This is a genomic window from Calothrix anomala FACHB-343 (assembly GCF_014696435.1).
In the GTDB taxonomy this organism is placed as follows: Bacteria; Cyanobacteriota; Cyanobacteriia; order Cyanobacteriales; family Nostocaceae; genus Aulosira; species Aulosira anomala_A.
Genome location: NZ_JACJQG010000001.1, coordinates 115,344 through 230,686, shown reverse-complemented (window position 1 = coordinate 230,686; position 115,343 = coordinate 115,344). Strand labels below are relative to the sequence as shown.

Below are 115,343 nucleotides of genomic sequence, written 5' to 3'. Positions count from 1 at the left end.
ACTGTATCTGGTTACGACGCGCAATTTTTTAAAATAAACCCAGAGACTTTGATATAAGGTGTTAGTAAACAAATGCCGAAAACAGTTGCCGACGTAATGAGCCACGATCCAGTTGTTGTTCGCTCAGAAACTCCACTGAAGGAAGCCATTCAAATTCTGGCAGAAAGACGCATTAGCGGTCTACCTGTTGTAGATGATGTTGGTAAATTGGTAGGCATTATCTCAGAAACAGATCTGATGTGGCAAGAAACAGGTGTGACTCCTCCGGCTTACATCATGTTTCTCGATAGTGTGATCTATTTACAAAATCCCGGTGATTATGAACGTGACTTGCACAAAGCACTAGGACAAACTGTCGGGGATGTGATGAGCAAAAATCCAATTACCATTACCCCTGATAAAACTTTAAAAGAAGCAGCCAAAATCATGCACGATCGCAGCGTTCACCGTCTACCGGTACTTGACAGCGCGGGTCAAGTAATTGGTATCCTCACCCGTGGTGACATTATTCGCGCAATGGCTGCAAGTCAAGATTAGTCAACAGTCAATAGTCAACAGTCAATAGTCAATAGTCAACAGTCAACAGTCAACAGTCAACAGTCAACAGTCAACAGTCAACAATTTCTTGACAAATGACCAATGACTAATGACAAATGACTATTTTAAACATTTAGAAAAGTTAGGATAATTAAATGAGTATTACTCCTGAGTCGGTGAAGCAATTGCTCGGTTCTGAGGATTTGGGCGATCGCTTACGAGCTGTGAATCAAATCCGCGAATTAGAACCAGCGATCGCTTTTGAGTTAATTCAAACTGCGGTTGGTGATAGCAATGCTCGTGTCCGTTACTCAGCAGTTAGTCAGCTTGATGTACTCGGCACGCAAGATTTACAGTTATCATTGAATATTCTCCGGGAACTACTCAACGATCCCGAACCTGATGTACAAGCAGCCGCAGCCGATTGTTTAGGTGCGCTTAAGCTAGAAGAAGCTTTTGATGATTTGCAGCAACTTTACAACACTACCCCTGAATGGTTGGTGAAATTCAGTATCATTGCTACCTTGGGTGAGTTAGGCGATCCGCGCGGTTTTGACTTGCTCAAGCTGGCACTGGATACGGAGAATGATTTAATTAAAACTGCGGCGATTAGTTCTTTTGGCGAGTTGGGAAATCTCGATGCTGTACCACTGTTAACACCCTACGCACAAAATCCTGATTGGCAAGTACGTTATAGAGTTTTGCTAGCTTTGAGCCGCTTGGGTGGCGCAGATGCTAAAGCTGTTTTAGAGACTTTGGCAAATGATGAAGTAGAAGCGATCGCTAATGAAGCGAAAAATTCTTTGCAGTCAGTTTAATGTTGAATAAACTTGTCTAAAAGCTGACATCAACATCTTTAAGGGTACAAAAATTTGTGCCCTTATTCTATAGGTAAGTTCAAATTAAAAAGTACGTCAGTAAAAAAAATTGTAGCAATTTCTTCAGGAATTACTACGAGTACAAGGCTATTTTTTCTGTAATGAATTCTATCTGGTTGATAAATCTCCAGAAATAGCTTGAGCCTTACGAAGTCTAGACGCAGCAATGAATGTACCAAATAAACCTAAGCCTAGCATGGTGCTGGGTTCAGGAACGCTAACTGGTTCAGCAGTCAAAGTTAATTGGTAAGTGCTTCTAGTTCCAGAAAGAGAAGCTGTGACAAATCCTGTCGCCACAGTTTTTCCATCAAAGTTAAATTTTCCTGTAATCCCATCTAAGGTTACGTCGCTAATATTAGTAGACGATGTGCGAGTTCTTGTGATTACAGCATCATCTAGATCGAACGTCAGCACAGCAGTAGTACTATTCAGGGTTCTTGTACCAAAATTAATGAATGGAAATACATTTCCAGTACTGTATGTAGCTCTTGTGATTTTTGAAATTGATGGTAGATTGGTTATCTTAGTGAGTTTAAGAGTGTTAATGGTAATCCCTTTGATCGGGGTTGTAACTGAATCTAAATTTGGCGAGAAATTTGCAAAATCACCTTCAGTATCAACTCCGTCAACATCGACAAATGTAATGCTAGTGCTGCTTGGGTTGATGCCATCACTAGGAACAATAGATGTACCATTAAGGCCAATACTTCCTTTGAGAATTGCAGCTTGAGCAGAACCAGCAGAGGTAAACACCCCAGCTGTAACTATAGGAATTGCAGCTGTCGCAGCCAACGTTGCGGTGATTACTCGAGATTTAATAGCAAACATTGTTATTGAAAGCTCCTATCAAAGAATTTACTAGACTGCAAAACCAGAGTATTATTACCCTCTCTATCATTAGTGGCTTATAGGTTGGTGCTTTTACACAGTTACATAAGCAAATCAGGATATACAAGGATTACCTATGCAAATTGTGTAAAATCTTTATGATTATAAAGTGTTGTCTCTGAATTGGCAAAAGTTAAGAGTATTTTAAATTACCGATGAATCATGAATTTGTCGAGTAGGCAAAAACTGGGCAATGGATCTGCAGATGAATGATTGAATTTTCACGCCATTATCCCTAAAATATCAGATTCCTAACTTCTATCAGAAGTCAGAAATCTAGCAAACCAGCAAAACTAATACCATAAACATAAAAAAAATCGTAGTAATCATTACAATAATTACTACGATTTAACAGCTATAACACTTATTGCTAACCGAGTCTATTTAAATTATTTTGACACATTACTAAGCTTGATAATAAATTTACCTCCTTAATTTTTGACAATTTATATTTCAGTTAATTTCTCAGAACTAACTTGAGTTTTGTCACGGAAAGATACACCCATTAAAAATAAGATACACCCATGAAATACCAGCAGATAAAAGGTTTTATTAGAAAATAAAATCAGAGGTATAAGAATTAGCCTCTTTCAACCCAGGTGCTGATGAATTTGTTATGTCTATAGAATTACATAGACCTTTACTGTGACGCAAGGTATAACTATTTAACTTGATAGAATCTTCATGACTTTCATAGTGTTATCCCTGATAAGTAAGAGTTAAATTTCCTTAGAAGACAACATTTTGCGACTCATGATAGTTACTCATAACACAAGATTTGATTTTAAAGATTTATACACAATTTTGCTAATGAAATAGACTAATTTCCTAAAATTGAAATTGTGATTTTTAAATAAAGTATATTTAATGTTTATATCAAATCAAAATTAAGAAATGATAAGTAAAAATTAAAGTCTAAGTCTATTTAGGGGCTAGGGAATAAGGAAGAGAAATTTGCATATTTGGTTGTGGGACTTTTTCGTGAAGGGCTAACTAGGAAATACTTGCGGCCAAGTTGTCACTAGGAAGACAATAACTGCAGCGATCGCTAAAATACCTTGGAGTAAATTTCCGACTACTGTACCGACAACAATACCGATACCGGCTTTGATAGCAGTTCCTAATTGGCGTTGGTAAAGGTATTCACCGATAATTGCACCTAATAATGGCCCTATTAAAATACCTAATAGAGGCCCGCCAAATGGTAAAGCTGGTAATAAGCCAAAAAATCCTAACAGTAAACCGACAAATGCGCCTATTTGTCCCCATTTACTAGCACCGGCTTGTTTTGCACCTATATACCCAGCTAAAAAATCTACGCCAATACTCAGCAGCAAGACAATAATAGTCACAATTAGCGGTATTTTAATTGCAGCAAAAGAACTGCTGACAAATCCCCAAATAATAATTGCAATTAAGATTAAACTGGTTCCAGGAATCGCAGGAACTACAGCGCCGATGATACCGACAATCATGACTGCAACCAGTAACCAATAAATAATTTGCATAAATTTTTAATTTTCCAATTTAATTGTTTAATTTAACTGTCTGATGCGACTTGCAAAGAAGAACTAAGAGTGACAGCTAATTTATCAGCAATTCCTGCTACCCAATTTTCATCTTGTTTGGTGTAACTGCGAGGTGCATTTGCTCCTAAAATTAATACGCCTTCATTACCAATTGGTTGACAAATTACCCCTTGAGTGTTTTCAGGCAAATAATCAAATTCAATTCGCCCTGGATAGACTTTTAATGCAACTAAATAAACTGGCTTTTTGGTTTCTAATACCCTTTTTAAAATTGGCCCTGGTACTACTTCCGATTTAGGAGCCAGAATACCGCGACGTAACAAAACCTTACCTTGATAAAAAACTACCAGCGATCGCGTGACGGTGTTAGTTAATAATAAATGTGATGCCCAAGCTAGTTCTGTTTTCACGGCTTCTGGTAAATCGTCAGCTAATACAAAACCTTCCTCCCCAATCAGTTGTACAGTTTCAGGCGATCGCGGTTGTACTTGCTGCCAAATTAAACCCGTTAAAATTAACACAGCACTCAAAATCACACCCAGCACATCCCCCCGCGCTTGGGATTCTGTCAGTTCTGGTGTCAATAAACGATTAATTAGCAATAGTACCGCGCCTAAACAACCAACTACTATTGGTAGACGGCGTAAAACTAGATTGGGATCGGTTTTTGTCATTAGTCAGAGACGCGATGAATCGCGTCTGTACAATTGTTATTTGTCAGAGACGCGATGAACCCTTGTCTGTACAATTATCATTTGTCTCCCTTGTCTCCCTTGTCTCCCTTGTCCCTTCTTCATTCCTCCCCTGGTTCAATTATCCGTTGAAATAAATAGCCAGTTCCCCTGGCGGTGAGGATTAATTCTGGGTTGCTGGGATCGTCTTCTAATTTTGCTCGCAGACGGGAGATATGTACGTCTACTACGCGGGTGTCTACATGACGTTCTGGCGTATAACCCCACACTTCTTGCAAAATTTCCGAACGGGAAAAGGCTTCGCCGGAGCGGCTGACTAATAATTCTAGTAAGCTAAACTCCATACCAGTTAAGCGAATGCGCTCGTCGCCTTTGTAAACTTGTCGCTTATTTGTATCAATTTTGATATTAGCAACATGGATCACCCCAGAACTAGGAATTCCCGAAGCACTGGTTTTGTCTACCCGTCTGAGTACAGAGCGAATCCGCGCTTCTAACTCTTTGGGGGAGAACGGCTTAACTACATAGTCATCTGCGCCTAACTCTAATCCGGTGATGCGATCGGCTACGTCCCCTAAGGCTGTTAGCATAATAATAGGGACATCTGACTCCTTGCGTAGTTCTTGGCATACGCCGTAGCCATCGAGTTTTGGCATCATAACATCCAAAACTACTAAATCGGGGTCAGCTTTGCGAAAAGTTTCTAAAGCTTCTTCTCCATCACCCGCAGTCACTACATCGTAGCCAATCATCGAAAGGCGCGTTTCCAAAATCCGGCGAATGCTGGCTTCGTCGTCTACCACCAGGATTTTTTCTTTATGACTTTCCAAGTTTCTCAACGCTCCTTAACTAAAATTTTTGATGATTAATTTTTAATACCATAATATTAAGATATCATTCCATCAATTACATGAAAAAAAGCTGTAACTACTACTATTATTGAACTTTTCTTTTCTCCAAGAATTAAGGAAAAATTAAGATTATTTAACTAGATTTAAGAATGGCAAAGTCCAAGACCTTTTACATTTGTAACGACTGTGGAGCAGAATCTTCTCAATGGTTTGGTAGGTGTCCTGCTTGCGGCACTTACAATTCCTTAGAAGAGCAAATTTCTATCCAATCATCAGTTGATATACCCAGCCGGGGGGGTGTGAGTGGTTGGCAATCAGCACAAAATAATGGCAAATCTCATGCTAAACCAGCCAAACCACGCTCTTCTTTAACATTCGATCAAATTAGCGATCGCCAAATTGCGCGTTGGGAATCTGGCTATGGCGAATTAGATCGGGTTTTGGGCGGTGGGGTGGTTCCTGGTTCGATGGTGCTAATTGGTGGCGATCCGGGAATTGGCAAATCTACTTTACTGTTGCAAGTCTCAAATCAATTAGCGCAGAGATACCGCATCCTTTATGTCACAGGCGAAGAATCTGGTCAACAGGTAAAATTAAGAGCGTCCCGCTTGGGAGTATCAAAAAGCGTCAATGTTGTAGGCGATGAAAATACAGTTGTAGAGGAAGTAACACCTGTTCCCATAGATCCTAAAAGTGAAGTCATACCTGTTTCTATAGACCCTAAAAGTATAAACCCTGACAGTATAGGTGCAGATTTATATATATTGCCAGAAACCGATTTAGAAGAAATTCTCCGGGAAATAGACTCCCTAAAACCAAATGTGGCAGTAATTGATAGTATTCAAACAGTGTTCTTTCCAGCACTGACATCTGCACCGGGTTCCGTAGCCCAGGTACGGGAATGTACGGCGGCACTGATGAAAGTCGCCAAGCATGAAGATGTGACAATGTTAATTGTGGGACACGTAACTAAAGAAGGCGCGATCGCGGGGCCGAAAGTTTTAGAACACTTAGTAGATACGGTGTTGTACTTTGAAGGCGATCGCTTTGCCTCCCATCGGTTATTACGGACAGTAAAAAACCGCTTCGGTGCAACTCACGAAATCGGTATTTTTGAGATGGTATCTCATGGATTGCGTGAAGTTCCTAACCCCTCCGAGCTATTTTTAGGTAATCGTGACGATCCCGCGCCTGGTACGGCGATTGTTGTCGCTTGCGAAGGTACTCGCCCCATCGTTGTGGAATTGCAAGCTTTGGTAAGCCCTACTAGCTACCCCTCACCCCGACGCGCCGCTACAGGGATAGACTATAACCGCCTCGTGCAAATTTTAGCAGTGTTAGAAAAACGGGTAGGAATTCCCATGTCGAAGCTAGATTCCTACGTCGCCTCGGCTGGTGGCTTGAACGTCGAAGAACCAGCCGTAGATTTAGGAATTGCGATCGCTATTGTTGCCAGTTTCCGCGATCGCATCGTCGATCCAGGTACAGTTTTAATTGGTGAAGTCGGGTTAGGGGGACAAGTGCGATCGGTTTCCCAGATGGAACTGCGGTTAAAAGAAGCGGCGAAGTTGGGATTTAAAAGAGCGATCGTTCCCAAAGGAACAAAATTTCCCGATCTTAATATCGAGATTTTACCAGTTTCCAAAGTAATCGATGCAATTATCGCCGCTATCCCCCATCAAGAACTCACGGAAGAAGATTTAGAACCCGATGAAGAATAACCCCACCCCAACCCCTCCCCGCAAGCGAGGAGGGGCTAAATTGCTCACAGATAACCCCCATCTACCTTAGATCCCCGATTTTTTCAAAAAGTCGGGCATCTGGGGGGATCTGGACAGCACAATAAAACCTAACAATCCCGAAATCCCGCCGTCACCATAGAATGGTGCGGCTAATCAAACAGAGCTTACCTTTGTGGACTGTTTTTAGCCCACAAAGGTGGGCTTTATAAGGATAGCCCCAGGCTTCCAGCCTGAGGGCGGTATGTCGGGGATGCAACAGATTAATCCACATTTGCCATTGTGTTGTCACGCAGTGCAACGCACCGCCAAGTATCAAAGCCTATGCCAAAATAAAATATCAGTGAAATTACAGTCTTGACCAATGGCGTGGAATCCAGGACAGCAGTTATTTGGTAGTCGCTACATCATCGAGAGAAAATTGGGCGAAGGTGGAGTCGGTTAATTCCATAGCCATCAGTAGTGATGGGCAAATTCTCGCTACTGGTAGTGGGGACAAGACGATCAAACTGTGGGAAATATCAACAGGTAAAGAAATTCACAGCCTGACTCATTTTGACCCAGTTTTTTCTGTCGCCTTTACCCCCAATGGAGATGGGCTAGCTGCGGGAGACTCTAGCGGAAATATCAAGATATGGCGATCGCAGCTAGTTGGGCAATAACAGCGTCAAAATATTATTAGAACTAGCGAACAATAAACACAATATGAAAGCATACGAATTCCCAGCTAATGTCACTGATGAAGGCAAAATAGAATTACCTAATGCTGTTTTACAAAAGTTAGCAAATAATCAGCAGGTAAAAGTAATTATTCTCGTCAATGAACCCACAGAAGAAGAACAAGAAGAAGCAGCTTGGCATCGTCTTGCAGCCGAACAATTACTAAAAGGCTACAGCGAAGATGATGCTATCTACGACACGATTTAATCAATGCAAAATTATCAATCTGGTTCTGTTATATTGCTCAAACTGCCATTTTCTGATGCAGTAACATTCAAACTTCGCCCAGTATTAGTACTTTTAGATACCGGAGATGATGATGTTATTGTGGCGCGGATTACCAGTCAAATCACTCACACTGCTTTTGATGTTGAAATTATCGAATGGCAACAAGCAGGTTTAATGCGTCCTTCGGTAGTGAGATTGCATAAGATAAACACAGTAGAAAAGCGTCTATTAGAACGTCAATTAGGAACTTTACAACCAAATGATTGGGAAAAAGTGTGTCAGCACATCTCTCAAATATGGTCTTCTATTCAATAGAAGCCTTTCTGACTCTCATTATGATATAGCGGTGCGGTTGATTGATGATGCTACTAAAGAAATTGTCCGCAAACGCACTAATTATCAGTCTCAGATCCCCGACTTCTTCAAGAAGTCAGGGATCTTTTTGTTTGTGATACCTCGCTAATTATCAGCCTTGGTGCCACGATCGCTCAATTAGCTTTGATATCCTTGGGTTGTTGCTGAGATAAACTGTATTGCTCTACAAAAATATCAGGCGTTAGCTTAACTTACCCTAGCTATGGTTCTTTAGGGAACATCAACAAATAAATTATCCCGCTTGTAGGGGCACGGCACCGATATTTTATCGTTATCACCGAAAGTCTGTGGATGCCGTGCCCCTACCGATATGGTTGTTTTTTCATGATAATTCCTTTAAAGAGCAACTGTTTAGTTCTAAACACAAAAATTTTCACTAGAAACGAAAACGTTCTCACTTCAACCCAAAACGTTCTTTTTTCAAACCAAAACATTCTCACCTAAAACGAAAACGTTCTCGTTTCAACCCAAAACATTCTCGTTCCAAACCAGAACATTCTCACTTAAAACCGCAAAATTTAACCCTCTGACTCGGAGTTTTTCACTTAAAACTAAAACACCCAAGTTCAGAAGCTCAAAGTTTATGTTTTTATCTAAAAACGTCAATTTATAGCCTTTCCTAACCACATGAGTTACATCATAGCCCCCTCCTCGCTGGCGGGGAGGGGGTTGGGGGTGGGGTTCTTATTCCTCACCAATGACGATAAATGCTCTACTTCATCAAATTACGAGGTTTGCGGTTGCACTTTTTTCGCTTTCCGGGCAAATCTTCGCCCCAAATCATCAACCATCGAATCTAAACCAGCGCCTTTACCACTAGCCTTGGCATAGTTATATACCAGCAAACCCGCCGCATAAGCTTCACTGCCAACAGCCACAGAAGTATCATCCACCAGTTCTTGCAATTGTGTCAACGACAGCAAAATTGGATACAAAGCCTCAAATAATTCAATATCTCGCCGCATTTCATCCACATCAAAAGAACGCGGTAAAAAATCAGGATTTTGTGCAGCTATTTCCAACGCCTTACTCACAAACGCCCGACTCTTATCCCCCAGCTTGGGTAAAGCTTTACGTTCCTCAGTAGACAAATCAATCAAAAACGGTAACTTTTGCCGAATCGTACCTATAGCTTCCATTACCGCTTCCCTATCTGCTGCGGTAAGTTTTGCGCTGACTTGAGTATCTGCCATCTTTCATACACCTTGATTAGGACTAAATTTCAGTATTCCCCAAGATATTTAGGCAAATATAGTTGTTTATCACTAATTGCGACAAAAATTTTTATACTAGTGCCTAAGTGATATCTCAGAATCACCAGCCTGAGACAAGTTTCGCAATGCAAGTCAGTGGCGTTTGACACAATGAATCCCAAAACATAGAGATACAGATTATTTCAGTACGCAGGTAGGGACACCTGTGTCAACTTAACGCGAAACCCTGTTATCGCAAGGAACTGAAGTTCCTTGCTAATAGCCAAAGTCATCTCAAGATGACTAAATATCCTTAAAGTCTTGAGTCTACTTCAGTAGACTTGGGCTATGAGCCTGAGAATTCATTCTCAGGCGGGTGACAAAGCTAATACCATTTCACAAAAAATATGATGTGGATGTAGGTTGGGTTGAGGAACGAAACCCAACACCCCAAAGTCCTGTAATTGTTGGGTTTCACTCCGTTCAAACGCCAGTCGCTACAACGGGGGGAACCCCCGCAATGCACTGGCTCCCCAACCTACGCATCTGTCTCATTTTTTTCTGCAATTGGTATAAGAACTAAAACAGAGGCTATTTTTAGCTTAAGTTGACACCAATGGGCAGTGCCATGCACCTACAATCAACGATTATCTGTACTTCACCAACTTGCAATCTGCTGTAATAGCCCTAGCGAGAATAAAGGTATTAAATCTATGCAATGCGTTATTTGTAAATACGGTAATACTCAACCTGGATTTGTCACAGTAACTTTAGAACGAGATCATACCATCATTATTCTCAAAGGTGTGCCAGCAGAAGTTTGTAATAATTGTGGTGAATATTATTTAGATACTGCTGTTACTGAACAAGTTTTACAACGTGCTGAAGTCGAAATTTTGCGATATGCTGCCTAATATTATATTGCGAAGCTTAACTTATACTAATACTCACAAAGCTTAATCTGTAGCTTATTTCTTGACAACTTATGACCACATTCCCCAAATATATCCCCCAATCCGATCCGCCTCTTCCGCCTTGGGAAACCCTACCCACAATGTATGATTTACCCAGCGATAACCCAGAGGAGCCAGGTTTGCCAGACTATTTTCACTTTTTACAACCCTTACTTTTATATTTAACTTTTCAACCAATAAACTGGAATCCCGAACTAGTTTTCAGCGCTGCTGACCTCAATCTTTATTACGATCTTCAACATCCTTTATGGTACAAACGCCCAGATTGGTTTGGTGTTGTCGGCGTGCAAAAACAATATCAAGGTGAGGATTTGCGTTTAAGTTATGTGACTTGGCAAGAACCAGCCAATCCGTTTGTAATTGTGGAATTATTATCTCCTGGAACAGAAGATGAAGATTTAGGTAATAAACAAAATGCCACAGATAAACCTCCTACTAAATGGGAAGTTTACGAACGAATTTTACGAGTTCCCTACTATATTGTTTTTAGTCGTTACACAGATGAACTGAGAGCATTTCAATTAGTAGGCGGTCATTATGAACCGATGAATTTAACTGATGGACGCTTACTCATGCCAGAAATCGAATTAAGTTTAGGCTTATGGCAAGGTTCATTTCGAGATATTGAAAGATTGTGGTTAAGGTGGTTCACTTTAGCCGGAGAATTGATTCCTGAACCCGCAGAAGAAGCGGCTGCAGCTAATGAACGAGCTATGATTGCAGAACAAGAAGCTGAACAAGCAAAAAGAAAAGCAGCACAATTAGCTGAACGTTTGCGGCAATTAGGGGTGAATCCTGATGATTTAGAAGAATTATTGTAATTTTAAATAACTTAATAGACCTGTAGATAGAATTGCGATCGCCTGAAAATTGTCACAATAAATGACGACAACTGTTATTTTGAGACAATCAATCCTATGGCATTTGGTATTGGCGATTTATTCTGGATTTTCCTTCTCTTCTCTTCCCTACAACCCATCTGGCAAAAGCGTCAAATTGAATATCGTCGTTTACGTGCTTTACAAGAATTTGAGCGAGAACGTAACAGCCGAGTAATTTTTCTCATTCACCGTCAAGAGTCTATCAGTTTACTAGGCATACCCCTATCACGCTACATTACCATTGAAGACTCAGAACAAATACTACGGGCAATTCGCCTCACTCCCCCAGAAGTTCCCATTGACTTAATTTTGCATACTCCCGGCGGTTTAGTTTTAGCTACCGAACAAATCGCTAGAGCATTAATTCGCCATCCGTCAAAAGTCACCGTGTTTGTACCTCACTACGCTATGAGTGGTGGCACAATGCTAGCGCTAGCTGCTGATGAAATAGTCATGGATGCCAATGCTGTCTTAGGGCCAGTCGATCCCCAATTAGGTAACTTCCCCGCAGCAAGTATCCTCAAGGTGGTAAAAGATAAACCCATCGGTGAAATTGATGACCAAACTTTAATCATGGCAGACTTGTCAGCTAAAGCCATTCAACAAGTACAGCGCTTTGTGCGGACTTTACTCAAAGACAGTATTCCTAAACAAAAAGTCAGCCCAGAAAATATTGAACCAATTATTGAAGCTTTAACAACAGGGCGTGTCACCCACGACTACCCCATTACCGTAGAGGAAGCAACAGAAATGGGGCTACCCGTTACGGTTGGATTGCCCCATTCTATTTATGAACTCATGGATCTGTATCCTCAACCACAAGGAGGTAGACCCACAGTTCAGTATATTCCCATGCCTTATGATGACCGTCGGCCAATGTTACCATCACCTAAAGGTAGACCTTTAGAAGAACCAACTCAAAAAAGTTGAAATTGGTCAAGTAGAAAAAAGTCTAGCGTGTAGGTGAAGATGTTGGTGATGGGGATGCTGTCGGCGATGGTGATGGCGATGGCGATGGTGATGGCGATGGGGATGGCGATGGTGATGGCGATGGCGATGGTGATGGCGATGGGGATGGCGATGGTGATGGGGATGGTGATGGCGATGGCGATGGTGATGGCGATGGGGATGGGGATGGTGATGGCGTTGTCGTCCTTGGTTTAGTAGTTGGTTTAGCCGTCGGTGTAGGCGATGGCTTAGGTTCCGCACCACCGATAGCTGACTTAGCCTCTGCATTCAGCTTTTGACGGAATACTAAATCAGCAATCCCGGTTTCTTTTAACTGGAATTTTTTCTGAGCTTCCTTTACCGCCGCTTCTGTTTGAGGCCCATAAAATTGATCGCGGGGTAGGGGTTTTGTCGGCTTCACTACTACATTTAAATTTGCTTGCAAAATTTGCATTATCTGCGCCGCCCAATCTTGAGTTTTTGGCCCGGCTATCCCATCCACACCTAACTTGTAACCCTTCTGAAATTCACGGATTGCTTGTTTTGCTTCGTTATCCGTCAGGGGTGAATTGTTTACAGTTATCTTATAGCCCAGACCATGCAACACAGAACGAAATTCTTGTGGGGTATAGTTACGCTGACGCGCAGCAAAAGAAGCACTAGAAGACACCACAGTTGCAGTTACAAGGCAAGCGGTCACAATGCTAATACTTGATTTTCCAAAGCCACACCACATAAATTGAAACTCCTTTGGTTGAAATCAGCCGAATCTAAGAGGCGTACAGATGCATTTTAAGTTTCTTTAACATCTGTTTTGATTATGATTAATGATTTTTGATTAAAAATACTTTGATAGGTTAATTTATTTAATAAATTATGAATATATTTTCATCCTTCGTTAGAAATATTTTTTAACAGTTGCGCTGAACTCTAAAAAGTCCTAAAACTATAGAAGTTAAAAACTTATACACAATTAAAGTATAAATAATTACTTAAAAATGGTAGATTCCAAACCTTTAAAGCGATCGCAACTGTATTTTGAAAGATTGATGGCAATTACCGCCACTGTAAATTTATGCTTAGTTTTGTTTAATTTAAGTTACGTACCTTGGCGTGATTTTTATTTACGAAAATTACCGCAAATTACCCAAATTTACGACCCCATTAAGGGAATTGAACCCCATCGAGAAACCAATAATTATCTTAAAGCCGTAGACGCATTAGAAGAACAGGTAAGCCAGACAGGATTACAGTCACCCCAGGTAAAAGCCAAGCTAGAAGAAATTAGCAGTCTGAGCATCGAGATAATTGAAAGTAATCCCTTTGCTGGGGTGGGTAAAAGTGGTACCTTAGAAAAAATCAAAAACCGAATGCGCGATCGCGTCGGTCAAGAATCGGCCAAACAAGCATTTAGAACTTTTTGGAGTCAGGCTTATTTATCGCAAAAGGGTTGGAATTCTGAAATTACTTTTTTCAAGCAAAATCTTCGTCCCTTAATAGCCACAAACTACTATCGCCGCATTGGCGAAGATGGAGATTTACTGGATAATTTTTGGCTAATTGACATACCCTTTATCGGTTTATTTGCTTTCGAGTTATTAGTCCGCAGCTTTTTGATCAAACGCAGTCATCCAGGTTTTAACTGGTTAGATGCTGTATTGTGGCGTTGGTACGATTTATTATTATTGCTACCATTTTGGCGATGGTTGCGAGCGATCCCCGTAGTAATTCGTCTCGATCAAGCGCGGTTAGTAAATTTACGTCCAGTGTGGCGACAAATTAATCAAGGAATCGTCGCCAATTTTGCCGAAGAAATCACAGAAATTGTCATAATTAGGGTAATTAACCAAATTCAGGGATCGATTCAGCGAGGTGAATTTACAAATTGGCTCAAACAACAAGAGAATTTACGTCCATATATAGATATAAATAATGTTAATGAGATAGAAGCGATCGCCGGAATTTTAGTTCAAACCGTCGTTTACCAAGTATTACCGCAAATTCAACCAGAAATTACCGCCATTTTACGCCACAACATCAACACAGCCTTTCAGCAAGTACCCATGTACCGTAACTTGCAAACACTCCCCGGCGTAGGACAAACCCAAACCCAACTCAGCGAGCAACTAGCCACCCAAATCACCACTAGTTTATATAATGCCCTAGTCAGCGCCGTCGAAGATCCCGTTGGCGCAAAACTCACCAGCAAACTTGTAGAACGCTTCAGCCAAGCCTTAGGTTCAGAAATCCAGAAAAAACAAGTACTTACAGAACTGCAAAGTTTGCTATTCGACTTTTTAGAAGAAGTCAAACTCAACTATGTTCAGCGCCTATCCCAAGAAGACATAGACCAAATCGTCGAGCAAACCAGACAACTACGTACCAGAGTTCCATTCCCCCCAGCAGTAGAAAGTAGCGCCCTAGCTAGGCGAGATCGGTAAGGGAACAGGGAAGGGAGACAAGGGGGACAAGGAGGACAAGGGGGACAAGGAAGACAAATGACCATTGACCATTGACCATTGACTATTGACTATTGACTACCTTCAAAAGAAATGCGCTAAACTCAGATCAGAGTCGAACTTTTTTGAGTTCGGCACAAGACTTCTTGGAAGATATCCCTATCGCAGGAAGTGGGTCGAAGCCCACTTTTTTTATTGGATTTTTGCATGACTCATCCCTTAGTCCCACAAATTATTGAATTGGCGACACCAGTAGCGGAAGAACTGGGATTAGAAATTGTTGGCGTGGTTTTTCATACTAACCAACGTCCACCAATTTTACGGGTAGATATTCGTAATCCCCAGCAAGATACTGGATTAGATGATTGCGAACGCATGAGCCGTGCTTTAGAAGCTTCCTTAGATGCGGTGGAGATTATTCCAGATACTTATGTCTTGGAAGTGTCTAGTCCTGGTATTTCGCGACAACTGGCGACAGACAGGGAATTTATTTCTTTCAAAGGATTTCCTGTAATCGTTTCCACTTCTCCACCCCACGACGGACAGCAAGAGTGGACAGGTCAGTTGATTCGCCGGGATGAGCAAACGGTTTATTTAAACCAAAAAGGTCGTGTAGTCGAAATTCCCCGTACTCTCATCACTAGGGTACAGCTGGACGAACGCCGATAACCAAGGGGCTAGAGGCTAGAGGCTAGAGGCTAGAGGCTAGAGGCTAGAGGCTAGGGACTAGAGTAAATGTTTTCTCTAATCCTTAGTCTCTTATGTGTAGTTGTTACTACATATTATCTAGTCTCTAATCTCTATTCTCTCATCCCTAGCCCCTAGTCCCTAATCCCTAGTCCCTATCCCCTATTCCTTAATTTTTAAAGGAGATTATTTTATGTCAATGGTTAGTTTACCTGGATTAAAAGATTTAATTGAAAGTATTAGTCGCGAACGCAATTTACCTCGGCTGGCAGTGCAATCAGCAATTAGAGAAGCCTTACTTAAAGGTTACGAACGCTACCGTCGTGCCCAAAATTTAGAGCGCAAACAATTTGATGAAGATTACTTTGATAACTTTGAAGTTGAACTAGATATTGAAGGTGAAGGTTTTCGCGTTCTGTCTACAAAAACTATAGTTGAGGAAGTTAGTAATACCGATCATCAAATATCCTTAGATGAAGTGCAACAAGTAGCACCAGAAGCTCAGTTAGGCGATTCTGTAGTTTTAGATGTCACCCCAGACCAAGGTGAATTTGGGCGGATGGCGGCGATGCAAACCAAGCAAGTATTGGCGCAAAAATTGCGGGATCAACAGCGCCAGATGGTGCAAGAAGAATTCCAAGACTTAGAAAGTACAGTTTTACAAGCCAGAGTTTTGCGGTTTGAGCGTCAATCAGTAATTTTGGCGGTGAGTAGCGGTTTTGGTCAACCAGAAGTAGAAGCGGAATTACCAAAACGCGAACAATTACCTAATGATAATTACCGAGCCAACGCTACATTTAAGGTATATCTGAAAAAAGTTTCTCAAGGACAGCAAAGAGGCCCGCAATTATTAGTATCCCGTGCTGATGCGGGTTTAGTAGTTTATTTATTCGCTAACGAAGTCCCCGAAATTGAAGATGAAGTTGTGCGGATTGTCGCCGTAGCCAGAGAAGCTAATCCCCCTTCCCGTTACGTAGGTCCTCGGACTAAAATTGCTGTTGATACCCTCGATCGCGATGTCGATCCAGTCGGTGCTTGTATCGGCGCACGGGGATCGCGGATTCAAGTGGTAGTTAATGAATTACGAGGTGAAAAAATCGATGTCATTCGCTGGTCTCCAGACCCAGCCACCTACATTGCCAATGCCCTCAGTCCAGCCAGGGTAGATGAAGTACGCCTCATGGACCCAGAAACTCGGCAAACCCATGTACTAGTAGCTGAAGACCAACTCAGCTTGGCAATTGGTAAAGAAGGGCAAAACGTCCGATTAGCAGCACGTTTAACTGGTTGGAAGATTGACATCAAAGATAAAGCAAAATACGACCATGCTGCAGAAGATGCTAAATTCCTGGCATCTCGTGCTAAATATCAAGCAGAACAAGAAGAATTAGAGGATGAAGAAGAATTAGAAGAACTAGAAGAACTAGAAGAACTAGAAGAATTAGAAGAATTAGAAGAACTAGAAGATGATGAAAATCAGGAAGAATTAGAATTAGAAGATGACTCTTTTGATAAAAATGATGACGAGTAGTTTAGTAATTTTATGGAGTTTTGGTAAGATTCTTTACAGGAAGTTTATAGAAATTACCTGACATTTAGCAACCTTGGTAAAAGCAAAAATAGATGGGCAACCTCTATTTTTTAACCAAACTGCTAAAGTGAGGTAGCACAAAATAAATGAAACCAAATTATCGGCGATGTATAAGTTGTCGCCGAGTAGCACTAAAAGAAGAGTTTTGGCGGATTGTCCGCGTCTTTGAGTCGAGAACGGTACAATTAGATGAGGGCATGGGGCGTTCTGCCTATATATGCCCGCAAACTAGCTGCCTACAAGCGGCTCAGAAAAAAAATCGACTAGGGCGATCGCTACATGCAACAGTGCCAGAAACACTGTACCAGACATTGTGGCAGCGTCTAGCCAAAAGCAATCACCAGTCATCAAATTCTAGTTAAAGAAATTTGTGACGGTAATCTCTAGTGAGTTTTGCTAATAGCCGAACTTAGGCTAGCAACATCGTCTCTCTAGAATGCTTGGGTTAGTGCCAAAATAGTAAAGGGGTGTAGTTGAGAAACGGCTCTCATACAATCTGGTGAGAGGTGGAGCAATACTCCCAACAAGTTTTACTCGATTGTGTTGTGGAAGACTCAGAATCAGCAAAACAAAAAACTACAGAATGGCAAACTGGTAGCGCTATTGCGCGGTTCGGCGTCAACCATCATTTTGGGTGGGGATGCCAAGATTAACCGAGACATCTCTCTTTCCTTATTGGAGGCACGGCAAAAATCTAAACGGCAACCAAAAAACAGTAATCAAAGGATGGAGATGTCACAAACCAGGCAACCATCCGCTAAAACTGTAAATTAAAGGGGAAGAGTGCATGAACAACGGCAAAGTTAGAATCTATGACTTATCAAAGGAATTAAATTTGGATAACAAAGAGCTATTAGCAATATGCGACCAGCTCAACATCGCGGTCAAAAGCCATAGCAGTACAATTTCAGACTCAGAAGCCGAACGCATTCGTTCAGCTGCGGAAAAACTCGCAACTACGAGTAGTTCGGCAAAAAAAGAAAATATATCCAATCATCCCAACAGTTCACAAGCTGGCTCGAAAAATCGACCAGCCGCACCCCACAAACAACAAATTTTGGAAATTCGTAAACCCAAAATATTGAGAAATCCTACATCCAACGCCCCAGAGGCGTCAGTTGCAATCAATAACCAACTTGCTTCTTCTGAAGCTAATCCTCCCTCTCCTCCCAAGCCTTTTGCCACACCAGTCTCGCCCATGCAGCCGACGGCACCAACTCGACCTGTACCCCGGAATGTGTCTGAGACCCCACAGCAACCAGCTGTCACAGACGCAGATCGCAAGCCTCAACCTCAGCCGACAGAAAAAATAGCAGCAGAAAAACCGGAAAAACCGGAAAGGCAAGAAAAACCAAATACATCGCGGCCTAGACCAGAAAAACCGCAAAAACCACAACTAGCAGCCCCGCCCGCTCGACCTGTGGCTGAAGCAGCAGTAGCGCCGGAGTCGCTGACTCAAGCAGATAAACCGATCCTCAAGCGCGAACGTCAGCAACGGCGGGATGAAGACCGGGAGCAAATTAAGCCCAAGGCAGGAAAGCCAGCAACCGATCAATCTCCTCAGTCTTTGCCCCAAAAACAGTCTCGTCCAACGCCAGCACCAGTCAAGCCGGAAAATAGAGGCAATCGACCACCAGGCGCACCGGGACAATTTGGCGATGCACCATCACGACCCAGTAAACCAGTACGTCCTAGTGAAGCTGTAGCAGCGATGCCAGTGGCTACCCCACCCAGACCGATGCAAGGCGGTGGCGGTAAAGCAGCAGCTATCGTTGATGAAGTAGTGCCACCAGATCTGCTGGACTTAAAACGTCCCACTCCACCCCGTCCGGCAAAAGGTGGTAAAAAGTGGCAAGAAGAAGAAATTATTGACGAAATCAAGGAAAAATCAGGGAAGGCAGGCGTTAAAGGCAAGCGCATCAAGCCAGTCCTTGATGATGATTTTGAAGATGAAGATTTACTAGATGAAGAAGGGCTGGAAATACCAGCTACTGTCCAAGTAAGCTTGTCAATTGCTCGTCCGCCCAAGCCAAAGGCAGCTAGACCGACACAGCAACCAGCTGTAGCGATCGCCGGCCCCACAACCAGAGGCAAAAAAGCTCCTGCTAACCGCGACCAAAATCGCCGCCAAGAGAATGTAGAAGTCAAGCGCGAGCGACCAGCTAAAGTTGTGGTCACAGGGCCCTTGACAGTGCAAGAACTGGCAGACCTTCTGGTTGTCGCCGATACAGAGATTGTGAAAATCCTGTTCATGAAAGGCATGGCAGTGAGTATCACCCAAAATCTCGATATTCCTACCATTACTTTGGTAGCCAAAGAGCTAGAAGTAGAAGTGGAAACTGCTGAACCAGAAGCAGAAGCCCGCAAAGTTACAGAAATGCTCGATTTGGCAGACATGGAAAATCTCCATCGTCGTCCGCCAGTAGTGACAATCATGGGTCACGTAGACCACGGTAAAACTACCCTCCTGGATTCCATTCGCAAAACCAAAGTGGCAGCAGGCGAAGCAGGCGGGATTACCCAGCACATCGGTGCTTACCATGTTGACATCGAACATGAAGGTCAGCCACATCAAATTGTCTTCCTGGATACTCCCGGTCACGAAGCCTTTACGGCAATGCGGGCTAGGGGTGCTAGGGTCACAGATATTGCCGTGTTGGTAGTAGCTGCTGATGATGGCGTGCGTCCCCAAACTATCGAAGCGATTAGCCATGCTCAAGCGGCGGAAGTGCCCATTGTTGTAGCAATTAACAAGATTGACAAAGAAGGCGCACAACCAGAGCGGGTGAAACAAGAATTAACTAACTATGGTCTCACCGCCGAAGATTGGGGTGGTGAAACAATCATGGTACCTGTGAGTGCCATCAAGGGCGAAAACCTGGATACACTCCTAGAAATGATTCTGTTGGTGGCAGAAGTTGGCGAATTATCTGCTAACCCAGATCGTCCAGCGAAAGGCACCGTCATTGAAGCTCATTTGGATAAGGCTAAGGGAGCAGTTGCTACCTTGTTGATCCAAAATGGTACGCTCAAGGTGGGCGATATGTTAGTCGCAGGCTCGGCATTTGGTAAAGTCCGGGCAATGGTTGATGACCGAGGTAAGAGAGTTGAAGCTGGTAGCCCTTCCTTTGCAGTGGAAGTGCTAGGTTTAAGCGACGTTCCCGCTGCAGGTGATGAATTTGAGGTCTTCGAGAACGAGAAAGAAGCTCGTGCCTTAGCAAGCGATCGCGCCGACAAACAGCGTCAATCTCGCTTACTCCAAGGTCGCGTTACCTTAACAACCCTATCGGCCCAAGCACAAGAAGGCGAGCTAAAAGAACTCAACTTAATCCTCAAAGCCGATGTCCAAGGTTCAGTGGAAGCTATTGTGGGATCGCTCAGACAAATCCCACAAAACGAAGTCCAAATTCGGATGCTATTAGCTACGGCTGGCGAAATCACCGAAACAGATATCGATTTAGCTGCTGCTAGTAACGCCGTCATTATTGGCTTCAACACCACCTACGCTAGTGGCGCTAGACAAGCCGCCGATGAAGCGGGTGTAGATGTCCGGGAATACAACATTATCTACAAACTCCTAGAAGATATTCAAGGAGCCTTAGAAGGTTTGTTAGAACCGGAATTGGTCGAAGAACCTTTAGGTCAAACCGAAGTGCGTGCCGTTTTCCCAGTTGGTCGCGGAGCTGTGGCTGGTTGTTACGTACAATCTGGCAAACTCGTCCGCAACTGCAAACTGCGGGTACGTCGCGGCGGTAAGGTAGTTTACGAAGGCGTTCTTGATTCCCTCAAACGGATGAAAGAAGATGCTCGCGAAGTCAATGCCGGTTATGAATGCGGTATTGGCATAGATAAATTCCATGATTGGGCTGAAGGTGACATCATCGAAGCTTATCAAATGGTTACCAAGCGTCGCACGCTGACATTGACAAAGTAGTGTTGAGTCTACTAGTGCTGAGTTCTAAGTCAAGTTGTGAGTTTTGAGTTCATTCTCAAAATTCCAACTGCTAACTTACAACTCAGCACTGATGACTTACAAGGCATAAATGTAAATATGGCCTCATTTCGCTCTGAACCGATTTTGTGGATTCATCTCGCCGGTTTGGCGACTCTGCCGATTTTTTTGTTTTTGTGTGTGTTGTTTCTATCCATAGGCGAGCCAGTCTTACCCGTATGGATGGAACTCTTTTTAGTAGCTGCCATCGGCGTTTTACCACTGCTGTGGATGCAATTAAGTCGTCCTTTTTACATATTCGCTATTTTGGGCATTGCTCTCAAGCCAGAAAATCTGACTGAAGAGCAACGCAAGATGCTTTGTTTAATTAATACAAATTTAAATCGCTTTTTGGCCGTTTTAGCCGCAATATTATTAGTAGGGGTGCTGTGGCAGATATATCAAATTACTCCACTGGTAGCAAACATTGCTAGTTTTCTACCCCAATGGCGGAGTGTGGGATTACTGCTCGCTGCTTTAGCTTTTTTAGCCAGCAATTTGTTTTTGCAAATTCCCGTGAGTGTAGCTAGACTTTTGGTGACGAATGACACAGAATTTGCAGCCATAAAACCATTACCTTTAGAAAAGATTCAGCAGGATTTCACCATCGTAGGGGTACGGGTTAATCAAATATTGCCCCAGTTATTTCACTCCCTATGGGGAAGGAAAAAAAGCACAGAACCACCCCAAGCAGAAAACTCCGATGAAGGTTAGGCAGATTTAAACTGTCTCCTGCGGAGAGTTGTCTGAAAATGAGAACTGCGCTAAATTTTGAAGTAAAACCAAGGAATGAGAAATTATGGCTCAAATTCCCACCTCTAGCGATCGCCAATTTACTGATGATAGTGAAATTTGGCACAGCCTGAAATACGCGATCGCCGCTAGTTCTGGCTTCCAACGCTGGCAATTAGAACATCATGTACAATTACAAGGGCTACGTTTAGAACAACAAGTACAGCGCTATTTGCGGGAAACTTTAGAAACACTGGCTTACTAATTGACACTCCCCTGCCTTTACGACTTAGTATCGCTTCGCTCACTAAGTCGTAAAGGCAGGGGATTCTTCTTTCATCCTGGCTACTTGCTCTACCAGGCTTGCACCAAGTAGCACAGAAGTTGCCAGTCCAGAAGCGTTACTTTGCTTGTGTCCCAAGCTAGCTTTTGCCCTGCGGGTTCAACAGTCCACTCGGCGGTAGAGCTGTACGTGTAGCTTGACTCACAAGAACAATCGTGATCTGGGGTAGCGCAGAAACTCCTATCCATCCGTTGCATTTTCTAATAATTTATGCGTAGTATTGAGAACAATTTGGGCTGAACCTATAAAAAAATCACGATCAATTGTTTTTGGTAAATCGCTAGGTTGATGATAGTTAGCATTACGTAAATTAGCCGTATCTGTGACTAGTACAGCACCTATATCTTGATACCAAAATGGTGCATGATCGCTGCGTAGGGTGTCTGGTGCTAATAATCCTTTCAAGGGAATAGGTAATGTTAAAATTGATGGGAAATTCGCATCATTTTTATTTAAGGCTGTCGCTGGATGAGACTGGGAATTTTCAAAAGCATTCAGCAAAGGTAAATGTTCTGTATCGCCTACTACTACTAAAAAGTCACCTTGATCGCTGGGTGGTTTAACTGGTAATGCTGTAGGGTACTGCTGACAACCGACTGTGTAACAGGCATAACCTACCATATCCATAACGATCGCACTCTGGAGATTTTTTAACCTGGCTTTTTGGCTGACAAAAGCTTTACTACCCAAAAGTCCAGCTTCTTCTAAATCAAAAAACGCTAGCTGTAATGTTCTAGGAGTAGCAGTAGAACCGAGAACTCTAGCAACTTCCAGCATCACAGCCAATCCACTGGCATTATCATCAGCCCCAGGAGAACCAGCAACGGTATCATAATGGGCACCTACTAAAATTGCACCAGCTTGTTCGTTAGTTCCCTGGCGTTCAGCAAAGATATTTACACCGTTAGGAAACTTTTGTAATTGGGGTTTCCAGCCGAATTTTTGCAGTTCAGTTGTAATATAAGTACGAGTACGCGATCGCTCATCCTTGGTATAACGCTGAAAATTAAGCTTTTGTATATGGGTAAATAAATTTTGTGCCGACAACTGCAAATCTTTAGCTATTGGTACAGGTAACTCGGATGGGGTATTTTGATTAGGGCTACTCTGTGCAATTATCGGTGAAGGAGGCTGTTGCAATAACTGATTATTGGCAGTACCTCTAGTACCAACAACCACAACTACCACTAGGAGTAAAAGCGCCAGCCATATCAATTTTTTCATGCGATCGCTCTTATGCATCTTAGACTTAAAAATAGCGCAAACAGCAAGTTTGACAGCTAGTCTTTTGACAGAGTGACTAATTTCCCGTAAAGTTCCGCACTATAAAAGCAAATTATTTTTACCTTTTTTCACCCAAAACTCAGCACCAAGGACTCAGGAATTTATTTATGATTGATTTATTACTCATGACAATCCTGGGGTTTTTGGGTAGTTTTGGGCATTGTTTTGGCATGTGCGGCCCTTTAACTATGGCTTTTTCCTTACCGCACCAAGAAAAAACCCGTGATTGGCGACAGCAATTAAAATTTCACATCCTACTGAACTTAGGACGGATGTTGAGCTATACCCTAGTTGGTGCTGGGATTGGCGCATTAGGTTCAGCCTTGATCGAAGGGGGACAGTTAGCAGGTATTGGTAGCGATTTACGGCGTTGGATTGCTATTTTTACGGGTTTATTATTAATTTGGTTTGGCTTAGGACAAATTAATCCCAATTTACTCCCCAAAATTCCTGTTTTACACCCCTTATTACAAGGAAAATTACACAATCTTCTGAGTAAAGAAATGGTCAACATTTCCTTACAAAGCAAATGGTGGACACCCGCACTATTAGGAATGACGTGGGGTTTAATGCCTTGTGGGTTCTTATATGCTGCCCAAATAAAAGCTGCGGAAACTGGTAATTTATGGATAGGTGCGGTAACTATGCTCGCTTTTGGACTGGGAACCCTACCAATTATGTTAGGTGTGGGTGTTTCTGCTTCCCTAGTCAGTCAAGATAAGCGCAGTCAATTATTCCGCTTGGGTGGTTGGGTAACTCTCGCCATTGGAGCCATTACTGTGTTGCGAACCGGCGACATAATGGTCGATTACACCGGACACGCCGCCTTATTCTGCTTAATTTTAGCCCTAATCGCTCGCCCCATTAGTGGAATTTGGGCAGCACCTTTGCGTTATCGTCGAGCTTTAGGTGTGGGAGCTTTTGTGTTATCTGTAGCGCACACTCTCCACATGATAGAACATTCCTTAGAATGGAATTTTGCTGCCTTTTGGTTTCTGCGTCCAGAATATCAATGGAGTATGGGCGCTGGTGCGGTAGCATTAATCTTGATGACTCCTGCTGCTTTGACTAGTTTTGATTTCTGGCAAAAATCTTTAGGTAAGCGTTGGCGACAGATTCATCTATTGAGCGTACCTGCTTTACTCTTGGTTGTAATTCATGCGATCGTTATGGGTTCACATTACCTGGGTTCTGCACAATTAAATGAGGGGAATAAACTAGCAACCGCACTCTTGGGTTTTTTCACCCTCTGTGTGTTAATGCTGAGATCGCGCTATGTTTGGTCAAGGTTGTCCATAGCTAAATTTTATGTTCCGCCCAGTAAGTCGCGCTAAATTTGGTATACCTGTAGTTTTTTTATTACTCCTAGCAGTAAATCATCCTAGCTCTACCTCTGCCCATACAGTAAAAATCGCCGCAGATGTTGGTGCTACCCTCCATATTGAACCGAATGATAATCCTCAAGCTGGTAAACCTGCACAAGCTTGGTTTGCACTAACTCGTAAAGGTGGAAAAGCGATCGCTCTCAAAGATTGTAATTGTCAGTTAGCAATTTACGCCCAACCCCACACAGCCGGAGAACCGCCACTATTAGAACCTTCCTTGCAAGCCATCACCGCCGAAAAGTATCAAGGGACACCAGGCGCAGAGATTACATTTCCCAAACCCGGAGCCTATCAGCTAGTACTGAAAGGTAAACCCATAGCTGGGGGGAATTTTTCACCCTTTGAGTTAAAGTTTGATGTTACCGTTGCTGCAAGTGCGGCTAATGTATCACGAAGCTCGCCAGAAGTCAACAAAGAAAATGATAAAAATGTAGCCCAGCCTCAATCTTCATCATTTTCATTGTGGGCGATCGCCGCCGGCATCTTTGCCAGCTTAGGGATTGTGTTAGCTGTAATGCAACGGCGGAAGAGGTAGGGAGGAGGCAGGGGGGCAGGGAGCAGGGAGCAGGGGGGACAAAGAGGACAAGGAAGACAATTGTAGAGACGCGATTCATCGCGTCTGCCCAATGCCCAATGCCCAATGCCCCATGCCCCATACCCTTATTTATGCCTCTTTTGATGCCAATCCCAGGCGTGTTGCACGATTTCTTTGATACCGGGGTATTTGGGTTGCCAACCGAGGATTTCCCTAGCTTTCTCGGCGCTACCAATCAAAGAAGGTGGATCTCCGGGACGGCGATCGCATTCGGTGATGGGTATATTTAATCCTGTTACCGCCGCCGCCGCCGCAATGACTTCTCTGACGGAGAAACCTAAAGCATTACCGAGGTTGAAAACTTCGCTATTACCGCCTTGTAACAAGTACTCTAATCCAGAAATATGGGCATCGGCTAAGTCGCTCACGTGAATATAATCTCGAATACAAGTACCGTCAGGTGTCGCATAATCAGTACCGAAAATCGAAATCGATTCACGTTTACCTAACGCTGTCAGCAATATCAACGGAATTAAATGGGTTTCTGGGTTGTGATCTTCACCGAGTAAACCAGTGGGATCGGCTCCGGCGGCGTTGAAGTAGCGGAAACGCACTGATTTTAAACCATAGGCAACATCGAAATCTGAGAGAATCCGCTCGACCATTAACTTACTAGCGCCGTAAGGGTTAATGGGATTTTGGGGATGATTTTCGGGAATGGGTACAACATCCGGTACACCGTAAGTTGCACAAGTTGAGGAAAATACAAATTTCTTAATAGACGCTGCCAGCATAGCTTCTAACAGCACCAGAGTACCCACAACATTGTTGCGGTAGTATTTTGCTGGATCTGTCACTGATTCGCCTACGTAGGCATAAGCAGAGAAGTGCATGACAGCATCAAACTGGTGAGTTTGAAATAATTTATCCAGCATTGGGCGATCGGCAGTGTCACCAACTACCAGTTCCACTTGCAGAGCTTGCTCTACTAAGTCACGATGTCCGTACACCAGATTATCGAGAATAACTACCTCATAACCCGCTCGTTTCAAGGCTAGGACTGTATGAGAGCCGATATAACCAGCTCCTCCGGTTACCAAAATTTTCGGTTTTGCAGACGACATATTTGTACCTGTTGAGTTATAACTACTCAATTAATTTAATTTACTGGTGCTACATTACTCATCTATAAAATTTTAAATAATAGTCCCAGTGTCAGGAAATTGCACTAAAATCACTACGACGGTAGTCTTTGGGTGTGAGGTATGAGGTATTTTAAGTCAGGTAACAGTACGATTACAATTTGACGAGAAAATAAATCCGCTGCCCGAAACCTCAAGGCTAACCCTTCAGGATTCGCATTTTGCTTTGTACCGGGAAACCGAATCTAAAGCAATAGTTCACCGCATCGGAAAATTTGAGAGTTAATTTACTATGTTTCTACTCCTAAGCCGGGTATTACTGTGGCTGTTAATTGGCACTGTTGTATACTCTTTTTTCCAAAGATTTTATCCAACAGGAAGTTTTGTCGGACGATTAGTCATAGTTATTATGTTGATCGTCCTAGCGCTGGCCTTCATTAATCCTAACGAACCAGCAGTAGCTTCTTTGTGGAGGTTGATATCATTTCCGCTCAAACCACTGGGAGCATCGGTGTTGATGTTAATTTTTGCTGCCCAAAGAATCAAGGGGGGTGGGATAGATAAGCCAGGAGGATACTTACTAGGTTGGGCACTGACAATTTTATTGTTAGCTAGTACACCTGCGATCGCTTATTTTCTGGTGCGATCGCCAATAGCCACAACAGCAAGTTACCCTGTTGAGAATGTCAGATTGGCTGCTGGTTATCAACTGGCTCCCACATCCGAGACTTTAGTGGCTTCGCTTCCCCAAGCAAACGCTAATGTCTCCGATGTCATCGCGATGAATCCACTGGGTATCAAAGTTCCGCCTTACTTATTGCAAAATCCTCAAGAAATTAGAACCAGAGGATTGCGACTGGAAGATTTTGTCCCCAGTGCGGAAACTTTGCAAGTGACAACGAACGCTTGGGAAAGTTATCTCAACCAAATTTACTTCTTCTTGCGCGGTCGTCAATCATAAAGTCTAAAAATTAAAAATTATAAGGCCAAGCACTATGTCTTGGTGGCTGGCCTTTTTCCCCAATCATTTCTGCCACAATAAAAGGAGGGTAAATTTACTTGCAAGGGTCATTTGTCAGAGACGCGATTCATCGCGTCTGTACAATTGTCATTTGTCGATTCCTTGCGTCCTCATTTCTCTGCGTCCCCGCTTTTTCTGAATGGTACAATCTCGACGACTGGCTAAACTCGGTGCTTACATGCGTCCCCATTGGCGGGAAGCTGTATTAGGTATTTTGGCTTTGTTAACTGTCAATGGATTAGGCGTTTATATTCCTTTGCTAATTCGCGCTTGCGTTGACAAACTATCATCAACTTTTAGCTGGAATGAAGTTTTACATTACGTAGTCATTATCGTCTTGCTCAGTTCAGCCATGTTGCTCATCCGTATGGCTTCGCGGATTTGGCTATTTGGAGTGGGGCGAGAGGTAGAATTTGATTTAAAACAAAGGATTTTTACACATTTACTCAAGCTAGAGCCTGCTTACTTTGCTACTAATACTATTGGCGATTTAATTAGTAGGGCGACTAGCGATGTAGACAATATCAAACGGTTATTAGGTTTTGCGGTTCTGAGTTTAGCTAATACATTGTTTGCCTATGTGTTAACACTGCCAGTGATGTTGTCAATTAGTGTAGATTTGACCTTAGCTTCTCTGGCAGTATATCCTTTGATGTTTCTGTTGGTACATTTATTTAGCGATCGCCTCCGCAACCAACAAAAACTAGTCCAAGAGCAACTTTCGGATATTAGCGAACTCATCCAAGAAGATATTAGCGGTATTGCTTTAATTAAAATTTACGCCCAAGAAGAAAACGAGCGTCGCGCCTTTGCTCAGAAAAATGAAAATTTATTAACAGCTAATTTGGAATTAGCCAAAAGCCGCAACACATTATTTCCTTTAATTGGTGGTTTAGCCAATATCAGCTCCCTGATAATTATCTGGCTAGGCGCTACCAGAATTTCGGCAGGAACTCTAGCGGTTGGCGATTTCTTAGCACTACTGATTTATGTAGAACGGTTAGTTTTTCCCACAGCTTTATTAGGCTTTACCATCAGCGCTTATCAACGTGGTGAAGTAAGTATCGATCGCTTAGAGTCGATTCTCTCAGTTGAACCAAAAATTCAAGACGCTAGCGATGTCATTCATCTAGCTAACAGTGAAGTTAAAGGTAAGCTAACAGCGAAAAATTTTAGTTACACTTATCCCGGCGCTACAAACCCCGCTTTAGATGGCATCAACTTTACAATTAATCCTGGGGAAACTGTAGCGATTGTTGGCGCTATTGGTTCGGGGAAATCGACTTTAGCGAATGCGTTACCGCGTTTATTAGAAATTGCATCGGGACAGCTATTTTTAGATGATTTAGATATTACCAAAATAGCTTTAGCAGATTTGCGTGGTGCGATCGCTTATGTTCCTCAAGATAGCTTTCTCTTTAGTACCACCATTAAAAATAATATCCGCTATGCTGACCCCATTAGAGAGCAGCCAGATATCGAAATAGTAGCCCAGCAAGCCCAAATTCACGCAGAAATCAGCAATTTTCCCCAACAGTACGAAACTATAGTAGGCGAACGCGGAATTACTCTTTCTGGCGGACAGCGTCAGCGCACAGCTTTGGCTAGAGGAATGTTGGTAGATGCTCCCGTCTTAATTTTGGATGATGCTCTCTCTAGTGTAGATAATCAAACAGCTACACAAATTCTCAAGAATTTATCTACTGGTACTGATAAAAAAACAGTGGTTTTTATCACCCACCAACTCTCTGCTGCTGCAGCTGCTGACCGTATTTTTGTCATGGATAAAGGTAAAATTGTCCAGACTGGAAACCATTTAGAACTCGTACAGCAACGCGGTTTGTACAGAGATTTATGGAGTCAACATCAGATAGAAGAATTACTTCGTTAGGGTTTACTTAGTAGAGACAATTTTTTGTCATGCGAGTATAATTTGTCAAGCAAGTAAGCAGACAAATTATACTCAATAAATCCTTATGTGGGAATTTTTACCTAACTTCTTTGTTGATAATGCATTTATTCCACATGGACACTGCTACCTCTGGAAACCAGAGTTAGTATCGCTACATATCCTCTCAGATTCTTTGATTGCTTTAGCTTATTTTTCCATTCCTATAGCGCTAATTTATTTTGTCCGCAAGCGAGAGGATTTACCTTTTAAATCGATTATGTTGTTGTTTGGCGCGTTTATTATTTCCTGCGGTACAACACACTTAATGGAAATATGGACGCTTTGGCATCCTGTTTACTGGTTCTCTGGTTTAATTAAAGCAATTACAGCTTTTATTTCCGTTTATACAGCAATTGTACTATTACCAATAATACCGCAAGCTCTAGCTTTACCTAGTCCAGCACAACTAGAACAAGCCAACAATCAACTAAAACTTGCATTACAAGAACTAGCAAATACCCAAGCACAACTAATTCATACAGAAAAAATGTCAACTTTAGGACAATTAGTTGGGGGTATTGTGTATGAAATGAATAACCCAATGAATTTTATTTATGGCAATACTAAATTAGCTCAAGAATATGCCGGAAATTTATTAGCTTTAGTTTCACTTTATGAGAATAATTATGTCAATCCAGTAGCAGAAATTCAGAATTTTAGTGAAGAAATTGACCTAAATTTTATTAAAGAAGACTTACCAAAAATTTTATCCTCCATGCAAATCGGAGCCGATCGCATTCAGAAACTTATTTTAGGATTGCGAAATTTCTCGCGGATCGATGAAGCTAATCTTAAAGAAGTTGATATTCATGAAGGTATTGATAGCTCACTCCTAATTTTGCAAAATCGCTTAAAGGGTAAAGCCGATAGTGCTGATATTGAAACGATTAAAGATTATGGTAAATTACCGAAAGTCGAATGTTATCCTGGGCAACTCAACCAAGTATTTATATATATACTAAATAATGCCATTTCTCGGCTGAAAGAGTCAGCAATTAAGCCGCAAATTCGCATTCATACATCAGTTTTAGCAGAGAGTCATCAAGTAATAATTAAGATTACTGATAATGGTTTTATAGTCAAGGAAGATACAAGAGAAAAAATACTTGATTCTTTATTTAGCAATAAATCTCTGGGTGAAAATGTAGGTATGTCTATTAGCAGACAGATTATTGCTCAACATAATGGTCAGTTAGAAGTTATGCCTATATTACCTGAAGGCTTAGAAATTAAAATTTCAATTCCTATCAAAATGAAATCTGCTGACTTAGCAAGTAATAGACCATTGGATAAAATATTTAGTGATAGATTAACTATTATTTAGGGTTTAAACAACTCCAGTAATTTCACGTATTTTTCAATATCGAGAATAAAGATAGTGTTAGTTTTTTGAGACAGTTGGGTAGCATAAGTTATCAAAAAAACTTATTTGCTATAAATCGATGCTAACAATTGACTTACCAACATCTGGAAACGAGATAAAACATCGTCATACTGTGGCGATCGCATCTTTGGCTACAATTAGCTTATTGGCTTCCTTAAGTGGATTTCACGGACATCCGGCTATTTCTAATTCTTGGGAAGGCTTGCTTTGGGGAATAGCCGATCCCGCAATCGACTTAAATCGTCTCGCTAGCCTTGTCGCCATTGGCTTACTTTCTGCGGCGATACTGCGTGGCGCTTTCATGGCTGCATCTTTTGGCGCAGCAGCAGCCTTTGGGATGGTAATACATTTATTTCATCTAAATTTACCAGGTGCAGAAATCGGCTTGGCGATTTCCACAATTATCTTTAGTGCCATACTGCTGATAGAAAACAAACCGAATTGGATTGTCATCTCCGTATTAGGCGCGATCGCCGGTTTATTACATGGTTATGTTGGGGTAGAATCTGTTGTCAACACGGGAATCCTACCCTTAGTCATTTATGTGATGGGTTTTGCCTTAACTCAATGTGCCGTGCTAATGAGTGTCAGAGAAATTTACTCAATATTGCCCAACAAAATCACCTTTGCTGGTTTAGCCTTTTTTGCGATCGGTATAGTATTTTTCGGCAATGCAATTCACCTAATTTAAATTTTTCCCGTGTATTTAACGCTCCTCACACTAATTTTCTGGATTGAAATCCTCACTATAAATTTAATATCAATTCAAATCATTCTTGAGGGCACAACATTGTTGTGCCCCTAATTTTGTTGCATAATTCTTTACAATTTCTGTCATCAATCACCAGAAATTTCTTCCCTAACTATAGTGGTCTATCGCATTAAATATGATTGGTAAAAAACGAACCGCAAAGACGCGAAGTCCGCGTTCGACGAAGTCGTTCCCGAAGGGTAGGAAGAGAAAAGAAGAAGAAACTTACCCCTCGAAATTTTTGCGATGAACCACTAGCCCCTAACCCCTAACCTAACAATTCCTCAATCTTCCCTGGAGTCAATTCCTGTACATTACTGAAAACTACCGCCGCACCAGCTTGACGTAATGTTTCAGCATAAGCATCCCGACGCGCTGCTGTTTCTTGTACGTGAGGTGGTAAAACGCCAACACCAACCCAAAGACGCTGTGGATGTAAATCCCGTGCTTTGGTGACTGTATACATATCAGCTACCGTATCCCCAACATAAAATACAGGTGCTAAATTTTCTGAGCCATTTTCTAATATTTCCACAGTCGCAAACAGTCCTGTAGGATCTGGTTTACCTGGTGCATCTTCCATCGCAATTAATACTGGAGCCTTTAAGCCAAGACGCTTTTCTAAAATATAGTTAGCAGAACCACGAGTAGCACCGCTAAAAAATCCCCAAGCAATATTAGCTTGTGTAAGTGCTTCTAAGTAACTTGCTTGCAATAATAAAGGTTCGTCGCAAATATAACCAGTAAAATTGTTAGGGTCAGTACCTCGATAACGAGATTGAAAGAAAGCCACAATAGAATTGTAGTCAAGTTGTATTTGAGTGCGAGACTGTCCTTGAGATTCAAAATAACGATAAGTTAATTCTTGGGATGCTTCCCAATCGTTATTCCAAACCCCTTCGGATTTTAACTGGTCAATATCAATTGGTGTCGGACGATAAGCTTGATTGGTAAAATATTCAACAGTATCTGCGATCGCACGCCGATAAGAACCGCTAACATCACGAATCACGCCATCAATATCAAAAACTGCGATCGCTTTTAGTGAATTTAGGTTTGTCATAATTTGGGGCATTGGGCATTGGGCATTGGGCATTGGGCATTGGGCATTGGAAATACAGCGAATTGCAAGTTGCTGAGGTACAGATAATCGTTGATTGTAGGGGCATTGGCACTGCCATGCCCCTAAGCGCGTACCTCATTTACCTGAAATATGCTGTAAATTGCTTGCCCATTTGTCTTTTAGAGAAATTATCCCATTGCTTGATAATTCGCCAAACTCCATTCGCCCACTTCTGTGCCAGCCGATAAACTTCTAAATCTTCAAAATCAAGTCTTCTCACATAACTAAAATAATATTTGTAATTCCCATGCCCCATGCCCTATGCCCAAGAACTATTTACCCATCTGACATGGTATTGGGTTAAAATAAGCGATCGCGAAGTTAGTAAGTACTGCTTGGATATTTCCGGAGGTTTGATTGACCAAGTTTATTTTGAAAATTCTTTGGCTAGATGAGAACGTTGCTCTTGCAGTCGATCAAGTGGTTGGTAAAGGCACAAGTCCCTTAACCAAATATTTCTTCTGGCCCAGAAATGATGCTTGGGAAGAGTTAAAGAAGGAATTAGAGTCTAAACACTGGATTAGCGATTTAGATCGGGTTGAGTTACTCAACAAAGCCACAGAAGTAATCAACTACTGGCAAGAAGAAGGCAGAAACCGCCCAATGGCAGAAGCACAGTTGAAATTTCCCGAAGTTGCCTTCACAGGTAGCGCCTGATATTTCTCCTTTAGCTTTCCTGTTGTGCAAGTTGCCACAATTTGATGGTTTTATCCTTGCTAGCACTAGCAATTAATTGTGCAACTTGACTGACAGCAACGGTAGATACAGAATCTGCATGGCCTGAGAGAGTAGCGATTTCTTTTGCTGTGCTAACTTGCCAGAGTTTAACAGTGCGATCGCGACTGGCACTAATCAACATTGTGCCATCAATCGTAAAAGCCACTGCTACAACAGACCAAGAATGGCCTAACAGTGTGGTAATTACCTGACCAGTGTTTACCTGCCATAATTTAATTGTGTTATCGTCGCTACCCGTCGCTAAAATTTTTCCATCGGGACTAAATGCGACTGTTAAAACCGCCCATGCATGACCTGAAAGGGTTCCTAACAAGGTGCAATTTGGGCGGTTTTTAAATTCTTTAGTTGTTTGGTTGGATGCTAAAAGTACATTATTATTAAGTAATTTCCACAAGCGAACAGTGCGATCGAGGCTAGCACTAGCTAAAATTTGTCCTTGGGGACTAAATGCAACTGAATTAACCTGTAATTGATGTCCGCTAAGAGTAGAAATCGCTTCCCCAGTATTTACATCCCAGAGTTTGATAGTCTTATCCCAGCTACCACTGGCGAGAATTTTCCCATCAGGACTAAAAGCCACGGATTTTACAGCGTGTGAATGTCCTAATAAAGTGCAAATTTCCTCAGATGTACTAATATCCCACAATTTAATTGTGCGATCGTCGCTAGCAGATGCCAATATTTTGCCATCAGGACTGAAATTAAGTGATTTTACAGCGTGTGTATGTCCTGATAGGGTAGTTAATACCTTTTGGCTGCTTAAATCCCATAATTTGATGATTTTCTCATCACCACTGGCTAAAATTTTGCCATCAGGACTAAAAGCTAGGGAATGAATCTCAGTATTTACGTTACCAATTCCCTGTAGGGTGTGTATGCACTCCCATAACGGCTGAGAAGGCTGGGAAGCGCCCAGAGATGGAGATGAACGCGAATCGATTCCCATTGCTAGCATAACTTCATCAGCCGATTGAAAGCGATCGCGAATAGACTTATGCAGCAGTTTAGTAAGAACTTTAGTCAGGCGGTTGCTTACCGTAGTGCTAAGATACTCTTGCCAAACCCAGCAATCATTAGCGACATCGTATAAATCAAATGGTGAAATCTGAGTCATCAGGTGAATACAAGTGACACCTAAGCTGTACAAATCGCTAGCAAAAACAGCCTTTTCCCTTGTTTGTTCTGGTGCAATATATTCAGGACTACCAATACAATCTTGACTAATAAATTGGTTAATTTCGCTAAAAATTTGAGTTGCAGCAAAATCAACTAAGACAAATTTTTTTGAGTCCGTAAAAATTATATTTTCTGGTTTAATATTGCAGTGAATAATTTGGCGATCGTGAATCAATTTGATAACTGGTAATATATCCGTTAACATCTGCAAAATTTGATTTTCATTCAAAGCACCTTCTGATTCTAAAAGAGTTGCTAAATTACTACCAGCAATAAACTCTTGTACTAAATAGCAATATTGCTCATCTTGAAAATATGCAATTAAAGATGGAATTTGTGGATGCTGACACAGTATTTTTAACTGTTGTGTTTTGTATATAAAGCTTTTTGGTGTTTGATTGCGTTGCGAGAATTGTTGCACCACACAAGGAACTGGGGGAAATTGATTCTCATCTACAGCCAGGTAGGTTTTGCAGAATCCCCCTTTACTAATTAACTGAATTAAACGATAACGGTCTTGTATTAGCAAACTTTTACTACCAAAATAATCCGTTATACCAATTTTCTATGAAGATGCATATATTAGCCTGCAAAGGCAGGCTTTGTTTGTTTAGCCCCACCCTTGAGGGTGAGGGCGTTAATATGCAGCCTCACATAGAATTGGTATTAGATTAGATCTAACATAAATATATAGCTCAATATATAGTTGTATATATCCTTAACTTTGATGATTTTGTAGTCAGCACTTTACCGCTTTATAACCCAGCCAACACAAGAAACCCGAATTATGGTTACCACAACCAGCACAGCCGCAGAAACTAGAGTCTTACTTGAAAACATCAGTTGGCAGACATTTAAAATTATGCTATCTGAAATGGGTACAGATCGAAAAAATAAACTTGCCTATGATAATGGAATAATAGAAATTATGACTCCATTAATGCCGCACGAGAATTCAAATCGGCTGATTGAAGTGTTTGTTGGTGTATTGTGTGAAGAATTTGGATTAGAAATTAAAAGGTGTGGATCTCTCACATTAATTAGAGATGATTTAGAACGTGGCGGAGAACCAGATAGTAGCTACTATATCCAAAATGAATTTTTAGTCAGAAATAAAGAAAATATAGATTTAGCCTCCGATCCACCTCCAGACATTGTATTAGAAGTAGAATATTCCAAACCTAAAATAGACAAGTTACAGCTTTATGCTGCAATGAAAATTCCTGAATTTTGGCGTTACAACGGCACTGTATTGAGAATTTATCAGCTAGAAGCAGAAAAGTATTTAGAAGTAGAATTTAGTCCTACTTTTACATATATAGCGATAAAGGAAATACCTCGATTTATACAAGCAAGTAAACAAAATGGAGAGATTGCTACAACCCGTGCTTTCCGTACTTGGGTTAAGGAACAAATGTCTAATTACTAACGCCGTAATTATTAAATATTTTTTATCTAAAAAGTTTGATTCATCCCACGCTTTACTTTGGGTAAAACCTGGAATGAATCAAAGAATAAGTTCAGAAAACTTATTTATTGGCGATGATGTACCCTGCTGAAGTTATTAAGCTATTTTGCCTAAAATTAACTCAAATTTTGAGTTAGAGGTAGCTTATTAACAGAAATTAAGCAATCAGCTTATTTATTCTTGTGGCTTTGTTTACCTGCTTTAGAATGTTGCTCTGATGTACCACCACGAGTGCTGGTTTCTTCACTATCATCATTCTCTTCATCATCGCTCTCATTATTTTGCTTGCTCTTGCTGCCTTTATGAGAACTCTTACCACCTTTGCTACCAATTTCAGCCATGTGTTCTCTATCTTGGCTTACAGCTTCTCCGCCTTTGCGGCCAGCTTCGCGAGCCTCTTCAGATGTAAACTCGTGAGCAGTACCTTTTTCATGAGCCGCATGTCCGCCTTTACTGGCGATTTCACGCTGCTTATCTTCGTCCATAGAAGCAAAGCCACGCTTACTTGTGTCTGCCATTTTAGAACTCCTTGTAGCTAACTAAAGCTGTAAAAATTTTTAACAAGTTGAAACCTAATTGGTTTCTTGTGTCAAATAATCTTGTTTTAAGTTAGCTACTTAACTCAGTTAGATTCATGTCTCCTTGGGGTGAATAATTGAAGACTGAACATAACTACAGATATATGCTCATAAGTAGAAGCACTGAGATGATATTTTGTCTAGGTCTTGTGGCGATTGAAAATTAAAATTTATAGATGCTTATTTAGTTATTTTATGTTAGTAAGCAAGGAGAATTTTGCAGAGCTTGCTTACTCTTGCTTACTAATATTTGGACGAAAAATTTTGATAATTGGATTTGCCAGCGAGAGAAGATAGATTGCACAGTGCGATCGCTCTACTAACACAGCGAAAATTGACTTAACAGTGCAGCTGCGCAATCTCAGGCTCTTCAGCGCTTATTGGGAAAAAAACCCAGCTACTAGCAACGGTAAAAGTATCAGAACAGAGACAATGAGAACTAGCGTACCTGGATCGATGTTTAAAATGTTCTTATCGGGTTCTGGCATATCGCACCTTTGTACAAATTAGGTGAATACACTCAGCCTAAACTATTTTTACCCCTCGATTCCAGCAATATTTAAATCTACTTAACTGTACTTAACTCTACTTAACCAAGGAGAATACAGAATTTGGTCTTTTAACTTTGGCTATATTGCGCCGAATTGCTGGCTGATTCGCCATTGAATAACCCATAAAGAGAATATTTTGTCGTTCTTTAGCAGGAAACGAAACAGTATGAATTATGCCATCTTGCTTCCACATCAAGGAAGAAAAAGGTAGCTTGGGATTTTGCTCATTTCCATCTAAAAAGTAGCCTTGAATATTCTTAGCTAGTGAAATTTCATCACCTTTAGCTTTATGTTTAGCAAACTCGTACAGCGCACTCACAGAATTAGGATTATCCGTGCTAAACGTTCCGACTAAACAAGGTGTAGTCGCAGCTTCACAATTAAACAAACCGACAATTAAACCGCGAGGACTAGGAAAAACGCGCACAGTTAGTTTACTCAGCAAATCGCGCTCGCTTCCATCACCTAAGCGGATGTGTTCTGGTAAGCGCATTCCATAGCCAGCAGGAATATTTTCCTGAATTTCTGGTAATTGAGCCGTAAAAACTTCCGAGGGGAGAGCAGTAGCGGGAAATGTACTGCCCAAAACAGCTAGAACAACTGGTAAAGTAACAAAATTACGACGCAGCATGTTTTAACCATTTTTCTAAGTGGATAATTCAACATAAATGAAAAAATGGTTAAAAGGCTTTAGAAAAATTACCGATTAATTTCTATCAAAACAACACAATCAATATTTACCCATAGACTAGTTGAAAATAAGGAGATTGTTGACTGTTGACTGTTGACTGTGCTTACTTAGTTACATCCTGAACAACTGACAACTGACAACTGACAACTGACAACTGACAAATTTAAAAATCTACCCCTCGCTTGAGTTCTACACCATGATTTGCATAGTGTTTATGACAATAAACTTCGGAGTGAATGCTAGCTAAATCAAAGTATGAAGGCTGATTTTGACAGCGACCGGTGATAATGACTTCTGTATCGCGGGGTTTACGGAGTAAGGCTTGAACGATAGGTTCTACGGGAAGCAATTCTAAGTCAACTGTCGGATTGAGTTCATCTAAAATGATAGTTTTATACAATCCAGAAGCGATCGCAGTTTTGGCAATTTCCCAACCTCTCTCGGCTTCTACATAATCTAATTCTTGCCGAGAATTACGCCAAACGATCGCATCTCGCCCACAACGTTGATGATCGACTACTTCAGGGTATGATTGCTGCAAGGCCGCGATCGCTGCATCTTCTGTGTAACCGCTACCGCCTTTGAGCCATTGCATAATCATCACTCTAGTAGAACCAGGATGATTTATACCTCTACCAATTGCTTGTAAAGCTTTACCTAATGCACTTGTAGATTTCCCCTTACCCGCTCCAGTGTAAATTTCAATACCATCAATCAACAGTGCTTTTGCTGTTGGGTGATCTTGCGGCTTCATTTCTGAGTGTAAATCAGCAATATCTAGTAGCTTTTGCGGAGCAGCTCTTCCAGTGGCGATAATTTCTAAATCTTGGGGTTTAGATTTAAGTGTTGCTACCACATCATCCACTGGGAGCAAACCTAAATCTAGAACTGGGTTAATTTCGTCTAAAACCACTACTGAATACAACCCAGAGGCGATCGCACCTTTGGCTACATCCCACCCTCTAGCAGCTTCCACACAGTCAAAGGCGGTGATTTCATCCGGGCCAAAAAATTCCGCTCTCCCAGTGCGAACTTGGTCGATTAAATGGGGAAAACCTCGCTGTAAAGCTGCAATTGCGCCATCTTCATCGTAATCACGCTCAGGCCCTTTCAAAAATCTTAATAATAAGACACGGTTTGCATGACTAGGTGTATTAATTCCTAAACCAATCGAGCGCAAAACCACACCTAAAGCTGCTTGGGATTTTCCTTTACCAGCACCATCATAAACGTGAATTTGACCAGTAAGCCGTTCAGGACGCACTTGCGCCGTGCGAATACCGATACCGTTCCTTGTCATCTCTCAAAAAGCTGTATTGTAACAGTTTTTAATCTTAACGAAAGTCTTGTACTCTCAGGTAGAGCAGCTATCATAGCACTTTACATAAGTAGAGCAGTGGAATTATTAGTCATTGGTATGGGTTTCAAGCTATTTACGTTTCGTAACATAGTTTGGTGCAATTACCGACTTACGTACATGATTCTGGAACATGTATGAGATAATTTCCCCCATCACTGTGGTTGTGCCAGTTATACTCTCTAAAGTTAACCGTTACAGTTAAACCTTTATGTTTGATTTGAATTTGTTTGAAAATTGGGACTTTCCTCGAGTTTTGCCAGTAGGCGCGATTTTATTTGATTTATTATTTATCCTGATGGCTATCTCGATTGAGGCTTATTGTTTCAATAGTAGATTAAATTTTGACAAGAAAACTAGTATTTTTTACGCTATTTCTATCAATCTTTTTTCTAGCGTTGTTGGTTGGGTAGTATTTTTCAGTCTTCAGCCGATATTGCCATTGCAAATCAAATCAGAATTAATTAACTTTGTATTTTTCAATAGCCTGAAGTCTAGCAATACCCAATCATTAGTAATTTTGACTGCGTTTATTATTTTCTTCGGTACATTTATAGTTAAATTATTTCTCTTAAGAGGATTTACATTAATCCTCAGTGAAGACTTGGGTAAGAAGAAATCACCAGAAATCACGCCAAACCAAGAGCGGCAAAGATGGCGTCATCTCAATAGAAATAAATTCATTAGTAATCGCTTAGTTTCTACTATGTTAATTGCTAATTCTTTAAGCTATAGTGCGATAACTCTGGTTTTATTGTTCCGGATGAAATAGTAAGAATTTTAGGGAATTGGTATAGATAAAGAAATAGCGATCGCTTAACAATTTAGAGGTGCTGTAAACTATGAACACATTATTTAAAGACTTATTGGGTTTAACCAATTTTATTTCTGATGTTTATGCAGGAATTAAAAAATTCTTTATTCCTGAAAGAGCTTATTCTTGGCAAACATTACTCTATCTAAGTATCTTCTCTTGGGCAATATCATACTTTGCCACTGGCGCTATCCGAGATACTATTGCATTTTTTGGTTGGTTATTTCTCATCGCAGGTACAGCTTGGTATACTACCGATGATCCAGCCAGAATCCCTGGGACTTATATGCCTGTAGGTGCAGTCATCACAGGATTTTTAGTCAGTGTTTTTGCCTTTGGTCACAGCGATAGGAATGTACTCACAACGAATACAATTGTTTATTGGCCGACAATCTCCGCATTAATTACTGCTATACCAGAGTTTTTTGAAGGTAGCGGTACTGATGCCAAAACTCAACTTCCTAAACCAGAAGATAGACAAAAAATTGTGGTTTTAGTTGCTAGCTCAATGTTGCTCAGTTGCTGGATTCAATTTTATTTTGTTGTGAATAACTGGGTAGCAGAATATCCTAGTTTATTATCAGATAATTTTCAACGCAGTACCTTTGTAATTAGAACTGAGCCACCACTAAAGATTTCTCCCAATGGTGCAGCAATTTTGAAAGAAATGCAACCCAGAATTGAAAGATCCATAGAGAAACAATCTTGGTCACAAGTAGAAAGATGGCTGCAAAATGCTAACGCGAATATCGCCAACCTGGGACAGAAAGTTCTGGACAATAAGCGCCTAAAAGATAAAGAAGAGAAGAATTTATGGCGGATTGAACCTAGAATTACAAATCCCAATCCGCGTAAAAAAGACGAATATAATCTAGATATACTCAGCATTTGGACTGGGCCTAGTTCCGACCCACGAGGCTATTATTTAAGACAGTCCTGTCAAATTCGCCCAATTGCAGAATCTAAGAATAGATCAACTACTCAAAAGTCAGAGCAAACTTCCCTAATTGCGGAAATTGAGTGCGGCCCTATTAGTAAACCAATTATTGGGTTACCTCCTGCTCAACGCTAAACTATAGTTTGTCAACAGTTAACAGTCAATAGTCAATAGTCAACAGTCAACAGTCAACAGTCAACAGTCAACAGTCTGATATTCTCGATTGTTTCTTTATCGGGAAGAGTACGTTTATTTCTAATTTGCTGTAATAGTCTGCTGATTGTCTCTAACCGAGAATTCCGGTAGAGACAATTTTTCATTCTTTATTTAAAATTTTGGCGTAGATGTGTTTTGGGTACCAATGGTCATTAGTCAGAGACGCGATTCATCGCGTCTGTACAATTATCCTCCTTGTCCTCCTTGTCCTCCTTGTCCCCCTTTTCCCCCTTTTCCCCCTAGACCCTAACCCCTAGCCTCTAGCCTCTAGCCCCTAATAATATGATGAATTTCAGCAGAATCTTTGTAATGGCGAGTAATGTATTCCAGGAAGTGATACGCGATCGCATTTTATATATTATCGGTTTTTATACGCTCATTCTCGCCGCCGCAATGCGCATACTTCCAGAAATTGCAGCTAGTACTGAAGGCAAAATCTTCTTAGATTTTGGCATAGCTTTAATGGGCGTTATCGGTTTAATCGTTTCTGTGTTTGTCGGTACAGGACTCATCAACAAAGAAATCGAGAAACGCACCGTTTTAGTATTGATTGCTAAACCCATCAGTCGCAGTGAGTTTATTACTGGTAAATATTTCGGTTTATCGGCTGTGCTAGCTGTACTCGTCACGACTATGACGGTGATTTACTTAGGATTTCTCCAAATAGCACATATTCCCTATGGGATAGCTAGTATTTTAATTGCTGTACTGTTTTTATTTCTGCAAATATCTTTAATTAATGCTGTCGCTATCAGCTTCGGTTCATTTACCAGTTCTTTGTTAGCGGTAATTTTAACCTTTGCTGTTTATTTAATGGGGAATATCTCCCAAGATTTATTAAAATTTGGTCGTCTCAGCCAGAATCCTGGTATTGAAAATTTAACTCAAGCTTTGTATTTAATCTTGCCCGATTTATCGAGATTAGATTTAAAAAATCAAGCAGTTTACGGTTTGCAAGCATTACCTAGCGCACCTACATTAATTGCTAATGCTGGTTATGGTTTACTTTACAGTTCCATGCTGTTAGCGATCGCTATTTTGATATTCTCACGCCGTGAGTTTTAATTATAGGCTAAGTAGCCAGGACTTTAGTCTTGGCTACAAACTGATGCACCCATAATTTAGATAATTCCTTAAATAAACGCTATTTGCGGTTCCTGAATTGTACCGTCAGGCATAATTGCGTCCCGCAGTTTGGTATAAATTATTTTTGTTCCCCAAAGCCTAGCTTCAGTTAAATTAGCCGATGTTAAATTAGCCCATGTCAGGTCTGCACCAATTAAATTAGCATCAGTTAAATCTGCTTCTAATAAAATTGCACCACATAGCTTTGCGCCTGCTAAATTAGCGCGGATTAATTTGGCTTCAATTAAAGATGCTTCAATTAAACAGGCTTCACTGAGGTCAGCTTCGCTTAAATCAACGGCACACAAGGAAGCTCTAGAAAAATTAGTACCACAAAATTGCGATCGCCATAAAACTGCTCCACATAAATTCGCTTGGGTTAAATCGGCATCAATTAAATTCGCTTCTGATACCACAGCTTGCATTAAATTAGCCTCGCGCAGGTTAGCACCAGTGAGCATAGAACCAGACAGATTAGCACCACGCAAATCTGCTCCTAAAAAGTTAACACCACTTAAATCCACTGCTCTCAGGTCAATTCCGCTTAAGTCGCATCCGCTAAAATCCCTACTTTGACTAAATATTAAGTCCTGTTTGTCAGCATAATTTCTCATGGTATTACCTCAAGGTGTAAATTATGGCAACAGTCTATTGTGTAAGTTACTGTATATCGAGATTACACCCGAAAACCAGATATTTAGCAGATTAAATCGATAATAATTTCTGCAAAGATTCACCAAAAGCCCAAAAACAGGTTTTCAAGCCGTTTTTTAAACAAAAATTGCTGACATAAGTCAGGGAAATTTAATATATAAAAAATTGTTATTTAAGTTACAAGGTATTGGGCATGGGGCATGGGGCATTGGGCATTGAAACAATTTTGGATTTTGGATTTTAGATTTTAGATTGAAATCCAAAATCGCAAATCTAAAATCTAAAATTTCTTGTCCTCCTTGTCCCCCTTATCCCCCTCACCACTCCCAGTCTTACTCCCTAAATTCTCCACGAGCGTCCACAACAACCCAAATGTGTTACCCTAGTATGGCTCATTAATCTCGCACATCCAGGAGTTCGGGTGTTTCCCAATTGAGAAATACGCCTGGGTGGAGGTTTAACCCGAATCGGAGTAAGAATATATGCCAGTCGTTTCATTGGCTCAGATGATGGAGTCAGGGGTTCACTTTGGGCATCAGACCCGCCGTTGGAACCCAAAAATGTCTCCGTACATTTATACTTCCCGCAATGGTGTACATATTATCGACTTGGTGCAAACTGCCCAGTTGATGGAAGATGCATATGCTTATATGCGTACACAGGCGGAACAAGGTAAGAAATTCCTCTTTGTCGGTACCAAGCGACAAGCAGCAGGAATCATTGCCCAAGAAGCTAGTCGTTGTGGTTCCCACTACATCAACCAACGTTGGTTGGGTGGAATGCTCACCAACTGGGCAACTATTAAAACCCGTGTAGACCGTCTCAAAGATTTGGAACGCCGCGAAGAAAGCGGAGCATTGGACTTGTTGCCGAAAAAAGAAGCTTCAATGTTACGCCGGGAAATGGCGAAGCTACAAAAATATTTGGGCGGGATTAAAACCATGCGGAAAGTTCCCGATGTGGTGGTAATTGTAGACCAACGCCGGGAGTATAACGCAGTTCAAGAATGTCAAAAATTGGGAATTCCCATTGTATCGATGTTAGATACAAACTGTGACCCCGATGTCGTAGATATTCCCATCCCAGCAAATGACGACGCTATCAGATCTATTAAGCTGATCGTCGGTAAATTAGCGGATGCGATTTATGAAGGTCGTCATGGTCAGTTGGATGCTGAAGAGGATTATGACGATTACGAAGGCGCTGAAGAAGACTATGACTATGACGACACTGAGTTGTCTGGTACATACGCAAGCGATGACGAAGACGAAGAATAATTAGTTAAAGAATGAAGTATGAAAGGTTAAAAATAAAATTTCATACTTCATTACTTGACAATTGATCGTTTTTTGATCCCCAGCCCTGAGTAAGATAGAAATACTCAACACCCGTGAGCGATTACAACTCGAGGTCAACTAGGAATTGAGGCAACATGGCGGCAATATCTGCAAAACTAGTCCAAGAGCTACGCCAAAAAACCAATGCTGGCATGATGGACTGCAAAAAAGCACTAACAGAAACTGATGGCGATATCGAAAAAGCCATAGATTGGTTGCGGCAAAAGGGCATCGCTAAAGGTGGTACAAAAGGCGATCGCGTTGCAGCTGAAGGTCTAGTAGACACTTACATAGAATCAAGTTCTCAAGTAGGTGTACTGATAGAAGTCAACTGCCAAACCGATTTTGTTGCCCGTAACGATGCTTTTAAGGCTTTAGTGAAAAATCTGGCAAAACAAGCGATCGCAGCTGATAGCGTTGAAGCTTTATTACCTCAACCCTACATTGAAGATGCAAGTGTAACTGTCGATGAATTCATTAAGCAAACTATTACCCAGCTTGGTGAAAATATCCAAGTACGCCGTTTTGTCAATTTTTCCATCGCCGAAGGCAAATCCGGTATAGTAGACAGCTATATTCACACTGGTGGTCGAGTTGGTGTATTAGTTGAAGTAGAATCTGAAACTAATGCAGTAGTTGGCAATGAAGAGTTCCAAACTTTAGCGCGGAACACTGCCATGCAAATAGCTGCTTGCCCCAACGTGGAATTTGTCAGTGTCAGCGAAATCCCGGCTGAAGTTGCTGAAAAAGAAAAAGAAGTAGAATTGGGGCGGGACGATTTAGCTAACAAGCCACAGAACGTCAAAGAAAAGATTGTTCAAGGACGGATTGAAAAACGTCTTAAAGAATTGGCTTTGCTAGATCAGCCTTTCATTCGCGATCAAAGCATTTCTGTGGAAGACTTGGTGAAGCAAGTTAAGTCTAAACTGGGTCAAGACATCACAATTAAACGCTTTGTGCGCTATGTACTAGGTGAAGGCATTGAAAAGAAAGAAAGCAACTTTGCTGACGAAGTCGCTGCTCAAATAGGTGCTAAATAATTTAGTCATTCTTACAAAGTTGAGGCAGTCCGTTGGCGGGGTTCCCCCGCTTAAAGGAACTGCCGTCTGAGCGCCGGAAGTCGGCGCTCAGACTTTGCGCTTTGTCATTAGTCATTTGTCATTTGTTATTAGTATTAACAACAAATGACTAAAGATAAATAGCTTGTTAAAATACAGGTCAAGCAGACTCTGCTGACCTGTATTTTTTTTTGAGAATTTTTATTTTGATAAATTCCGAGTTAATACTTTAGTCCTAAACAATTTAGGGCTACAGTTTCGACTGCAATTAACAATTCAAAATTCAAAAATAACAAATGACTAATGACCAATGACAATTGTACAGACGCGATTCATCGCGTCTCTCATGACCAATGATAAACCACTCCTCATATCTACTGATGGGATTTTTGGCGATCGCCTTCTTCAACTATCCCGCAGTAGCCCAAATTACTCAAGATAATACTCTAGGAACAGAAAGTTCAGTAATTACACCCAACGTCATTATCAAAGGAGCGGCTGCTGACCGCATAGATGGTGGCGCAATCCGCGACACCAATTTATTTCACAGTTTTCAAGAATTTAATATTGAAGAGGGCAAAACAGTTTATTTTGCCAATCCTACGGGAATTACTCAGATTTTTAGCCGGATAACGGGCAGTAATTCCTCAAATATTCTCGGCACTTTAGGCATAGATGGCAATGCAAATTTATTCTTAATCAATCCCAATGGTATAGTTTTTGGGCGCAATGCCAAATTAGATATTAACGGCTCATTTATAGCAAGTACAGCTACTAGCGTCAAATTTGCTGATGGTTATCAATTCAATACTGCTGTATCTTCCACAAAACCACTGTTAACTGTCAGCACTCCCATTGGTTTACAATTTGGGGCGAATCCTGGAAGTATCGTTAATCGTGCAGTTAATGGTTTGGAAGTTCAGCCAGAAAAAACTTTAGCTTTGGTGGGTGGTGATGTGATTCTCGAAGCGGGAATTGTCCGCGCAATTGATGGACGAATTGAGTTAGGAAGTGTTGCGGGTAATAGTTTAGTAAATCTCACACCAATAGTAACTGGCTATAGTCTTGGTTATCAAGGCGTGCAAGAATTCCAAAATATTTCTCTGTCACAACAAGCTAACGTTGTCACCAGTGGTAACACTGGCGGTTACATTCAAGTACAAAGCCGTCGTTTGCAGATGAGCGATGGTTCTAAAATTCAAATCAATACCTTAGGAACAGGAACAGATAGCAGTTTGACTGTGAATGCTACCGATTCTATAGAAGTAATAGGATCTGCAATTAATGGTCAAAATCTTAGCAGTATAGGCACTACGACTAATAGCACTGGGGATGGAGCTTCTTTAATTATTAATACTCCTGTGTTAAAAATTCGCGATGGGGCACAGGTTTATACTTTCACCAATAGGCCAGGAAAAGGCGGAAATTTGACCGTTAATGCGCCTAATTCTGTAGAATTAAGCGGCATAGGTCTGTATCCTAGCGTTTTGATAGCTGTGACTCAAGGGCCGGGAAATGCCGGGACATTGACGATTAATACTCCTGTGTTGTTGATTCGTGATGGTGCAGAAGCTTCATCTAGCACCATATCAGATGGTCGCGGAGGAAATGTCATTGTCAATGCTTCGGAATTAATTCAAGTAATTGGTGTTTCCGCCAATAATAAGCCTAGTGCATTAATCGCTGTGACTCAAGGTCAAGGCGATGCAGGTTCCTTAACCATTAATACTCCGGTGTTACAAGTCTTGGATGGCGCGCAGGTTTCATCTTCAACTCGTTACTTCGGTAAAGGGGGAAATTTAACTGTAAATGCGACAAAATTAGTCCAAGCCAGGGGAACAGCAGCTAATGGTCAATCTGCTGTCTTAGTTTCGCAAACTGAAGGTAAAGGTGATGCAGGTTCTTTAACAATTAATACGCCTGTCTTTCAAATTTTAGATGGGGCGCAGGTGGGATCTGGTACTTTTGGGGCGGGTAAGGGCGGAAGTTCGACTATCAATGCTACTGAATTAGTCCAAATTCGTGGGACTACACCTAACAATCAGCGTTCCAGTGGCTTATTCGCTTCCACCAGACAAACAGGTGATGCGGGTTCTTTAACAATTAACACTCCTGTATTGCAAATTTTAGATGGGGCGCTAATTTCTGCTAGCACTTTCGGTTCTGGGAGGGGAGGAACTGTAGCAGTTAATGCTTATAAATCTGTAGAAGTAATTGGTACTTCCGCTAATGGTTTAAATCCTAGCAAAATAGACGTACAAGCTAACCGTAGAGCTACGGGAGACGCTGGCGCTTTAACTATCACCGCCCCTGTGTTACTGGTTCGGGATGGCGGACAAATTTCCACTAACACCTTTGGTTTGGGAAAAGCGGGAACTTTAACGATTAATGCTTCCCAATTAGTGCAACTTACAGGAACCTCAGCCAATCAACAAATTTCTAGCGGTTTGTTTGCACAAACTGAAAATCAAGGCGATGGGGGTTCTTTGACGATTCAAACTCCTGAGTTACTAATATCACAGGGAGCGCAGGCTACAGTTGGTAGTAAAGGCGAAGGAATTGCAGGTAATTTGAGCATTACCGCCGATAAAATCAGGCTGGATAATAGCAAGATTACAGCCCAAACTCGCTCGACAAATGGCGGTAATATCACTTTAGATATCAAAGAATTTCTATTACTGCGCCACAATAGCCAAATCTCGACAACTGCGGGAACTGCAAATGCTGGCGGCGATGGTGGAAACATTACGATTCAGGCTCCGTTTATTGTCAGCGTTGCGCAAGAAAATAGCGATATCACCGCCGATGCTTTTCAAGGTCGAGGGGGAAAGATTAATATTTCTACCCAAGGCGTTTTTGGGTTGCAGTTTCGCGAACGACAAACTGATTTAAGTGATATCACTGCTAGTTCACAATTTGGGGTTGCGGGTGTTGTCGAAATCAGCAATGCGGATGTAGATCCTTCTCAAGGCTTGACAGAATTACCCAAAGATGTTGTGAATGTGGCGGGCTTAATTAATCAAAATCTTTGTGTAGCTGCGAGTCAGGGTAGCGAATTTATTGTTACAGGTCGTGGTGGTTTACCTGCTTCACCCCGCGAAGTCTTAAACCCAGACGCAGCTTGGGAAGATTGGCGATTAGTACAACCAGAGAATTTACCAACATCAGCAGCTATTAATAGCCATCAGCAACACCATCAATTAGATAATGCAGCGAAAATTGTTGAGGCTCAAGGTTGGGTGAAAGGGGTGGATGGTGCGGTGAATTTGATTGCTGAACCTGTGGTAGTTACACCTAAAGGTAATTGGTTAAATGTTCCCGATTGTCAAGGGTTGAGGGAAAAAGCATGAAGTTTTGGCGGTTGATATTAATTGCTGGTTTGAGTTTGCTACTTAGCTTAGGTACCTCAACTTTATTTTCGGTGAAGGCTGAAGATTCTGCGATCGCACTTTTGCAACAGGGTAAAAAATATTATGATGCTCAACAGTTTGCCCAAGCTGCGCAAACACTACAACAGGCGTTAAAGATTTCCCAAAATACCAAAGATATCCTTCAGCAAGCCCAAGCTTTAACTTTTACATCTTTAGCCCAGCAAAAACTAGGACAATGGCAACCAGCACAAGCAGCGATTAATCAAAGTTTGTCATTATTAAAAGATTTATCACCCAGCCCCCAGGTTAATCAAGCCCGCGCCCAAGCAGAGAATGCGCAAGCACATTTACAACTAGCCACAGGTAACGGAGAAGCAGCTTTAGCAGCTTGGGAGAATGCAGAATTATTATATAGTCAAGCAAGCGATCGCACTGGCGTTATGGGTAGCCAGATGAATCAAGCTTTAGCGATGCAATCTTTAGGGCTGTATCGTCGCGCTAGCAAGATTTTAACGCAGCTAGAACAACAAATTAATCAACAACCAGATTCTGAGTTTAAGGTAACTGGCTTGCTCAATTTGGGCAATATTTACCGCCAAGTTAGGGATTTAGAACAGTCTCACAAAATTTTACAGACTAGTTTAGCGATCGCGCAACGAGTTGGTTTACCCCAAGCCGAAAGTCAAGTTTTACTCGCTTTAGGTAATACTGAGGTAGCTTTAGCTAGAAGAGCAAAAGCAGTTCAAGATACAGAAATTATTCAGCAATATATCAAACAAGCCTTAAATCGCTATCAACAAGCAGACCAAGTTACCACTTCACAATTAATCAAAGCTCAAGTCAAGCTTAATCAATTTGCTGTCTTAATTGAAAGCCAAGATTTTTCATCTATTACTCATTTAGTCCCAGAAATTACTGCTGCTCTCCAACAATTACCTCCTAGCCGCTCTGCTATTTATGCTCGTGTAAACTTTGCCCAAAACCTGATTAAATTCAATCCTGATTATTCGGAAATTCAGCGCATATTAAATACCGCAATTACCCAATCACAAAATTTAGCAGATCAACGAGCAGAATCATACGCTCTTGGTATTTTTGGCGAATTATATGAAAAAATATCTGCATGGGAAAAGGCACAAAAATTTACCCAATCTGCCTTAATAATTGCCCAAGCAAGTAATGCATCAGATATTGCTTATCAATGGCAATGGCAAATGGGCAGAATTCTCCAAAATCAGGCAGAAAAAACCAAAAATAACCGCGAAGCCAACCCCGAAGCCATTAAATATTACACCCAAGCTTTTAATACTCTCAAGGATTTACGTAGCGATTTAGTCGCTCTCAATCCAGAAATTCAATTTTCTTTTCGCGAAACTGTAGAACCTGTATACAGACAATTAGTTGATTTATTCTTGCGTTCTTCTGAACCCAGTCGAGAAGATTTGAAACAAGCGCGTAATATTATGGAAGCTCTACAATTAGCTGAATTAGATAATTTCTTTGGCGATTCTTGCGCTAAACCAGTAGCAGTAAATATTGATAATTTAGACCCTAACGCCGCAGTTGTTTATCCCATTATTTTACCAGATAGATTAGAAGTAATTATTAAATTACCTGGTGTTGATAATTTACGTCACTATGCCAATCAAAATGTTTCGCAAACTCAAGTAGATGAAACAGTTAACCAACTGCGACAATCTGCAGAAAAAATAACTAGCAGCCTTTTTCGCTTTAAAAAACAATCTCAACAATTATATAACTGGTTAATTAAACCATTTGAAACCGAATTAGAAATCACCAGCAATCGCGAACAAAGCCAAATTAAAAACTTAGTATTTATTTTAGATGGTTCGCTGCGAAACTTACCCATGTCTATGCTTTATGGTGGAAAAAAATATTTAATAGAAAGATATGCAGTCAGCGTTACTTCTGGGTTGCAATTACTAGAACCAAAACCTTTAAAAAGAGAAAATTTAAATGTTTTAATTGCTGGTGCTACTGATGCTCCTAGTTTCCAAAAAGCAGGTTTAGGAACGATAGAGAGTGTCGCCTTAGAATTAACAGGAATAAAACAAAGAGTTCCCCATAGCCAAATTCTAGAAAATAAAAAATTTATTCAAGAGAATATCCGGCAAGAAATTAATTCCCGTCCTTTTAATGTTGTTCACTTAGCAACTCACGGTAAATTTAGTTCTAATCCAGAAGAAACTTATATTTTAGATTGGCAAGCCCAAATTCGCGTTAAAGATTTAAATGAATTACTACGTTTAGATTATTCCAGAATGCACAAGCCAATTGAATTACTAATTCTCAGCGCTTGTGAAACAGCAAGAGGTGATAATCGCGCTGCTTTAGGATTAGCAGGAATAGCAATTAGCGCTGGCGCGCGCAGTACTCTGGCAGCAGTTTGGCAAGTTAACGATGCTTCCACGGCTGAATTTATGATTAGGTTTTACCAGGAACTTAATAAACCTCAAATTACTAAAGCAGAAGCATTGCGTAATGTGCAATTAGCTTTTCTCCACCAATTTCCTAATACAAATTTTCATCGTCCCTATCATTGGGCATCTTTTATTTTGGTAGGGAATTGGTTGTAATCAGTAAAAGCGATGTAAATCTAAATAGCTGATGAAGGCTGTCAATAGTCAATAGTCAATAGTCAAAGATATAGACTTAAAAAACTCAGCGTACCTTTGCGTTAACCTCAGCGTACCTTTGCGTTAAAAAAAGCATACCTTTGTACAAATGAATTTAATCACATTACTCTACCCCAAAAACAGTTATTGCCAATTGCCTACTAATACATAAGGTGCCCAATAATATGGATGGGGAGGAAGATTTTTTAACTCAGGAAAAGTTGGATTCGATTTTAAAGACTCTAAAAGCGATAATTGAGCCTTTCTTAGCGCTTCTATTTGTTTAGTTCCTGGCTGCTTTAAGTGTTGGTAAAATTCACCCATAAATACTGCTGTAGAAGTATCACCCACAGGCCAAAGACTTGCAAGAGTACTGCGAGCGCCTGAACGCACAGCCATACCAGCTAAACCTAAAACAGCGCGTTCGTCACCAGTAGCGGTTTCACATGCACTCAGCACTAATAGTTCTACTGTTGTACCTGTTTCCTTTAACAAATTACTCAATTCATCAATACTAATACTTTGACCATCGCCGGTAATAATAAAATTACGCTGGGGATTTGAACTAAATAATCCATGTGTTGCTAAGTGAACTACTGGGTAATTCTGTTGTAAATTTTTCTGAATTGTTTTAGCAGTAAACTCTTGATTGAGTAACTTCTGGGAACCAGGAAAAGTTTGTTTAATTTGCTCTAATTCCTTGGGTACGTTAACTAGTGCAGCAAAAAATTCGCCTTGAACTTTTATTTGTTCGCTGACTCCCGCCGCTAATACTTTTAATTTTTGTCTTTGCAGTTTTTGTGGTGAAATTAATTGCAAACTAGGAACCAGAGCAACGCTATATTTTTCAATGAGATATTTTTGTCCATCATACAGGGCTGCTATGGGTACTCGCTGCAATCTGCCATTTAACACGAAGACTAAATTTTGAATTTGGTTGCTGTTTAACTGATTCTCGAAAGGTTTAATTAACCAGTTATAAACTTCTGCAAAAATTGGTAACAGTGTCTCAATATTTTCTTTTAATTCTCTGGGATTCGGGTTAGATGTGGAGAAAATATTCCGGGCAGAGTTATTAATACTACTGTTATCTAAATAATCATAAAGTCGGTCTAAAGTCTCATTAACTGCTGATTCTTGAATGGGAATTTTTACTTCTTGTAAGGGTTTTCCAGCTAAAGAAAGAATGACTTCTATCCTATCTGGTAACACAATAGGATAAATAACGGCAGCAGAAGGGTCAATATTATCAATTTGTACGGCTACATTTGTAGTCTCAGAACAAGGATCTTGAAAGAAGTTATCTAATTCAGCTAATTGTAGAGATTCGATCACTCTCCGCGCTAATTCTAAACGATCTTGCGCTTTTTTCGTCTCAGCTTTTTGCCGATTAAGGTTAGGATTGGGAACAATGAGGTAGTTTAATTCCTCATTGCTCAAATTTGATTTCAAGAGCAAATCAACTAATTCTATATAGACAGGTTTAACTTCTTGGATAAAGTCAAATTGAACGTCTTGGTTGTTAGCATTTAAATCGCTACGTAGAGATTGCAGTGTATTAAATGCGGCGGTGTAAGCTGCGACCGCGCCTTTGGAATTGCCCTGTTTTCTAAGTAAACCGCCTAATTGCGATTGCCATAAATAAGTAATTTCTCTAGCGTCGCCAGTAATATTTTGCTCTTGGGATAACATCAGCGCTTGCTGCGTCAGCTGAGTTGCTTGAGTTAATTCACCTTGTTGGCGGTAAAATTTCCCTAAATAGCCAAGGGCGTAGGTTTCGGCTCGTTTATCTTGTAAAGTCCGCGCCTGTTGTAGTGCATTCTTGAGTAAAGATTCTACCTCTGATGTTTGGTTGCTGTGCAGCAAAGATTCAGCATAGTTAATCTGAGCATAAATTCCCGCACGATTGGGTGTCAAAGTCGCCAACTGAGAAGGAATTTGATTTTGCAATGTTTGCGCATCTTGGCTCAACTGCGATTGTAACTGCGAGTTAAAATCTTGAGCGCGTTGAATTAATTTCGCTTCCGAAAATCTCTTCCAAGAAGCAATACGGCGGTTAGTTTGTTCGTTCCACCATTCTTGGGTTTCTCGTAATAGCTGAAAATAATTGAGTTGGGCTTGAACTTTGGGAATGGCTGGCGCTGAAGCTATATTTACTGCTTGCTGATAGTAGTTAAACGCTTTTTGGTAAGGTGCTAGGGCATCAATAACAGATTTGCGATCAATAATTTCTGTAACTAGATCATAATCCCAGCGATCGCGGATTTGGTTACCTAATGCTCGTTCGGTATTCCCTAAACTCAATAGCACAGCGCTTTTTGCTGGCGATTCCGGAAGCGACGATAAACTTAACTGCAAAATTTCCTGGGATTTTTGCAATAAACCTTGTCTGCGCAGTACATCACCCAAACTCTGTAAACCAATAGCTTGAGTGCGAGTCAATGAATCGGGTTTTTGAGTCAGATTTTTTTGTAGTTGCTCGATTTGGCTAGCGCTACAGTTAGGATTAGGAATCGCAAAAACTTGAAGTAAAGTCTTGCAGGCTTTGGGATACAGCCCTAAATCTTGTAAAGCTTGAGATTTATTAATTAGGCTTTTCGTCATCCCTTCGCGATCGCCTATTTTCTCATAAGACTCAGCCGCTTGTTGCCATAACTGCGCTGCTGCTTCCAAATCTCCAGCATTGTAGCGCCGTTCCCCATCTCTAGCTAACTCCAAAGCGCCAGCGTCAGCATTCTGCTGCGGACAAGGAGACGCTGAAGAACAGCTTTGATTAGATAAAGCTTGTAAATTAAGAGAATGCGACCTAACGGGGATAGTAATAGTGGATAACAGTCCCAATAAGCCAGAAAAAATCAATATTAATAAACGACGGTATTTTTTATAAATCATTTTAGTTAATAGTCAGTTGTCAGTTGTCAGTTGTCATTGGTTAGAGACGCGATGAACCTTTGTCTGTACAATTGTCATTTGTCCTCCTTTTCCCTCTTATTCCCTAGCCCCTAGCTCCTAGCCCCTAACCCCTAACCCCTCAAAACGCTTTATACTCCAACTGAAAATACAAACCATTGTCTTGCCATGTCCGCTTGTCGGTATCAAGATTTATCAGTGGTATACCCCAGTCAAAGCGGGCGGTGAATTGATCGCCCATTTGCCAAAGTAGCCCTAATCCTGTACCTGCTAGGGTATTAGTGTTGGGATTGTCTCTGCCTGTATTCCAAACAGTGCCAAAGTCGATAAATGGAGCGATTTGCAAAGTTCCTTTAATTTCTGGGAAGTTGGCGATGGGTAATCGCAGTTCTGCAGAAGCAAAAAAGCCATTATCGCTGAGTAATGCATCTTGGCGATAACCTCTTACTGTTCCTTGACCGCCTAGACTAAACTGTTCGAGGGAAAGTAGAGAAGTAGTGGCTAATTGCAGGTTAGAACGCAATAACAAAGTCGGCGCGATCGCATTTTGGGTATTTGGCTGACTCAGAAGGCGCAAATAAATCATTTGTCCCCGCCAGAGAAAATAACGGCTGTCTGGTTCGCTGCTATTAACTGTGGCGTTAAAGGCTCCAATTCCTAAGTTAAATTCCGAACGGGCAGCGAAAACTTCTTGGCGACTCCGTTGTAGCCATTCCTGAGCAAAACTTAATTCTGTTAACCTAGTTTCTCCTTGGTTGTCAGCGCCAGGAAATAAGGGAAATTCTACGCCTTGAATGGAAGAATTACTTTCCCTTCTCGCGGCGGTTAAACTTAATGTGAGTTCTTGGCTAATATCTGGCGTAGCTCTTTGGATAATCGGTTGACGAAAAGATAACTCAAACTCACGGGAATCTACCTCAATATCTAAATCATTAAATGGTGGTTCAATAATCCGGTTATCGCTAATGCGATAGTTAAAACCTATACTGCCATTGCGGGCATTTATCGGTAAAGTATAACCACCTTCAAAGCTATTGCTACCATCGGTGTTTTTATAAGTAAAATTAAAGCGATCGCCTATTCCGAAAAGGCTATCTTCGGATAAAGCGATACTCCGCTCTAAACTGCCAACGCTGGGGTTACGGTTGTTATTTAAATTCAGTTGAGCGCTAAAGGTTTTCGCCGCCTTGACTGTAACTGTGAGCGAATTTACACCCGGACGAGTACCCGCAGTAAGTTCTGCATCTAAGCTTTCAATTAGGGGATTGAGTTGCAAAAGTTGCAACGCTTCCTGGAGACTGTTAATATTAAGTGGTGTATGAGTAGCGATCGCAATGCGACTGCGAACATAATCAGGGTTCAACCGTCCTTTGGTGACGTTAACCTGAATATCCGATAAACTGCCTTCTACTACCTGAACTTTAACAGTCCCACCGCGAAATTCTTGGGCGGGGATGTAAGCACCAGAGGTAATATAGCCCTTTTGCACATAGAATTCAGTGATTTGATTAGCCGCTCTCAGCAGTTGTGCAAAAGTGATTGGTTTGCCAGTAAAATTAGCGATCGCTGAATTTAACTGTTCTTGACTAAATGCTGTATTCCCCACAAATTCAAACCTCTGCACCGTAATAGTTCCGGGAATATCCAAAACTTCATCCGGGGTTGGTGGTGGCGTCGGTTGTACTTGAATTGGTGGATTTGTTGGTGGTAGGGGATTAGGCGGAATTTGTTCCGGTGGCTTAGGGGTAACCGGATTAATTGACTGGGCGGAAGCAGAGTTTATCTGATACAGCAGATGCAACAATAGCATCAAGCTCACACAAGGAGATAAATAACTTCTCTGTCGCCAAACATGAGTTCTCAAAATACTTTTTCGACTATTATCTTGCATTCTCCTCTGCAACTCTGCGAATCTGCCTGATATAAAAAATTTACTTTATTTCTGGGAAAATACACCTAAAATCCTCACATCTAAATACACAATGTCATTAATTCCTAGCGACTTGGCTGGTAAAACACTCTGCGAAACTTCGCGCTAACCTCCGCGTGCCTTTGCGTTTAAAAACTCATCAACTCACCCAAAGCGATACTAACTAAATAAACAATGTCATTAATTCCTAGCGAATTGGCTAGTAAAACACTCTGCGAAACTTCGCGTTAACCTCCGCGTGCCTTTGCGTTTAAAAACTCATCAACTCACCCAAAACGATATTAACTAAGCCGATAATTGCACATAACTATCTTAAGAAAGCTACATAAGCGTGAAACCCTTACTGACAATCAGGTGAACTTAACCCAGAATTATAAGGACTCGAATTAGGCGATTGACTAGCAAGAACCACCACACCTTGCTTATTCACATACCAACCTCTAGCCGGTAATGGTAATTGGGAAGTAGACTGCACCTCTGTAGCCGCCCTAGCAGCAGGCTCAAAACTAAATAAAGCACCACTACTTAGCTGTTCGCTAGGACGAGGCGGTAAACCACCCCGCCCAGTAATAGTAAATTCGCTGCGATTTTGACTAGTAGTCGCCCGACAAGCTTGTGCTACCACTTGTTCCGGTTTTGCTACTTCTTGGGGTATTTCCACAACTTCAAAATTACTTTCCACTTCTGGAGTTGTGACACTGATTTGTCCAGCAATACCTAATTGAGAACTAGCGCTAATTTGACAAGTCGGACAGGTAAATAATCCTCTGGTGTTGATGCTAATATTACCACCTCTACCCGCAACAGCATCGGCTGTAATCTTACTTCCTTCCAACAACGCCACAAAGTTAGCAGGGCTAAAGCCTGTAATCGTGATGTTACCTCCGTTACCAGTACCACCAGCCGTGGCAGATATTTGGCTGTTATGGCGCATGAGTAAAGAACCTGTTTGCAGGGAGATGTTACCACCTTCACCAGAGGTAGTAGCAGCAGAGATAGTGCCTTGATTATCTAAGAAGATGGAGTTAGCCACCACTTGCATATTCCCAGCATTACCGCTACCTAAACTTTGTACGTCAATTTTTGCCCCATCCCGCACAATTAATCTATTAGTAGAAATTCTGATATCGCCGGAAGCGCCTGTAGCTATTAGTTCTGGTAATGTTGCTCGACCAGCCGCCGCCGATATCCCACCTAATGTCAAATCCCCGACAGTCTTACCGCTCAGTTCAATAGATTCAGAAGCGTTGACAGTTAAAGTTCCCCCAATCCCCGCACCCAAAGTCGCAGTTGATACATCTGCTCCTTCGCTGAGAATTAATTTTTTAGTATTAATCGTTACATCGCCTGATCGGGCAGCGCTAAAACCTGTGGTTCCCAAACCACTAGGAAATCTTGGATCTGGTAAGACTCCGGCAATTTCTACAGATTCGCTGGCATTAACAATAACATTGCCTCCAGGCCCCCCAAAGGGAATGACGCCAGCCGGGGTAGAAGTTCCTGTATTACTGCCAATTACCCCTGCTTCTACAAATAGTTTGCCAGTGTCAATTCGCAAATCGCCGCCCCTTGCCGTACCAAAGGTACTATTGGTGTAGATTCCAGTTAACAGCGCCGCCCCTATTGGTGTTCTTTGGATCTGAACGCTATCAGTTGCGTTAATGTCAATACTTCCACCTAAACCATTACCGAAGGTAGCACTGACAAAGGTAGCGCCATCCTGTAACAATAATTGTTTGGTATCAATTTTGATATCACCTGCCGTACCTGTACTACCGATGACATTTCCTGTTTGAATGGCAGAACCATTTAAGTCAATTAGATCGGAGGCAAAAACATTTAGGTTTCCCCCCACACCTCGAGAAAAGGTGAGATCGGCTATGATACCTCCGTTACGCATAATTAAGGAGGGAGTCTGAAGATTGAGGTTACCGGAACTACCTGCACCGGAATTGCTCATAAAAATGCCAGTTCCGCGATCGCTCGGCTTCAGTGAACCCAACAGCGCTCCGACTTGAAAAGTTCCTTGCATTTCGGCAAATCCAGTACCGACTATTTCTACTGAGTCGGTAGCGCGGATATTAATATCTCCGCCGGTTCCATCGCCAAATGTTGACGCCGATAAAAAAGCGCGATCGCTAATTGTCAACTTACCCGTATCAATTATTAAATTTCCACCAGATCCGGCACCTTTATTGTCTGCCGCGATCGTACCTCCACTACTGAGCAAAATCGAGCCAGCATTGATCCGTAAGGTGCCAGCATCCCCGTTACCATCATTTCTGACAGTCAATTGCGCCCCATCCGTGACAGTCAATTTCCCCGTGTTAATTGTTATGTCTCCAGAATCACCACTGGGTATAGCAGGCACTCGCAACAACTGTTGTAAAGTCTCATCGACAATGTTAGCGGAGGAGATTATCAAACTGGGATTCACCGAGCCAGGAACTGTACCACTCACCTCTACAGCATCCGTAGCATTAATTGTCACGCTACCAGCCATCCCGCTTGCTAAGGTAGAAGCATCCACTCTGCCCCCATCTTTCACCACCAAACGCTGAGTATTAATGGTGACGCTGCCAGCCTTGCCCGGGCCGCCAGTTCCTGCTGATACAGCACTGGGGGTAAAAACACCAGGTGTGACGCCGATTAATTCTACCAACTTGGCAGCATTGATCGTCACATTTCCACCGGGGCCTGTTCCGGCAGTCACAGAAGCAATACTTCCGCCAGACATTGCCGTTAACTGTTGTGTTGATATAGTCAACCTACCGGCATCACCAGCCCCAAAAGTTGCTGCTGTAATATTAGTGAAGCGGCTGGGGTTAACTGGTGAAAATCCCAATACTTTTACAGAATCGGCGGCGTTAATCTCCACATTCCCAGCAGCCGCACTAGTGTAAGTCACCGCAGATATCGCTGCTCCATCTTGCAGCAATAAGCTGGGGGTAGAAACTCTAATATCGCCGCTTTTACCACCGCCAAGAGTTTCTGTAAATAAGTTACTGGAAATTTGTCCATTAGCTGTAGTACCAATCAAAGACAAGGAATCAGAAGCATGAACATTAATCCCCCCTGCCGCATCATTACCCAGGGTTTGAATTAACACAACCGAGCCATCTCTAATGGCAATATTTCTTCCTTGCAACTGAATTGAGCCACTACCTAAACCGCTAGCGTCTGCGAAGGCTTTTTGTGATAAAGATATATCCTGAAAATTGCTGACTCCTTCATAGCCTAAATTCCAGCCTTGAGCAGTCGTATCCAGGCTGACTAAACCCCCAGCCACACTACCTAATTCAATGCGTCCGCCTTTAGCTGTAACCGTTCCGCCCTCAAAGTTAATGTTACCACCCACCAAGGCTAAAGTTTGCCCTGGTGTCACCTTGAGTCCGGTGTTATCGCCGATGGTAAACGGCGAGAAAATTGGACTTTGCAAAGTAATGTTATGCCCATCACCTTGGACGTTGATTGCTTGGGGATTTTGCCCAAATTGCAAGCCAATGGGCACGCTAATAGTGAGTTGTGGGGTAGCTGGATTAGTAGCGCTAAATTCTGCACCATCGGCAAATTTGACTTTTTCCGCCGTACTTGCTAAAAAAGAGCCACCTATATTGAGTTGGGCTTTGGGGCCAAAGTTAATCCCACTGGGGTTGATCAAGATAAAATTAGCACCATAATTTTCCCGGATCAGTCCATTAATGTTGGAAATCGATCCACCTGTGACTCGGCTGATAATATTAGTAACATTAGTTACATTATTTGCATTCTTGAAAAAAGCCTCGCCACCCTCAAGTACAGAGAAGTCGCGAAAGCTGTGAAACAGGTTACTCCCGGATTGTGTACCGCCTGTAATTTCAAAGAGGTTACCGGATTGTAAAACCTGACTATTGCTAGGAAGTGTGTTATCGGCAGATATTTGGGCGAAGGAAGGAAAACTAGCTATTAGACAGCAAATATAAACACTACCAGTAGCAACAATTTGGCGAGATATTTGTTTCATTATGTGTCGGGAAAAATCAATCCCAGGCAAAAATTACTTAAATGTTTTTTTAGTGTAAATTCAGTAAATTTAACTAAAAATAATCATAATATTATGAGTGTATATTCAAGCCTAAATTTTGGTCAATAAAGGGAGTGAGGCAAGTATGAATAAATGGCTATCTTGGATAACTATCGGCATGACTCCAATCTTAGCCTTGGGTGCGGTTACAGCAATCTCTGCACCCAGCAAAGCTAGTAACGTCCAAGTCACCTGTAAGGCTAACACCAATACACCAACGGTTACTTTAACTTTGGTTCATGGTGGAACTGCTAAAGATTACACTATTTTGAATTTTCTTCCCCAATACTTCTCAGCTAGCGATGCTTTGCAACAGTGTCAGAATGCAGCTAAAACTTTACAGAATATTTATAATACGGGTAGCTCTAAATATTTAACGACTGATAAATTAAACAACCAACCTGTTGTTTGTGCAGTAGAACGCAGAGGCGTTGGTTGCAATCATTATAGTGCGCAAACTTTATTCAGTTTGAAACCATCTGAAAACCCCTCTCAAGCCTTATATGAAATGTTAGGTAAGGATTTTAAACAAGCACAACGTCCCGATTCCCGGACTATTAGCCGTACTTATACTGAGACCAAACCTTTTTGGTGGCCGTTTTAACTAAATAGGCGAGAGACAGCAGAAGCAGTGACGCTGCACATTAACGCCCTCACCCTAGAAGGGTGGGGCTAAACAAACAAAGCCTGCAAAGGCAGGCTAATTATATGCATCTTCATAGAAAAGTGGTATTACGCATTTAAATTGTATATTTTGCACTCAGGTAGTCGAAAGTCCATAGTCCATAGTCAAAAGCTAACTTGGACTATGGACTACACCCGACAGCCTTAACGCGAATATATAGCAGATTGCAGGTTGGTGAGCTAAAGATTATCGTTGATTGCAGGGGTATGGCAGTGCCCATTGGTGTCAACTTAACGCAAAACCCTTATCCTAACTGGCTCCCATGCTCTGCGTGAGAGCGATAATCCGTGGGCTGCCGCCTCAATTTATCAGCCAGAGGCTGGAAACGAGATAGAGAAAGGTTCTGAGCTTACAGCAGTTTTCATACATTTGAATCACAATCGTAGTAGGGGCACGGCGTCCACAATCTTCTCGTATATACAATAATCTTACTGGTGCCGTGCCCCTACAGTTTGGTCTATTTACCTGAAAATTGCTGTAAGTTGACACAGGTGGGCACTGCCATGCCTTATCTACTTGAGACAGTTTTGATTAATTAGGGCAAGCTTTTTTACCTTGCTCTGCGGCTGGGTAATCGGGCTTGAGTTTGAGGGCTGCATCAAAAGCCGCGATCGCTCTTGGCGATTGTCCGAATTTACACAAACTTAATCCCAAATAATACCAAGCTTCGGCTTTTTCGTTCTTAGTTAATTGCGGACGTTCTAATAGCGAATAAAATTGAGCGATCGCTTGATCGTCTCGCTTTAGGTTCTGTAAAGCAATGCCTTTACCGCGCAAAGCAATAAAGTAGTTGGGATTATATTTTAAGGCTTGCTCGTAAGCTTGGAGAGCGTTTTCATATTCCTGCTTCTGCAATAAAACCCTAGCTTGATAGGTAAACCCAATAGCTAATTCTTTGGCATTGGCATCTTTACGTTCTGTTTGCCAAACCTGTTTTAATAAATCTATGGCTTGGTTAATCGTGGTTAGGGCTGTATCTGGTTGTTTAATTGCCAGTAATGCTTCAGTTTTATTGATCCAAAATACGGGATCTTTGGGGTTATAGGTAATCGCTTTATCAAAAGCCGCGATCGCTTCATTATGCTGTTTTAAATTATACAGCGCTTCTCCTCGGCAATTCCAGGCATAAACTGCTTCTGGGTTAATGATAGTTGCCGTAGTGCAGGATTCTAGCATCTGGTTGTAGTCTTTCAGTCCAGCTAGAGCATAGCCGCGATTAGTCCAAGATTGGTAGTAGTTACTATCAAGTTTTAACAGCTTGTTATACTTATCAATTGCTTCTTGATGCTTTCCTTGCTGCAATAAAGCATTACCTTGCTTAAAAATAGTTTCTACTTGTAACCATCTAAAGACACTGAAACCTAAAACCATAACGCTAGAACCACAAACCATTAAAGCAGCTATGGCTAGCAACACTAAAAACCGTTTAGTACCTTTGGTTTCCGGCGTAGTCACCGTATTATTGACAGTCCAAGTATGAGTAGGGGGAACGGAATTATATATAGTTGTTTGTGCCAAAGAAGCACGAATAATTTTCTCTAATTCTACCCTTACCCAATTACGGCTAAAAACTGCTTGGTAAATGCGGTTCCCCAATTTCAACTTGTCTTTTTCTAAAATTACCAATCCGATTCTTAACAGTTCTGTTTGTTCCCGACTGCGATCGTCATTTGCTACTTCGCCTTGTTGCCAAATTTGCTGATACAGTTCCAACAGCAATAATGAGTCACAATTGGGATTGCGGATCAGAATTTCATGTATACCTTGCAAATGTTCAGCTGCAATTTGTGTTTCCCAGTTATGAATCAATTTATTTTCTACTAACTGTTGCACTGTGACAGCTTCTGCACCAGCAGGAATCAAAATTTCTGATTCTGCTAACAACTGACACAGCTTTTGGGTGAGAATCGGTTGTCCATCTGTCCATGACAATATTTCCGAAATCACATTTTCTGGACAAGCCGCTTTGGTGTCTAATTTATATAATTTAATATTGTTGGGATTAAATAATCTTAACCTGACTGATTCTTGCTCGATCCAATGGCGATTAAAAACTGCTTGGTAAATCCGATTAGCAACTTTTAGTTCGTCTTGTTGTTGTACTATTAATCCTAAATGCAACAGTTGCGCTTGTTCGCAACTCCCATTAGTTGGGACTGCACCCTCTTGCCAAATTCTTTGGTACAATTCCAACATTAACAAGGGATCGCATTGCTGATTTTGAATTATAGTGTCGCGTATCCCCTGTAAATGCTCGGCTGCAACTTGAGTTTCCCAATTATGAATTAAGCGGGTTTCTACTAGTTCTTTTACTGTTTTAGCTACCTCATTGACAGCAATTTCTAATCTTAAATCTGCTAATAATTGATAAATTTTTTGGGTGAGAATTGGTTGTTCATTTGTCCAAGCCAGCACTTCTGCCCGCAAAACTTCTGCATTGCTAGGTTGTCCATCTGACTCATTATTTTTTGGTCTAAATAATTTTAACTTTACTGATTCTTGTTCAATCCAATGGTTATTAAAAATTGCTTTATAAATGCGGTTAGCAACTGTTAATTTGTCTGTTTTTGGCACTACTAATTTTAACCGCAACAGTTCTGCTTGTTCTGCACTGCTATTAATTGAAACTTCGTTTTCTTGCCAAATCTGTTGATAAGTCTGTAACAGTAATAAGGGATGGTATTGTTGATTGTGAATGATGCTATTGGCTATCCCTTGTAAATGATCTGCCGCAACTTGAGTTTCCCAATTATTAATCAGGTTATTTTGTACCAAGTCTTGCACTATTGCCGCTTCTGTTCCCGTGGGAATCTCTAATTCTGATTCTGCCAGTAACCGACACAACTTTTGGGTAAGAATCGGTTGTCCATCTGTCCAAGCTAAAACTTCTCCTAGTAAAACTTCAGGATTACTAGCTTTTTCATCTAACTTAAATAACTTTATAGTACTACGGCTAAACAGTCTTACCCTTGCTGATTCTTGCTCTACTGAATTAGCAGCAAAAGCGGAATGCTCAACCTGGTTTGAGACTTTTAAATTGTTCTGCTGTGGTAGTACCATTTCTAAATTTAATTGTTTAATCTGTGCTGGAATTTCTGATTTTGGAGATGCTCCCTGCTGAGTGAAATTTTGCTGCAATTCGGATTCTAAAGCAAGATGATCCAAAAAAAATTTAATTGTAGTTGGTTTTAACCAACCTTTAAGTACTGCTAATTCGCCAAATCGGAGTTTTTTATGAGTTTGTTCAGCAAGTATACTGCTTATTTGCTGTTCATTTAATAGACCAGCTGCTTTTAAATATTTACCCAAGGGCTGCTTTGCTCTCTGCTCCAGTAAAGTCGGCCACTGCTGCGAGAAAAAATCAGCAGTTTCCTGTTTCAGCCATCCATGTAAGGCGAGAATTTCACCAAGCCGCAATCCAGTAATTTGGGATTGCTCTTGTAAAGCTATCTCTACCTGTTCAGATGAAATGAGGTCAGCCTGTTGTAAAACTTTACCAAGCGGCTTCATAATCCCCAGGGATATTAAGTTATGAAAATCGGAAAATAGAATTATCTTTTATTTTGATATCAAAAGCTTATATTACCATTAATAGAGAATTGTGGCTATTATTATGGCATAATCTCGACTAATTCTTCATATAACTATCTTTGGCTAGACCATAAGCTGGACAACTATGCCTTGTCTACTTCTGTATCCCTAGCGTTAACCTGTGCTTATACTGCTATCTGCTGGCTCACCATATATAGCAATCCTCAATAATTTGTGAAATTTACCAGCTCTCAGTTTTTTTTCTTACAACTAAAAAAGAGTAATGATTGCGCTCAAATTCTCCCTGAATTGGTATCAATAGTTGAATATTTAAACTGTTGTGTAAGTCCTGTAATTATAATTTTGGGCCGATCTAAATTAGAAATCCGGGTGTTACTTAGAAGTAATCTTTTTCTTTGGGATCGGCCGACTATACACAGCATTAGCTCAACTAATCTCCCTGGGTATTTTCTTTGGCAGAAATTACTTGGAGCAGGGAATTAATTAACTTTGAAAGTCTCCACAGTAGCTTGTAATTCCTGGGAAATTTCTACAGTTTGTTTGAGAGACTGAGAAGCTTGATGGGAGTAAGTACTCGTGAGGTTGGAGACTTGATAAATATCTTGCATGAGTTTGCTGACTGACTGCGATGTCTTCACTTGAGATTCTGTGGCTAAAGAAATCGACTGCACCAAATCATCTATTTGTTGGGATACATAGATAATCTGATTCAGGGAATTTTTGGCATTTTCGACAATGTTAGTTCCTTCTACTACCTGATTCGTTCCTAATTCCATTGCTGTCACTACTTCATTGGTTTCCCGTTGAATCTTATCGACAACTTGGGTAATTTCTTGAGTCGCTTCAGAACATCTAGCCGCTAGTGCGGCTACTTCTTCAGCAATCATGGCAAAACCTTCGCCTTCAACACCAGATCTTGTAGCTTCTAACCCAGCATTAATTGCTAAAAAGTTAGTTTGCATAGCTATTTGATTAATCAGAGCAACTACTTGGGAAATTTGTTGTGAGGATTCACCCAAACGCTTCACTTTTTTCGCTGTATCGCCAATTGTGGTACGCAGTTTGAAAATATTTTGTACAGCCTGATCTATGGCTTGACCATTTTCTTGCGCCGCACCAGATGCAGTATGAGCAAATACAGCAGCCTGTTTAGCGTTATCTGCCACAGTGACGATAGAATCTCTCATTTGGTCTATACTCACCAAACTGAGGCTGATATCGTCTGCTTGTTTGATGACGGTATCGGCGAGTTGGTGAATGGCAGCTTCATTTTCGCCAATAGCTGTATTTACCTGAATTGCTGATGTTTTGACTTTGGTAACAATTGCTCTGAGACTTTCCACAATGGAGTTGAAAAAGTCAGCAACAGTACCCAGTTCTCCCATTGTGACTTCGGAACGGACTGTGAGATCGCCTTGGGATGCACCTTCAATATCTTTGAGGAGAGTGAGTATTTGCTGTTGTACTGCTTCGTTGTATTGACGTTGCTCTATTGCTGCTGTTTCAGCATGATAACGGGCGGTGTCTATTTGCTCTAGGAGGTAAGATTGCTCTAGAGCATAGCCTATAGGAATTGCTACCTGTCTCAATAATTCAATATCCAATTCTTGCCATTTACGGGAAGCAGAACATTGATGAGCTATAAGCAAGCCATATAATTTATTATCGAGCAAGATTGGGGCGACTAAATTGGCTTTGACACCAAATTGTTCGAGTTGGTTAATATGGCAATCTGTTAAGCCTGCAGCATAAATATTTTCTGTGGCTTGCACCCGACCATTTTGGTATTTTTCAACATAATCATTAGCAAAACAAGGATCGATGATTTCTTTGCCTAATGTACTTGGCCAATCACTATCAACTGATTCAGCAATGATTTTACCTGCCCAATTTTCGTCAAAAGAGTAGACAATAACCCGATCTGCTTGGATTGCTTCTCTGGTACTGGTAACTGCGATCTCTAAGATGTGTGCTGTGTTTAGCGAACCACGGAAACGCGCCGTAATGTCATTGACTAGCTGGGATAATTGGGCTTGATTTTCCAGGCGGATCGCTTGTGCTGTCATGGCGTCTGCCATGCGATTAAAAGTATTAGCTAATTGCCCTACTTCATCGTTGCTAGAAATCTCACTGCGAGCATAGCGATCGCCACGAGCAAATTTGTGGGCTGTTTGCTCTAGTTGCTGAATCGGTTTGACTACTCCCCGCTTTAAAATTAATGTCCAGAAGATTACGAGTACTAATGCTAAATTAACGGCAATTACTTCTACCCAAAAGCTATTTGCTAGTAATTGATTGATTGCTGTTTCTGGAGTTCCTCGCACTAAAATAGCAGCAGGTTTTTCATCAAAAACATTGGTAGCTTGTTCGTCTGTTTCGATGATTTTATTGGGTACAGCTTGGGCAGCCATTGCATAGGTTTGGTTACCTAATTTTATCTTGGCTGTCACGGGGCTACCTTTAGCGTTGGCTGCGGCTGCTAATAAAGCTAAATCTTTTTGGGGTAATTTAACGTTACTTTGGGCTTGATTAATATTGGGCAGTTCGCCTTGATCTAAAGATGTCGCTAGGGAAAATTCACCGTTTGGCTGGCGTAAATACACCGCACTATAACCACCAGATGTTGCTTTTAATGTGTCTTTGACAATTTGGTCTTTACCATTGACAATCTCACCCGCGATTAAGGCTCCGACAACAGCATTTGTTTCGGGATTTTTCACAGGTGTGACTGTATAGCGAATTAAAGCATTTTCATTGTTTAATCCAGCAGGTAATACTGGTAATTCTTTACTTAGCTCCGCTACATTGATGATTCTGCTGGCTTTAATTGTTTGGGGATTTGCTAAGACATCACTAACTAAATTATCAGGATTAAATATTTCTCCATTGCGATTGGTGTTGGCGTTGCCAATAATCTGAAAATTTTCGCCAACTAAGGTGACATATTCGATTTTATTAACTTTACTGGTGCTGTCGAGAATTTGCTTAACTTCGGCTTGTAAATCTTGACTTAAAGTTTGTCCTGATGAATACAAACTTGCGGCTTTTACTAAGGTGGGATTTTCAGATTGACTACGCAATCCCAAAGCCATTTGATTGATTTTAGTATTGTAATTAATATCTGCGATCGCTAGTTCTGATTTGGCGCGATCAAAGGAGATATTTTGTAACCCACTAGATATTAAACTTCTCCCGACTACACTAATACCAACAATCCCAATTAATTGCGATGCTGTTAATGCAATCAGTTGCTTGTGATTAATGGAAAGATTAGCAAATCGCTGAGATAAAGATTGGATTAATGCTTGATAATTAGCCTTTTTGGGTTTAATTGGCGCGAATAAGCCAGAATTAGAATTGTTCTTAAATTCAACAAGTTGTGGTTTAAAGGAAGATAGTTGAGATTGCGCTACCAATCCAGTTTTCGCGGGATGTAATCCATTGTTCATAAATCAATTTTTACCTGTCAGTCAGTTAGTCTACCCCAATAAATAAAGTCAAATTACTCAACTATTTGCTTGGGAAAATAGAAGAGTTAACTGCCAGCCTGTTTGTCAAAAAGGAACTTTAACTTAAAAATAGCAAATTATTTATGACTGAAACCTTGTACAAACTAAACATGCAATGCTGTATTTGCCACGGTTTTTCATTCATTTAATGTATAAATAGCCACAATAGATAGTTGTGCTATTTAGCTCTTATTAATATGATAATACTACTATGGGTAAATGTACATAAATTAATAGCAAAATTGCGCTTCTTTAAGTAAGTTTTGCTCACAGAAAATTTATAAAACTTACTTATAAAATGCTTTATAATATTAGATTTACCAGATTTAAAATAACGCTACAAAACTTACCTGGGATTTCTCTATAGCAGGAGCAACAAAATCAAAAGTCTAGGTGCTGTAGTTAGTATTAATCCTGACTTTTTAATTCACAACATTTGCCGCAGACGCTACACCCGAAATATCACGGTGAGAATATGATGAAAAATTACCACTGATATGATCTTTATGTCAAGCTATTAGCTGTTTAATTAGGGGATAATCTGACTACTTGTAAAGGAAGTGTGTGATACGGATATTTTATTTACAAGTAAACTATCAGTGATATTTTGTTAACATCTTGAATTTAGTTAGAGATTTCAAAAGATATTTGTCACAAAATTAAAATTTACAGTTTCATAACTATTGTTGTCAAGTCAAGCAAATTAAATATCACACTTAGCGATCGCTGGTTGCAAACTACTCAGACTACTAAATATGCATGATATTTTGATGCTTAAATTTAGGTTAATGTTGTAACCTTTAGCAGCTTTATCTCTTAAATATCCGAGAAAATACATACTTTTGAATTTTGACTTTTAAAATAGCGGTACTAGCCATTTTTCCAGGGTCAATTCTCCCCATTTTTCCGATGTCAGCGATCGCGAAAACAGGTGAGGATATGAACATCGAAAAAATGGATGGTAAAAATAGATGTCTTCATTACAAGAATTGTCCAACAGTTTAGCTGATACCGTAGAACAAGCGGGAACTGCTGTAGTTGCAGTCAATGCGGGTACAAGAATGTCACCTAGCGGTATTCACTGGCGTCAAGGTATTATTGTCACCTCCGATGAGTCACTGCCACGTTATGATGAAATCACCGTAACCCTAGCCGATGGACGCTCTGTAGCCGCTACACACCTGGGTCATGACTCTAGTACTGATGTGGCTGTATTTCAGATAGAAACTGTAGAAACACCTGTAGCCAAAATTGGTGATGCTACTAACTTGAAAGTAGGTCACTTGGTATTAGGAATTGCGAGAAGTTATGAAGGTGATTTGCGGGCGGCTTTAGGTACTGTGAGTGTAGTTAGCGGTGCTTGGCAGAGTATAGCTGGTGGTAATATCGACCAATTTATCCGCCCAGATATGACTCTTTACCCTGGTTTTGCTGGCGGGCCATTGGTAGATGCAGCAGGTTATGTAGTAGGCATGAATACATCAGGCAAGCGGGGTACAGCTTTAACTATACCTGCGGCTACAGTGAATCGTGTAGTTGAGCAATTACTGGCTAGAGGTCATATTGCCAGAGGTTATTTGGGTTTGGGAATGCAACCTGTACGCTTACCAAATAATCTGATCGCCGCTTTAAATTTAACTGTACCTACTGGTGTAATTGTTGTCAATGTTGAATCTGGGGGCCCGGCTGATAATGCAGGTGTACTGTTAGGGGATGTGTTAGTAAAATTCGATGGTATGACTGTCAGCGATACTGGGGATGTGATGGCGTTGCTGAATAGTAGCGATCGCGTCGGTAAAACTGTCCCAGTGCAATTAGTCCGGGGTGGGGTGTTGGTAGAAATAGCGATCGCTATTGGCGAACGACCATTTGAGCAATCTGCACGTTCCGAAGATAGGGAAAAGGCTGATAGCGATCGCCATCACAGACATGGGAGACATGGTAGGAGAGGTAGGCGGTAGTTGATGGTCATTTATTTAGAGACGCGATGAATCGCGTCTGTACAATTGTCATTGGTCATTTGTCATTAGTCATTTGTCAGTCCGGGATCTTAAGTCTTTTCTTAAATGAATATGAATAGCGCGATCGTTATCCAGTTTAGTGATGAGTTAGCAAGTCTCGCTGCTAAGTTACGCCATAGTACGGTGAAGGTTTACAGCAATTCTCCAGGAGTGGGTTCTGGTGTAATTTGGCAAAGTGATGGCTTAATTGTTACTAACGCCCATGTGGCAATTACTAATAAAGCAAAAGTAGAATTGGCGGATGGACGAGTATTTGAGGCTGTACGCACCCATTTCGATCCGCAACAAGATTTAGCCGCCTTGAAAATTTCTACCTCTGATTTACAGGTTGCAACTATTGGTGATTCGGATGCATTGAGAGTGGGTGAGTTAGTTGTGGCGGTGGGTAATCCTTTTGCAGATAGTGGTGCAGTTACCGCAGGAACCATTCAGGCGCGTCATCAACAAGCGGTGATGGCTGATATTCGGCTGTATCCTGGTAATTCTGGAGGGCCGCTAGCTGACTGTCTCGGTCGAGTTGTGGGAATTAACACAATGGTTGTGAACGGTTTAGCTGTGGCAATTCCCAGTTTAGCTGTTAACCGCTTTTTACTGGCTGCTAGGCGTCCCAAGTTTGGGGTGACGCTGCAACCCGTACTAATAGGACAGCGCCAGTTTGGGTTATTGATTTTGTCTGTACTGCAGGAAAGCATCGCCGCGATCGCTGGGGTGCAAGTTGGTGATGTGTTAATTGGAGTTGGCGGAAATTTATTGACTCAAACCAGCGACTTAGCCCACTATCTACAACAAAGCCAAAATCAAACATCATTACCTTTACAACTTTGGCGCAGCGGTCAGCAATATCTAGTTTATGTTGACTTACAAGCCGGGAAAACTGCTGTGGAGGTCACATGATCCGGGTGGTAGTGGTTGCTACTTCTCCTGTGGTGCGGGTGGGTTTAGCAGCTGTGGTTGGGAGTGCAAATTCTCAGCTGACGGTGGTGGGGAGTGCAGCTGACTTGGATAGTTTAACCAGGGAAATTGGCGAATTACAGCCTGATGTGGTTCTGCTGGATTTAGGTAGCAATCCTCAACCATCTATCTGGGAAAAATTGCTGCTAATTCAAGAAGAGCAAGATTCTCTAGAATTCTTGATGATTGTTGAAGAACCAGAAACTATTGATTTAGAAGCTGCAATTAGTTCTGGAATTCGGGGAATATTGCCCGGTGAGAGTACAGAATCAGAAATTATTGCTGGGTTGATCGCGATCGCCCAAGGGCTAATAGTGCTACATCCAGATTTTTTGGATTTACTCTCCTTCCGGGAAAAAGTGGCAACTACACCCGTAATTACTCTGACACCCAGAGAAATTGAAGTATTAGAAATGCTGGGTTCTGGCTTAGGTAATAAAGCGATCGCTAAACAGTTACAAATTTCCGAACATACGGTGAAGTTTCATATCTCATCGATTTTTCAAAAGCTGGCTGTCTCTAGCCGGACTGAAGCTGTAACTGTTGGTGTCAGGCTGGGTTTGATTATGCTTTAAAATTTTCACATTTAGCTAAGGTTGAATTTCTGGTTCTGTTTCTCTGATAGCTACAGTGATGGGATTTGCCTTCTTGACTGTAGCCGCTTCTAAAATCGGTTGCTGCTGTGTAGTTGTTTCGCTGACTGTCACAGTTTTGTTGGCTGCTAAGTTATCGCGCTGATTTATCAGATAGATACTAATTAAGGTAAGACAAACTCCCAGCCATTGTAAGGGACTGAGGACTTCGGAAAGGAACAGGTTGCCAAATAGCAGGGCAAAAACTGGCGTGAGAAAGGTAAGAGAACTGAGACTAGTGAGATTACCGCTAGAAGCAAAGTAGAAAAATAAACCGTAAGCGATCGCACTACCAAAAATTGTCGCATAACCCAACGCTACCCAATCAGATGGGACAAGATTCTGCCATTGCTGGGATTCTACAACTGATGACATCCCCCATAATGGCAAGCCTCCAATAATCATGTGCCATCCCGTAGCGACTACCGGATCGGCGTAGCGACAAACAAATCTAATTAATACTGTTCCTACAGCCATTGATAAAGCTGCTAACAGCATTAACCACTCACCACTAGCAAATAACTCTTGCCAACTACCAATGCTAATCTCTACACCAGAACCGAAAAGATGAATAATCCACTCATCGGGTAATCCAATTAAACTAATGCCAGAAACTCCTAATCCTAGTCCTAGCCATCCCCACAAACCAATTGTTTCTTGAAATAGCCACAAAGACATCAAAGCTACAGCCAAGGGTTGAGAATCAATCATTACAGATCCCAACCCGGCGCTAGTTCTGACTAATCCTTCTGCTAAAAAGCCTTGAAACAGAGTTCCATCCACTAAAGCAAATAAAGCAATCCACAGCCATGCATCCCATCCTTTTGGTTGGGGTCTACCCATGATTGCGGCGGCGATTAAAATTAAAACCCCAGCTGGTAACAAACGCACTCCGGCCATAAATAGTGGCGTCGTGTGGGGTATCACTCCTTTCATAGCTACCATTGCTGTACCCCACAAGAAAAACGGGGCGATGAGTAGTAGGGAAGCGATGGGGAGACGGGATGCACTGATTTTCAGCTGCATGGGTTTGCTGATACCTTAGGTGATTAGGTGCAAAAATTGCTTTACCTAATTTTACCTAAATATGTCTTTTTGTGAAGGAAATAATACTTAAGGTGATTAAATATACGATGATTTGAGTTGTCAGTTGTCAGTTGTCAGTTGTCAGTTGTCAGTTGTCAGTTGTTAGTTTTCACTATTCCGCAGTCTCCGGTGGCTCAAATTTGTAACCGAAGCCGCGAACGGTTTTAATGTATTCTGGCACAGTGGTATCTGCTTCCAACTTTTTGCGTAGCTGACCGATATGCACATCCACAACTCGTCCATCTCCTACATAGTCACAACCCCAAATTTTTTGAATTAACTGGGTACGACTCCAAGCTTGACCGGGATGGCTGGCTAAAAAATGGAGAATATTAAATTCTAAAGCGGTTAATGGTAAGGGTTTATCGTTGAGGGTAACTTCTCTTCCTTCAGGATTAATTGCTAGCTGGTGGAAGACGAGGCGCTGTGCTGGTGAGGGGTTGACTGTGCGGACGCGGCGTAACAAGGCTTGGACGCGAACTTCTACTTCCGCTAGGCTAAAGGGTTTACTCATAAAGTCATCTGCACCTGCGGACATGATCTTGATTTTGTCGGCTTCGTCAGTTCGGCTAGTGAGGATCAGAACTAATACATTAGTGCGTCGCTGCATTTCTTGGCAGAGGTTATAGCCTGTAGTATCGGGCAAATTCCAATCTAAAATCACCAAATCTGGGTTTAGTTGCTCAAATACAGTCAGCGCTGTCTTTCCATCTGCTGCAGATTCTATTTGATACTTGCGGCTTAAAAAGCGATATATCAGATTACGGACGCCGTAGTCGTCATCTACAATCAGAATTTTGGCATTAGTAGCAGGAACCATCACCATAAGTTTCTAGCCCATTGTTTATATGTCGATTCGCTATGCGATCGCTACTTGACAAGAAGCTACATTGACAGCTTCCATATATGCTTGCAGAATTTTTATTCCTAAAGAATATTTTCCAATATGCTTCCATACCTCGACTGCTGATATGTCAAAACCAAGTGATTAATCCCAATTTACTGCTGCTTGCCAGAAATAGCCACTATAATAACTTGGCTGTCTTTTCTTGCTGCGGAAGTTTCTCTGAACTTTAGCTTTTATACTTCTTGACAACCGATGATTTTTTTGACAATTTGGCACTTTTATACTTTTGACATGATTATACCAGGAAACACATTTCCTGCTGCATAATTCTATACAATCTGTTGCGGAGATGATTTGGTTATTTAGGACTAGCTATCAAGGGAAATTTTTGTAAAGAACAAGTATTAGTTTTATTACAAATTTTTATTTAGATAAAATCATATTTTTGTTTTTCGCTTCAGTCTAGGCATGAAAAATCTGGAGATATAGTTTTTATCTGTCATTTTAAATCTGATTTTGCCATAAATAACCTATAATTCTGGTATATTTGCCAAAATGTCCCTGAAGATAGATGTTTGAAGAATTTTGGAAAAATCTGAGAATAGTCAGCTCGCATTAGCTAACAAAGCCTGTATTACTGGAAGCGATAGATAGCTGAACCTAAATTATTAGGATCGTTATTCGCGGTTATCAATTAGTATTTTTTTAGACTCGCTTATCGAAAAATTATCTGTAAAAAATGAATCTCATAAAACTTATCATCTAAAGCCTTGAAAATTAATAAACATGAGAATATTTAGCAATATGTAATATGGGAATATTCTCAATCAAGGATTTTAAATTGCCTGTAAATAATACTTTGATAATTTCGCTCAAATATATATTGATTCAATCCAGAACAAGAAAAAATTATGATTATGTATTTACTCAGTCCTTAAGTTTTAGGGATAGAGTGACAATAATTTTATAATTTTAACTGATTAATATTTTTGTATTTCCTTAAAAAATTTAACCGTAATGAGTCTATCTAAAGAGATAATTTGCTGATATTCATCCCAAAGAAAGAGCAAATAAAACTCTGTGATTCGATACATTGCTGATAATGTAATCAGCAAGAGAAATTATGTCTAATCTCATAGATAATATCATTCCCCAACAGCCACCCATCGAGCCACAATCTGATGTTCATGTACTCAAGGCTCGTTTAGAATGGGGTGAACCAGCCTTTACAATCCTGGATGTGCGCGATCGCCAAACCTTTAATGAAGGTCACATTCTGGGAGCAATGCCAATGGCTAATGATGAATTGGTAAGCCGTGCAACATCATCTATAGATAAAAGCCGGGATATTTATATTTACGGTGCTAGCGATCAAGAAAGCGCTCAAGCTGTAGAATCCCTTCGCGGTGCTGGATTTGAGCATGTATCTCTACTTAAAGGTGGTCTGGCGGCTTGGAAAGCTATTGGCGGCCCAACAGAAGGTACAATTGAAGCTTTAACTCCTCCCGGCGCTGGAGATTATAATGTTGTATCTCGGATACAAGAACACGCAGAAACCCAGAAAAAAGATGTCTAGTATTAGTCATTAGTCATTGGTCATTAGTCATTGGTAGGACAAATGACTAATGACTAATTTTAGCTGTAGTTAATGTTCAAATATATCCTTAAACTGCATCAAGTCTAAGGATACGATTGTTGGCAGAGCTTGAAAACATTCTTGGGCAATCTGCCAACGCTCTTCTCTTTTGAGCATGGCAATCAGTTTTTGCTGTACGCTGAGTAAATAGCGAACATCATTAGCGGCATAGCTGAGTTGTTCTGTGGATAAATGATCGGCATTACCCCAATCAGAACTTTGAGCGCTTTTATCTAGCTCGACTTTTTCTAATTCTTGCACGACATCCTTCAATCCGTGACGATTAGTGTAAGTGCGAGCTAATTTACTAGCTATTTTGGTACAAAAAATCGGCTTGACGCTAATTCCGAGGTTGTGCTGCAAAGTAGCAACGTCAAAGCGTGCAAAGTGAAATACTTTCAGGACATTAGCTGCTTCCAACAGTTTTTTTAAGTTTGGTGCTGTAGTTTGTCCTTTAGCGATCCGAATTGCAGTTACTTGACCTTCTGGGTTACATAGTTGGACAAGACAAAGGCGATCGCGCTGTGGTAACAACCCCATTGTTTCCGTATCAACTGCGATCGCCTCTGATTTTAAATATTGGGTCAGTGCAGCGTCACTAAGGTCGCGATCGCTTACCTGAAAATCTTGTAATGTCATGAATCACTCAAGAATAAATGCAGTGTCCAATGGGAGCATCCTAATTTTGACGCAATACCCTAGAAGGGTATTGCTATACCAACAAAGCCTGCCTTCGCAGGCTAAAAGTTTGATAGCCTGCGAAGGCAGGCTTCGTATTTCTAGTCCCACCCTTATAGGGTGAGGGCGTTTTTGCACATTTGGGATGCTCCCGTGTCCAATAGAAGCAGGTTTCACTAGACACTACATTATTATTGTGCAAAAAAATCAGAAATTCTAGTAGTACGTCTCATTCGTTGTCAGAAGTTGCTGGTAGTCATTAAGGCAAACTACTAGTTTGTGCGTAAGAAAATTTGTGTGAGATAGACTTCACCTTTTTGATTAGTAGCTACACCTATGCCTGTGAGATTATACTTACCCTGGATGTTTTTGAGATGACCAGGACTATTTAACCAACCAACAATAGCTTGTGATGCGGGGTCGCTATATCCTTGGTTAAAAGCCAGATTTTCTCCAGCACTACTATAAATAATAGGGAGAACTGTAACTCGTTGTTTAAATCCTTGATGGCTAAAAGGAACTTTCCCACTAGCCATATTTTGACTATGAATTCTTGCCTGCCGAGTGATACTTGCATTGAGGCTCAACTTTGGCAAACCAACCGAAACACGATATCGATTAACTTTATCAAATACTGATTTTTCTAGAGCAGTTGTGTTAAAAGCTGTAGTTGGTGCAGCAGTTTGATTTGCAGCAATCGATACAGATTGATTATGAGTAGGTTTGTTTGTGGAACTGTGACCTGGAATAGGAGAAGTTGTTAATCCACTAGCAAGGACAAGCGTACTTAAAGCTATGCCAAAAGCAGTTTGTCGAAACATTGAAATTACTGATGCCTAGAGTGGTAAGACCTCTACTCTATCGTATTATTCCTAGCAGAAATACTAGGATAATATGAAGGATTGATGAACTTTAAAAAGTTTGCAATTACTTTACAGTAACTATAATAAAACACCTCCAAAATTACACAATTCAAAATCGCTAATCATGCTTAAACTGTTTAGCTTTAGTGCTATATGAAAATAATGTGAATCTTTAAAAAAGATAATGTAGTATCATCTAGACAAATGTCACGGTAACTACATTTTGCATTAATTAATTCAATGTATATCTTCGCGAATTTATACGGATTTATGCTGTATTAGATTATTTGCTTGACAGAAATTGTCTTAATAAATTTGCAGAGAAAAGTTATTTTTATATTATTTTAATAATTAAAAATTCAGTATTTATTGGTAGTTAATTAATAGTAAAAAAGGCAACACAGATATTTTTTGCCCTATATTAAAGTGAAATGATATTAGCGATCGCGTCCCTAGTAGACAAAAATAGTCAGCAAGAGGGCACAGGAAACTTTTGTCCCATGCCCAATGCCCCATGCCCCATGCCCAACTATGCAGGATTTAAGAACTTAGCGACAGTTTGGACATCTTTATCGCCGCGTCCGGAGCAGTTAATGACAATTCGCGGGCTACCAGTGAGTTGTGGACAGAGAGTTTCCAGGTAGGCGATCGCGTGGGATGTTTCCAAAGCTGGGATAATACCTTCTAAGCGCGATAATTTTTGGAAGGCAGCTAAAGCTTCAGCATCGGTGACGCTGTAATATTCAGCGCGTTGTGTATCTTTCAAATAGCTGTGTTCTGGCCCGACACCGGGATAATCTAACCCCGCGCTAATTGAGTGAGCTTCAATTACTTGTCCATCCCCATCTTGCAACAAATAGCTCATGGCTCCGTGCAATACACCAACTTGTCCTTTTGTCAAGGTAGCGGCATGTTTATTAGTGTCTACACCTTCTCCGGCTGCTTCAATACCAATTAAGCGCACCGAAGACTCGTTGATAAACTCATAAAATAATCCCATTGCATTGGAACCGCCACCCACACAAGCCATGAGAATATCTGGCAAACCGCCCCATTTTTCTTGAGCTTGGGCACGAGTTTCTTGACCAATCACGGCATGAAAATCACGTACCATCATGGGGTAGGGATGGGGGCCTGCAACTGAACCCAGAATATAGTGAGTGGTTTCTACATTTGTCACCCAATCGCGAATCGCCTCAGAAGTAGCATCTTTGAGGGTTCCGGTTCCTGCCGATACCGGACGCACTTCTGCGCCCATTAATTTCATGCGGAATACATTTAAGGCTTGACGTTCCATATCGTGAACGCCCATATAAATAATGCATTCCAAGCCAAAACGAGCGCAAACTGTGGCTGTAGCTACACCATGTTGTCCGGCACCAGTTTCGGCAATAATTCTTTTTTTGCCCATGCGCTTTGCTAGCAGCACTTGACCCAGGGCATTATTAATTTTATGTGCGCCAGTGTGGTTTAAGTCTTCTCGCTTTAAATAAATTTGCGGCCCCGTACCATCTGGGCGCGCATAATGAGCAGTTAGGCGTTCTGCAAAATACAATGGTGTGGCGCGCCCTACATAGTCTCGCAGCAGTTGTTGTAGTTCGTTAAGAAACTCAGGATCTTGACGATATTGCTGATAAGCTGCTTCTAATTCAGCCAGCGCAGGCATCAGTGTTTCCGGGACGTACTTACCGCCAAAGCGTCCAAAGCGTCCTTGTGTATCGGGAACAGAAGCAGTAGATGGGGTACTTGGAGAAATGGGTGTGGTAGTCACGGACTGATCTCTACGATGGGACGAACTTTATTATAGAAAAGTCTGGGCGGTATGGGATAAGAAGTGCGATCGCTCGCGGCTAATATTACTACTCCCCAGTGTATTTTGAATTTACTAGGACTTACGCAGTGTCAGATATTTTTCATGCTTTTTGTCAATGGTCAATAGTCAATAGTCCAAAAACCTGAATTTTGACCATTGACTTTTGACTTTTGACCACCCTTGTGAGGGTTTTTGTGTTCGGTGCGTAAGTCCTATTTACTTGATTCTTAACTTTTGATTAAAATTTCTAACTTCTATGTCTTCTGGCAACTCTTCTGATAAACACTTCGTCTATCGCGAATTTGGGGGTGATAACTCACCTGCTGTAGAAAGACCGATTGCGGAATTACCACCGCAACAGCAAAATCTAAAAGTGCAAGCAACCCGCAAGGGACGTAAAGGTAAAACTGTCACCGTAATTAGTGGTTTTCAGTCCAAACCCGAAACCTTGAATGATTTGGTCAAACAATTAAAAACTCAGTGCGGTACAGGCGGTACTGTTAAGGACAATGAAATTGAAATTCAAGGCGATCATAAACAGAAAATTGTGGAGATTTTAACCAAGCTAGGTTATAAAGCCAAAATCAGTGGTGGCTAGTCATGAAATTTTCTGGAAATCAGTAGTTAGGACTTGAAGATGACTATAAATGCAGCGGAAAGGAAATGAGAAAAAAATTTACCATCTCCTTCTCGAAAACATTATATAGTTCGCTTAAATCAAGCTTAATTACTTGAGAGTAAGACTGAGCCAAACGGCTGATTTTATCTTTAAGAGGTTCAATGTAAATCGGCTCGCTATTAAAATCACAGGAGGTTTATATGGATTTAGTGCGGATTCTAGCAGCAGTTTTTCTTCCACCTTTAGGGGTATTTTTGCAAGTAGGGATTGGCAAAGATTTTTGGATAAATATTATCTTGACATTTTTCGGCTATCTGCCGGGAATTATTCATGCTGTATGGGTAATTGCTAGGAAATAATTCTACAGGCAGTTAAATTGTCAGTGCGATCGCTAATTTTAGAGTAAAGAGCGATCGCACTTTAAGTTAAGTTAAATTATCACCTCTAAAAATAAGAATATTGACAAAATAATGGCGTTGCTGTTGAACCATCCATTAGCAACGCCAAAATAATTTAATTTTTGCTAAATTCTGCCAAATGCCAGTTCAAATGGCGTAAAAGTCCAGAATACAATTCTTTTGACTGTTGACAACTGTACGGGCGGGTTCACAAATATCCTCACTGATCAACGATAATTCTCAATAAACCCGCCCCTACTGACGGTTGGCTTCTGCTTTGCAGTACTAACGGGATGTTTGATTTGTGGCTGGTTTCCCACGTTCCTGCTGGTACAATTTGACAACTTTCTGTACATAGGTAGCAGTGAAGCCACTATTACAACCTGTGTATTGGCCAGTCATCCACCAACAAGCTACACCATTTACCGCCCCTATTTCATTATTGTTACGGGCACGCAATTGCTGGTTTAACTCGCGGCGTGCGATACAGGAAACAATTTGGCGGGCTGTTTCTGGGCTATTTTCAAACTGTGTTGGTGTAATCTCTTTTTTCAAACAAGTTCTAGCCCAACCTTTGAGAGTTTCTGGTTTAACTTGCCATTGACTATAAAGTCCATCGTTTTGGGAGCCAGTTTGGGGTGCGGCTTGACGCAATGCTTCTACCATTGCTGCAACTTGAGTGTTAGTAGCCTGCTGTTGTGCTTGCACTAACATTGGCGACAGTCCTACGCTGACAACCACTCCGCTAAGTATGAATCTTATGAAGTTATTTTTCATGACTTGGACTTGATTTTTAAAGGCCAAGCATCAGCATACTACGTATTTATACTTCTTAATAATTGCTGTATTGGCAGTAAATCTAAGCTTTCAGCAGAAAATTAGTACGAGCCGACAATTTTTGACTATCTAGCTACTTGTATTAATTTTGGCTATCAGTACTTATATAAATCTTTGTTTTCTCTTATTTGTCGAAAAGTCGAAAAACCCAGCATTGCTATGCTTTTTAGGTTAACTCATCGAAGAAGGGAATAGGGAACGGGGAACGGGGAACGGGGAACGGTTCCTTGTTCCCTATTCCCTATTCCCTGTTCCCTTTTAACTTGAATGTTAAAAATTAGTCTGGATAAAAGTAGCAAATATGTTTTTACTGGTAAATTGTTAGGCAAAATGCCCGTAAACTTACGGGAATGCCGGATTGTACACCACAATCCACGCCAGAAGTAATTTTCAACATTCTGGCTTAACAATTAACTTTTAATTGCGAAAAACCATGAACGCAAATTGGCTGGAAATAACCCAGGTAATAGAAAGTGGTTTGTCGATGAGGGTGCAGCAATTTTTAGCACAATCACCAACTCTACCACCAACGGAACAACCAGCTGTTAGCCAGGGAATTACTGATTTACAAGGTCTGGTCAACCCGATAATTCAGTTTATGCCTAAAGTGCTGGCGGCTGTATTAATTTTGTTAATTGGTTGGTTGCTGGCGGCGATAGTAGCGACAGCAACGCGAAAAGTCTTGAATCGCACGAACATAGATAACCGCATCGCCTCTGGTGTAACAGGTCGAGAAGATGTTCCCCAAGTGGAACAATTAATCTCTGGCTTAGTTTTTTGGAGTATTATTCTGTTGACGGTGGTAGCTGTCTTACAAGTTCTCGGACTGGAAGTAGCTTCACGACCGTTGAATAATTCCCTGGATCAACTGGTAGGCTATTTACCTAAGTTAGTGGGTACAGCGATTCTTTTCGGTATCGCTTGGGTAGTGGCTACGCTGGTTAAGGTGTTGACATTGCGCGCACTGCAAGTACTCAGGTTAGATGAACGCTTGAATGAGGAAGCAGAAGATGGCACATCTGGCTTTGCACAGTTGTCTGCTAGTGAAACCATTGCTAATGCGCTGTACTGGTTTATCTTTTTACTATTTCTCGTTCCCGTTCTCGATACTTTAGGACTAAGGGAAGCGTTACAACCAGTAAAAGCGCTGATTACCGAAATTCTGTCAATTCTGCCGAATATTTTAGCAGCCACCTTAATTGCGGCTGTGGGCTGGTTTTTGGCGAATATCGTGCGGCGCGTCATTAGCAATTTGTTGAGCGCCACAGGAATTGACCATTTAGGTAGTCGATTTGGGATCTCGCCCACAGTAGGAGTTCAACCCCTATCGAATATTGTTGGCACAATTGTCTACATTTTAATTTTGATTCCTGTCGCGATCGCATCTCTCAATGCTTTAAAAATTGAGGCGATATCTGTGCCTGCGATCGCTATGTTACAGCAGATCCTCAATGCTTTACCTGCGATATTTTCTGCGATCGCAATTCTGATTCTCGGTTATTTCTTAGGGCGGTTTGTTGGCGATTTAGTCACGAGTATCCTGACTAGCTTTGGTTTTAATAACATACTTGCCGTACTGGGTTTACCATCGCCAAGACCAACAGCCGTCTACACTGAAACTGGCGCACCCGTATCTACACCAACCCGTACCCCATCAGAAATTGTGGGTATTGTGGTTTTAGTCGGGATTATGCTATTTGCTACAGTCGCAGCAGTAAATATTTTAAATATTGCTGCCCTAACAGCATTGGTATCGGGAATTCTGATTATATTTGGGCGAATTCTCTCAGGATTAGTAGTATTTGGCATTGGTTTATTTTTAGCCAACCTAGCATTTAGCATTATTGCTAGTTCCGAGAGTCCCCAAGCCAGGATTTTAGGTCAAGTAGCGCGGATTTCCATTATTACCTTAGTATCCGCAATGGCACTGCGACAAATTGGTATAGCTAGCGATATTGTAAATTTAGCATTTGGCTTGTTGCTAGGTGCGATCGCTGTAGCTATTGCCCTAGCTTTTGGACTTGGTGGACGGGATATTGCCCGCGAACAAGTTAGAGAATGGTTAGATTCTTTTAAAAGCAAGGGTTAGGTAAATTGGGCATGGGGCATGGGGCATTGGGCATTGGGCATTGGGCATTGGGCATTGGGCATTGGGCATTGGGCAAAGACGCGATGAATCGCGTCTCTACAATATTTATTCATTTGTCCTCCTTGTCTCCCCTGCTCCCTGCTCCCTCTCCCCCCAATCCCCAAAGGGGGCCCCGAGTCCCCCCTGCCTTATTCTTCGCGCTGAACTGCATCATCAACTGGCTGTTCTCTATCGCTCTCCGAATTCTCCCCATCCCAAGGATCGTCTGATTTCCCAGAACTAGAGACTATGACTAATTCAGCTTCTTGTTCATGACTCGGCCCCCATTCATCTAAAACATCTTTAACTAAAACTTCTTGTAACCAAATTTTGGCAACGACTGTTAAAGGTAGAGCTAAAAATAATCCTAAAAACCCAAAGAAAGTCACAAAAAATAATTGCGAAATTAATGTCACGGCTGGCAATAATGAAACTTGATGCGCCATGACAACTGGTGTAATAAAATTACTTTCCGCTTGTTGAATCACAAAGTAGAGAATCAAGACAGCAACAGCTTTCCAAGGTGCATCTAAAAGTGCGATCGCCATTGCGGGAACTATACTCAATGTCGGGCCGAGGTTGGGTATTAAGTTTAAAAATCCGGCTAATACACCCAAAGCTAATGCAGCCTTAACGCCTAAAGCTGATAAACCAATGAAACTCATCAGCCCAACTACAGCCATCGCAATCAAAGCACCGACTACCCATCCTTCCAAGGAAGTTTCACACTGATCTAAAATCCCGTCTACTCGCCGCCGATAAAATGAGGGGAAAAGGCGGACAAATACACGGCGATAAGCGTCAGGATTGGCTAATAACATACCAGTTAAAACCAGCACCAACAGAATTTTTAGCAGTGCTTCTAAGGAACCAGAAACAAAGGCAAAAGAATTTCCGACTAGCTTATTAATGAATGGCTGTGCCTGTTGAATAAGACTATCTAAATCGGGAATATAAGGTATTAACTGATCGGGAACCTGGGTTTTCAGTTCGTTAAACCAACCATTAAAACGTTCTAAACCTTGGGGAACTCGGTATGTGAGTTCATGAAACTGAGTCACAAACGGCGGGACAATTACCCGGAAAAAGCCCACAATCAAGGCAAAAAATATCACCACCGAAAGTATAACGGCGAAGCCGCGCTTCATTCCCCAGCTTTGGAAGCATCGCGCTAGGCGATTTAAACTAGTAGCTAATACAACTGCGGCAAACATCAGTAATAAAACTTCTTTTATTTGCCACAATATGTATAAGGAAAGAACTATGGCGATTAAGCCAATCCATTGACCTAAGTTCACAGGCTGACTCCCGACAGTTGGCTAGCTACATTATTCCTGACAATGCAGCTAGGTTAGCTGATTTTAGCAACTGCGGTCTATAGGACGAAGGTTTAATTTTGCCTTTGTGTCTGAAATCGCCAGAATAATGCGATCGCCATAATCACAGGCGGGGACAAAACCATCAATAAAGCTACCGCATCTGTCCCCGGAACCCGCAAACTCGGTGCTGCATATTTAATCAAAAACGACAGCACAGTCGAGAGTACAAATACTTTTAGCAACAATCCCAGCTTATTTTCCATACAAGTTCGGCAATACGCATTTTTCTGTCGGGTATACCCCAATTGGGTTTACGCCATCTAGTTTCTAGAATAGTCCTAACTGCAACAAAACTTTGCAATTAACGTTACGTTGTTGGGCATGGGGCATTGGGCATTGGGCATTGGGCAAGAGACGCGATGAATCTTGGGCAGAGACGCGATGAATCGCGTCTCTACAATTGTTCCCCCTTGTCTTCCTTGTCTCCCTTGTCCCCCTTGTCCTCCTTCCCTAGCCCCGCCGCTTTACAAAAAAATTTATTTGAGGGTACATCATAATGCCTGTAGAAACTAATAATAAAAATCAAATGAAACCTTCGAGATGGCGGCAGTTTGGTGGCAGCTTCTTGATATTAGTAACTTTCTTATTGCTGCTTAACTTAATTGTTCCCAGTTTCTTTGGGCCGAAATTGCCCCAGGTTCCTTATAGTGACTTTATTAGCCAAGTGCAAGCTGGTAAAGTTGAACGGGCAATAATTGGTGGCGATCGCATTCAATATATGATCAAAACCCAAACCCCCGATGGTAAACCAGCAGAACAGGTATTAAGTACTACACCAGTAGCTATTGACTTGGATTTACCAAAGATTCTCCGGGAGAATAACGTTGAGTTTGCTGCACCACCGCCAGATCAAAATGGTTGGCTGGGGACTTTAATTAGCTGGGTAGCGCCACCGTTAATTTTCTTTGGTATTTGGGCATTTTTGATGAATCGTCAAGGCGGCGGGCCGGCTGCGTTAACGGTAGGTAAAAGTAAGGCGCGGATTTCTTCTGATGGCAGCACAGGTGTGAAATTTACGGATGTGGCTGGTGTCGATGAAGCCAAGGTGGAATTAGAAGAAATTGTTGATTTCTTGAAAAATGCCGATAAATACACCCGCTTAGGCGCGAAAATTCCTAAGGGTGCATTGTTGGTAGGGCCTCCAGGGACAGGAAAGACATTATTAGCAAAAGCGATCGCAGGTGAAGCTGGCGTTCCTTTCTTCAGTATTTCTGGTTCGGAATTCATCGAATTATTCGTTGGTGTCGGTGCGGCGCGGGTTCGTGATTTATTTGAGCAAGCGAAAAAACAAGCACCCTGTATCGTCTTTATTGATGAATTAGACGCCTTGGGTAAATCTCGTGCTGGTGCTGGCGGTTTTGTGGGCGGTAACGACGAACGCGAGCAAACCCTCAACCAGTTACTCACGGAAATGGATGGTTTTGATGCTAATACAGGTGTCATTATTATCGCCGCTACCAACCGTCCTGAAGTCCTCGACCCTGCATTACGTCGTCCCGGACGCTTTGACCGCCAAATTGTTGTGGATCGCCCTGATAAAATCGGTCGAGAAGCGATTCTCAAGGTTCACGCTAGAAACGTTAAATTAGCTGATGATGTTGATTTAGCTACTATCGCTATCCGTACACCAGGGTTTGCAGGTGCAGACTTAGCTAACTTAGTTAACGAAGCCGCACTGCTAGCAGCCCGTCAAAATCGCCAAGCCGTAGTCATGGCAGATTTTAACGAAGCGATTGAGCGTTTAGTGGCTGGTTTAGAAAAACGTTCTCGCGTGTTAAATGAAACCGAGAAAAAGACCGTAGCTTATCATGAAGTTGGTCACGCGATCGTCGGTGCATTAATGCCTGGGGCTGGTAAAGTAGAAAAAATCTCCGTTGTCCCCCGTGGTGTTGGTGCTTTGGGTTATACAATCCAAATGCCAGAAGAAGACCGCTTTTTGATGGTAGAAGACGAAATTCGCGGTAGAATTGCCACTTTATTAGGCGGACGTTCGGCTGAGGAAGTTGTGTTTGGTAAAGTGTCTACTGGTGCGTCTGACGATATCCAAAAAGCGACAGATTTAGCAGAACGAGCAATTACCATCTATGGTATGAGCGATAAACTCGGCCCTGTAGCGTTCGAGAAAATTCAACAGCAATTTATCGAAGGCTATGGAAATCCTCGCCGTTCGATTAGTCCCCAAGTTGCAGAGGAAATTGATAGAGAAGTGAAGCAAAGTGTAGATAATGCTCACCACATCGCTTTAAGTATTCTGCAACATAACCGGACATTGCTAGAAGATACTGCACAAGAACTGTTGCAACAAGAGATTTTAGAAGGTGCATCTTTGCGCGAACGTCTCAAGCAAGCTGTCGCACCAGAAGAATTAAATGAATGGTTGCGTACAGGTAAGATATCGGAAGATAGACCTTTGTTGCAGACACTTTTGGTGTAAAGGTTTGAGATTGAACTAAAAAAGCGATCGCTCTTTGAAAAGGCGATCGCTTTTTTTATAGGTAGGAGGATTAGGTAATTGTATTTCCACAACATTCATCAGCGCAATAATCTGTTAAATAAACATAAAATTATATTGCAGTTATGCACAAGTCATATATATTTTTTTACCAATCAAGAATAAATAATGCATTACTGTTTAAATGCCTAAAACGCCTATTTCTTTATACCGTCAAGGCAATGCTAATTCTCCCAGAATGGATAATGTGAGACTAAATAAAGATATAGCAACATTTGAGGAGAACGGTACCATCTTTGTTATGACCACTTTGCCAGACGGCACATCACCCGGAGGTATTTCCACATTCGCTAGTATAGGACGAGGAAGAAATTGGTGGAAATTAGACCAAGATATAGATATTGCTGCTGAACTGAAATTAGTTAACGATCGCGGTAATCACTGGTTATGGCAACCTCAAGATATTATGCCGCTTGAAACTTATAAAACAATACAGTTCAGTTAGCCTTGAAAACCTTAAACTGTGTAGGTTGGGTTGAGGAACGAAACCCAACATTTCCGAGGTTTTTTTGGGTTTCACTTCGTTCAACCCAACCTACGATTATCCTTAACTGAACCGTATTGAGCTATAATGCGCCTTGCTTCAATTCCTGCTGTAAATCAGCCATAAATTTCAGGAAAAAATCTTTAAACACGCACTCTCTTTCAGAACTCCCAGTACTAAAAGTAAAAGATAAATCCTGAATTTCCGCCGCAGCTTTAGCAATCATCAATAATAGTACAGTTTTTCCGGGAGTAGTAGGCGATCGCAACATCCCGTCAAAAGTTGATGGTTTAATAGCTATTCTCGGTACTTGCGGCGTAGGCGCATTGTCGGTAAATGTGCGTTCAATTGGCTGATTGAGGTTTTCTTTTAATTTTTTCAAAGATAACGCTGAAGCTTGAACTACTTCCCCAATATTATGCCCTACATCAAGAATATGCACGCCTTGGGGTAAATTACCTTGACAGTAATTCATAATTTTTGCTTGTGCTTTTTTACCGCGAATATACTTCCAAGGTAATATGGCTTCCGGTAAGCTTTGAACTGTATCTTTTGCCTCACGAGTAATTTCTAAAGGTACATCTTGATCAAAAAATCGGCGATTGACTATTTGCACCATTGCATGTGCTAAAACTTCATCTTCAGCATCTGTTCTTAATAATTCAGCAATTTTTTGCACATCTTCTTGGCTATAACTTAAGGCTACTTTTTCTTCTAAATACGCTCGTCTAGGATAATAACTGGAATTATCTTTTGATTCAAAAGGACAAAACCACAAATCACGCTGTTGATCGTAAAACTTGGTTGAGGAGAAATAAAACTTTACCCACCAAGGTAAAGATTTTGTCGGATAGCTATGTAATCTATCGACAGTCCCAGATTTCTCAATTAGTCTGATTTGTACAGGATCGGAAACAAAGATTACGTCTATTAAAAAGGGAATTCTGATCCGCAATGGTTTGAGCTTCAATTGATTAAACATCTTTATAGCTCCATGAGTTTGGGTAAAGAGACGCGATGAATTTGGGTAAAGAGACGCGATGAATTTGGGTAAAGAGACGCGATGAATCGCGTCTGTACAAGAGGTAGGTTTTTGAGGGTATTTGCGTTTATTTACAGCGATTTACTTCAGGCTGCAAAATTTCTCTATTCTCTATTCTCAATAATTCTACATCCTTGCATATTACCCTTTGGGGTACTATTCATTTTGGGAAAAAGTTAGTAATGTTGCGTTGGCAGTCAATAGTCAACGGTCAACGGTCAACAGTCAACAGTCAACAGTCAACAGTCAACAGTCAACAGTCAACAGTCAACAGTCAACAGTCAACAGTCAACAGTCAACAGTCAACAACCAAACTATTTTGCACTTAATTATGCCGACTAACTTAAATGAATATAACTATATTGGCAAATATGAATTGAGATAAAATACTTTTCCCTTATGAACCTGATCGGTGAATTAGGAAAGCAGAATTATTGTTATTTACCTTATTTTCTTAATAAATATTAACGCTAAGGTAGATTACTAAAAAATAGTTATGTCTTCAGGAATTGAGAAAATTTGATTGTAAGTAATAATAACGAAAAACCAGAATTTATAGTCTAAAAATAAACTCAAGGAATTTGTCAAATGTTTGGAATTCCCTGGCATCGTCTACCAACACTATTAGCATTGTTAAAATTATCTGGGTTTCGCAAAGAACTGAGACAGAAAAATCTCCACGATACTTCTCAATTACCAGACACAGATAAGCTTCCCGATCCCCAGCCTAGTCCTGATGGTCGTCATTTGGTAGCGCGGACTGCTGACGGTAGTTTTAACGACCTCAAGCAGCCACAAATGGGGATGGTTAATACTCGCTTAGGGCGGAATGTACCGTTGACAGAGGTGAAAGTAGATCGGCAAAATCTCCTTAACCCGAATCCGCGCGAAGTTAGCCAACGGTTGTTGGGGCGAGATGAATTTATTCCCGCCGAATCTTTAAATATTTTGGCAGCTGCTTGGATTCAATTTCAAAACCATGACTGGTTTTCTCATGGTGATAACCAACCAGATAAAAAAATTGTCATTCCCCTAGCAGAAAACGATCCCTGGCCGCAAGAACATCGACCGATGGCGATTAAGGAAACTTTAGTTGATAAAACTCGCCCACAAAAAGAAACATCAGAACCGCCGACATTTATTAATAAAGTGACCCATTGGTGGGATGGTTCGCAAATTTATGGTAGTCATCCGGAGCAGGTCGATCAATTGCGATCGCATATTGATGGCAAATTAATTATTGGTGATAATGGTCTATTACCAGTTGATACCAATGGTATCGATCGCACAGGTTTTAATGACAACTGGTGGATTGGCTTAAGTTTGCTGCATACTCTGTTTGTCAGAGAACATAACACAATTTGCGATCGCCTCAAACAACAATACCCAGATTGGAAAGATGACGACCTTTTCGATCATGCGCGATTAATTAACGCTGCATTAATGGCGAAAATCCATACCGTTGAATGGACTCCTGGTATTCTCTCCCATCCAGCTTTGCAAATTGCCATGAATGCTAACTGGTGGGGGTTACTCGGTCAAAATATCAAACGGATTTTCGGGCGGATTGGTGACGGTGAGACAATTAGCGGCATTATTGGTTCACCTACCGATCACCACACAGCACCTTACTACATTACAGAAGAATTCGTCAGCGTATATCGCTTACATCCCCTAATTCCTGATGAATTTGAGTTTTATTCCCACGGAAACGGTAAATTACTGCGCAAAGGTGACTTTTTTGAAGTCGCAGGTAAAAGGTCTAGGGGGGTAGTAGAAGAAATTGGCTTGGCAGATTTATTTTATTCTTTAGGTATCGCTCATCCGGGGGCGATTACCTTGCACAATTATCCCAAAGCTTTACAGAAATTAATTCGCGACAACGGCGAAGTTTTCGATTTAGCGGCTATTGATATCCTGCGCGATCGCGAACGTGGAGTACCCCGCTATAATGATTTTCGCGAAATTATTGGTCGCGGGCGGATAAAATCCTTTGAAGAGATTACCAGCAATCAAACCTGGGTAAAAGAACTGCGGGAAGTTTACAACAACGATATCAACAGCGTTGATTTAATGGTGGGGATGTTTGCCGAAGACTTACCCAAAGGCTTTGGTTTTAGCGATACAGCCTTTCGTGTATTTATCTTAATGGCTTCGCGACGCTTAAAGAGCGATCGCTTCTTCACCAAAGACTATCGCGCCGAAGTTTATACCCAGTTTGGTCTAGACTGGATTGACAACAACGGCATGTTAACTGTCCTACAACGTCACCTACCTAGCTTGGATCGTTCTCTATCTGGCCTCAAGAACGCTTTTGCACCTTGGAAGCGGGTTTAGTCAAGTCGCTTCGCTCCAATTCAAAATTAAAAATTCAAAATTCAAAATTAAAGACAATTAGTGGGAGCTTGGACTCACCACTAATTAAAGACCACCAAATCAGAGATTGTGGTGGGGCTTTGACTCGAAGGATTAATTAATTCAAAATTACTCTTTTCCTCTATTTTGAATTTTGAATTTTGCATTTTGAATTCAAAAAAGGTCATTGGTAATTTGTTAGAGACGCGATTAATCGCGTCTGTACAAGAGTCAATATTCATTTGTCCCCTAGCCCCCAGAAATCTCAACTCTGGGGAGTACAACAAGGTAATAAAGGCTTATCTGTCACCTGTTCCAGGTTCACGGATTTTAATAAATCTGCCCAATATTGTTGAATTTCTGGATTATTGGGATTTTGACGGCGTAAATCAGCTAAAATGCTAATGGCGTCTTCCCAAAAGCCAGCAGTTGCATAGAGAACCGCACGATCTAAAGGTTTGGATGTTTCTTGTATCTGAGCAGCAATGTTTTCATCCTGCATGACTTCAATTGTGCCTTCTAGGAAGACATCTAAATCGCGACTGTTAGGATCGCAAATCATCGAAAAATTCCAATAATATTCTTTATCTGCTTGTAAAGCTGGTTGATTAGCAGGTAAAGTAACGCTCACAATTCCCGCTTCTCCAACTGGCGGGAAAGTTTCTTTATATATAGGATCGCTATCGGGAGTTTCCCGCAAAGCAAATTCGAGTCCTGCTACTGTTTTAGAAGTTTTTGGAATGTAGAAAAAGAATGTAGGATGATCTTTTGTGGTGTGTTGAGCTTCCTTACTACTAGGAATTAAAGGAATCGCTACATCTGCATTTTGAAAGCAAGTTCCCCTTGATGCGGCGGATCTGACTCTACCAGGTTTACCCGGTACAAAGCCGATTAACGTTTTCCGACCTCGCATATAACCTTGAACGTTTCTAATAGCTGCATTAGCGTATCTATCTCCAGGTCTTGCTTGTAATGCTTGCTGAAAAAATCCTAAAGCTCTGCGGTAATTTCTCTGCCTAGTAGCAGTGTAACCTTGACGCATATATTGGTTATAGGCAGACCTTGCTTGTGCCACTTGCAGAATTGGATTTGCTGCTAATATTTTGCTGGTAGTTGCAACACCAAAAGGTACACATACCAATACAGCAAACAAAGAACCAATCAACAATTTACGCTTCTTAATATTCATATCTGCTGATACCACTGTAATAAGTTTCTAATAGAGTTAAAGCTTTTTTCTATAACAATTTTAGGACTCATGCATCAAACCTCTCAAACTTTTATTCCTCTGTGAACTCTGCCTTCTCTGCGGTTCATTTTTTAGTTACCTTTGCGTAAGTCCTGAATTTGTAGAAAGGCGTCTTAATAATCTCAAACACTTTATCTGCCAAGCATTGAACTTATGTATCTATTAAAAGATACACATATTTAGGTATGACGACTGAAGATGATAATTACTAGTTCCCATAATTATTGAAAATCCCGGAGTCAGTTAAACCTTGACTCCGGGTAATCCCCAATCTAAAATTTCAAATGTCAAATTGATTTGTTACAGCTATTTTCAGGTAAATAGACCAGGCTGTAGGGGCACGGCACCAGTAAAATTATTGTATGTACCAAAAGATTGTCGATGTTCCCTACGACAGATGTGCTTCAAATAGGTGAAAACTGCTGTAAGTTAGCATCAAAAACTTGAAAAGAAGTAGGTTGGGTTTCGTTCCTCAACCCAACATCAAAGCGGCTTTGTTGGGTTTTGCTTTCGCTCTACCCAACCTACAATTATTCTTAACTGAACTGTATTGTGTTAAAGTCCTTTAAATCCCATACCCATGTCTATTTTCTGTTCTATCTGAGTAGAACTTAACTGAGGTGATGCAATTACACGAGCAGTTTGACGTTTCATACCAAGCTGACTGATAAATATGCCTGCTAAAATCAAGCTACCACCAATATATTGAGCCATATTAGGGGCTTCATTTAATACCAAAAAAGCAGCAATGATACCTACTATCGGTGTAAATGAACCGATTAAAGAAGCTGTGGATACTGTAGAATTTCTTAAACCTTGAAGCCAAAAAAACTGTCCAAGAACGACAATTACAGCAGCATAAACTAACATCCATTGCCACAGAAAAGGCGAGAATACATCCATAAAATGCTCTCTACCATATAGCCCTAAAGCAATGCAGAAAAAAATTATAGTTCCTAGAGCATTACGAAATATACTGTAAATGCCTAAAGGCACGTGAGATAAATATTTTTTACCAATAATTGTCGAAATAGCAGCAGCTAAAGCAGCGATCGCTGTTAAAATTTCCCCTAAACCTAAGTGCAAGCTGCCCATGCTCATCATTGTTTGGCTAGGAGGCTGAAGGATAATGGTGAGACTTACACCAATAAATGCCGCGATCGCACCACCAGTTTCCCATTTAGTTACCCGTTCTCGCAATAACCAAAAAGAAAAAGCCAAAGTTAACGGTGGTTCCAAGCGTCCGATGAGAACTATATTATTCACAGGTGCGATCGCTAAAGCTTGAAAAATTAACCCAGGAACCAGCGCCCCCGATAAAATAGCAACAATGGTGAGGCTGTTCCAGTCTCTTTTAGATAGCTGGCGTAACTTTGCTGGCTTCCACTGTCGCCAGTAAATTGGGATAGTTATCAGCAAAGCGCAAAGATTCCCAACAAATAAAACATTACATAAAGAGATGGGATTGCGATCGCCTATTAAATTCTGAGCACCAATTTCTGTTAACTTGCGGGTGACTGCACTAGATGCGCCAAAGATGAGAATCGCTAGCCAGAGATAGACTTTCCCTGGAATTTTATCGCTCAGGCTGTGTTGTCTTTTCATTAGTCATTAGTCATTAGTCATTAGTCATTAGTCACCTTCTAGCTTGAAATGGGCATTGGGGAGCCACTGCGTTGGACGGGTTTCCCGGCTTAAAGCAAGTGGCGTCATTGGGCATTGGGTATTGGCAAGACAGATTTTCATATTTAGTTGTAGACTTTTCCCATGAGGGGCTAGCTTGAAAGAGTGATTTCTCCCTTGTCCTCCTTGTCCCCCTTTTCCTTTGTTCATCGAGACTGCCCTCTGCCTTTCTTCAATCAATTAAAACTACCATTCCTCTATGAGCAAACGCTGAGAACTAAATTAAATTTCTCAACGCATAAATTCATCAAAATAATAGTTGAGTTTCACACAGGCTTCAGTCGCAACAACGATATTGAGGTTGTTCGCCAGATGTACCAGATTAGGAGTCACAAATGAAACTCGCCCCCATACTCACAACAGTTGCTTTAGTTGGTTGTTTTACAATTTGGGATACTCCCATTAAAGCCATCAATCCTTTACTAGCTCAAGCCTCAGCCGCAGAAGCCAAAGATGCAACAGGCTTAACTCCTCAACAAAAAATTGAATTTCTTTCCAAGCATAAAGGTGAATTTGGTAGCGGTGACGCTTTACGCCGTTACTTTTTTGGCGATTTAGAGCCAATTTCTGTACAACCTGGCGGTGCAGGTATGGTAGTTAATCTTTACAACAAAGCCAACGATGTGACCATCGCTTACTGTACTACCTACGATGTCGTTGTCGCTATCAAGAAAGGCAAAATAGCTAAGTTTGAACCCAGCGAAGTTAAGTAAATAGGGGCTAGGGACTAGGGCATGTTTTCACAGTCGCCATCAGCTCTGGCTACGGCTACTATACCAAGTTTGTCTACACAAACTATAAAAATAAAGCATTTTAGCCCACGCAGGTGGGCTTTGTTCGTATAGCCTCAGGCTTGAGCCTGAAGGCTTTTTCGGAGCGAGAGATTTTTGCCGAAAGTCTCCCAAGTCTCCTCATCCCCATCATTGATAAGTCTCATTTATGGATAGTATCCATAATTATTTGTCAAGCAGTGTTGACTATTTGTAACAAACTTGTTAAATTTAGTTACATAAGTTAACAAGGCGAGAGAAAAAACTATGTATACAACAATTAATGAAGACGGCGTTCTCAACAACTACGCAACAGAACCTCAGATTTACTACGCTGAATACCCAACAATTTGGGAACAACGCCAATACCTCTTACAAGCTGGATTCGCTACATTACTTGTTACCACCCTTGTTTTAGTAGGTTTAAGCGTTAGCTAAAATTTTTAATTAAATTTTCTGATTTCGGTATCAGGATATCTCATAGTCAATAAACCTCTTCCTCATCACCCCGGTTAGTTACCGGGGTTTTTTGTTGCTGTGATAATGAGTTTTCAGGCGTCAATTAAAAGTGAAACTGCTGAATACCTGATTCTCTGCTTGTGCCTGTTCTAAGCAAACAATTAATTTTTTGGCTAAAGTCTGCACCGTTGGTTCTCCCAGCATACCGAGATGTGTCCCAGGAACCTCGTGAATCTCCACTCCTTGTTTAGCCATTCCCTTCCAGCCTCTACAGGGTTTGAACTGACACCATCTCAATACTTCATTAGTAGTAAATAAAGTTACCTTACCAGCATAGGGTTGTGGTATATAATCCGCCATTGTCGCTTGCTTGAGAGCTTCTATTAATGCCATGTTGTAAGGGTTGGCATCTTCAGTAAAAGAGTGTTCATTCCACAAGTCAAACTTGCTGCTTGGTTTCCCAGTTAACATAGATCCCAACCAATCTAGTTTGGCGAGAAAATAGTTCCATCTATCTGTTGATCTCAGTCGCCAGAAGGTTAGCAAATAGACATAAAGTGTACGCAATAGGGAAGGATTATTGATATACAAACTAGGGCTATATGTATCAAACATAGCTAGTAAAGCCACGCGATCGCCTTGAGCAACTAACTGACGCGCCATTTCAAAAGCAACTGTCCCGCCACTAGAGAAACCACCCAACAGATAGGGGCCATGCGGTTGAACAGTGCGCATTTCTTTGATGTAGTGAGATGCCATGTCCTCAACTCTCGTGTGGGGAGCTTGTTTACCATCAAGTCCTTGTGCTTGTAACCCATACACAGGTTGTTCTTTACCCAGGTAACGCACTAGACTTTGGTAGCCAATTACATTACCTCCCAAGGCATGGATTAAGAATAAAGGGCGTTTCTCACTGCTACCAGGCTGAATAGTTACCAGAGAAGACCAAGAAGCTAGTGTATTTGATTGACTGAGAATGCTAGCTAATTGTTCTATAGTCGGTGATTGTAACAAAGTAGCTAGGGGAAGTTTTTGACCAAATTTCTTTTCGATTTGTGTAAATAATTTTACCGCTAATAGGGAATCTCCGCCCAAATCAAAGAAATTATCGCTGATGCCAATTGACTTAATACCTAAAATCGCTGACCAAATTTGCGTTAACTCGATTTCTACGGTGTTTTTTGGCGAAACAAAGGCTTTTTCTAATTCTGGTCGGCTTTGGTCAGGGATGGGCAAAGCGCGGCGGTCTACCTTACCATTAGGAGTCAGGGGAATTTTGGCGATCGCAACAAAGGCAGATGGAATCATATAATCTGGCAATTTCTCTCGCAGAAAACGCCGCAATTCATTCATCGTCGGTTTAGACTCACCATTGACTACTACATAAGCTACTAATCGCTTATTTCCTGGCTCATCTTCCCGCGCTATAACTACAGTTTCCTGTACACAGTCGTGTTGTGCTAATACACTCTCAATTTCTCCCAACTCGATGCGGAAACCGCGAATCTTTACCTGATGGTCAATCCGACCGAGAAATTCAATGTTACCATCAGCCAGATAGCGAGCTAAGTCTCCTGTTTTATAGAGTCGTGCTGATTTTTTGTCGCTAAAAGGATTGGGAATGAATTTTTGGGCTGTAAGTTCGGGTTGATTTAAATAGCCAGAGGCTAAACATTCTCCACCAATATGCAATTCCCCAGAAACACCAATCGGACAGGGATTAAGATAATCATCAAGAATGTAATATTCAGCGTTTTGGATGGGTTTACCATAGGGAATACTCTTCCAATGTGGCTCGACTTTGCCAATGGGATAATAATTAGACCAAACTGTTGCTTCCGTTGCACCACCCAAACTAATTACTTCTACTCCTGGGAAGGTAGCTTTAAGTAAATCTGGCAGTGTGACTGGTATCCAATCACCGCTCATAAATACTAGCCGCAATTGGGGATGGCAATTACTTTGTTGAACCTGGGAGAAAAAGCCAGCGAGTTGTTGCAGTGCAGGCGGTGCAGAGTCCCAGAATGTGATTGGCTCATGGCAAAGAATGTGCAACAAAGCTTCTGGATCTCGCACATCATCGCTAGGGACAACCCGAATTGAACCACCTGCGGCTAATAATCCGAAAATGTCATAAACTGACAGGTCAAAACACAAGGATGTGATAAATAAAACTCTGTCAGCAGAATTAATATTAAATGTTTTGTTAACCCACTCAATCAGGTTGATTACTGGTTGATGACGAACCACAACCCCTTTTGGTGTGCCTGTAGAGCCAGAAGTAAAAATCACATAGGCAATATCATTTGAATTGGCAGATGTCGGTAAATTTTCTGTAGGCAGTAAATCTAGATAAGAACGATTCCATACCTGCTGATGTCCAACTTGCCATACAGATTGAGTATGTGCAGATTGATCCAAACAGATTAAGTGTTGTAGTGCGATCAGTTCTAGCTCATGAATATTAGGTAACAACCAAGTTTGGGTGACTATACAGTTAATTTCTAGAGAAGACAGCAGTAATTGAATGCGTGCTTTCGGAAAACTGGGTTCTAGTGGCACGTATGCACCTCCAGCTTTTAAAATCCCTAGCACCGTCGGAATCATTTCTAGCGATCGCTCTAAATATACAGCAACTAACACCCCAGGCTTAACACCCAGTTGCTTCAAGTGATGGGCTAACTGATTAGCTCTACAGTTCAACTGTTGGTAGGTTAGTTGTTCCTCTCCACAGACGACGGCTACAGCATCGGGTGTCTGCTCTACCTGCGCCTCAAATAGTTGATGAATACAAAGTTGCTCTGCAAAATCTGCTTGTGTATGATTCCACTCAATTAACATTTGATGTTTTTCATCGCTTGTCAATAGTGGTAATTCTCCTAAACACTGCCAGGGATTATTTGCCATGCTGGACAATAAAGTCTCAAGGTGTCCCAGCATCCGAGCGATTTTGGCATTATCGAAGAGATTTTGGTCGTATTTGAGTTTCAGTAAAAGTTCTGACTCTGCATAACCAACCAATGTCAGAGGAAAGTTAGTTTGTTCTTCTAGCCGGAATTCCAGGTTTTGCCATCTACCACCCTGAGAACGTAAAGCCGAATTTAATTCATAGTTTTCAAATACCAAAATACTATCGAATAAGGGCTTTCCTGGTGGCACATCGCTCCATCTTTGCACGTTGACTAGGGGGGTATGTTCATAGTCTCGCAAAGCTACCCACTGCGATCGCAATTCTTTGAGCCAAGTCAGAAGAGATTTCTCCCCGGAAACGCTGACTCGAACTGGCAAGGTATTGATCAACAGTCCTACCATTGATTCAGCTCCCGCTACAGAGGAATGACGACAGGCTCTTGTAGCACCAAATACAATATCGCTTTCACCACTGTAACGACTCAAAAGTATCGCCCAAGCGCCCTGTACTAAAGTATTGATTGTGAGTTGATGTTGTTGTGCTAAAGACTGCAACATCGCTGTAGTGTTTTCTGAGAGCCGGATTGCTTGCTCGCCAAAACCGCTTTGATCGCGGGGATTTGAGTCTAATAATAAAGGAGTGGGTGCGGTAAAGCCTTTGAGCAAGTTCCGCCAAAAACTTTCGGACTTACACCAATCCTGTTGCTGTAGCCATGTAATGTGATCTTGATAAGGACGGGGTTGGGGAAGTTGTAAGTCTTTGCCTTCGCAGAAAGCGTCATAAAAAGCGAACACTTCCTTAAGAATGATTGACAAGGAACGACCATCTAACAAAGCATGGTGAAAAGTCCAAATAAATTGGTAGACAGATTCTCTCAGATGAAATAATGCAAGGCGCATTAATGGCGCGACATTTAACTCAAAGCCAAGAGTGCGATCGCTTTGCAGATAGGCTTGTAATTTAGTTGATTGTTCTGTGTCAGACAAGTCACACCAATCTTGCTGTTCCAGAGGAATGATTACTTTTTGATGTACATATTGCTGAGGTTCTCGTTGACTTTGCCAATCAAAGCTAGTTCGCAAAACTGCGTGTCGTTCTCCAACTTTCTGCCATGCTTGTTGAAAGGCAAAAACATCAATTTTTTCATGTACTAAACAGATCATCTGCTCAATATCTACTCCCGATTTTTGAGCAACTAAATTATTAAACAGCATTCCTTGCTGTAGAGATGAAAGTTGGTATGAATATTCTCTGGTTACTACTTTCATTTTGTTTGTATAAAAATAATGAATGATTTGATAGTTACGAAAAATGTCACTATCCGACAAAACAGTAGATAATTACAAAATCAAATCAAATAAATTCTCTACAATATTCAGTAATTAATAGATTGATTACAATGCATTCCATATATGCACCAATTACCAAATATTTTTTTTATAACAGGCAGAGAACTTATAAAAATTATGGTAGTGCAGCTTTATCAATAAGTATCAATAGAATTTAACAGCTAATATTTCAAATTCTATATAAAAATAATAAAGAATTATCTAGTTTTTATAAAGAAGATATAAAGTTATAATAGCTACTACGTGATTTTAACTAACAAATTCTATATTTTTAATCGGTTAAATTTAGCCAAAATATATTAAAAAAATACCAGTGGTAACGAGCGCTACATAAAATTTAAGCCAAGAAAAAAGGCGGCAAAGCCACCTTCTTATTGATCTAGTTTTTAGATAACGGTACAGTATCAACTACACGGCTGGCTACAAATTATTCTCCGCATCCCTATATCATTATGTAGCCAATTTTAAGGTAATTGAAATTACCACTTGTGTCTAATCCAATCGTAAATTTCTACATATTCCCCGCCAGGAATATTCCAGGAGTAGTCATACTCCATACCCTGAATAGCTAATTCGCGGAACTCTTCGGGAGAATAATTCCACAAATCAATTGCTCGTCCCATTGCAGACTCAAGGGCAGCATTATCGCTTTGGTAGAATACAAAACCATTACGTTTTTCTGGTGGTAAATTCTCATCGTAGTTGCGGTCAAATACTGTATTTACCAAACCGCCGACACCGCGCACAATAGGAACAGTACCGTATTTTAACCCAATCATTTGCGTTAACCCGCAAGGTTCAAAATTACTAGGCACAACAATCATATCTGCACCTGCATAAATTAGGTGAGATAATTCTTCATTAAAACCTAGTTCTAAATGAACATCTGGGTTGTTATTTAAAAACTGTTTTTCATGTTGGAATTGGGCATTAATTCCCGGTTCTGTTGCCGAACCTAGTAATACAAACTGCGCTCCTTTATTGAGAGCGTAATAAATAGCGTGATGTACCAGATGCACGCCTTTTTGATTATCTAAACGCCCAATATAAGCAACGATCGGTTTATCTTCTTGGCGGAGCAAAAGCCGCTCTTGCAAAGCTTTTTTGTTATCAAATTTCTTGTCAAAAGTGTCTTTGTTGTAATTAGAGGGGATGTAACGGTCAACTTCTGGATTCCAAAAATCGTAATCAATACCGTTAAGTATTCCCTGGAATTTATCTTGATGCAAATGCAAAGTATGACCTAAACCACAACCTATTTCGCTGGTACGCGCTTCCCAAGCGTGGTTTGGTGAAACTGTGGTGACAGCATTGGAGTAAACTATACCCGCCTTCATAAAGTTCAAGGCAAAGGGGTTGAAGTTGTCACGCAGCTTATCGTATTGGAAGTAATATTCTGGTCGATTTAAACCTGTGGCTTGGAGTGTTTCTACACCACCCATACCTTGATGCTTAAAGTTATGGATAGTGTAGCAAGCTCGTTGATACTCCATGCCATAATACTTGTACATTTCATGGAGCATGACTGGAATTAAGCCTGTTTGCCAGTCATGACAATGGATAACATCAGGGCGCTTGTTACTTTGCAGTAAAAATTCCAATGCTGCTTTGCTAAAGAAAGCAAAACGCATATTGTCGTCGTCACAGCCGTAATAGCAACCGCGATTAAAGAAATTATCTTGAGAGTGGGGTTCAATAAAGAAACATACTCGTCCATGTACCCAACCGCACTCAACAGAACAAGTAATGGCTCCACCGTACCAGGGTACAGATAGATTGCGATAGGCTTCGTGTAATCCCCAAATATGGTCGTAGCGCATACAATCATATTTGGGCAGAATTAGTTCGACACAATGCCCACGAATTTCTAATTCCCGACTCAATCCGTAGACAACATCCCCTAAACCGCCTGCTTTAATTACAGGAGCGCACTCCGAGGCAATCTGTACAATGTACATTCGTAGTCCTCGCTTAACAAAACTTTATTTTAACTATATTATTAATCAGTACATGAAAAATGTACTTATTGACACCAGAGAGTATGAATGATAAGTAAAATAAGTTAAACTGGTGTCAAGTGATAATCAAATCTGTATTTGTTAGTTGTCAGAGACGCGATTAATCGCGTCTGTACAAGGGTCAGTTGTTATAGTGCGATCGCATCTCCTTGCGTTCCATCCCACTCAAGAATGAATTTTAATAATTATTGGGGCGAGCTAAGTTTTTAAACTTGGTAAACTGCGGATCGAATAAGAGTTTTACCGTACCTGTAGGGCCGTTACGGTGTTTAGCTACTATAACTTCAGCAATACCGCGATCGGGAGTGTCATTATTGTAATAATCATCGCGGTACAACATAATTACTAAATCCGCGTCTTGTTCAATCGATCCCGATTCTCTTAAATCTGACAACATTGGACGCTTATTAGTACGTGCTTCTACTCCGCGACTTAACTGCGATAAAGCAATTACTGGAACCGATAATTCCCGCGCTAAACCTTTTAAAGAACGTGTAATTTTTGATAATTCTTGTACTCGGTTATCACCTGCACCTTCCATTAATTGCAGGTAATCTATGACAATTAAACCCAAATTTATCCCTTGTTCTGCTTGCAATCTTCGCGCCTGACTGCGCATTTGGGTGACAGTGATATTTGGCGTATCATCAATAAAAATTGGAATATCAGAAAGCTTACTAATAGCCAAGCTTAAAGGTTCCCACTGTGCTTGACTTAGCCTTCCACTACGTAAATAACCGCTTTCAATTCCCGCTTCACTAGCTAATAAACGTTGTACCAGTTGTTCTTTAGACATTTCTAAACTAAAAACAGCAACTGGTAATTTTTTCATCTCGACAACATCGCTACCCTTAACAGGAACTTCCGAATGAGCAATATATTGTGCGAGATTCATTGCAAAGCTAGTCTTTCCCATTGCCGGTCTAGCAGCGACAATAATTAAATCAGAACGCTGAAAACCGCTAGTCATTGCATCTAAATCATAGAAACCACAGGGAATTCCCGGTAAAGAAATACCTTGATTTCGCTCTTCAATATCCTGAAAATTATTAATTAAGACATCAGAAATGTGAATTAAGCCTGACTGTACTTTTTCTTGAGTAACACCAAAAACTTTTTGTTCTGCTTGATCTAAAACTATTGGTAAATCTTTATCAGTTTCATAACCTAAATGCACAATTTCATTACCAGCTTTAATTAATTGTCGCCGCATGTATTTATCCATGACTAATACTGCTAAGGCGTCAATATTAACGGCTGAAACTGTGCGATCTACAAGGGTGGCTAATTTATTTCTCCCGCCAATGCGGTTAAGCATATCGTTATCAGCTAGCCAACTGGTAACTGAAAGCAAATCTGTAGGTTTACCTTGCGCGTGGAGTCGTAAGGCGGCTTGATAAATTTCTTTATGGGCGCTAATGTAAAAAGCTTCAGCAATTAAGCGATCGCTAACTCGACCAATCGCTTCTGGATCTAGCAAAATTCCCCCCAAAATCGCCTCTTCTGCTTCAATATTTTGGGGTGGAAGGCGTTCGCTACCATCGCCTTGAAAACTTAGTCCTTCAGCCATAAGCGCTTTAAAATTGCGATCGGGGTTTAGCTATTAATCTTATATAGCAATCCTATTTGATATGTAAATCAAAAGGACAAGGAAGACAAGGGGGACAAGGAAGACAAGGAAGATGGGTATTTGTGACTCTTTGAGGATTGCTATAGTCTAAAATTTGCGGTCTCACAGCAAATATATAATTCGTAATTATTAATTCGTAATTCGTAATAATTTTTAGCAGATGAATGTGGTAAATGGAACCAAGGAAAACGATTTATTTATCTTGAATCCATGCATCAATTAAATTACCCACATCCTCAATTAATTAGCAATTACGAACTACGAATTACGAATTACAAATTATTGCCTTAGCTAGCCACAACTTGAATATCGAGTTGCGCGGTTACGTCGGAATGCAGCTTAATTTCAGCTTTGTAAGTACCAAGGTGGTTAATATCGGGTAGTGTAATACCGCGACGATCCACTTCTTGATTTGTCGCTGCTTTAATTGCATCTGCAACATCTTGAGCGGTAACAGTACCGAAGATAGCTTCGTTTTCACCAACTTGCTTGGCAATTTGCAAGCTGGTAACTTTTTCGAGAGCTGCTTTTTGTTCTAAAGCTTGTTGTCTCAATTCTAATTGCCGTTGAAGTTCTTGTTCGCGACGGCGTTCTACTTGCTTGAGAATCCCAGGAGTAGCATGAGTTGCTAACTTTTGAGGAATCAAATAATTACGAGCATAGCCTGGTGCTACATCCACTAAATCGCCTAATTTACCCAGTTTATAAACATCCTGAGTTAAAACTAACTGTACGCGCTTCGCCATTGTTTTTTCGTTTTCCTGTAGAATCTCATTAACTTGGGTTGCAGCCGGATAGCTAACAGATGTGTAGCTGTATCCCAAGTGGCTTGGCTAATATCCCAAAGCTTAAAGATCCTAGCGAATGGTAGGGTGCGATCGCAACTCCTATGCGCCAAAAAATTTGTCTTGGTTTATAATGACGCGATCGCGCGTTCTACCAAATCCAGTCCTTGAGCGACTACTGTATCGCGCCAAACCTTGTCTGCAGGGACAAAAACTTCTTTTAATTGCTGGCTTGTCCATTCTCTACATGGGTGATTAGCTGGCGCAAAAAAATGTGCGCGATTTTCTGCGCGTAATGCTGCAACTACCTGAATAACTGAATAAGTACCAAATTCTGCTGTTAGATATTTATAGTTAGATTGGGGTAATTTTGCTTGACACCAATTCCCCAAACCGCCGCGAAATTTATAAGCTACCATTCTAGTTTGATAAGGTTCCACATAATTTGCGCCAAATTTCTCTGTTAACCACCGGGTAGACTCGGATTCTGGAGCATCTTCAATAAACAGTTTATAGGTTGCTTTCTTTCCCAATCCTGTGTGTAAGTCAACGTGAACTACATCCTTTGCTTCTCCCATCCAGCGAGACAGATTTGCATCGAGAATGCGGTAAGTTTTTGCGGGAGCATGTCCGCCGAAAAATAAACCTTGGGGAAAGTCGTATTGTCCCACTGGTAAAGTCTTTGTTAGAGAAGTAATACCATAACGGAGAATAAGAGCGATCGCTTTCAGCAAAAAAGGCTCAAACCGTGAAGGCGGTGAAGTGGGGTTAAAAAAAGCATTTAAATCGCCATACATTTGCGGACTACCCCGATATTCTTCACCCGGTAGCAGAAAATTACGATTCAAATCGACATTATCTTCATTCCAACGTCTCAACCAAGCAAAGCCGTAGGGATTCAAAGCATGTAATAGCAATAACGCCAAATCAGCAGGTGGTTTCCAGTTTTTCAGGCGTTCCTCCAACAAAGCACATTGCACCGCCGAACCAAAAAACCCCTCTACCCCATGTAACCCACTCGATACCACCACAACCTTTTGCGCCTTAGGGTTTCCTAGCATCGCCACATCAATAGTCAACTCTTCCCCATCCGTCCCAATTTCCTCAATAGAGTAGGCTTCTAAACCACACCCCAAAGCCAACCCCGCAGCGCGGAAGCGATTCCTTGCTGTTTTATAGTCAGGAGAAAAGGCGCTGGAATAGGACATATCAGTAACTGTTGACGGTTGACGGTTGACGGTTGACAAATGACCAATGACAAATGACAAATGACAAATGACAAATGACTAAAACCTATCCTTCATTCCCCTAATTCTGGCAAAAGTTTGCACCGGCTCATGACTTTTCGTCGCTAATTGTAGTGCAGGCTCCTCCCAGCGTAAAAAAGGATTGGTGCGTTTCTCCACTCCCAACAGGGAAGGAACTGTCGCTTCCCCTCGACTACGGTAAGCTGTCACTTCTGCAAACCTCTGCTGTAAATCGCTGTTTTCCCCATCTACAGTCAAGGCAAATTTTAAATTATTCAATGTATATTCATGGGCACACCATACACGAGTATTATCAGGTAGAGAGCGTAGCTTACTTAAAGAGTTGACCATTTGTGCAGGTGTCCCTTCAAATAAACGACCGCAACCCCCAGCAAATAAGGTATCGCCGCAGAATAATTCCCCTGTTTCTCCAGCTATTTCTGGCGGAAAATAATAAGCGATGTGAGCGCGGGTATGTCCGGGAACAAAGATGACTTCAGCAATGCGATCGCCAAATTGAACGCGAGAGCCATCTTCTAAAAATACCTGCTGTCCGGGAATTCTCCCCCGATCCTCAACTCCGCCATATACCGTCACCCCTGGGAATTTTTGCATTAGCTGCTGATTACCACCCACATGATCGTGATGGTGGTGGGTGTTAAAAATTGCTACCAAATCGGCTTTTAGTTCAGCCAGCTTCTTGAATACAGGTTCAGCTTCTGCTGGATCGACAACTGCGGCGATATTTTCGGTGCGATCGTACAACAAGAATATGTAGTTATCGGAAAGTGCTTCCAGACGAAATACCTGCATAACTTCAAATTCCTTAGATTAATGGCTCATAACTAATAATTGCTGTCACAAATTAAATGGCACCTTCATTGGGGAGCATCCCAAATGTGCAAAAACGCCCTCACCCTACAAGGGTGGGGCTAGAAATACGAAGCCTGCCTTCGCAGGCTAAAAGTTTGATAGCCTGCGAAGGCAGGCTTTGTTGGTATAGCAATACCCTTCTAGGGTATTGCGTCAAAATTGGGATGCTCCCCCTTAATTGAGCCATATAAAGTGTTTACATTTTGTACATTCTACCTGTAAAACCTCTTAACTATCTCCACACACAACCGTATTTACCCTGACTCGATAATCAACAGTCATAATAAATGTTGTTATTAATCAGTACAATTTCTCTGGAAGTAGCTAAAATGCGAAGTTAGAGTGAACTTATTCTCTTTGTGATTAATACAAAAAGAATGTCGATCATCAGGAATCTGCAATATTTGCTTTTTTAGTAAAAATTTAATATTTATTAAATTTTTAGCTATCTCCTTTTTAGATATTTAAAGGCGAGCAAGTATTGTCATGTTTTATTGCATCTGTAGGAGATTTATGACTTATCAGACTTTGATGTACAAAACTGTCACTAGTCAACCAGAAAAAGGAGTGCAGCAAATCGTAGATCGCATTATTTCGTCGGGAAGAATGAGTCGTCAAGATCATAATTTGCTTACTTCTACTGTTTTGGCTAATGGCAATATAAACGATGGAGATCGCCGCCTAATTAATCGCGTATTTGACCATGTACAAACCGGACAATTGAAATTAATGGATTGGTAGTATATGGTGTAGGCGATATCTTTTTTCTAAATATTCAACCAATAACATCTACCCTTGGATTATGCTTGTTGTCTTGGGCAACAAGCATTTATTGCTTAATTCATATAAATTAACAATTTGTTATTAATCAATCATCTGTGCGCTAAAAAATCCAAAAGTTAAATTAATTTATTGTATCAAAAATTAAGTCTTAAAAATTCCTATAATATATGAAAAACGCAACTAGAGGATTTATTACTATTCTCACAGGAATTTATTCATTTCAAGATTGTATTCATTTTTTAGCATCTGTCAGAAAGTTTCACCAAGAACCGATAATTATTTTAATCGATCGCGTTCCTTGGATTCTTTATCCTCTGCTCCAAAGATTCAACAATGTTATTTTAAAACCAGCGCCTACAAATCAAAATACTGTTTTAGCTTCACGAGAAGCAAAGCTATCTCTATATGCAAATTCTGAATTCGAGCGCACAATTTACTTAGATTCAGATATTTGTTTATTATCAGATATTAATGATGTATTTGAATTTTTAGAAAAACAGGATTTATTATTAACCGAAGACGTACAACCAAGTATTGCTAAAGCTACAAATTTATTACGGGGAAATCAAAAAGAAAACTTAGCACAAGTTTTACCAACTTTACAAGCTGTAGGTCTACCGCTTGATGAAGATAGTATACAGTACAATGGTGGTTTCATCGCTTTTCGTAAAAGTGAAACAACTGAAACCTTATTTGCAAAATTTAAACATTATTTTGAAATCGTTAAAAATAATCAAGAGAAATTATTACTCAAAGATCAAGGTGCTTTTGCAGCTGCGATCGCATCTGTCAAACCAAATCTAAAAATACTCCCACCAAACTACAATTATCTTAGTAAATGGCAAGATGCCTACACAATTACTGGAGAAATTAAAGTACTTCACTGTACCTATCCTTATCGACCCCAGTATGCTAAAAATATCACTCGCTCTTTATTTACCAGAATCTTCGATAAATTAGCGAAAATCTTTTTACCCAATCAACTGACTAATCCTTGGCGTACCAAGTAATCAACTTGTGAAAAAAATCACCAAAATATCACTGTTAGTAGCTGACTTATCTAGTGCAGCTATTATGCGTGCTTACCTATTAAGTAAAGCTATTAAAACTTTAGATATAGATGTAGAAATTTTAGGTTTTATCTTTGGTGATAAATTATATAGTAATTTACCACCTGAATTTAAAATATATCATTTACCCGGAATGAATTTTCCCGGCTTTGCCCAGAATATTCTCCAAATCTTACCAAAAATTCAAGGCGATATTATCTATGCAATTAAACCACAATTAGCTAGCTTTGGTGTGGCTCTACTGAAAAAATTATCTAGCAGAAAACCTATAATTTTAGATATAGATGATTGGGAACTTAGCTGGCATGGTGGGGATGAGTGGCATTACCATCCTACATTAAAACAGGTAGCCAGGGATATATTAAGACCAAATGGTGCTTTGAGAAATCCCTATCATCCTTTATATATTAAATGGCTGGAGAATTGCTGTATTTATGCTGATGCAATCACAGTACATACAAGTTTTTTGCAACAGCGTTTTGGCGGTCAAATAATTCCTAATGGCAAAGATACAGCATTATTTAACCCAGATAAATATCATCCTGAAGCTAGCAGAATCCGCTATGGTTTATCAGGATATAAAATATTAATGTTTCCTGGCGCACCTAGACCCTATAAAGGTGTAGAAGATGTTTTATTAGCACTAGATAAAATTAATCGGCAAGATTTAAAACTAGTCATCGTCGGTGGTAGTCCTTACGATAATTACGATGAAGAATTGCAACAAAAATGGGGACGTTGGATTGTTAAATTACCCAATTATCCAGCCGAAATCATGCCAGATGTAGTAGCGGCTGCTCACATTGTTGTTGTTCCTCAAAGAGATACACCAGAAACTCGCGCGCAATTTCCTTTAAAACTAACAGATGGGATGTCAATGGCAAAGCCTGTATTATCAACCATAGTTGGAGATATTCCCGCAATTTTAGGTGAAACTGGTTATTTAGTTGCACCAGCTAACCCAGAACAACTGGCTACACAAATTCAATTAATATTTCATAATTTAGAACTAGCAAATCAACGCGGTAAAAAAGCGCGAGAAAGATGTGTAGAAAAATATAGTATAGAAGCTATGGCTGCTAGTTTAGAATCAGTAATTTTTCGGTTGTAACTATCTAGACAAATAGGTATGTTACTATTCAATAAATATTAGTTTTAATTGACTTATATTGAAGAATAACTGTATTTTTACTGAAATAATTAACCAAAAAGATTGCTTTAGTTAATTTGGCAATAATTTGAAGATTGTGTTAATAATGAATAAATTATTATACACATAACTGATGTCTACTAGAAACCTCCTACTAAGATTTGCCAAGCCTTATCCAGGCTTGTGCATTCTAACAATAATTTTAGGTTTTTCAGGAGCATTATTTAATGGTGTCAGCACAACTTTAATTGTCCCAGTGATTTTAAAAATTGTCGGTCACGAAGTAGATTTAAGCAACGGCCCGCCAATTTTAAAAACTATTATGTCTCCGTTTGATCAAATCACTGAACCTTATGGTATCGGAGTTATGGCTGGGGTGATTATATTAACAATTGCCCTCAAAAATTTAGCTAATTATAGTAGCAGTTTGGCATCGAGTTCTTTAACTCGGAAGCTAACAGCAGATATGCGAGAAGCCGGATTAAACCTATTATTAGAAGTTGATATAGATTATTTTGCTAAAACAAAAGTTGGCGATTTAATCCATAAACTAGGGGGAGAAATCGGCCGGGCATCAACTTGTATAGGTAATACAATTAAATTAATTATTCTTATAATTACTATTATTGTCTTCGTCGGCTTATTATTGTCAATTTCTTGGCATATGACAATTGCCGCCACATTTTTATTATCTATAGTGACCTTTATTAATCAATTTGCGATCGCGCGTTCTAAAAAGTTTGGTACTCAACTTAGCGAAATGTCAAAAGCATATTCTATTAATATTTTAGAAATGCTCAATGGCATTCGCTTAGTTAAGTCTACAGGCAATGAAAATCGAGAATTTAACAAAATTAAAAAATTAATTAGGAATCGCGAAAAAGCTGATTTTCAATCTCAGGTAAATTCAGAAGCGATCGCACCTATGAGTGAGGTCATGGGAGTCACAGCTTTAATGCTGATTGTCTTATTAAGTAAGACTTTTTTAGCCGATCAAATTCTCTCCCTTTCCACCGTACTTTTAACATATTTATTAGTCTTATTGCGGGTACTACCATTAATTTCTCAATTAAACGCTTTACGCAGTGCATTTGCTAGCACTGCTGCTAGTGTCAATATTGTCAGTGAATTTTTAAGCCTAGAGAATAAGCCATTAATGGGCAATGGTAAGCTGATTTACACCCAATTAGAAGAGGGAGTGAGTTTTGAAGGACTATCTTTTAGCTATCCCGGTCAGGAAAAGTTAGTCCTTGAAGATATCAGTTTATATTTACCTCGCGGTCAAACCCTGGCGTTGGTGGGTGGTTCTGGTGCGGGAAAATCGACTTTAGCAGATTTGTTACCCAGATTTTATGACCCGATCGCCGGACGTATTACCATTGATGGCACAGACTTGCGAGAATTCGATATTTTCTCCTTCAGAAAACGGATGGGTATTGTTAGCCAAGATACCTTTCTGTTTAACGAATCAGTGCGGTATAACATCGCCTATGGTAGACCAGAAGCGACTGAAGAAGAGATTATTACAGCAGCCAAGCAAGCCAACGCCTATGAATTTATTAGTAAATTACCTGAAGGATTTGATACCTTAATTGGCGATCGCGGTGTTATGTTATCTGGGGGACAAAGACAAAGATTAGCGATCGCGCGCGCGTTAGTCCAAAACCCGGAGATTTTAATTCTTGACGAAGCTACCAGCGCCTTAGATACGGTTTCCGAACGCTTAGTACAAACTGCGCTGGACGAGTTAAGCCGCGATCGCACCACATTGATAATTGCACATCGTCTTTCCACAGTTCAAAAAGCTCATCAAATAGCAGTCTTAGATCGTGGAAGCGTGGTAGAAGTCGGAACCCATGAGGAACTTTTACAAAAAGCCGGCTATTACTCCAACCTCTACTCTATGCAATTTACCGAAAATCCTGAAAAGAACTCAGCACGGATAAAAATTCTCGGTGCAATGCGTAAATTTTCAACACAAATCGCCTATCCTCGTGAAGTTAGCGTTTATCAAAATAAAAGCTTGAGCCGTATTTCTCACGAAATTCGCACGCAACTTAACTCGATAATTGGTTTTCTTCAGTTATTAGTTGATGATTTGGTAGATGATATTCAAGAACGGCAAGAGATAATAGAAACAATTTACAAATTAGCTTGGCGAATTCTAAATATTATTGATATTTTTGACGACATTATCAACATGCAAATCAATAAAAATTTAACTGCATTGCTCGAATCAAATCACAAAGGCTTTATTCTCCAAATGCCAACTTTGATGCAAATGTCTAATGATTTCCGCCATTATATTAATCTCATACTTGTATCTCTCCGCTCCCTATCAGAAAACAATTTATATGGTCAGAAAGAAGAGCGTAAAATAATAGAAGAGTCCTATAAATCTGCTATGTACTTACTTGAAAAACTCCAAAAAATTGAAGATATTATCAGCAGTTAAAATTATGATAAATCTTGATAATAAAAAGCATTATATATTCTTTATTGGCGAGACTTTACCTAAGCCAGCAGCCCATTTAGTCCAGTCTACCAATGCTGCCAATGGTGCGGCTAATCTGGGTTATTCAACTGTTTTGGTATATCCAGAAAAAAAAATAAAACTGCACAATTTAATTAACCTTATTCATCCTTTTCAACCGCGAACAACACCAGAAGAACTGATTAAATATTACAACTTGCAGGATAAGTTAAAAGTTTCTCCTGTACCCATGCCTTGGCCGATTGACAAAATTAGGCATAAATTAGCTGATTCCAACACTATTACTTGTAAATATTATTTACCCTTACATATACTTCCTACTACAAAACTTGTTCATAGTCGCAACTGGAATTTTATCAAAGCAGCAATTAAAAATGGTGTGCCAGCAATTTACGAACACCATCATCATGAAGATAAGCAATTTGAGTCAGAAATTGTCAATAATCCACTATTACAAATTACCGTTACAGTAGCCGATACCATTCGCGAATCAATAATTAAAAATGGTATGCCAGCAGAAAAAGCGATTAAGTTACATAACGGTTTTAATCGCTTATTTATGCAGAGACAACCAGAAAAAGCCGCAGAATGGCGCAAGAAATTACTCCAAAAATATGCATATTTAGTAGTATATGCCGGAGCGCTACAGCAATTTAAAGGTATTGATATGCTAGTTGAAGTTGCCAAGCAAATGCCAGATGTACATTTTGTTTGTGCAGGTGGTAATAGTAATGAAGTTGCATATTATCAGGAATTATCTACAGAAAAGCAAGTTTTTAATATTAGCTTTTTAGGCTATATTTTACATCATGAATTAGCCTCTTTGCTTCAAGCTGCCGATGTTTTAGTTCACCCTCACTGTGCTGGTAAAGCTGCAACTTTTACATCACCATTAAAGTTATTTGATTACTTCGCTTCCGGAACCCCAATTGTCGCCACAGAAATTCCGTCATTAATTGAATTTAAGCATAGTAAAGCTATAGCTGCTTGGTGCGAACCAGATAACCCCGTAAAGTTTGCTGAATCTTTACAGCGCGTTTTAGAAACTCATCCCCACAAAGTAGAAGGTTATGCAGATAGCGTGGAGTTTGTGCAGCAGTTTTCTTGGGAAAATCGCGCTGCCAAAATCTTAAGTTATGTCGATCAATCTCTACTTCCAGGATTTGTTACTTAAGTTAATTTTCAATAATTAAAATGATGAAAACTATTGGCATGATTAGCAGCTATCGGGGATTAGAAACTAGAGCCGATTGGCTATGGCAACAAACACCAAATCCCTTTGGCAGATGGGGTAATATCCAAATGCAAGCACTAGCAGCAAAACCAGATTTTCTGCTCATGTATCAGTTCGATTTTGTCCAACCATCTGCAAAAAAATCTTGGTTAGATAAATTTCGTAAACCAGCCAAACAGTCAGTAATTGATGAGAATTATCTGCTGCGTGGCGTTGACAAAAAGCGCATAATATATTTATTAAGAGAGCCACCTTTAGACGAAATTCTAGAAATTAATAAATCTAATTATCAACAAGCACAAAATTATTGTGGCTACGTTTCCGGCCCCGATGATTTTGCACCGACTCCCGATTATATGCCGGCGATTTGGTATCATTCTAATTCTTTCCAAGATTTAAATGAAATGCCATGTCCAGAAAAAATTTCTTCCTGTAGTTGGATTACTTCAGGAATTAATCGCACAGCCAATCATCGCCAGCGTTTAGAGTTTTTGCGTTCTCTACAAAATAGCCAAATTCAGTTTGATTTGTACGGGCGTAATTTACCTAAATGGGCAAAGATATCGGGAGAATTAGGTAATAAATGGTATGGCATGGCACCATATTATTACAACTTAGCAATTGAAAATTATGCTGATAATAATTGGTATGTTAGCGAGAAACTTTGGGATAGTTTACTTGCTTGGTGTTTACCAATTTATTATGGCGGCTCTGCCGCAGATAAATTATTACCACCAGGTAGTTTTTTAAGATTACCTAGTTTAGATGAGAAAGGTATTGCTTACATTAAAGAAGTGACTGCTACACCAGATGCTTGGTATGCAGCGAAAGATGCGATCGCGCAAGCAAGGCAAATTATTTTACACAAATTAAATTTATTAAATTGGCTGTCAAATTTTGTTATTCAACAATCATAAATTATGAATGGGATTTGTACTCTTGGTAATGATTATGTTTACGATCAGTTGATTGCGCTCCTAAATAGTATTGATGCAATATTAGGTAAAGATATTCCTGTTTGTATCTATCCTTTTGATGAGCAAACTCAACGGATTGCAGATGCGATCGCGCAACGTCCTAATGTCTTTCTTTACGATAATCAAGAATCAATTAAACGCTGGGATAAATTTATGCTAGAGGCTAGCCCAGCAAGCATGAATAGAAATAAATATAGAATATATGGGGGACATCGCAGATTTTGTGCTTTTGACGGGCCTTTTGATAAATTTATTTATTTAGACGCTGATACTTTAGTGATGAATTCACTAGATATAGTATGGCAGAAATTAGAGGAATATGATTGTGTAGTTTATGACTTTCAATTTAAATTTCCAGATAAAGTTTACAACATAAAATCAGATAAATTTTTGAATGTATTTACAAAAGAACGGGTAGATAAAGAAATATTTTGCTCTGGCTTTTATGGCTCAAAAAAAGGATTATTTAGCCCAGAAAAAATAGTTGAATTATCAGCGCATTTACAATCAGGTGAAAGAGAAATTCTTTATCCCACAGGCGATCAGCCAGTCCTAAATTATATGTTTATGCGCTCTGGTATTCCCATTTATAACTTTGCCCATTACTTACCCGCAAGCCAAGTTACAGGCTGTACAGTTACTTCTCAGCATTTTATAGAACAGGATAAAATTTTATATGACAAAGGTAAGCGATTAACTTACTTACACTATATCGGCATTCCTCCTAACATTCACCAAGCAGTATGTGCAGGAGAAAATATCGAGTTTCCCTATAGAGAATTATTTCTATATTATCGCTACTTACACGAACCCGAAAAGCGTCCAGTATTTGCTCATTCTCCTAAACCATATAATGCTCCACCACCTAATTTATTAACCAGAGCATTAAGAAAATTCAAGCTAATTCCCCAAGGATAATTTATGAATCGAGGTATTTATATCGTCGCTAACGACAAGGTAATAGATAATGCGATCGCGTTACTTAATAGTATTCGCCTATTTGACCCAGAAGTTCTCGTTTATCTCATACCTTTTAATGAAAATTATCACAATATTTTCGCTAAACTCAGTACATTACATAATGTCAAACTTTTCCCCAACCTAGAATTAATTGAGCAGTTTACCAAGCGCATCAGCGAAATTTTCAATAGAGATTTTCTCGCCTTACCTAACAAAATGCGCAAGCTAGTCACTTGGTTTGGCCCTTTAGATGAGTTTATTTATATTGACACTGATATTGTTGTTTTTGAAAAAATTGCTGACAATTTAGGTAAACTATCTGAAGTTGATTTCTTCTGCTGCGATTATCATCACGCAAATGATAAATTACGCAATATCTTTTCTCCTCTAGTCCAAGAAGAACAAATTTTTTCCGATACCCAACTAGAAGACGTTTTTAATAGTGGTTTTTGGGCTTCTAAAAAAGGTGCGATTACCGAAGAAAAGATGGATGCAACTTTGCGGGAATGTGCAGCCCATCGCGAATATTTTGATTTTTCTGAAGGCGTTACCGATCAACCAATTTTAAATTATCTAGTTCTCAAACTAATTCCTAAACGCGGTAATCTTGTGAAAATTCCTAGTGGTGGCGCTGGGAGTTGGGCTGGTTCGCGAAATTTTCAACAGCAAGGATATGCACTTTATGACAGAGGACAACCACTGAAATATCTTCATTGGGCGGGAATCAAAATAAAAGCCAATAGCCCTTATTGGGAATTATGGGAATACTATCGTTATCTGCATGAAGGGAAATTTGCATTTATTCCTAAACTAACTCGGCGTTTATTTCCCTTTGTCACTGCCCATACTTAATAACTGGATTATTGCCATGATTGATGGTATTTATACTTTAGCCAATGATGTAGTTTATGACCAATTAGTAGCTTTACTCAACAGTATAGAAGCTAATGCTGGTAAAAATATTCCTATTTGTGTTATTCCTTATAATGAACAATTAGATAAGGTAAAAGCAGAAATTGCCACTAGAGAAAATGTGACTTTATTTGCCGATTATGCTTCTATCAATTACTGGGATAATTTTGCCACTCAGGTATGGAAAAACTATCCAAGAGCGCAAAAAACTTGGCGAGAATGGGGATTAGCAGAGTTATATAGGCTGCCAATGCATCGAAAATTATGTGCTTTAGACGGAAATTTCGATAAGTTTATTTATTTTGATGCAGATACACTGTTAATGAGTCCGATTGATTAT

At 40.7% G+C, this 115,343-nt stretch carries 93 protein-coding genes (1 of these 93 only partly in view); 56 read left to right on the top strand and 37 right to left on the bottom strand.

Translation table 11 applies throughout. The annotated features are described in order from the left end of the window. Positions 1–72: 72 nt before the first annotated feature. Entirely contained in the window at positions 73–537 is a 465-nt protein-coding gene (locus H6G08_RS00870; RefSeq protein WP_190538405.1) for a CBS domain-containing protein, read from the top strand. A gap of 155 nt (positions 538–692) precedes the next feature. Then, a complete protein-coding gene (gene nblB, locus H6G08_RS00865) occupies positions 693–1,355 on the top strand; it encodes a phycobilisome degradation protein NblB (protein WP_190538404.1) in 663 nt (220 codons plus the stop codon). 168 nt (positions 1,356–1,523) lie between these two features. Here nblB and H6G08_RS00860 read toward each other — a convergent pair whose 3' ends face one another. From H6G08_RS00860 to rpaB, 4 genes are all read right to left on the bottom strand, one after another. After that, positions 1,524–2,243 carry a PEP-CTERM sorting domain-containing protein gene (locus H6G08_RS00860; protein WP_190538403.1) on the bottom strand — a complete coding sequence of 240 codons (720 nt, stop codon included), beginning with the start codon at positions 2,241–2,243 and terminating at the stop codon, positions 1,524–1,526. 1,049 nt (positions 2,244–3,292) lie between these two features. Beyond that, positions 3,293–3,811, bottom strand: a complete 519-nt coding sequence (locus H6G08_RS00855; RefSeq protein WP_190538402.1) for a DUF456 domain-containing protein — start codon at positions 3,809–3,811, stop codon at positions 3,293–3,295. A 32-nt stretch (positions 3,812–3,843) separates the two neighbouring features. After that, positions 3,844–4,506, bottom strand: a complete 663-nt coding sequence (locus H6G08_RS00850; protein WP_190538401.1) for a cofactor assembly of complex C subunit B — start codon at positions 4,504–4,506, stop codon at positions 3,844–3,846. Between the two features lie 119 nt (positions 4,507–4,625). After that, positions 4,626–5,354, bottom strand: a complete 729-nt coding sequence (gene rpaB, locus H6G08_RS00845) for a response regulator transcription factor RpaB (protein ID WP_045868271.1) — start codon at positions 5,352–5,354, stop codon at positions 4,626–4,628. 170 nt (positions 5,355–5,524) lie between these two features. Between rpaB and radA the strand changes: the two genes are divergently transcribed. From radA to H6G08_RS00825, 4 genes are all read left to right on the top strand, one after another. Next, entirely contained in the window at positions 5,525–7,096 is a 1,572-nt protein-coding gene (gene radA / locus H6G08_RS00840; RefSeq protein ID WP_190538400.1) for a DNA repair protein RadA, read from the top strand. Positions 7,097–7,506: 410 nt separating this feature from the next. After that, positions 7,507–7,776: a WD40 repeat domain-containing protein gene (locus tag H6G08_RS00835; protein WP_199322301.1), complete on the top strand. Its 270-nt coding sequence runs from the start codon at positions 7,507–7,509 to the stop codon at positions 7,774–7,776. 43 nt (positions 7,777–7,819) lie between these two features. Next, the gene (locus tag H6G08_RS00830; RefSeq protein ID WP_190538399.1) at positions 7,820–8,041 is read left to right on the top strand and encodes a hypothetical protein; all 222 of its coding nucleotides are present in this window, start codon (positions 7,820–7,822) and stop codon (positions 8,039–8,041) included. A 3-nt stretch (positions 8,042–8,044) separates the two neighbouring features. Then, positions 8,045–8,377 (top strand): type II toxin-antitoxin system PemK/MazF family toxin, encoded by a 333-nt coding sequence (locus H6G08_RS00825; RefSeq protein ID WP_190538398.1) that lies wholly within the window; start codon positions 8,045–8,047, stop codon positions 8,375–8,377. A 785-nt stretch (positions 8,378–9,162) separates the two neighbouring features. On the opposite strand, the gene H6G08_RS00820 is transcribed toward H6G08_RS00825, so the two are convergent. Then, the gene (locus H6G08_RS00820; protein ID WP_190538397.1) at positions 9,163–9,630 is read right to left on the bottom strand and encodes a hypothetical protein; all 468 of its coding nucleotides are present in this window, start codon (positions 9,628–9,630) and stop codon (positions 9,163–9,165) included. Positions 9,631–10,343: 713 nt separating this feature from the next. Here H6G08_RS00820 and H6G08_RS00815 point away from each other — a divergent pair. The 3 genes from H6G08_RS00815 (at position 10,344) to H6G08_RS00805 (ending at position 12,415) form a co-directional block, all read left to right on the top strand. Further along, the gene (locus H6G08_RS00815; protein WP_190538396.1) at positions 10,344–10,544 is read left to right on the top strand and encodes a type II toxin-antitoxin system MqsA family antitoxin; all 201 of its coding nucleotides are present in this window, start codon (positions 10,344–10,346) and stop codon (positions 10,542–10,544) included. A 71-nt stretch (positions 10,545–10,615) separates the two neighbouring features. Beyond that, a complete protein-coding gene (locus H6G08_RS00810; RefSeq protein ID WP_190538395.1) occupies positions 10,616–11,425 on the top strand; it encodes a Uma2 family endonuclease in 810 nt (269 codons plus the stop codon). 96 nt (positions 11,426–11,521) lie between these two features. Further along, positions 11,522–12,415 carry an SDH family Clp fold serine proteinase gene (locus H6G08_RS00805; protein WP_190538394.1) on the top strand — a complete coding sequence of 298 codons (894 nt, stop codon included), beginning with the start codon at positions 11,522–11,524 and terminating at the stop codon, positions 12,413–12,415. 22 nt (positions 12,416–12,437) lie between these two features. On the opposite strand, the gene H6G08_RS38785 is transcribed toward H6G08_RS00805, so the two are convergent. Beyond that, on the bottom strand, positions 12,438–13,169 hold the full coding sequence (locus H6G08_RS38785) for a peptidoglycan-binding domain-containing protein (protein ID WP_190538393.1): 732 nt from the start codon (positions 13,167–13,169) through the stop codon (positions 12,438–12,440). A gap of 262 nt (positions 13,170–13,431) precedes the next feature. On the opposite strand from H6G08_RS38785, the gene H6G08_RS00795 reads away from it, so the two are divergent. The 8 genes from H6G08_RS00795 (at position 13,432) to H6G08_RS00760 (ending at position 22,158) form a co-directional block, all read left to right on the top strand. Further along, positions 13,432–14,874, top strand: coding sequence for a hypothetical protein (locus H6G08_RS00795; protein WP_190538392.1), 1,443 nt, complete (start codon positions 13,432–13,434; stop codon positions 14,872–14,874). Positions 14,875–15,099: 225 nt separating this feature from the next. Then, positions 15,100–15,561 carry a ribosome maturation factor RimP gene (gene rimP / locus H6G08_RS00790; protein WP_190538391.1) on the top strand — a complete coding sequence of 154 codons (462 nt, stop codon included), beginning with the start codon at positions 15,100–15,102 and terminating at the stop codon, positions 15,559–15,561. A 211-nt stretch (positions 15,562–15,772) separates the two neighbouring features. Further along, complete coding sequence (nusA, locus tag H6G08_RS00785) at positions 15,773–17,110, top strand: transcription termination factor NusA (RefSeq protein ID WP_190538390.1); 1,338 nt, start codon at positions 15,773–15,775, stop codon at positions 17,108–17,110. Between the two features lie 146 nt (positions 17,111–17,256). Next, entirely contained in the window at positions 17,257–17,532 is a 276-nt protein-coding gene (locus H6G08_RS00780; protein WP_096644639.1) for a YlxR family protein, read from the top strand. A gap of 144 nt (positions 17,533–17,676) precedes the next feature. Continuing rightward, positions 17,677–17,823, top strand: coding sequence for a hypothetical protein (locus H6G08_RS00775; protein WP_190538389.1), 147 nt, complete (start codon positions 17,677–17,679; stop codon positions 17,821–17,823). A 134-nt stretch (positions 17,824–17,957) separates the two neighbouring features. Beyond that, positions 17,958–21,104, top strand: a complete 3,147-nt coding sequence (gene infB / locus H6G08_RS00770) for a translation initiation factor IF-2 (protein ID WP_190538388.1) — start codon at positions 17,958–17,960, stop codon at positions 21,102–21,104. A gap of 117 nt (positions 21,105–21,221) precedes the next feature. Continuing rightward, positions 21,222–21,875, top strand: coding sequence for a low-complexity tail membrane protein (locus H6G08_RS00765; RefSeq protein WP_096647782.1), 654 nt, complete (start codon positions 21,222–21,224; stop codon positions 21,873–21,875). A gap of 85 nt (positions 21,876–21,960) precedes the next feature. Further along, entirely contained in the window at positions 21,961–22,158 is a 198-nt protein-coding gene (locus H6G08_RS00760) for a hypothetical protein (RefSeq protein ID WP_096644641.1), read from the top strand. A gap of 258 nt (positions 22,159–22,416) precedes the next feature. Here H6G08_RS00760 and H6G08_RS00755 read toward each other — a convergent pair whose 3' ends face one another. Continuing rightward, positions 22,417–23,460, bottom strand: a complete 1,044-nt coding sequence (locus H6G08_RS00755) for a M28 family peptidase (RefSeq protein ID WP_190538387.1) — start codon at positions 23,458–23,460, stop codon at positions 22,417–22,419. Between the two features lie 167 nt (positions 23,461–23,627). Between H6G08_RS00755 and H6G08_RS00750 the strand changes: the two genes are divergently transcribed. Both H6G08_RS00750 and H6G08_RS00745 read left to right on the top strand, forming a co-directional pair. Continuing rightward, the gene (locus H6G08_RS00750; RefSeq protein WP_190538386.1) at positions 23,628–24,854 is read left to right on the top strand and encodes an urease accessory protein UreH domain-containing protein; all 1,227 of its coding nucleotides are present in this window, start codon (positions 23,628–23,630) and stop codon (positions 24,852–24,854) included. Next, the gene (locus H6G08_RS00745; protein WP_199322300.1) at positions 24,829–25,440 is read left to right on the top strand and encodes a hypothetical protein; all 612 of its coding nucleotides are present in this window, start codon (positions 24,829–24,831) and stop codon (positions 25,438–25,440) included. Before H6G08_RS00750 ends, H6G08_RS00745 begins: the two co-directional genes overlap by 26 nt. A 125-nt stretch (positions 25,441–25,565) precedes the next feature. On the opposite strand, the gene galE is transcribed toward H6G08_RS00745, so the two are convergent. Continuing rightward, positions 25,566–26,564, bottom strand: coding sequence for a UDP-glucose 4-epimerase GalE (galE, locus tag H6G08_RS00740; protein ID WP_190538385.1), 999 nt, complete (start codon positions 26,562–26,564; stop codon positions 25,566–25,568). A 310-nt stretch (positions 26,565–26,874) separates the two neighbouring features. On the opposite strand from galE, the gene fraI reads away from it, so the two are divergent. From fraI to H6G08_RS00720, 4 genes are all read left to right on the top strand, one after another. Further along, a complete protein-coding gene (gene fraI, locus H6G08_RS00735) occupies positions 26,875–27,543 on the top strand; it encodes a septal nanopore formation protein FraI (protein ID WP_190538384.1) in 669 nt (222 codons plus the stop codon). 199 nt (positions 27,544–27,742) lie between these two features. Continuing rightward, positions 27,743–29,494: an ABC transporter ATP-binding protein gene (locus tag H6G08_RS00730; protein WP_190538383.1), complete on the top strand. Its 1,752-nt coding sequence runs from the start codon at positions 27,743–27,745 to the stop codon at positions 29,492–29,494. 85 nt (positions 29,495–29,579) lie between these two features. Beyond that, entirely contained in the window at positions 29,580–30,878 is a 1,299-nt protein-coding gene (locus H6G08_RS00725; RefSeq protein WP_190538382.1) for a sensor histidine kinase, read from the top strand. Between the two features lie 118 nt (positions 30,879–30,996). After that, complete coding sequence (locus H6G08_RS00720; protein WP_190538381.1) at positions 30,997–31,629, top strand: HupE/UreJ family protein; 633 nt, start codon at positions 30,997–30,999, stop codon at positions 31,627–31,629. A 328-nt stretch (positions 31,630–31,957) separates the two neighbouring features. Here H6G08_RS00720 and H6G08_RS00715 read toward each other — a convergent pair whose 3' ends face one another. Further along, a complete protein-coding gene (locus tag H6G08_RS00715; RefSeq protein WP_190538450.1) occupies positions 31,958–32,752 on the bottom strand; it encodes a TIGR01548 family HAD-type hydrolase in 795 nt (264 codons plus the stop codon). Between the two features lie 139 nt (positions 32,753–32,891). Beyond that, positions 32,892–33,068, bottom strand: a complete 177-nt coding sequence (locus H6G08_RS00710; protein ID WP_190538380.1) for a hypothetical protein — start codon at positions 33,066–33,068, stop codon at positions 32,892–32,894. Between H6G08_RS00710 and H6G08_RS00705 the strand changes: the two genes are divergently transcribed. Together H6G08_RS00705 and H6G08_RS00700 are read left to right on the top strand one after the other, a co-directional pair. Continuing rightward, positions 33,067–33,207 carry a hypothetical protein gene (locus tag H6G08_RS00705; RefSeq protein ID WP_190538379.1) on the top strand — a complete coding sequence of 47 codons (141 nt, stop codon included), beginning with the start codon at positions 33,067–33,069 and terminating at the stop codon, positions 33,205–33,207. The genes H6G08_RS00710 and H6G08_RS00705 overlap by 2 nt on opposite strands. Then, positions 33,170–33,469, top strand: a complete 300-nt coding sequence (locus tag H6G08_RS00700; RefSeq protein WP_045870192.1) for a 30S ribosomal protein PSRP-3 — start codon at positions 33,170–33,172, stop codon at positions 33,467–33,469. Before H6G08_RS00705 ends, H6G08_RS00700 begins: the two co-directional genes overlap by 38 nt. A gap of 10 nt (positions 33,470–33,479) precedes the next feature. Here the strand turns inward: H6G08_RS00700 and H6G08_RS00695 are convergent, their stop codons facing one another. Beyond that, entirely contained in the window at positions 33,480–35,255 is a 1,776-nt protein-coding gene (locus H6G08_RS00695) for a serine/threonine-protein kinase (protein ID WP_190538378.1), read from the bottom strand. Positions 35,256–35,513: 258 nt separating this feature from the next. Between H6G08_RS00695 and H6G08_RS00690 the strand changes: the two genes are divergently transcribed. Then, positions 35,514–36,155 carry a Uma2 family endonuclease gene (locus H6G08_RS00690; protein ID WP_190538377.1) on the top strand — a complete coding sequence of 214 codons (642 nt, stop codon included), beginning with the start codon at positions 35,514–35,516 and terminating at the stop codon, positions 36,153–36,155. Positions 36,156–36,364: 209 nt separating this feature from the next. On the opposite strand, the gene H6G08_RS00685 is transcribed toward H6G08_RS00690, so the two are convergent. The 3 genes from H6G08_RS00685 to H6G08_RS00675 all read right to left on the bottom strand — a co-directional run bounded on the left by H6G08_RS00685 (position 36,365) and on the right by H6G08_RS00675 (position 39,314). Next, positions 36,365–36,712: a KGG domain-containing protein gene (locus tag H6G08_RS00685; RefSeq protein ID WP_190538376.1), complete on the bottom strand. Its 348-nt coding sequence runs from the start codon at positions 36,710–36,712 to the stop codon at positions 36,365–36,367. A gap of 645 nt (positions 36,713–37,357) precedes the next feature. Continuing rightward, positions 37,358–37,954: a hypothetical protein gene (locus H6G08_RS00680; RefSeq protein ID WP_190538375.1), complete on the bottom strand. Its 597-nt coding sequence runs from the start codon at positions 37,952–37,954 to the stop codon at positions 37,358–37,360. 223 nt (positions 37,955–38,177) lie between these two features. Then, positions 38,178–39,314, bottom strand: coding sequence for a cob(I)yrinic acid a,c-diamide adenosyltransferase (locus H6G08_RS00675; RefSeq protein ID WP_096644182.1), 1,137 nt, complete (start codon positions 39,312–39,314; stop codon positions 38,178–38,180). Positions 39,315–39,597: 283 nt separating this feature from the next. Here H6G08_RS00675 and fraC point away from each other — a divergent pair, with 283 nt between their 5' ends. The 3 genes from fraC (at position 39,598) to H6G08_RS00660 (ending at position 42,403) form a co-directional block, all read left to right on the top strand. Then, a complete protein-coding gene (gene fraC / locus H6G08_RS00670; protein ID WP_190538449.1) occupies positions 39,598–40,143 on the top strand; it encodes a filament integrity protein FraC in 546 nt (181 codons plus the stop codon). Between the two features lie 70 nt (positions 40,144–40,213). Further along, positions 40,214–41,257, top strand: a complete 1,044-nt coding sequence (gene fraD, locus H6G08_RS00665; RefSeq protein WP_190538374.1) for a septal junction protein FraD — start codon at positions 40,214–40,216, stop codon at positions 41,255–41,257. A 366-nt stretch (positions 41,258–41,623) separates the two neighbouring features. Next, positions 41,624–42,403 (top strand): ABC transporter permease, encoded by a 780-nt coding sequence (locus tag H6G08_RS00660; protein ID WP_190538448.1) that lies wholly within the window; start codon positions 41,624–41,626, stop codon positions 42,401–42,403. 68 nt (positions 42,404–42,471) lie between these two features. Here the strand turns inward: H6G08_RS00660 and H6G08_RS00655 are convergent, their stop codons facing one another. Beyond that, positions 42,472–43,077, bottom strand: coding sequence for a pentapeptide repeat-containing protein (locus tag H6G08_RS00655; protein ID WP_190538373.1), 606 nt, complete (start codon positions 43,075–43,077; stop codon positions 42,472–42,474). 522 nt (positions 43,078–43,599) lie between these two features. Here H6G08_RS00655 and rpsB point away from each other — a divergent pair. The 4 genes from rpsB (at position 43,600) to H6G08_RS00635 (ending at position 51,480) form a co-directional block, all read left to right on the top strand. Continuing rightward, positions 43,600–44,394, top strand: a complete 795-nt coding sequence (rpsB, locus tag H6G08_RS00650) for a 30S ribosomal protein S2 (protein ID WP_190538372.1) — start codon at positions 43,600–43,602, stop codon at positions 44,392–44,394. 155 nt (positions 44,395–44,549) lie between these two features. After that, the gene (gene tsf / locus H6G08_RS00645; RefSeq protein ID WP_190538371.1) at positions 44,550–45,494 is read left to right on the top strand and encodes a translation elongation factor Ts; all 945 of its coding nucleotides are present in this window, start codon (positions 44,550–44,552) and stop codon (positions 45,492–45,494) included. A gap of 371 nt (positions 45,495–45,865) precedes the next feature. Further along, on the top strand, positions 45,866–48,862 hold the full coding sequence (locus H6G08_RS00640) for a two-partner secretion domain-containing protein (RefSeq protein WP_190538370.1): 2,997 nt from the start codon (positions 45,866–45,868) through the stop codon (positions 48,860–48,862). Next, positions 48,859–51,480: a CHAT domain-containing protein gene (locus H6G08_RS00635; protein WP_190538369.1), complete on the top strand. Its 2,622-nt coding sequence runs from the start codon at positions 48,859–48,861 to the stop codon at positions 51,478–51,480. The genes H6G08_RS00640 and H6G08_RS00635 overlap by 4 nt, the downstream gene beginning before the upstream one ends. Before the next feature lie 183 nt (positions 51,481–51,663). Here the strand turns inward: H6G08_RS00635 and H6G08_RS00630 are convergent, their stop codons facing one another. The 3 genes from H6G08_RS00630 to H6G08_RS00620 form a co-directional block, all read right to left on the bottom strand. Then, positions 51,664–54,411, bottom strand: a complete 2,748-nt coding sequence (locus H6G08_RS00630) for a CHAT domain-containing protein (RefSeq protein WP_190538368.1) — start codon at positions 54,409–54,411, stop codon at positions 51,664–51,666. A 139-nt stretch (positions 54,412–54,550) separates the two neighbouring features. Beyond that, on the bottom strand, positions 54,551–56,320 hold the full coding sequence (locus H6G08_RS00625) for a ShlB/FhaC/HecB family hemolysin secretion/activation protein (protein ID WP_190538367.1): 1,770 nt from the start codon (positions 56,318–56,320) through the stop codon (positions 54,551–54,553). A gap of 379 nt (positions 56,321–56,699) precedes the next feature. Beyond that, a complete protein-coding gene (locus H6G08_RS00620) occupies positions 56,700–60,362 on the bottom strand; it encodes a two-partner secretion domain-containing protein (RefSeq protein WP_190538366.1) in 3,663 nt (1,220 codons plus the stop codon). A gap of 145 nt (positions 60,363–60,507) precedes the next feature. On the opposite strand from H6G08_RS00620, the gene H6G08_RS00615 reads away from it, so the two are divergent. Beyond that, the gene (locus H6G08_RS00615; protein WP_190538365.1) at positions 60,508–61,026 is read left to right on the top strand and encodes a COP23 domain-containing protein; all 519 of its coding nucleotides are present in this window, start codon (positions 60,508–60,510) and stop codon (positions 61,024–61,026) included. 612 nt (positions 61,027–61,638) lie between these two features. Here the strand turns inward: H6G08_RS00615 and H6G08_RS00610 are convergent. Both H6G08_RS00610 and H6G08_RS00605 read right to left on the bottom strand, forming a co-directional pair. Beyond that, entirely contained in the window at positions 61,639–64,617 is a 2,979-nt protein-coding gene (locus H6G08_RS00610) for a tetratricopeptide repeat protein (RefSeq protein ID WP_242046032.1), read from the bottom strand. Between the two features lie 521 nt (positions 64,618–65,138). Continuing rightward, positions 65,139–68,108, bottom strand: a complete 2,970-nt coding sequence (locus H6G08_RS00605) for a methyl-accepting chemotaxis protein (RefSeq protein WP_190538364.1) — start codon at positions 68,106–68,108, stop codon at positions 65,139–65,141. A gap of 1,031 nt (positions 68,109–69,139) precedes the next feature. On the opposite strand from H6G08_RS00605, the gene H6G08_RS00600 reads away from it, so the two are divergent. The 3 genes from H6G08_RS00600 (at position 69,140) to H6G08_RS00590 (ending at position 71,715) form a co-directional block, all read left to right on the top strand. Beyond that, positions 69,140–70,129 carry a S1C family serine protease gene (locus H6G08_RS00600; protein WP_190538363.1) on the top strand — a complete coding sequence of 330 codons (990 nt, stop codon included), beginning with the start codon at positions 69,140–69,142 and terminating at the stop codon, positions 70,127–70,129. Positions 70,130–70,234: 105 nt separating this feature from the next. Continuing rightward, entirely contained in the window at positions 70,235–71,083 is an 849-nt protein-coding gene (locus H6G08_RS00595) for a S1C family serine protease (protein ID WP_242046031.1), read from the top strand. Further along, positions 71,080–71,715 carry a response regulator transcription factor gene (locus H6G08_RS00590; protein WP_190538362.1) on the top strand — a complete coding sequence of 212 codons (636 nt, stop codon included), beginning with the start codon at positions 71,080–71,082 and terminating at the stop codon, positions 71,713–71,715. Before H6G08_RS00595 ends, H6G08_RS00590 begins: the two co-directional genes overlap by 4 nt. 15 nt (positions 71,716–71,730) lie before the next feature. Here the strand turns inward: H6G08_RS00590 and H6G08_RS00585 are convergent, their stop codons facing one another. Both H6G08_RS00585 and H6G08_RS00580 read right to left on the bottom strand, forming a co-directional pair. Next, the gene (locus H6G08_RS00585) at positions 71,731–72,798 is read right to left on the bottom strand and encodes a DMT family transporter (protein WP_190538361.1); all 1,068 of its coding nucleotides are present in this window, start codon (positions 72,796–72,798) and stop codon (positions 71,731–71,733) included. Positions 72,799–72,970: 172 nt separating this feature from the next. Further along, on the bottom strand, positions 72,971–73,684 hold the full coding sequence (locus tag H6G08_RS00580; protein WP_190538360.1) for a response regulator transcription factor: 714 nt from the start codon (positions 73,682–73,684) through the stop codon (positions 72,971–72,973). A 1,144-nt stretch (positions 73,685–74,828) separates the two neighbouring features. Between H6G08_RS00580 and H6G08_RS00575 the strand changes: the two genes are divergently transcribed. Beyond that, entirely contained in the window at positions 74,829–75,281 is a 453-nt protein-coding gene (locus tag H6G08_RS00575; protein ID WP_199322299.1) for a rhodanese-like domain-containing protein, read from the top strand. A gap of 69 nt (positions 75,282–75,350) precedes the next feature. Here H6G08_RS00575 and H6G08_RS00570 read toward each other — a convergent pair whose 3' ends face one another. The 3 genes from H6G08_RS00570 to trpB form a co-directional block, all read right to left on the bottom strand. Then, positions 75,351–75,980: a ribonuclease H-like domain-containing protein gene (locus H6G08_RS00570; RefSeq protein WP_190538359.1), complete on the bottom strand. Its 630-nt coding sequence runs from the start codon at positions 75,978–75,980 to the stop codon at positions 75,351–75,353. Positions 75,981–76,291: 311 nt separating this feature from the next. Then, positions 76,292–76,840 carry a CAP domain-containing protein gene (locus H6G08_RS00565; RefSeq protein ID WP_190538358.1) on the bottom strand — a complete coding sequence of 183 codons (549 nt, stop codon included), beginning with the start codon at positions 76,838–76,840 and terminating at the stop codon, positions 76,292–76,294. 571 nt (positions 76,841–77,411) lie between these two features. After that, on the bottom strand, positions 77,412–78,653 hold the full coding sequence (gene trpB / locus H6G08_RS00560; protein ID WP_190538357.1) for a tryptophan synthase subunit beta: 1,242 nt from the start codon (positions 78,651–78,653) through the stop codon (positions 77,412–77,414). A 298-nt stretch (positions 78,654–78,951) separates the two neighbouring features. Here trpB and H6G08_RS00555 point away from each other — a divergent pair, with 298 nt between their 5' ends. Continuing rightward, a complete protein-coding gene (locus tag H6G08_RS00555; protein WP_190538356.1) occupies positions 78,952–79,293 on the top strand; it encodes a translation initiation factor in 342 nt (113 codons plus the stop codon). 221 nt (positions 79,294–79,514) lie between these two features. Further along, positions 79,515–79,673 (top strand): YqaE/Pmp3 family membrane protein, encoded by a 159-nt coding sequence (locus H6G08_RS00550; RefSeq protein ID WP_096642965.1) that lies wholly within the window; start codon positions 79,515–79,517, stop codon positions 79,671–79,673. A 324-nt stretch (positions 79,674–79,997) separates the two neighbouring features. Here H6G08_RS00550 and H6G08_RS00545 read toward each other — a convergent pair whose 3' ends face one another. Beyond that, positions 79,998–80,489, bottom strand: a complete 492-nt coding sequence (locus H6G08_RS00545) for a hypothetical protein (RefSeq protein WP_190538355.1) — start codon at positions 80,487–80,489, stop codon at positions 79,998–80,000. A gap of 493 nt (positions 80,490–80,982) precedes the next feature. Between H6G08_RS00545 and H6G08_RS00540 the strand changes: the two genes are divergently transcribed. Then, a complete protein-coding gene (locus tag H6G08_RS00540; RefSeq protein WP_190538354.1) occupies positions 80,983–82,638 on the top strand; it encodes a mechanosensitive ion channel in 1,656 nt (551 codons plus the stop codon). A 188-nt stretch (positions 82,639–82,826) separates the two neighbouring features. On the opposite strand, the gene H6G08_RS00535 is transcribed toward H6G08_RS00540, so the two are convergent. Further along, positions 82,827–83,975: an AI-2E family transporter gene (locus H6G08_RS00535; protein ID WP_190538353.1), complete on the bottom strand. Its 1,149-nt coding sequence runs from the start codon at positions 83,973–83,975 to the stop codon at positions 82,827–82,829. A 92-nt stretch (positions 83,976–84,067) separates the two neighbouring features. Then, positions 84,068–84,259, bottom strand: a complete 192-nt coding sequence (locus H6G08_RS00530; RefSeq protein WP_190538352.1) for a hypothetical protein — start codon at positions 84,257–84,259, stop codon at positions 84,068–84,070. Between the two features lie 293 nt (positions 84,260–84,552). Here H6G08_RS00530 and ftsH point away from each other — a divergent pair, with 293 nt between their 5' ends. Then, the gene (gene ftsH / locus H6G08_RS00525) at positions 84,553–86,490 is read left to right on the top strand and encodes an ATP-dependent zinc metalloprotease FtsH (protein WP_190538351.1); all 1,938 of its coding nucleotides are present in this window, start codon (positions 84,553–84,555) and stop codon (positions 86,488–86,490) included. A gap of 202 nt (positions 86,491–86,692) precedes the next feature. Continuing rightward, positions 86,693–87,013 (top strand): hypothetical protein, encoded by a 321-nt coding sequence (locus H6G08_RS00520; RefSeq protein ID WP_190538350.1) that lies wholly within the window; start codon positions 86,693–86,695, stop codon positions 87,011–87,013. Between the two features lie 121 nt (positions 87,014–87,134). Here the strand turns inward: H6G08_RS00520 and H6G08_RS00515 are convergent, their stop codons facing one another. Continuing rightward, the gene (locus H6G08_RS00515) at positions 87,135–88,034 is read right to left on the bottom strand and encodes a hypothetical protein (protein ID WP_190538349.1); all 900 of its coding nucleotides are present in this window, start codon (positions 88,032–88,034) and stop codon (positions 87,135–87,137) included. Between the two features lie 208 nt (positions 88,035–88,242). On the opposite strand from H6G08_RS00515, the gene H6G08_RS00510 reads away from it, so the two are divergent. Next, positions 88,243–88,479 carry a hypothetical protein gene (locus H6G08_RS00510; RefSeq protein WP_190538348.1) on the top strand — a complete coding sequence of 79 codons (237 nt, stop codon included), beginning with the start codon at positions 88,243–88,245 and terminating at the stop codon, positions 88,477–88,479. Between the two features lie 203 nt (positions 88,480–88,682). Further along, entirely contained in the window at positions 88,683–90,431 is a 1,749-nt protein-coding gene (locus H6G08_RS00505; protein WP_190538347.1) for a peroxidase family protein, read from the top strand. A gap of 283 nt (positions 90,432–90,714) precedes the next feature. On the opposite strand, the gene H6G08_RS00500 is transcribed toward H6G08_RS00505, so the two are convergent. Both H6G08_RS00500 and H6G08_RS00495 read right to left on the bottom strand, forming a co-directional pair. Next, complete coding sequence (locus tag H6G08_RS00500) at positions 90,715–91,638, bottom strand: DUF928 domain-containing protein (protein WP_190538346.1); 924 nt, start codon at positions 91,636–91,638, stop codon at positions 90,715–90,717. A 615-nt stretch (positions 91,639–92,253) separates the two neighbouring features. After that, complete coding sequence (locus H6G08_RS00495; RefSeq protein ID WP_190538345.1) at positions 92,254–93,303, bottom strand: DMT family transporter; 1,050 nt, start codon at positions 93,301–93,303, stop codon at positions 92,254–92,256. Positions 93,304–93,716: 413 nt separating this feature from the next. Here H6G08_RS00495 and H6G08_RS00490 point away from each other — a divergent pair, with 413 nt between their 5' ends. Then, a complete protein-coding gene (locus H6G08_RS00490; RefSeq protein ID WP_190538344.1) occupies positions 93,717–94,094 on the top strand; it encodes a hypothetical protein in 378 nt (125 codons plus the stop codon). Between the two features lie 324 nt (positions 94,095–94,418). Then, positions 94,419–94,589, top strand: coding sequence for a photosystem II assembly protein Psb34 (gene psb34, locus H6G08_RS00485; protein WP_190538343.1), 171 nt, complete (start codon positions 94,419–94,421; stop codon positions 94,587–94,589). Between the two features lie 120 nt (positions 94,590–94,709). On the opposite strand, the gene H6G08_RS00480 is transcribed toward psb34, so the two are convergent. The 6 genes from H6G08_RS00480 to gloB form a co-directional block, all read right to left on the bottom strand. Beyond that, complete coding sequence (locus tag H6G08_RS00480) at positions 94,710–98,789, bottom strand: non-ribosomal peptide synthetase (protein ID WP_190538342.1); 4,080 nt, start codon at positions 98,787–98,789, stop codon at positions 94,710–94,712. A gap of 560 nt (positions 98,790–99,349) precedes the next feature. After that, positions 99,350–100,828: a glycogen synthase GlgA gene (gene glgA, locus H6G08_RS00475; RefSeq protein ID WP_190538341.1), complete on the bottom strand. Its 1,479-nt coding sequence runs from the start codon at positions 100,826–100,828 to the stop codon at positions 99,350–99,352. 238 nt (positions 100,829–101,066) lie between these two features. Next, complete coding sequence (dnaB, locus tag H6G08_RS00470) at positions 101,067–102,458, bottom strand: replicative DNA helicase (RefSeq protein ID WP_190538340.1); 1,392 nt, start codon at positions 102,456–102,458, stop codon at positions 101,067–101,069. Between the two features lie 347 nt (positions 102,459–102,805). Continuing rightward, the gene (gene rplI / locus H6G08_RS00465; protein WP_190538339.1) at positions 102,806–103,264 is read right to left on the bottom strand and encodes a 50S ribosomal protein L9; all 459 of its coding nucleotides are present in this window, start codon (positions 103,262–103,264) and stop codon (positions 102,806–102,808) included. Between the two features lie 167 nt (positions 103,265–103,431). Beyond that, a complete protein-coding gene (locus H6G08_RS00460) occupies positions 103,432–104,511 on the bottom strand; it encodes a DUF2817 domain-containing protein (RefSeq protein WP_190538444.1) in 1,080 nt (359 codons plus the stop codon). A gap of 78 nt (positions 104,512–104,589) precedes the next feature. Then, on the bottom strand, positions 104,590–105,363 hold the full coding sequence (gene gloB / locus H6G08_RS00455; protein WP_190538338.1) for a hydroxyacylglutathione hydrolase: 774 nt from the start codon (positions 105,361–105,363) through the stop codon (positions 104,590–104,592). A 573-nt stretch (positions 105,364–105,936) separates the two neighbouring features. Here gloB and H6G08_RS00450 point away from each other — a divergent pair. From H6G08_RS00450 to H6G08_RS00410, 9 genes are all read left to right on the top strand, one after another. Then, on the top strand, positions 105,937–106,164 hold the full coding sequence (locus tag H6G08_RS00450) for a hypothetical protein (protein ID WP_190538337.1): 228 nt from the start codon (positions 105,937–105,939) through the stop codon (positions 106,162–106,164). Between the two features lie 209 nt (positions 106,165–106,373). Further along, a complete protein-coding gene (locus tag H6G08_RS00445) occupies positions 106,374–107,216 on the top strand; it encodes a hypothetical protein (protein ID WP_190538336.1) in 843 nt (280 codons plus the stop codon). 7 nt (positions 107,217–107,223) lie between these two features. Beyond that, complete coding sequence (locus tag H6G08_RS00440) at positions 107,224–108,387, top strand: glycosyltransferase family 4 protein (RefSeq protein WP_190538335.1); 1,164 nt, start codon at positions 107,224–107,226, stop codon at positions 108,385–108,387. Between the two features lie 172 nt (positions 108,388–108,559). Beyond that, entirely contained in the window at positions 108,560–110,881 is a 2,322-nt protein-coding gene (locus tag H6G08_RS00435) for an ATP-binding cassette domain-containing protein (protein ID WP_190538334.1), read from the top strand. A gap of 4 nt (positions 110,882–110,885) precedes the next feature. After that, positions 110,886–112,094, top strand: coding sequence for a glycosyltransferase family 4 protein (locus H6G08_RS00430; protein WP_190538333.1), 1,209 nt, complete (start codon positions 110,886–110,888; stop codon positions 112,092–112,094). A gap of 23 nt (positions 112,095–112,117) precedes the next feature. Next, positions 112,118–113,071 (top strand): glycosyltransferase family 10 domain-containing protein, encoded by a 954-nt coding sequence (locus H6G08_RS00425; RefSeq protein WP_190538443.1) that lies wholly within the window; start codon positions 112,118–112,120, stop codon positions 113,069–113,071. A 3-nt stretch (positions 113,072–113,074) separates the two neighbouring features. Then, positions 113,075–114,049 carry an Npun_R2821/Npun_R2822 family protein gene (locus tag H6G08_RS00420; RefSeq protein WP_190538332.1) on the top strand — a complete coding sequence of 325 codons (975 nt, stop codon included), beginning with the start codon at positions 113,075–113,077 and terminating at the stop codon, positions 114,047–114,049. Between the two features lie 3 nt (positions 114,050–114,052). Then, positions 114,053–114,943, top strand: coding sequence for an Npun_R2821/Npun_R2822 family protein (locus tag H6G08_RS00415; RefSeq protein ID WP_190538331.1), 891 nt, complete (start codon positions 114,053–114,055; stop codon positions 114,941–114,943). Between the two features lie 16 nt (positions 114,944–114,959). Next, positions 114,960–115,343: the 5' portion of an Npun_R2821/Npun_R2822 family protein gene (locus H6G08_RS00410; RefSeq protein WP_190538330.1), read on the top strand. It continues 651 nt past the right edge of the window; 384 of the gene's 1,035 nt are visible here — the first part of the coding sequence; its start codon is at positions 114,960–114,962; its stop codon lies off the right edge, out of view.

Bases quoted from the DNA above. Each gene is read 5' to 3' on its own strand.
- H6G08_RS00870 (WP_190538405.1), top strand. From the start codon at position 73: ATGCCGAAAACAGTTGCCGACGTAATGAGCCACGATCCAGTTGTTGTT.
- nblB (WP_190538404.1), top strand. From the start codon at position 693: ATGAGTATTACTCCTGAGTCGGTGAAGCAATTGCTCGGTTCTGAGGAT.
- H6G08_RS00860 (WP_190538403.1), bottom strand. From the start codon at position 2,243: ATGTTTGCTATTAAATCTCGAGTAATCACCGCAACGTTGGCTGCGACA.
- H6G08_RS00855 (WP_190538402.1), bottom strand. From the start codon at position 3,811: ATGCAAATTATTTATTGGTTACTGGTTGCAGTCATGATTGTCGGTATC.
- H6G08_RS00850 (WP_190538401.1), bottom strand. From the start codon at position 4,506: ATGACAAAAACCGATCCCAATCTAGTTTTACGCCGTCTACCAATAGTA.
- radA (WP_190538400.1), top strand. From the start codon at position 5,525: ATGGCAAAGTCCAAGACCTTTTACATTTGTAACGACTGTGGAGCAGAA.
- H6G08_RS00830 (WP_190538399.1), top strand. From the start codon at position 7,820: ATGAAAGCATACGAATTCCCAGCTAATGTCACTGATGAAGGCAAAATA.
- H6G08_RS00825 (WP_190538398.1), top strand. From the start codon at position 8,045: ATGCAAAATTATCAATCTGGTTCTGTTATATTGCTCAAACTGCCATTT.
- H6G08_RS00820 (WP_190538397.1), bottom strand. From the start codon at position 9,630: ATGGCAGATACTCAAGTCAGCGCAAAACTTACCGCAGCAGATAGGGAA.
- H6G08_RS00815 (WP_190538396.1), top strand. From the start codon at position 10,344: ATGCAATGCGTTATTTGTAAATACGGTAATACTCAACCTGGATTTGTC.
- H6G08_RS00810 (WP_190538395.1), top strand. From the start codon at position 10,616: ATGACCACATTCCCCAAATATATCCCCCAATCCGATCCGCCTCTTCCG.
- H6G08_RS00805 (WP_190538394.1), top strand. From the start codon at position 11,522: ATGGCATTTGGTATTGGCGATTTATTCTGGATTTTCCTTCTCTTCTCT.
- H6G08_RS38785 (WP_190538393.1), bottom strand. From the start codon at position 13,169: ATGTGGTGTGGCTTTGGAAAATCAAGTATTAGCATTGTGACCGCTTGC.
- H6G08_RS00795 (WP_190538392.1), top strand. From the start codon at position 13,432: ATGGTAGATTCCAAACCTTTAAAGCGATCGCAACTGTATTTTGAAAGA.
- rimP (WP_190538391.1), top strand. From the start codon at position 15,100: ATGACTCATCCCTTAGTCCCACAAATTATTGAATTGGCGACACCAGTA.
- nusA (WP_190538390.1), top strand. From the start codon at position 15,773: ATGTCAATGGTTAGTTTACCTGGATTAAAAGATTTAATTGAAAGTATT.
- H6G08_RS00780 (WP_096644639.1), top strand. From the start codon at position 17,257: ATGAAACCAAATTATCGGCGATGTATAAGTTGTCGCCGAGTAGCACTA.
- infB (WP_190538388.1), top strand. From the start codon at position 17,958: ATGAACAACGGCAAAGTTAGAATCTATGACTTATCAAAGGAATTAAAT.
- H6G08_RS00765 (WP_096647782.1), top strand. From the start codon at position 21,222: ATGGCCTCATTTCGCTCTGAACCGATTTTGTGGATTCATCTCGCCGGT.
- H6G08_RS00760 (WP_096644641.1), top strand. From the start codon at position 21,961: ATGGCTCAAATTCCCACCTCTAGCGATCGCCAATTTACTGATGATAGT.
- H6G08_RS00755 (WP_190538387.1), bottom strand. From the start codon at position 23,460: ATGAAAAAATTGATATGGCTGGCGCTTTTACTCCTAGTGGTAGTTGTG.
- H6G08_RS00750 (WP_190538386.1), top strand. From the start codon at position 23,628: ATGATTGATTTATTACTCATGACAATCCTGGGGTTTTTGGGTAGTTTT.
- H6G08_RS00745 (WP_199322300.1), top strand. From the start codon at position 24,829: ATGTTCCGCCCAGTAAGTCGCGCTAAATTTGGTATACCTGTAGTTTTT.
- galE (WP_190538385.1), bottom strand. From the start codon at position 26,564: ATGTCGTCTGCAAAACCGAAAATTTTGGTAACCGGAGGAGCTGGTTAT.
- fraI (WP_190538384.1), top strand. From the start codon at position 26,875: ATGTTTCTACTCCTAAGCCGGGTATTACTGTGGCTGTTAATTGGCACT.
- H6G08_RS00730 (WP_190538383.1), top strand. From the start codon at position 27,743: ATGGTACAATCTCGACGACTGGCTAAACTCGGTGCTTACATGCGTCCC.
- H6G08_RS00725 (WP_190538382.1), top strand. From the start codon at position 29,580: ATGTGGGAATTTTTACCTAACTTCTTTGTTGATAATGCATTTATTCCA.
- H6G08_RS00720 (WP_190538381.1), top strand. From the start codon at position 30,997: ATGCTAACAATTGACTTACCAACATCTGGAAACGAGATAAAACATCGT.
- H6G08_RS00715 (WP_190538450.1), bottom strand. From the start codon at position 32,752: ATGACAAACCTAAATTCACTAAAAGCGATCGCAGTTTTTGATATTGAT.
- H6G08_RS00705 (WP_190538379.1), top strand. From the start codon at position 33,067: ATGCCCTATGCCCAAGAACTATTTACCCATCTGACATGGTATTGGGTT.
- H6G08_RS00710 (WP_190538380.1), bottom strand. From the start codon at position 33,068: ATGGGGCATGGGAATTACAAATATTATTTTAGTTATGTGAGAAGACTT.
- H6G08_RS00690 (WP_190538377.1), top strand. From the start codon at position 35,514: ATGGTTACCACAACCAGCACAGCCGCAGAAACTAGAGTCTTACTTGAA.
- H6G08_RS00685 (WP_190538376.1), bottom strand. From the start codon at position 36,712: ATGGCAGACACAAGTAAGCGTGGCTTTGCTTCTATGGACGAAGATAAG.
- H6G08_RS00680 (WP_190538375.1), bottom strand. From the start codon at position 37,954: ATGCTGCGTCGTAATTTTGTTACTTTACCAGTTGTTCTAGCTGTTTTG.
- H6G08_RS00675 (WP_096644182.1), bottom strand. From the start codon at position 39,314: ATGACAAGGAACGGTATCGGTATTCGCACGGCGCAAGTGCGTCCTGAA.
- fraD (WP_190538374.1), top strand. From the start codon at position 40,214: ATGAACACATTATTTAAAGACTTATTGGGTTTAACCAATTTTATTTCT.
- H6G08_RS00660 (WP_190538448.1), top strand. From the start codon at position 41,624: ATGAATTTCAGCAGAATCTTTGTAATGGCGAGTAATGTATTCCAGGAA.
- H6G08_RS00655 (WP_190538373.1), bottom strand. From the start codon at position 43,077: ATGAGAAATTATGCTGACAAACAGGACTTAATATTTAGTCAAAGTAGG.
- rpsB (WP_190538372.1), top strand. From the start codon at position 43,600: ATGCCAGTCGTTTCATTGGCTCAGATGATGGAGTCAGGGGTTCACTTT.
- tsf (WP_190538371.1), top strand. From the start codon at position 44,550: ATGGCGGCAATATCTGCAAAACTAGTCCAAGAGCTACGCCAAAAAACC.
- H6G08_RS00640 (WP_190538370.1), top strand. From the start codon at position 45,866: ATGATAAACCACTCCTCATATCTACTGATGGGATTTTTGGCGATCGCC.
- H6G08_RS00635 (WP_190538369.1), top strand. From the start codon at position 48,859: ATGAAGTTTTGGCGGTTGATATTAATTGCTGGTTTGAGTTTGCTACTT.
- H6G08_RS00630 (WP_190538368.1), bottom strand. From the start codon at position 54,411: ATGATTTATAAAAAATACCGTCGTTTATTAATATTGATTTTTTCTGGC.
- H6G08_RS00625 (WP_190538367.1), bottom strand. From the start codon at position 56,320: ATGCAAGATAATAGTCGAAAAAGTATTTTGAGAACTCATGTTTGGCGA.
- H6G08_RS00620 (WP_190538366.1), bottom strand. From the start codon at position 60,362: ATGAAACAAATATCTCGCCAAATTGTTGCTACTGGTAGTGTTTATATT.
- H6G08_RS00615 (WP_190538365.1), top strand. From the start codon at position 60,508: ATGAATAAATGGCTATCTTGGATAACTATCGGCATGACTCCAATCTTA.
- H6G08_RS00610 (WP_242046032.1), bottom strand. From the start codon at position 64,617: ATGAAGCCGCTTGGTAAAGTTTTACAACAGGCTGACCTCATTTCATCT.
- H6G08_RS00605 (WP_190538364.1), bottom strand. From the start codon at position 68,108: ATGAACAATGGATTACATCCCGCGAAAACTGGATTGGTAGCGCAATCT.
- H6G08_RS00600 (WP_190538363.1), top strand. From the start codon at position 69,140: ATGTCTTCATTACAAGAATTGTCCAACAGTTTAGCTGATACCGTAGAA.
- H6G08_RS00595 (WP_242046031.1), top strand. From the start codon at position 70,235: ATGAATATGAATAGCGCGATCGTTATCCAGTTTAGTGATGAGTTAGCA.
- H6G08_RS00590 (WP_190538362.1), top strand. From the start codon at position 71,080: ATGATCCGGGTGGTAGTGGTTGCTACTTCTCCTGTGGTGCGGGTGGGT.
- H6G08_RS00585 (WP_190538361.1), bottom strand. From the start codon at position 72,798: ATGCAGCTGAAAATCAGTGCATCCCGTCTCCCCATCGCTTCCCTACTA.
- H6G08_RS00580 (WP_190538360.1), bottom strand. From the start codon at position 73,684: ATGGTGATGGTTCCTGCTACTAATGCCAAAATTCTGATTGTAGATGAC.
- H6G08_RS00575 (WP_199322299.1), top strand. From the start codon at position 74,829: ATGTCTAATCTCATAGATAATATCATTCCCCAACAGCCACCCATCGAG.
- H6G08_RS00570 (WP_190538359.1), bottom strand. From the start codon at position 75,980: ATGACATTACAAGATTTTCAGGTAAGCGATCGCGACCTTAGTGACGCT.
- H6G08_RS00565 (WP_190538358.1), bottom strand. From the start codon at position 76,840: ATGTTTCGACAAACTGCTTTTGGCATAGCTTTAAGTACGCTTGTCCTT.
- H6G08_RS00555 (WP_190538356.1), top strand. From the start codon at position 78,952: ATGTCTTCTGGCAACTCTTCTGATAAACACTTCGTCTATCGCGAATTT.
- H6G08_RS00550 (WP_096642965.1), top strand. From the start codon at position 79,515: ATGGATTTAGTGCGGATTCTAGCAGCAGTTTTTCTTCCACCTTTAGGG.
- H6G08_RS00545 (WP_190538355.1), bottom strand. From the start codon at position 80,489: ATGAAAAATAACTTCATAAGATTCATACTTAGCGGAGTGGTTGTCAGC.
- H6G08_RS00540 (WP_190538354.1), top strand. From the start codon at position 80,983: ATGAACGCAAATTGGCTGGAAATAACCCAGGTAATAGAAAGTGGTTTG.
- H6G08_RS00530 (WP_190538352.1), bottom strand. From the start codon at position 84,259: ATGGAAAATAAGCTGGGATTGTTGCTAAAAGTATTTGTACTCTCGACT.
- ftsH (WP_190538351.1), top strand. From the start codon at position 84,553: ATGCCTGTAGAAACTAATAATAAAAATCAAATGAAACCTTCGAGATGG.
- H6G08_RS00520 (WP_190538350.1), top strand. From the start codon at position 86,693: ATGCCTAAAACGCCTATTTCTTTATACCGTCAAGGCAATGCTAATTCT.
- H6G08_RS00515 (WP_190538349.1), bottom strand. From the start codon at position 88,034: ATGTTTAATCAATTGAAGCTCAAACCATTGCGGATCAGAATTCCCTTT.
- H6G08_RS00505 (WP_190538347.1), top strand. From the start codon at position 88,683: ATGTTTGGAATTCCCTGGCATCGTCTACCAACACTATTAGCATTGTTA.
- H6G08_RS00500 (WP_190538346.1), bottom strand. From the start codon at position 91,638: ATGAATATTAAGAAGCGTAAATTGTTGATTGGTTCTTTGTTTGCTGTA.
- H6G08_RS00495 (WP_190538345.1), bottom strand. From the start codon at position 93,303: ATGAAAAGACAACACAGCCTGAGCGATAAAATTCCAGGGAAAGTCTAT.
- H6G08_RS00490 (WP_190538344.1), top strand. From the start codon at position 93,717: ATGAAACTCGCCCCCATACTCACAACAGTTGCTTTAGTTGGTTGTTTT.
- psb34 (WP_190538343.1), top strand. From the start codon at position 94,419: ATGTATACAACAATTAATGAAGACGGCGTTCTCAACAACTACGCAACA.
- H6G08_RS00480 (WP_190538342.1), bottom strand. From the start codon at position 98,789: ATGAAAGTAGTAACCAGAGAATATTCATACCAACTTTCATCTCTACAG.
- glgA (WP_190538341.1), bottom strand. From the start codon at position 100,828: ATGTACATTGTACAGATTGCCTCGGAGTGCGCTCCTGTAATTAAAGCA.
- dnaB (WP_190538340.1), bottom strand. From the start codon at position 102,458: ATGGCTGAAGGACTAAGTTTTCAAGGCGATGGTAGCGAACGCCTTCCA.
- rplI (WP_190538339.1), bottom strand. From the start codon at position 103,264: ATGGCGAAGCGCGTACAGTTAGTTTTAACTCAGGATGTTTATAAACTG.
- H6G08_RS00460 (WP_190538444.1), bottom strand. From the start codon at position 104,511: ATGTCCTATTCCAGCGCCTTTTCTCCTGACTATAAAACAGCAAGGAAT.
- gloB (WP_190538338.1), bottom strand. From the start codon at position 105,363: ATGCAGGTATTTCGTCTGGAAGCACTTTCCGATAACTACATATTCTTG.
- H6G08_RS00450 (WP_190538337.1), top strand. From the start codon at position 105,937: ATGACTTATCAGACTTTGATGTACAAAACTGTCACTAGTCAACCAGAA.
- H6G08_RS00445 (WP_190538336.1), top strand. From the start codon at position 106,374: ATGAAAAACGCAACTAGAGGATTTATTACTATTCTCACAGGAATTTAT.
- H6G08_RS00435 (WP_190538334.1), top strand. From the start codon at position 108,560: ATGTCTACTAGAAACCTCCTACTAAGATTTGCCAAGCCTTATCCAGGC.
- H6G08_RS00430 (WP_190538333.1), top strand. From the start codon at position 110,886: ATGATAAATCTTGATAATAAAAAGCATTATATATTCTTTATTGGCGAG.
- H6G08_RS00425 (WP_190538443.1), top strand. From the start codon at position 112,118: ATGAAAACTATTGGCATGATTAGCAGCTATCGGGGATTAGAAACTAGA.
- H6G08_RS00420 (WP_190538332.1), top strand. From the start codon at position 113,075: ATGAATGGGATTTGTACTCTTGGTAATGATTATGTTTACGATCAGTTG.
- H6G08_RS00415 (WP_190538331.1), top strand. From the start codon at position 114,053: ATGAATCGAGGTATTTATATCGTCGCTAACGACAAGGTAATAGATAAT.